Below are 112836 nucleotides of genomic sequence, written 5' to 3' on the forward strand. Positions count from 1 at the left end.
GCCCCAGTCGGTCAACCCGCTGGCCAACGACCAGGCCGGCGACCCCACGGTCCCGCTGGTGCCCGGCACGCTGACGCTGCTCGACGGCGGCAGCCCCGCCACGACCGTCACGGTCGCCGACGGCGTCTACACGATCCAGGCCGGGCGGATCGCCTTCACGCCGGACCCGACCTTCACCGGCACGCCCGACCCCGTCACGTACCGGGTCGCCGACGCCAAGGGCACCACCACCTCGGCCAGCTACCAACCGACCGTCACCGCCGTGACCCCGGTCGCCCAGGACGACGCCTCCACCGGCCTGCAGGGCCGTCCCCAGACGGTCGCCGTGCTCGACAACGACACGGCCGGTGACCCCGCCATCGCCCTGGTTCCCGGATCACTGAAGCTGCTCGACGGCGGTGCACCGGTCGACACGCTCATCGTCGCGGGCGTCGGACGCTACGACGTCACCAACGGCACGATCGTCTTCACGCCGGTGGGCACCTTCACCGGCACCGCGCCGTCGGTCACCTACCGCGTGGCCGACCAGAACGGCACCACGACCACCGCGCAGCTGGCCGCCACCGTCACCCCGGTGACGCCGACGGCCGTCGACGACACCGCGACGGGCGGCCAGGGTCAGACGCTCTCGATCCCCGTGCTGGCCAACGACACCCCCGGCGACCCGGTCGTGCCGCTGGACCCCGCGACCCTGCGCCTGCTCGATGCCGCCAGCAACCCGGTCTCGACGTTCACGCTGGCCGGCGTCGGTCAGTACGACGTGGTGGGCGGTGCACTGGTGTTCACCCCGGTGGCGACCTTCACCGGAGCGGTCCCCCCGGTCGACTACCGCATCTCCGACGTGAACGGCACGACGACCACGGCCACCGTCACGGCCACGATCACGCCGGTCACGCCGGTCGCCAACAACGACAGCTCGAGCGACTCCCAGGGTCGGTCGCAGACCGTCGCCCCGACGATCAACGACCAGGCCGGCGACGCCAACGTGCCGCTGGTGGCCGGAACGCTCACGCTGCTCGACGCCGGCAACGACCCGGCGACCACCGTGACCGTGGCTGCCGGGGTCTACACCCTCGGATCGGCCGGCACCATCACGTTCACGCCGCGCCCGACCTTCACCGGCACGCCGGCCCCCGTGCGCTACCGGATCGCGGACACCAACGGCACGACCGCGACGGCGCTGTACCAGCCGACCGTCACGCCCGTGACCCGACCGGACACCAGCGCCGGCCTGCAGGGTCTTCCGCAGAGCGTCGCCCCGCTGGCCAACGACGACCGTGACCCGTCGGTCCTGCTGGACCCGGCGACGCTGCGGGTCGTGGATCCGGCCGACGGCCAGGCCCGGACCAGCGTCCTGATCGCGGGTCAGGGCACCTACTCGGTCAGCAACGGCATGATCACGTTCGACCCGCTGCCCACCTACAGCGGCACGGCGACGCCGATCACCTACCGCGTCAACGACCAGACCGGCGCAGCCGTGTCCGACACCTACACGCCGACCGTCGTCTCGCTGAACCCCGGCGCGAACCCGGACGTCGCGACCGGTCCGCAGGGTCGTCCGCTGACGATCAACCCGCTGGCCAACGACAACCCCGGTGACCCGAGCGTCCCGATCGATCCGACGACGCTGACGCTGCTCGACGCCGCAGGCGATCCCGCGACCACCGTCTCCACCGCAGCCGGCGACTACACCCTGGCGAACGGCTCGATCACCTTCACCCCGCTGGCGACGTTCACCGGCACCGCCCCGGCCGTCACCTACCGGGTGGCCGACGAGAACGGCACGACGGCGACCTCGACCTTCACGCCCACGCTCACCCCGGTCACTCCCGTCGCGACCGACGACTCCACGACCGGCCCCCAGGGCGTCGCGCAGAGCGTCAACCCGCTCACCAACGACGCCGCCGGCGACCCGGCCGTCCCGCTGGTGCCCGGCAGCCTGACGCTGCTGGACGCCAGCCTCAACCCGGCCACCTCGGTCGCGGTCACGGGCGGCGTCTACACGCTCGCGAACGGCGTCATCACCTTCACGCCGGACGCCGGTTTCACCGGTTCGCCCGTGGGGGTGCGCTACCAGGTCAGCGACGCCAACGGCACCACGGCCCGCGCCGTCTACCGCCCGAGCCTGACGCCGGTGATCCCGCAGGCCAACAACGACGCGACGACCGGCACCCAGGGTGACCCGCAGTCGATCAACGTCCTGACCAACGACGCGGCCGGCGATCCGGCCGTCCCGCTCGACCGCGACTCCGTCACGCTGCGAGCCGGCGACGGTTCCGACGTCACGGCCGTGACGGTCGCCGGCGGCGTCTACACGCTCGGTGTCGACGGTGAGGTCATCTTCACCCCGGACCCGGGATTCACCGGCGAGCCGGACCCGGTCACCTACCGGGTGCGCGACCTGAACGGCACCGTCGTCTCGGCGCAGTACCAGCCGTCGGTCGCCCCCGTGACGCGTCCCGACACCAGCACCGGCCTGCAGGGAGCCACCCAGACGGTGTCGCCGTTGACCAACGACACGCTCTCGCCCGTCACCCTGGTCCAGGCGAGCCTCGCCCTGCTCGATCCGGCCGACGGTCAGGCGAAGGACACCGTGCAGATCCCCGGACAGGGCACCTACTCGGTCAACGCGGGGCAGATCTCCTTCGTGCCGGTGCCGACGTTCTCCGGAGCGGCCACGCCGATCACGTACCTGGTGAAGAACGCGGCCGGGAGCACGCTGTCCGACACGTACACCCCGACCGTCACGTCGCTGAACCCCGGCCTGGTGCCTGACTCGACGACCGGCCCGCAGGGCGTGGCCCAGTCGGTCGATCCGCTCGCCAACGACGCACCGGGCGACCCGAGCGCCCCGCTGGTGCCCGGCACCCTCACGCTGCTCGACGGTGCGACCCCGGCGACGTCGGTGAGCGTGACCGGCGGCGTGTACAGCCTGGCGAACGGCCGCATCACCTTCACGCCCGACAGCAGCTTCACCGGGACACCTGATCCGGTCACGTACCGCGTGGCCGACTCCAACGGCACGGCGGCCACCTCGACGTACACGCCGACCCTCACGCCGGTCGCGCCGATCGCCCGTCCGAACACCTCGACCGGCATCCAGGGCGCCACGCAGACGGTCGACCCGATCGCCGACGACACCCCCGGGGACCCGAACGTCGCCCTCGACCCGACCTCGGTGCGTCTGCTCGACGCCAACGGGGTCGTCGCGACCACCGTCACCGTCGCGGCCGGCGCCTACACGCTGAGCAACGGCCAGATCGTGTTCACGCCCGATCCGACCTTCACCGGTGACGCGGCGCCGGTCACGTACCGCGTGGCCGACGTGAACGGGACGACGGCCACGTCGACCTACACGCCCACCGTGACCGCGATCGCTCCTGTCGCCCGACCCGACACCACCACGGGCATCCAGGGTGCACCGCAGACCATCGACCCGCTGGGCAACGACAGCCCGGGCGATCCCGCGGTGCCGTTGGTGCCCGGCAGCCTGACGCTGCTCGACGGCGCGACGCCGGCCACGACGGTGAACGTCACGGGCGGTGTCTACTCGCTGAGCAACGGCCAGATCACCTTCACGCCCGACAGCAGCTTCACCGGCACGCCTGATCCGGTCACGTACCGCGTGGCCGACGCCAACGGCACCACGGCGACGTCGACCTACACGCCCACCGTCACGGCCGTGACCCCGATCCTCCACGCGGACGCGAGCTCCGGACTGCAGGGGGCGCCCCAGACGGTCGATCCGCTGGGCAACGACAGCCCGGGTGATCCCGCGGTGCCGTTGGTGCCCGGCAGCCTGACGCTGCTCGACGGCGCGACGCCGGCCACGACGGTGAACGTCACCGGCGGGGTCTACTCGCTGAGCAACGGCCAGATCACGTTCACGCCGGACAGCAGCTTCAGCGGCACGCCTGATCCGGTCACGTACCGCGTGGCCGACGCCAACGGCACCACGGCGGAGTCGACCTACACGCCGGTCGTCACGCCCGTCACTCCCGTCGCGGTCGACGACGACTCGATCGGACGCCAGGGCGCCCCCCAGACGGTGCACCCGCTCGCCAACGATCGTCCCGGCGATCCCTCGGTGCTGCTCGACCAGGCCACGCTGACCCTGCTGGACGCGGCCGGCGACCCCGCCACCTCGGTGACGGTCGCCGGCGGCACCTACTCGGTCGAAGGCGACACGATCACGTTCGAGCCCACCCCGAGCTTCACGGGAGTGGCGCCGCCGGTCACGTACCGCATCGCCGACGAGAACGGCACCACGGCGACCGCCACGTACACGCCCACCGTCACCGCGGTGAACCCGGTCGCGGTCGACGACGAGTCCACCGGACTGCAGGGCGCCACGCAGACCGTCGACCCGCTGGTCAACGACACGCCGGGCGTCGACGGCGTTCCGCTGGCTCCGGCCACCCTCACGTTGCTGGACTCCGGCGGCAGCCCGGTCTCCTCGGTCACGGTGGCCGGTGGCACCTACACGATCGCGAGCGGTCGTCTCGTGTTCACCCCGGAGCCGAGCTTCGTCGGGACGCCGCCGCCGGTGCGCTACCAGGTCTCGGACCAGAACGGCACTCCGGCGCGGGCGAGCTACCAACCGACCGTCACCGCGGTCACCCCGGTCGCCCTCGACGACACCTCCACCGGACTGCAGGGCGCCACGCAGACGGTCAACCCGCTCGGCAACGACAGCCCCGGAGCCCCGACCGTGCCGCTGGCGCCGAGCTCACTGACCCTGCTGGACGGCAGCACGCCGGCCACGAGCGTCTCGGTCAGCGGCGGTGTCTACACCCTCACCGACGGGCAGATCACCTTCACACCGGTCCCGTCCTTCACCGGCCCGGTCCCGCCGGTCACGTACCGCGTGGCCGACGTCAACGGCACCACGACGACCGCCACGTACCGCCCGGTCATCACGGCGGTCACTCCGGCCCCCGTCGACGACACGGCCACCGGAGTGGTCAACCGGCCGGTCTCGGTCGATCCCCTGGCCAACGACCTCCCGGGTGACTCCTCGGTGCCGCTGGTCCCGGGCACCCTGACGCTGCTCGACGCGGCAGGCAACCCGACCAATGCTGTGACCGTCGCCGACGGCGTCTACTCCATCGTGGCCGGCCGGATCGTGTTCACCCCGGCCACCGACTACGTCGGGTCGCCGACCCCGGTCACCTACCGCATCGCCGACCAGAACGGCTCCACGGCGACGGCCCGGTTCGCACCGGTCATCGAGGCGGTGGCGACGATCGTCGCCGACGACACCTCGTCGGGCGCCAAGGGTCAGCCGCAGTCGGTCGACCCGCTGGCCAACGACATCTTCGATCCCGCCCACCCGTCGGTCCCGAGCAGCCTCACCCTCGTCGACGGCGACGGAAGCCCGACCACGACCGTGACCGTCGCGGGCGGCAGCTACACGATCGCCAACGGACGCATCGTCTTCACCCCGACCCCCGACTTCGTCGGAACGGCGGTGGCTGCGACCTACCGGATCAGCGACATCGACGACACGACGTACACGGCGACGTACACGCCGACCGTCCTCGCCCCCTCGCCCACCGCGACCAACGACACCAGCACCGGCAAGCAGGGTCAGCCGCAGTCGGTCGACCCGCTGGCCAACGACACCCCCGGTGACGTGAGCGTGCCCTTCGAACGCGCGACGTTGACCCTGCTCGACGGCGCCGGTGCGCCGACCACCCGCGTCGAGGTCGAAGGCGGTGCCTACACGGTCGACGACGGCCTGCTGGTCTTCACGCCGGACAACGCCTTCGTCGGCGCCGCGACCCCGGTGGTCTACCAGGTGAGCGACACCAGCGGGCGCGTCGCCACGGCCACCTACCGGCCGACGGTCCAGGCGATCACGCCCGTGGCCACCAACGACACCAGCAGCGGACAGATCAACAGTCCGCAGTCGGTCGATCCGTTGGCCAACGACACCGTGGGCGACGCGGCGGTTCCGTTCGCGCCTGCCACGCTGACCCTCCTCGACGCGACCGGAGCCGCGAGCTCGAGCGTGTCGGTGACCGGTGGCGTCTACACGATCGACAGCGGACGCATCGTGTTCACCCCCACCTCCGGATTCGTCGGGACCGCGCCGCCGGTCCGGTACCAGGTGGCGGACACCAACGGCACCCTCGCGTCGGCGACCTACACGCCGACGGTCGCCGACGGCTCGATCGTCAAGGACCTCTCCGCGTCGGCCGCTCGCGGCGCCACGGTGACCATCGATCCGGTCGCCGCCACCCCCGGGCTGGACCCGACCACGGTGCGTCTGGTCGACCCGACCAGCGGCGCTCAGGTGCTCCAGCTGACGGTCTCGGGCGAGGGCACGTGGACGGTCGATCCGACCGACGGCACGATCACCTTCGCGCCGGCGTCGGGACTGGTCGGGGACCCCACCCCGATCGACTACGTCGGACGGACCACGGACGGCACCGACGTGAGCGGAACCCTGACCGTCGACTACCCGGGCTCCACGACACCGGGCTCCGGCCCGACCGGGCCCTCCGGTGGTGGCGGCGCGGTCGGCGCCGGTGGACACGGGCTCACGCCCGGCGCGGGCTCGGGCGCCGGCACGTCCGGCATCCGCCTGCTGCCCGCCACCGGAGTCGGCGACCTGGTGGTCCCGCTCGGCCTCCTGGGTCTGGTGATGGTGATCGGTGGCATCGTGCTCGTCCGACGCCGCCCCGAGTCCGGTGAGCGCTGACCTCGTGCCCCCGATTCGCCACGGATTTCAGGCGTGGGACGGCCGCGTGATGCCCGCCCGACCGACTGCGCTGACCTAGAATTGACCCGTTCGATCTCAGGGAGTTCCATGCACATCACCTCTCGCGCCGCCGTCACGCGCCTGCTTCGCGCCTCCGTCGCCGGTGTGGCGGCCGCAGCACTGCTGTCCGGATGCGGGTTGTTCGGCGGTGACGACTCGGGCGACTCCAAGGCCGAGCCCACGGCGAGCGCCTCGATCGACCCCGATCGCACCTCGCCGTCGGACCTGCCCGAGGTCCCGCAGATCAAGGACTTCGAGGGCGCCGTCAAGGACGTCAAGGTCGGCGACTGCACCACCGACAAGGGCAAGAACACGGTCGCGGGGACGGTCAAGAACCCGACCGACACCGAGCAGGACTACGTCATCACGATCAGCTGGATCACCTCGCGCAGCGACGTCGTGGCGCGCGGTGTCGCCACGGTCGAGAACCTGCCCGCCGGCGACTCCGCCAAGTGGTCGGTCACCGGCACCCTCGAGAAGTCCGGCGCCTACACGTGCACCACCCAGGTGCAGCGCGGTCAGCTCTGAGGTCGCACCTCAGGTCAGGTGCGAGATCGCCACGTCCTCGTAGGCGAAGCAGTTGGGGAAGGACATCGGGTGACCCGGGGCGCCGCTGGGGGTGGCCGGCCCGGGATCGGCGGCGACCGTGCGACAGGGCCGGTCGTACCAGTCGTTGCGCCGGACGAGGCGATCGCTGACGACTGATCCGAGGTAGTGGCCCTCGACGTCGACGACGTCGTTGTCGTCCCACGCGCAGTGGCCGATCCAGCGACCGTCGAGGTCGAACAGGTACGGGTCGGACCAGGTCCGGCGAAAGGCGATCGGCCCACCGTTCATGTCGAACAAGTACACGCTCATCGTTGCTTTTCCTCCTGCAACGACGGTACGAACTTCTCGGGCGAACGGCGGGATGAACGGGCTGATTTCGCAGAAATGGCTCGAAGTGACTAGCCGTGAAGGCTCAGTGAGGGGTCGTGCGGCCCCTTGGGCTCCACCCAGAAGTCCAGCGCCAGGTCCTCCTCGCGACCGCCGTTGAGGTAGATGGAGAAGTCGGTGACTCCCGCGGCCTCGAGCACGTCGTCGTCGATGAGGAAGCGGCCGGTGAACTCGCGGCTGGGCTGGGTGATGATCTCGTAGGCCGCGTCGGCCATGATCTGCGGCGTGCGCGAGTGGGTCGCCAGGTCGCCGCCCACGACGTTGCGGACGGCCGCGGTGTCGATGGCCGTGCGGGGCCACAGCGAGTTGGCGGCGATGCCGAGCTCGCGCAGCTCCTCGCTCAGGCCCAGGGTCACCAGACTCATCCCGAACTTGGCGATCGTGTACGCCGTGGCGGTGGAGAACCACTTGGGGTCCAGCGTGATCGGCGGCGACAGGGTGAGGATGTGGGGGTTGTCCGACCCCGACAGGTGCTCGATGCACGACTTGGACAGCAGGAAGGTCCCGCGGGAGTTGATCGAGGTCATCAGGTCGTACTTCTTCATCGTGACGTCGGCCGTGCTCGACAGGTCGATCGCGGAGGCGTTGTTGACCACAACGTCGATGCCGCCGAAGGTCTCGGCGGTCCGGGCGACCGCGTCGAGCACGAACGCGTCGTCGCGGATGTCGCCGACGAGTGGAAGCGCGTGACCGCCGGCCGCCTCGATCGCGGCTGCGGCGGTGTGGATGGTGCCGGGCAGCAACGGGTGCGGCTCGGTCGTCTTGGCCAGCAGCGCCACGTTCGCGCCGTCGGCGGCGGCCCGCACCGCGATCGCCTCGCCGATCCCTCGGCTGCCGCCGGACATGATCAGGGTCTTTCCCGCAAGCGTCATGGTCGTCACGATAGACCGGGGCTAAGGTCGGGCCCGTGACCGACGACGTGACGATCCAGACCCGCGACCACCTCCTCACCATCACGTGGACCGCGCCGCACCGACTCAACAGCCTGACCCCCGACATGCTCGATGCGGCGGCCGAGGCGATCGAGAACCCGGCCGACGACGTGCGGTGCATCCTCATCACGGGGGAGGGGCGGGCCTTCGGGGCAGGAGCTGCGCTGGGGGACGACTTCGACCGCGCCGGCACCCTCGCCGGCATCAACCGCCTCGTCCGAGCCATCACGGCGTCGCCCCTCCCGGTGATCGCGGGCGTCAACGGCCTCGCGGCGGGGGCGAGCGTCTCGATCGCGCTCGCCGCCGACATCGCCGTGGTGAAGCGGTCCGCGTACTTCCTGCTGGCGTTCGTCAACATCGGCCTGATGCCCGACGGCGGAGCCAGCGAGCTGGTCGCGGCCTCGATCGGGCGAGCCCGGGCCATGGGCATGGCGATGCTGGGGGAGCGGCTGACAGCCGTCGACGCCGCCGATGCGGGTCTGGTCCATGCCGCCGTCGACGACGAGGCGTTCGAGGCCGAGCTGGCTGCCGTGGTCAACCGCGTCGCCCAGGGGCCGACGATCGCGATCGGACTGATGAAGGCGGCCATCAACGCCACCACCATCGGCACGATCGACCAGACGTTGGAACGAGAGACCGCCGGGCAGACCGCCTTGTTCGACACCTTCGACGCCGACGAGGGCAACAGCGCGTTCAACGAGAAGCGTCCCGCCCGGTTCGAGGGCCGATGACCGACCAACCCCACGCGGACATCGAGGCGCTCGAACGGGTGCTGACGTCGCGACGCTCCTGCCGAGGCTTCCTGGACCAGCAGGTGCCGCGCGTCCAGATCGAGCGGCTGCTGACCGCCGCGCAGCAGACCGCCTCGTGGTGCAACACCCAGCCGTGGCAGCTGGTCATCACGTCCGGCGACGCCACCCGCGACCTCGCCCACGAGCTCAACACCTCGCAGGAGGGGTTCGGCACGGACCTGGAGTTCCCCGCGGGATACAGCGGAGTTCATGCCGAGCGCCGACGCGAGGTGGGATGGCAGCTGTACGAGGCCGTCGGCGTCGCCAAGGGCGATCGGGAGGCGTCGGCGCGCGAGATGATGCGCAACTTCACCTTCTTCGACGCCCCCCACCTCGCGGTCGTGTCCGCGCCGGCCGAGCTGGGCGTCTACGGCGCGATCGACTGCGGTCTGTACGTCAACAGCTTCCTGCTCGCGGCCGAGGCGCTGGGCATCGCCACGTGCGCCCAGGCCGCCGTCGCCAGTCGCTCGCCGCTGCTGCACGAGCGACTCGGCATCGGCGACGACCAGGTGGTCGTCTGCGGCATCGCCTTCGGGTACGCCGACCCGGACCATCCGTCGGCGCGGTTCACCGCCCGTCGCGCACCGATCGAGGACGCCGTCACCTTCGTCGACTGAGTCGATTTTTCCCGGCGACACGCCGTCTGACCTGCGCAGACAAAACAATCTCGAACTTTGACCCATCCGCCTGCCCCCGGGTGGCGAATGGCTGGTGTGAGCACAGAGACGGCAACACCCCAGACCCAGGGCACTGCGCCCCGTTGGGCCGGCGCGTTGTCCGGCCTGCTGGCTGCGGCCCTCGGCCTCGCGCTCGGCACGCTGCTGGCCAAGCTCTTCACCGGAGTCCCCACGCCGATCAACTCGGTCGGCAATCGCGCGATCGACTTCGCGCCCCCCTTCCTCAAGGACTTCGCGGTCAACCAGTTCGGCACCAACGACAAGCCGGTCCTGATCGGCGGCGTCGTGGTGACGCTGGCGATCGTCGCCCTCGTCGTCGGTGCCCTGGGCGTCAAGCGGCCGAAGATCGCCATCGGCGCCATGATCGCGCTCGGCGTCATCGCCTTCTTCGCCGCGCTGTTCGACCGCACGGCCACGGCCAATCGCCTGGTCGTGCTGCTTCCCACGCTCCTGACCGGCATCGTCGCCGTCGTCACGATCATCTTCCTGCTGCGCCGCATGGGTGTCATCGCCGGCGAGCGCGGATCGGTCGAGGGCGGCTTCGAGCGTCGCGCCTTCCTCATCGGCGCCCTCGGTGTCGCAGCGGTCGCTGCGATCGGCGGCGGTCTCACCCGCGTCTTCGGCGGTGCGGCGGCCAAGGAGTCCCGCGCCAACGTCACCCTGCCGGCCCCCACCACGCCGGCCCCGGCGATTCCCAACGGCGTCCAGGTCGACGTCAACGGCGTGAGCAAGTACATCACCCCGAACCGCGACTTCTACCGCATCGACACCGCGCTGAGCGTCCCGGACGTCCCGACCGACGGCTACTCGCTGCGCATCCACGGCATGGTCGACAATGAGCTGAACCTGAGCTACCAGGACCTGCTGGACATGGACCTGGTGGAGCACCGCGTCACCTTGACCTGCGTCTCCAACGAGGTCGGCGGCCCCTACGTGGGCAACGCCACCTGGTTGGGCATCGAGACCAAGACGCTGCTGGAGATGGCCGGCGTCAAGTCCGGGGCCGACGCCGTCAAGACCACCAGCGCCGACAGCTGGACCTGCGGCACGCCGCTGGAGGCCCTGACCGACGATCGCAACTCGATGATCGCCATCGGCATGAACGGCGAGCCCCTCCCGCTCGTCCACGGCTTCCCGGTCCGCATGGTGGTCCCCGGCCTGTACGGCTACGTGTCGGCCACCAAGTGGCTGACCGACTTCGAGGTCACCCGGTTCGCCGACTTCAAGGCCTACTGGACGACCCGCGACTACGACGCCGAGGCGCCCATCAAGTTCTCGTCGCGCATCGACGTGCCCAAGTCCTTCCAGACCTTCAAGGCCGGTGCCGCCAAGTTCGGTGGCGTCGCCTGGGCCCAGGCCGTCGGCATCGAGAAGGTCGAGGTCATGGTGGACAACGGGCCGTGGCAGGACGCCACCCTCGCCACCGAGGACACCATCGAGACCTGGCGTCAGTGGAGCTTCGAGGCTCCTGACCTGACCTCGGGCAACCACAAGCTCACCGTCCGCGCCACCAACAAGGACGGCGAGACCCAGACGTCCGATCGGGCAAAGATTCGCCCGAACGGCACGACCGGCTGGCACAGCGTCCAGTTCCGCGTCGAATAGCAACATCCCCAACACAAGGAGAAACATCATGCGTACGACCACCAAGAGCTTCGCAGTTGCTGCAGTGGCCTCGCTGTCGCTGTTCACCGCGGCCTGCGGATCCGACAGCAGCTCGGACTCCGCTGCATCTGACGCCCCGTCCTCGGACGCCCCGTCCACGGACGCCGATCCGGCAGCCGACCTCGTCGGCCCGGGCTGCGCCGACTACGCCGCTGCCGTCCCCGACGGTGCCGGCTCGGTCTCGGGCATGGCCCAGGACCCGGTCGCCACGGCCGCCAGCAACAACCCGTTGCTGAAGACCCTGGTCGCTGCCGTGTCCGGTCAGCTCAACCCCGACGTCAACCTGGTCGACACCCTCAACGGTGGCCAGTTCACCGTGTTCGCGCCGGTCGACGACGCGTTCGCCAAGCTGCCGGCCGCCACGGTCGACACGCTGAAGACCCCGGCGGGTGCCGACACCCTGACGTCGGTGCTGACCTACCACGTCATCCCCGGCCAGATCGCTCCGGCTGACATCGACGGCACCTTCAAGACCGTCAACGGCGCCGACCTCACGGTCAAGGGCTCCGGCGACGACATCACCGTCGGTGCGGACAACGCCAAGGTCATCTGTGGTGGCGTCAAGACCGCCAACGCCACGGTGTACCTGATCGACTCGGTGCTCATGCCGCCTGCGTGATCATCACGCACCACGTTCGCTCAGCGGCAGTTCTGACGCGCTGAGGGATCTACGGGCCGGTCACCCCTCCCGGGGGGTGACCGGCCCTTCCCGTGTCCCCGGGCCCGGTCGCACGCTTGCTCACCGATAGCCTCGCGACGTGGGAGCGATCCATCTCGTCCGGCACGGACAGGCCTCGTGGGGCAGCGACGACTACGACCAGCTCTCCGACCTCGGCCACCGGCAGGGCAGTGCGCTCGGCGCCTCGTGGGAGGCCGGGGGGTTCCGCCCCACCTGGTCGGTGTGCGGGTCGATGAAGCGCCACGCCCAGACGGCGGTGGCGGTGCTCGATGCCATCGACGGCGACCTGTACGACATCGACGCCGGGTGGAACGAGTACGACCACCTGGGCCTCGCCGATGCGACCGACGCTGCGTCGCGTCCGACCGATGCCAAGGCGTTCCAGGCCACGCTCGACGCCCGGCTGGCCGAGTGGGTCGACGGTGCGATCGCCGGACCCGAACCGTTCCCCGAGTTCCGCTCCCGCGTGCTCGGCGCGCTCGACGCCGCCACCGAGCAGGCCGGGTCGGGCAGGTCCGTCGCCGTGTTCACCTCCGGTGGACCGATCGGCCTGGTGGCCTCGCACCTGCTCACCGGCGACGACTCGCTGTTCATCACCCTGAACCGCGTGGTCATCAACGCCAGCGTCACCACGGTCATCGTGGGTGGCGGCGGCCGCCGCCTGCTCGCCTTCAACGAGCACACCCACGTCCCCGCCGACATGCTCAGCTTCCGCTGAGACCGAGCGCGCTCTGCGCGCGAGCGTCGAGGCGCGCCAGCACCGCGTGAGTCGTTCCGCGGCGAAGCCGCCCGGACGCGAGGCGTGGTGACGTGCCGGCGCGGCTCGAGTCCGCGAGTATCACCCATTTCGGATACCGGTAGTATCTGAAACATGAAGATCACCTCGACCTCCCGCGCCCTCGTCACGGGCGCCGCCTCCGGCCTCGGCCTGGCCCTGACCCGTCAGCTCGCGGAGCGCGGAGTGCGGGTGCTCGCCACCGACGTCCACGACGAGCCCTCCGCAGAGCTCGCCGCCCTCGTCGACCAGTCCGGTGGCACCGTCACCTACCTGACGCTCGACGTCACCCAGGACGTGCACTGGGCCCGCGCCCGCGACTGGGTCGTCGAGCACTGGAATGGCATCGACCTGGTGTTCAACAACGCCGGGGTGGCCGCCGGCGGTCGCATCGAGCTGACCGAGATGGACCAGTGGCAGTGGATCGTCGACATCAACCTGCTCGGCGTCGCCCGCGGTTGCCGCACTTTCACGCCGATGCTCAAGGAGGCGGGCAGCGGCGCGATCGTCAACACCGCGTCGGCCGCCGGCCTGGTGCACCCACCGCGCATGAGCGAGTACAACAGCGTCAAGGCTGCCGTCGTGGCGCTCAGCGAGACGCTCTTCCACGAGCTCAAGCCGTTCGGCGTCCAGGTCTCGGTGGTCTGTCCGACGTTCTTCAAGACCAACCTCACCGACTCCATGCGCGGCAAGGACGAGTCGGCCCAGGCGTCGGCCGCCAAGCTGATCGACGGGTCCAAGCGCACGGCCGACGAGATCGCCGCGGTGGTGCTGCAGCAGGTCGAGAAGGGAACCCACATCATCCTCACCGACCGCGACGGCAAGATCGCGTACTTCGCCAAGCGCTTCCTGCGCCCGGTCTACTACGGTCAGATGGCCAAGGCAGCGATCCAGATGGGCAAGAGGGACTGACGTGCGCAGAAACGTGCTGATCACCGGAGCCAGCTCCGGGCTGGGGGCCGGCATGGCCCGCGTGCTCGCCGAGAAGGGCCACCACCTGGCCATCACGGCACGTCGCGTCGATCGGCTGGAGGCGCTGCGCGACGAGCTGCTCGCCGCGCATCCCGACATCGGGGTGTCCGTGCACGCGCTGGACGTCAACGACCACGACCAGGTCTTCAGCGTGTTCAAGGCGGCCATCGGCGAGCTCGGCGGACTCGACCGGGTCATCGTCAACGCCGGGCTCGGCAAGGGCGGCCGCATCGGGACCGGCAGGTTCGAGGCCAACCGCGAGACCGCCCAGACCAACTTCATCGCAGCGCTGGCGCAGTGCGAGGCGGCCATGGAGCACTTCTACGAGCGCAAGGCCGGGCACCTGGTGATGATCTCGTCGATGTCGGCCATGCGCGGCATGCCGTCGTCGATGGCCACCTACGCCGCGACCAAGGCCGGCGTCGCCCACCTCGCCGAGGGCATTCGCGCTGACCTGATCGGCCGCAAGGGGCACGACATCGCGGTGACCACCCTGTTCCCCGGCTACATCGCCTCGGAGATGCACGACGTCATCGAGCAGCAGCCGCGACTCATGGTCGACACCGAGACCGGGTCGCGGGCGCTGGTCAAGGCGATCGAGCGCGAGGTCGCCGACGCAGCGATCCCGGGCTGGCCGTGGGCTCCCCTCGGTCAGGTCATGAAGCACGCACCGCTGAGCGTGGTGCGCCGGATGGTCTGACAGGCTCGTCCCATGAGCGACGAGCCCACGACCGATGACTCCGACGGCTTTCCGTCCGCCGACCTGACTCCACCGGTCGAGGTGGTCACGGCCGTCCGGTTGATGTGGGCCGGCGCCGCCCTGAGCGTGGTGTCGGGCCTGATCGCCATCGTGACGCAGGGTGACTACGCGGACCGGGTCGCCGATCGCATGCGCCAGACCGATCCGGGCGTGACGCAGACGCAGATCGACACCATGGTCGCGGTGGGCACCAGCTTCACCGTCTTCATCGGGCTCGTCGGAGCCGTGGTGTGGCTCTGGATGGGGTGGAAGAACGGTCAGGGACGCGCGTGGGCGCGTGCGACGGCGACCGTTCTCGGTGCCATCAACGTGGCGTTGACCATCCTGGGCATCGCCGGGGGCCAGTACGACGCGTTCACCTCGGTGGTGTCGGTGGTCAACCTCGTCCTTGCCGTCGTGATCCTGTGGTTGCTGTGGCGCAAGGACTCGACGGCGTTCTACGACGCGGTGGCGAACCGCCACACGATCTGAGGATCAGCCCAGCAGCTCGCGCAGCAGCGCGCTCACCTGGTCGGCCTCGATGAGGAAGCCGTCGTGGCCGTGCGGCGACTCGATGGTCCGCAGCGGTCCGGACGTGGGGATCAGGTCGGCCAGCAGCTGTTGCTGGTGCGGCGGGTAGAGGCGGTCGGAGTCGATGCTGCCCACGATGGTCTGCGCGGTGATCCGTCCCAGTGCCGTGGCGAGACCACCGCGACCGCGGGCGACGTCGTGGCTGTCCATGGCCGACGACAGCGCGACGTAGGAGTTGGCGTCGAAGCGGCTCACCAGCTTCGCGCCGTGGTGCTGCAGGTAGGAGTCGACCGCCCAGCGACCGTCGTCCTGCGCGGTGCGTCCGAATCGCTCCTCGAGCTCGGGTTCGCACCGGTAGGCGATGTGGGCGATGCGGCGCGCGATGTCGAGACCGGAGCGTGGCCCCGCGTCCGCGTCGTAGTAGTCGCCACCGGCGAAGTGTGGATCGGCCTCGATCGCCGCGATCTGGGTCCTCGACAGGGCGATCTGCTCGGCCGACGCCGACGCCGAGGTCGCCAGCAGGAACAGCCGTTCCACCCGGTCGGGGTGCTCGACCGCCCACTCCAGGGCGCGCATGCCGCCGGCCGAGCCGCCGATCACCGCGCGCCAGCGGTCGACACCCAGTCGGTCGCTGAAGGCGCGCTCCGCCGCCACCTGGTCGCGGACGGTCAGCGCGGGGAACCGGCTGCCCCACGCCGCGCCGTCGCTGGCGATGCTGGATGGCCCGGTGGAGCCCTGGCAGCCACCGAGGATGTTCGGCGCGACCACGAAGAACCGGTCGGTGTCGATGGCCCGCCCCGGCCCGACGGCCGGGTCCCACCAGCCCGGCGTCGGGTGCGCGGGTCCGCTCGGCCCGGTGACGTGCGAGTCGCCGGTCAGGGCGTGCAGCACCAGGACGGCGTTGGAGCTGCCGTCGGCCGAGACCCGGTGCTCGCCCCAGGTCTCGTAGGCGATCTGCACGTCGGGGATGCTCTCGCCGCTCTCGAGCGGGACGTCGCCGATGTCGATGAACCGGCGGTCACCGACAAGATCGCCCGCGCGCCACCCCCCGGTGACACGCGGGCGATCAACGCCGGCTGTGCGTGGTGCTGGTGTCACTTCGCGGCGCGCAGTCCCGCGTCGAGGTCGGCCAGGATGTCCTCGATGCCCTCGATGCCGACGGCCAGGCGCACCAGGCCGGGGGTGACGCCGGTGGCGGCGTGCTCCTCGGGCGTGCCCTGCGAGTGCGTCGTGCTGGCCGGGTGGATGGCCAGGCTGCGCACGTCGCCGATGTTGGCGACGTGGCTGAACAGCTCGAGCGAGTCGATGAACGCCTTGCCTGCCTCGATGCCGCCGGGCAGCTCGAAGGTGAGGACGGCGCCCGAGCCCTTCGGCACGTACTTGTCGGCGAGCTCCTTGTACGGGTTGCCGTCGAGGCTGGCCCAGGTGACCTTGGCGACGTCGTCGCGCGCCTCGAGCCACTCGGCCACGGCGCGGGTGTTCTCGATGTGACGCTCCATGCGCAGGCTCAGCGTCTCCAGGCCCTGAGCCAGCAGGAAGGCGTTGAACGGCGCGATGGCCGGACCCACGTTGCGCAGGTACTGCACGCGCAGCTTGGCGATGAACGCAGCCGGTCCGAGCGCGTCGGCGAACACCAGGCCGTGATAGCTGGGGTCGGCCGTGGTGAAGCCGGGGAACTTGTCGCCGTGGGCGGCGTAGTCGAAGGTGCCGCCGTCGATGACCACGCCGGCGACGGTCGTGCCGTGTCCGCCGATGTACTTGGTGGCCGAGTGGATGACGGTGTCGACGCCGTGCTGGAGCGGGTTGAGCAGGAACGGGGTGGCCACGGTGTTGTCGACCATGAACGGCACGCCGACCTCCTTGGCGACCGCGCCGATGGCCTCGAGGTCGAGGATGTCGCCCTTCGGGTTGCCGATGGTCTCGCCGAAGAACGCCTTGGTGTTGTCCTGCACGGCCGCGCGCCACGCGTCGGGGTTGTTGTTGTCCTCGACGAAGGTCACGGTGATGCCGAGCTTGGGGAAGGTGTGGCGCAGCAGGCTGTCGGTGCCGCCGTAGAGGCTCGACGAGGCGACGATGTGGTCGCCCGCCTCGGCCACGTTGGTCAGGGCGCCGGTGGTGGCGGCCTGGCCGGAGGCGAACAGCAGCGCGCCCACGCCGCCCTCGAGCGCGGCGAGCCGCTGCTCGACGGTGTCCTGCGTGGGGTTCATGATCCGCGTGTAGATGTTGCCCGGCTCGGCCAGCGCGAACAGGTCGGCGGCGTGCTGGGTGTCGCGGAACTGGTACGAGGTGGTCTGGTAGATCGGCAGCGCGCGAGCTCCGGTCGTGGGGTCCGGCGTCTGGCCGGCATGAATCTGCTTGGTCTCGAAGGTCCAGCTGTCGCTCATGGGTGCTCCTGCGGAGAAAGGGCGGGGTCGGGGCGTGTCTGCTGCAGTCGAGCCTGCCACCGTCTTGCCCTGTGATCAACGAATCCCACATCGTGAGACACGGTGGTAGGGGATTCACGTGCAGATCACAGCCTGCTGACAGGTGCCCGGTTCATCGTGGGTGGTTCCACCCGAACGCCAGCACCAGGAGATTCCCATGGACAAGAACACCGCACTCCGCACCGGCATCGCCGGAGCCGTGGCCGCGGCCGGCCTCGTCGCCGGCGGCATGGTCGTGGCCAACGCCGCCGACCAGCCGTCGACCGGCAGCCACAGCGAGGGCATGCGCGGGGGCCCGGGGCACCGCGGGGGACCGGCAGCAGAGGTGCGCGATCCCGCGGCCTTCGCCAAGGCGCTCGGTGTCACCGAGGACCAGCTGAAGACGGCCATCAAGGCCGTCCGCGACGATCTCAAGGACCAGCGCCCCGCCCGCGGCGAGCGACCGGACCCTGCCGACCGCGACACCCTGCGTGACGCCTTCGCGACCGCCCTGGCCAAGGAGCTGGGGATCTCGAAGGACAAGGTCACCGCCGCGCTCGACGACGTGCAGGCCGACGTCAAGGCTGCTCGCCGCACCGAGCTGTCCTCGCGTCTGGACGACGCGGTCAAGGCCGGCGACCTCACCGACTCCGACAAGGCCTCGGTCCTCAAGGCCTTCGACGCCGGTGTCCTCGGTGGCCCCGGCGGTCCCGGGCCGCGCTAGCCCGCGCCTCTGTCTCGTCACTCCTGTGGGCGGCTGCCCACAGGAGTGACGGTTGTCCTCCGACCGCCGCCGGGGGCCGCGGTACCGTTCGAGCCCCATGACGGCACCGGTAGGAGGGGCGAGCGTGACCGATGCGCGACCACCCGCGGGGCCGCTCGAGCAGGCCTTCGAGGCTGCCGTGCGCCGGGCCCTGTTCATCGCGCTCGCCGCCTGGCAGGCGGTCACGCTCGCCGCCGTCGTGATCACCGACACCCGGGTGCCGCACCTGATGCTGGTGCTGGCCCACGTCGCGGCCGCAGCGGTGGCCTGGCAGGTCGGGTCGGGGCGGTGGCCGATGACCCCGGCCCTGCTCGGCCTCTACGCGCTCTGGTGCATGGACTACCTGGCGTTCGACCAGCTGGACAGTGCGCTCCTGCTGGCCGCCTGCTGGATGGGCAACCTGCTCTACGCCGTCAGCGGGCTGGTGCTGCGTCGCCCGTGGGCGGTGCTGATGCCCGTGCTCGGATCGGCCGGCGTCGGGACGGTGGTCGCGCTGGCTCGACCGGGCTGGGGGTTCGATCGTTCGGCGGCGCTGTTCGTGACGGCGGCCGCGATCGCCGTGGCAGCCCAGCTCGCGATGCCGTTCCTGCGCGGGCTGGCCGTCTCCGCCGACGTCGAGACCGCTCGAGCGGTCGAGCAGGATCGGGTGCGGCAGGCGGTGCTCCAGGCGACGCGCGAGGCGGCCGAGGACGCGCGTGTCGTCCACGACACGGTGATCAACACCCTGGGCGCCGTGGCGAACGGCATCCGTGACGTCGGGCGCATCGAGGCGGTTCGTGGGCGCTGCCGCTCGGACGCTCAGCAGATCCGATCCCTCGTCGCCGGGCGGCGCGACGACGACGTGCCGTCGTTGGCGGGCCTGGCCGATGCCGCCACGGCGATCGAGGTGCGTCGCGAGGGTCTCGGCGACGACGACCTGCGCCGCCAGGAGTCGCTGCTCGAGACCGGGGCGTTGCGTGCTCTCGACGGCGCGGTGCGCGAGCTGATCCGCAACGCGGACCGGCACGCCGAGGCGACCGAGGTCGTGGTCGCCGTCGAGCGGGACGGCGAGGACCTGGTGGTCAGCGTCTCCGACGACGGCATCGGCTTCGATCCGGGGAGCACGCCGGAACGAGGAATCCGACGATCGGTGCGCGACCGGTTGGCGGCCGTCGGCGGACGTGTCGCGCTGGACTCGGCGCCGGGGCGAGGGACGCGGGTGCGACTGACCTGTCCGTTGGCCACGTCCACCGATGTCGCCGTCGGTCCGGACGGCGACCCCGGGTCGGACGTCGAGCGGATCCGCGAACAGGCGTGCTGGCGGTGGGTGTGGGCCGTCATCGTGGTCGGCTTCGTGATCGAGCCGTTCAACCGTCCCGGCGAGCTCACGGCGACCTACCTCATGTTGGTGGTCGTGGCGGCGTGCGCCGTGCTGTTCCGGCGCGACGCGCGCCGTCGGGACCACGCGTCGCCGGCCGTCGTGGCCGTGGGACTGGTGGCGGTGGGACCGGCGTTCGTGGCCGGACTCGCGGGCATGGACTTCGGCCGGTCCGATGTCCTGTACTACCAGGCGATCGGCATCACGCCGATCCTCGTGCTGCTGGTGACCCGTGGGGGACGACGCGTCTTCGCCGTCGGGATGGCGATCCTGGCCGGCACGGCGGTGGTCACCGCGGTGGCCGTGGGCACCAGCGACCTCGGCGCGGCCGCCACGGTGCTGGTCGGCACCGCGCCCGCGCTGGGGCTGGGTCTGGGTTGGACGGGGTTTCGCCGACTGGTGGGCGACCTGGTGGCCGACGCGGAGTCCGAACGCGCCCTCGCCGACGCCGCGCGCCAGGAGGCGGCCGCGCGCGCCGAGACGATCGTGGCTCGACGTCGCTGGCGTGCAGCCGGACTGGCCTCGACGCTGGAGCTGCTGGAGGCGATCGCGAGCGGCCACCTCGATCCGACCGCGGCGCAGGTGGTCCGGCGCTGCGCTGCCGAGGAGCAGTACCTGCGTCAGCTCATCCAGCTCAGTCCCGCTGCCTATCGGATCAACGAGTGGTTCGCTCGGGCGCTTGCCGAGTCGCGGCAGCGCGTCGTGACCCTCGTGGTCCGCAGCGGCGAGGTCGATGCGCCCGACCACGTCGCTGCCGTGGAGCTGGGTCGACTCGTGCTGGCCGGGGTCGGGGCCACGGGGGAGGGCGGCCGGCTCGTCGTCAGCCTGTACCCGTCGCCCTCAGGGCCGCAGATGGTGCTCGTCGGCGATGGCGAGTCCCTTGACGGACTGCACCCGTCGGTCGACTCGGGGCGGTGGCGGGTGTCCCACACGTCAGTCACCGGACGATCGGTGCTCGAGGTGTCCCCGGCTGACGGCGCGGAGAGGGTCGTGTCATAGTCGCCGCTGGAGCAGGTCGAGAGGACGACGATGGGTGACGGGCAGGAGCGTGGGCGGCACTGGCGGGTCGCGATCGTGGAGGACCATCTGCTGCAGCGCGAGCGCACCGTGGAGATCGTCGGAGCGGCTCCCGGCCTGAAGGTGGTGGCTTCGGTGGCGACGTTCCCGGAGTACCTGCAGTGGCACGAGCGGGCCCTGCCCGCGCAGCGACCACACCTGGTCGTGCTCGACCTGGTCGTCGAGCGTGGTCCCTCGGTGGACCCGGCCATGGTCCGCCGGCTGGTCGACAGCGGGGTGCGGGTGCTGGTGCTGTCGGCCATGGCATCGCCGACCCTCGTGCGCGAGGTCGTGCGCGCGGGTGTGGGCGGTGTCGTCGGCAAGCGGGACAGCGCCGAGGACATCGTCGCCGCGATCGGGGCCGTCCTCCGAGGCGAGACCTGGCACACCCCCGAGCTCGCAGCCGTCCTGGCCGGAGACCCCAGCCGGCCCCGGCTGAGCGACCAGGAGGAGCGCGCGCTGGTCCTGTACGCCTCGGGTCTGACGCTGGCCGCGGTGGCGGAGGTGCTGAACGTGAAGCCGGACACCGCCAAGACCTATCTCGACCGCGTCAAGGCCAAGTACACGGCGGCCGGTCGGCCGGTCCGCACCAAGCTCGACCTCAGCCGAGAGGCCCAACGTGACGGCCTGCTCACCTCGTGGATGCGGCGTCGGCACGGCGCGGACCGCACGACCTGATCGAGCACCCCGCTCCTGGCCGCCTGTCCCCCAGACGGGGGTCAATTCGGGCGTGTTGGATCAGTCCGCTGTCTGACCGGGCACTTGGTCCCTAATCTCGCGGGAGATCCTGTCTCTCGAGCTTCCCAAGGACCCGCCTGTGTTCACCTTCTCCCGCGGCGCGGCAGCCGGCGCTGCAGCCACCCTCTTCCTCCTCGGCGGCGCCATCGCTCCCGCCTCGGCAGCACCCGGGGATGCCTTCGACCCGGCGCGCCCCACGATCTTCATCAGCCAGGGCACGCCGACGCAGCTGTCGACCGCGGCCGTGGGCGACAACGGCCAGTTCGCGCTCTCCAACGAGGGCGCCACGGCCGCCCAGGAGTACAACGGCATCGGCTACAACACCGACGACAACTACCTCTACGGCTTCACCTCGACGGCCACGAACGACATCCCGGCGACCGCGCTGGTGCGGATCGGCCAGGGCGGCGTCGTCACGCGCGTGGGCACGGACCTGTTCCCCAGCGACGGCGCGAACGCGAGCCTGCAGGTGGGCGCCTTCGGCCCCGGCAACCTGCTGTACGCCGCCGACACCACGGGATCGAACATGTACGTCATCGACGTCACGGACGGCACCCTGCAGGACACCATCGCCATCACCGGCGGTTCCCTCCAGGCCGCGGGCCAGGTCTCGGACTGGAAGCTTCTCGCAGGGATTCCTCTGGGGCGTCGGTGACGGGCGCGTCATCGTGCGCGTCGATCCCGCCACCGGAGCGCTGACGCAGTGGACGCTCACCCCGGCCCAGATCACCGAGGGCCTGGCCGGCGCCGCCTGGACGTACGCGGGCGGCGACCTCGGCTTCTCGCACAACGACACCGGCCAGATCGACCGCGTCCGGGTGACGAACCCCGCGTCCGCGCAGCCCACCTTCACCCTGATCTCCAGCCGCGGCGGGCCGACCAACGCTCGCAACGACGGAGCGGCGAGCCCGGGCCTGCCCGTGGACCTCGCGGTCACCAAGACCTCGGCCGGGTTCGCCCCCGGCAAGACGGTGACCTACACGATCACCGTGACGAACAACGGCGACGGCTACTCCTCCGGATGGACGATCACCGACGACGTCCCGTCGGACCTGAGCAACGTGGCGGCCACGTCGGGTGACGCCGGCTGCCAGGTGGCGGGCAACGAGGTCACCTGCACCGGTGGCGAGCTGGCACCGGACGAGTCGGCCACGATCACCGTCACCGCCTCGGTTCCGGCCGACCAGACCGACTCCGTCGAGAACCTCGTGACCGTCGAGGGCAACGAGCCGGACCCGGTGGCCCCGAACAACACCGCCTCCGTGGTCGACACCCCGGCCGACGAGCCGGTCGTCCCCGCGAACCCGAGCGTCCCGGCCGGCGGTGAGGGAGCGACGTCCTCGTCGGGCGATCTGCTCTCGCTCGGCGCACTCGGACTCCTGGGCATGGCCGGAGCAGGCGCTCTGGTGCTGCGACGCAGGCTCGGCTGACCTGAGGACCTGCTGGTGAGCGGCGCTCACGTGCAGCCGCCAGGGCGACGCCGTCTCGTCGTCGCCCTGGCGGTCCTCGTCGCGGTCGTCGCGCTCGTCGCGGTGATCGTCCCGTGGGGCTCCGGTGGGACGGCCAGCGTGGCCCGCCCGGGCCCGTCTGTCGAGTCGACGGCGACGCCGGCTGCGCCGAGGACTCAGGACACGATGTCCATCGTCGTCCCCGGCGTCGGACTGGATGCGCGCCTGGACCCGATCCGCTTCGAGGGGTCGGTGCTGGAACCCCCGGCCGACGTGCGACGCGCGGGGCTGTGGGCCGACGGCGCGGCGCTGTCCGACGACGGTGATCGTCCGACGGTGATCGCCGGGCACGTCAGCGACGGTCGTGACGCGCCGGGCACGTTCAAGGCGCTGTGGGACGTGAAGGTCGGCATGAAGGCCACGACCCGCGACGCGTCCGGTGACCTGCGCACCTGGCGGGTGGCCGACACCAAGGAGTACGCCAAGGACGAGCTCCTCGCGCGAGCTCTTCCTCGCCGGCGACAAGCGGGTGCTGCGCCTGATCACCTGCGCCTCTCGTGTGCAGCACGACGGCCGGTTCCACTACGAGGACAACCTCGTGGTCGAGCTGGTCCCGGTCGACGCAGCCTGAGGTCAGCGTCGAGCGAGCTCGGCCTCAGGACATCACGAAGGGCTGGGCCGTGCTCTCCAGCACCGACAGCCACAGGTCGCCGTCGGGCGAGACGCTGTGCGTGCCCTGCGTGACGAAGGGGATCGGCACGTGCACGAAGCGGTGCCGGCGCCGTCCGACGACCATGTCGGTGCGGCCCGACATCGCGGCGTGCACCGCGGTCTGAGCCAGCCGCGCGCAGTAGACCGAGTCGGACGGGTCGGCCGGGACCGACCGGATCGCGTAGCCCGGGTTGAAGTAGCGCATCGTCAGCGGCAGCGAGGCGTTGGCGAAGTCCTTGGTGATCACGTCGCGCAGGTGCCGGGCGATGTCCCCGAGCACGGCGTTGCCGCTGGCGTCGGTGGTGTCGCTCGCCTCGAGCAGGTGCTGCCCGGCGCCCTCGGCGAGCACGATCACGGCGCCACCCTTGGCGGCCACCCGCTGGCGCAGCGTCTCGAGCAGACCGTTCTCGCCATCGAGCTTGAACTCCACCTCGGGGATCAGCACGAAGTCGGCGTCGTGGTTGGCGAGGGCGGCGTAGCAGGCGATGAAGCCGGCGTGGCGGCCCATGACCTTGACGATGCCGACGCCGCCCAGCGCCGCCTCGACCTCGACCCGGGCGGCCTTGATCGACTCGGCCGCGCGGCCGAACGCGGTGGAGAAGCCGAAGCTCTGCCCGATGTAGGGGATGTCGTTGTCGATCGTCTTGGGTACGCCGACCACCGAGATGCGGGCGGATCGGCGGGCGATCTCGAGCGTGATGTTGTGTGCGCCCCGCATCGAGCCGTCGCCGCCGATGACGAACAGGATGTCGACGCCGAGCTCGGTCAGTCGGTCGACGATCGCTGCCGGGTCCTGCGCCCCGCGAGACGATCCGAGGATCGTGCCGCCGCGCTCGTTGATGCGCGCGACGTTGTCGGCCGTGAGCGCCACGGGCTCGAGCCCGCTCTCGGCCACCAGGCCGGCGTAGCCGTTGCGGAACCCCAGCACGTCGCGCACGCCGTAGTGGGTGTGCAGCTCCAGCACCAGGGCGCGGATGACGTCGTTGAGGCCGGGGCACAGCCCGCCGCAGGTGACGATCCCGACGCGGGTCGTGGCGGCGTCGAAGAACAGCTTCTGCCGCGGGCCGCCGGTCTCGAAGGTCGGCACCTGGTCCAGCGGGACGCCGCGGCCCTCGAGCAGCTCGACGGTGTCGTCGAACAGGATGCGGTCGTTCTCGCCCACGTAGTACTCGTTGGTGGCGCGTCCGGCCACGTACGGGGCGAGGGGCGACGGCAGGGTCGCTTCGCCGAGCCTCGTGACCTGCAAGTCCTGAAGGGTGACCACGGCCCGATCCTATCGCGAGGAAACCCTCACGTTCGCCGTGGTGGCGACCGGTATCGAGCCACCGGGGACGCTCGGTGCGGCACACTGGCCCCATGAGTCTGGACATCACGGTGCGCGGTTCGGCCGAGGAACGCTACCCCGCCGAGCGGGCCATGGTCTCGATGGCCGTGGCCATCGAGGGCCTCGACAAGGCGGAGGTGTTCCACGACGCCGTGGGCGTGCAGGAGCCGCTGGCCAGCCAGCTGCAGGAGCTGCACGATCGAGGCGCCGTCCAGGCGTGGTCGTGCGACCAGGTGCGTGTGTTCAGCCACCGGCCCTACTCGGCCGACGGCTCGCGCCAGGAGCTCAACCACGTCGCGCGCATCGAGGTGCGTGCCGAGTTCGGCGACTTCGAGCGGATGAGCGGTTTCCTGGACTACTGGTCCGGCCGCGTCGGCGTCGAGATCGCCAGCGTCACGTGGGACGTCTCGGCCAAGAACCGCCGCGGGTACGAGGCCGAGGTGCGCAAGGCTGCCGTCGACGACGCCGTGCAGAAGGCCCAGGTGCTGGCCAACGCGGTGCGCAAGGGCAAGGTCATCCCGCAGTCGTTCGCCGATCCGGGCATGTTGGGCGACGGCTCCGGCACGTCCGCAACGCCGCGTTTCGCCATGATGTCCGGCGACGACGGCGGGCGTGCGGAGCTGAACATCACCCCGGACGAGATCGTCATCCACGTCGAGGTCGACGCGCGGTTCATCGCTGAATGACCGAGATCTCCTCGCTGCGAACAGTGCTCTGACCTGCGGGTATGCGACTCATGTCACTTGTCGCTCCTACATACTGAGGGTACGGTCGAAGTATGTGGATCTCCGCCCTGCTCGATCGCGTCGCCGCGCTGGTGGGCCTCGTCGCCACTCCCGCGCGGGCGCGGCGGCAGCAGCTGCCCCGCTTTCAGCGCGGACCGATGAAGGTCGTCTACGACAGCGCCGTGGTCCACGAGAAGGTCAGCTGGCAGTCGTGGTTGCTGCAGCGCGGCGTGCGACTCGTCCTCAAGCCGATGCTCATGGTCGCACCGGTCAGCGACCGCACCATCGGGTGGATGCGTCGCAGCGAGAAGCTGTCGGCGCGCCGACCGCGGTCACGTTTCGTCGAGCCGGTCCGCTTCGAGCTGGGCGGCGTCGCCGTCGAGTCGATGACCCACCGGCACGGGCCGGACAGCGACCTGACGATCCTGTACCTGCACGGGGGAGGGTTCTTCTCCTGCGGCATCGAGTCGCACCGCCGGGTGTGCGAGCGACTGGCCCGCAAGAGCGGCGCGACCGTGATCTCGGTCGACTACGTGCAGCTGCCCGAGGGCGCCGTCGCCGACTCGGTCGATGACGCCATCACCGCCTACGCCGCGCTGCTCGACATCAGCGCCCACCCCGACAAGATCGTCGTCGCGGGTGACTCGGCCGGTGGCTACCTCGCCATGAAGATCGCCGAGCTGGCCACGCGCCGCGGGCTGACTCCGCCGGCCGCGGTCATCGGCTTCTCGCCCCTGCTGAGCCTGGACCCCGACCGCCTCGACAAGGACGTGCAGCGCGTGGTGCGCCCGCGCGACGCCTACCTGCCGCTGGGCAAGATCGCCAAGGTCCGCTCGCGGTGGCTGCCCGAGGGTGCGCGCATCGAGGGCGCCGAGTCGCCCCTCGACGCCGCTGACCAGATCACGTCCCCCACGTTCCTGGTCGCCGCCGAGGACGAGATCCTGCGTCCTGAGGTCGAGGCGATGGCGCTCGCCCTGTCCTCGCACGGGGTCGAGGTCGAGACGCACCTGTGGCGCAAGCAGGTGCACGCCTTCCCCGTGCTGGGCAAGGCGCTGCCCGAGAGCGAGCTGGCCCTGCAGCTGGCGGCGGACTTCGCACGCCGGGTCGTGGGCGAAGCTCGACCGCGTGCCCGTCACCGATCCCGACGCGCACACCGAGACGATCGTCGGTGAGGTCACGCCGGACTCGGCGGCCTGACACACTCGAGGCATGAGTGAAGCCTCCTTCCGCGCCCTGGTCGTCGACGACACCGAGGACGGCCAGCGCGCCGAGTTCCGCGACCTGACCACCGCCGACCTGCCCGACCACGCCGTGCTGGTCGAGGTCGAGTACTCGTCGCTGAACTACAAGGACGGCCTCGTCGTCGCGAGCCCGCAGAAGATGGCGCGCACCACTCCGCTGGTCGCCGGGGCCGACCTGGCCGGCACCGTGGTCGAGAGCAGCGACCCCGCCTGGTCCGCCGGTGACCGCGTCGTCGTCAACGGCTGGGGCATGTCCGAGACCGAGTCCGGCGGCTACACCCGCTACCAGCGCGTGAAGCCCGAGTGGCTGGTGCGCATCCCCGACGCCTTCTCCACGCAGGACGCCATGGCCATCGGCACGGCCGGCTACACCTCGGCCCTGTGCCTGGACAAGCTCGACGCGTGGGGCTTGGCCGCCGGCTCGGAGGTGCTGGTCACCGGGGCCGCCGGGGGAGTGGGCTCGATCGCCGTCGCGCTGGCGTCGGCCGCCGGCCACACCGTCGTCGCCGCCACGGGTCGACCCGAGCAGCACGACTACCTCACCGCACTGGGAGCCTCGTCGTTCATCGATCGGGCGGACCTGCAGGGCGAGGGTCGCCCGCTCGGCAAGGAGCGCTGGGACGCAGCCGTCGACTCCGTCGGGGGCTCCACGTTGGTCAACGTGCTGGCCCAGACCCGGTACGGCGGAGCCGTGGCCGCGTGCGGCCTGGTCGAGGCGCCGGCCATGCCCAACGCCACCGTCCTGCCGCACATCCTGCGTGGAGTCGGGCTGCTGGGCGTCGACTCGGTCAATGCGCCCCAGGCCCTGCGCCAGGCGGCGTGGGAGCGCCTCGCCCGCGACCTGCCCAGCGCCACGCTCGACTCGCTGTCCGTGGTCGAGCCGCTGTCCGACGTCCCGCGCCTCGCGGCCGAGATCCTCGAGGGCAAGGTCCGCGGCCGCGTCGTCGTGGACGTGACGGCCTAGCGCTGCTCGTCGCGCAGCCGCAGGGCCCGTTCGGGCACGTTGGTGGTGACGAGCCAGGCGCGCCCGGGCGCCAGCCAGTGACGCAGCTCGCGGTCGTCGTCGACGGTCCAGACCACCAGGGGGAGTCCTCGACGGCGAGCCCATCGGGCGAGCCGGAGCCGTGCCAGGTGCCGGTGGGCCACGACCAGGTTGGCGCCGCACCGGTCGATCCTGCGGGCGGGAAACAGGTCGCCGACCAGCTGTCGGATCGCGGCCCGCCACCCCAGGCCGTCGATGCTCCGGCCGAGCGACAGGCCCACCAGCAGCGAGGGTGCGTGCTGCTGGGCCCACGACCGGACCGCCGCCACCGACGACTCCTCCATGGTGGTGACGATGACGCGGTCGGCCCCGAGCACCTCGACGGCCCGCCGCGCGACCGCCACCTCGACGGCCTCGGAGGCCGCCTGGCCGGGGATCAGCTTCACGTCGACGTGGGCGCGGGCCCGGCTCGACGCGAGCGTGGTCAGCACCTCCTCGTAGGTCAGGACCTCTGGGCCCGCGGCCTGCTGGAAGTCCGCCAGGGACAGCGAGGAGACGAGGCGCCGGCCGTGTGGCGTGTCGATCTCGGCGTCGTGGAACAGCACGAGTGCGCCGTCGCGGCAGGCCCGGACGTCGAACTCGACGAAGTCGACCGGCAGCTGCAGCGTCTGGTCGAGCGCCGTCCGCGTGTTCTCGAGGTCGCGTCGGTCGCCCGCGCCGGCGCGGTGCGCACTGATCAGGGTCATCGTCGCCAGCGTAGGCGCTGCGCCGGTGACGTCAGCCGCCTCCACCGGAACTCCGCCACGTCCGGGTCCCGCCCCATCTCCGATGAAGCGCCAATCGAATTTCCCGACTCTCGGTCGCGGGTCCCCGTACCCATGGAGCGAGGCTGTACCCATTGTCTCAGAACGCCTCACACCGGGCGGGACCGGCGATAGATTTGCCGGTGAGCGAATTTCACGCTCCGACCCTGTCCGAGAGGAACGAAGCCATGGCCCGTGTCGAGACGGCCTCCGCATCGCGCGGCGGCGAGTACACGTCGGTGAAGAAGTGTGACGGCTGCGGCAAGGCCTTCTGGGGCAAGCCGTCGTGGAACGGCGTCTGCGTCAAGTGCCCGCACTGCTCTCGCGAGCACTAGCCGCCGGCCTCGTCGCCGTCGTTCTGGGTGGCTGCCACCAATCGCCGGAACACGCGACAGCCGACGCCTCGGGGAACCCCGCCGAGGTCCTGGACCGCTTGGCCGTACACAGCCGACCGACCTCGACCGAGGGCTATCGTCGCGACGCATTCGGTCGTGCGTGGAGCGACACCGACGGCAACGGGTGCAACCAGCGCGACGACGTGCTGCTGCGCGACGCGGTCGAAGGCACGGCCATCGTCCAGCAGCAAGGTTCGTGCGATCACGATGTCCTGGCCGGCACGTGGATCGACCCCTACACCGGTGCCACCATCACGGTCACGGATCTGAAGGATCCCGCTGGATCGCAGCGCGTTCAGATCGACCACGTCGTGCCGCTCGCGGAGGCCTGGGTCTCCGGAGCGCGGGGCTGGACGACCGATCGTCGACTGCTGTTCGCGAACGAGAGTGGCGAGCCGCTCGCCGTCGACGGCCGGGCGAACGCGAGCAAGGGCGATGACGACCCTGCGGCATGGCGACCCAAGAAGTCCTACCAGTGCGAGTACGCCCGCCGATGGATCTCGGTGAAGGAGGCCTGGGACCTGGCGATCGACCCGAGTGAGCGGCGTGCCCTGGCGGAGATGTTGACATACTGCCCGTGAGGCTCTGGTCGACTCGCCCGGCCGGACGGCACTGCGGCGCAACGAAGGAAGGCTCCTGAACGTGACAGATTCCGACGGTCACGAGGCCCACGACGACGCGGGACGCTTCGACGGACTGATCGTGCTGGCGGGCGAACGCCTGTGGCCCGACATCGACGCGATGGCTCAGTGGGGGCCAGAGATGCGCGACGTGCTCATCGTCGCGGCGCACGATGACGATCGGCTCCGCCGGCCGGCCGACCGGTTCCGCCAGTTCGTGAACGACAATTTTCCCCGCGCGCGGGTCGAGATCGTGGGTCCCATCGCCGACAACGTGTCCGCCGAGGTCGTCGGCGTGCTGGAGCCATGGCTCAAAGACCCGGCCCGGCGGTGGATGCTCAACGCGTCCGGGGGGACTCGGCTGATGTTCGCCGGTGCGCTGGAGGTGGGCCGCCGCCACGATCACGTCACGGTGTACTTCCGTGACGCGGCGAGCCCCTGGCACGAGCTGCACGTCAGAGGGTCACAGCCGCCTCGTTGGAGGCGTCGACCCGCGAGCGATCGACCGATTCACCGTCGAGGAGCTGCTGCGCGTCACCTGGGGTGACGACGAACGGGAGGTCAAGGTCGTCGACACGGTGATCGACCCCGAAATTCACGCGGCTGCAGTCAGGTGCGTGGCAGGCGCCTCGTGGGACGCGGTGTTCTACCAGGCGTGCGATCAGGTGGCCGAGCGTCGGGGGATCCCCCCGGGCCCCAGCGGGCACGTGGCATCAGGTGCCTTGTTCGAGGCATTCGTGCTCTGCCTCCTTCGTGAGCTCGGTGTCGCGGCCGACGACGTGCTCATCAACGCCGAGCTCATCGGTGATCGCAAGCAGTTGCAGGAAGTCGATGTCGTCGTCAACTCGTCGGGACGGCTGCACGTGATCGACTGCAAGCTGCCTGACGAGGACAAGGCCTGGCCGATCGGAGCCCAGATCCGTGAGGCGGACGCCACCCGCAGGCATCTGGGCGACGGAGCCGACCAGTTCATCCTGCTGCGACCGAACCGGACGATCGAGGATCAGTTCCGACGCCTCTGCGAGACCTATGATCTCCGAGTGATCGACGCCGCAGTGCTGGCGAATCGCCACCTGCCCGACGTTCTCTCGCAGATGCTCCGAACACCGGGTCGGCCCGTGCCGGTGGCGATGCCCCCCACGCCGGCGAAGGTCGTGGATCGACCGGTCTTCGACCTCCACGCGGACTTCTTCGCCTCTGCAGATCCGTGGCGCGCCTACCGCGTCGGGTCGACGGTCGTCGTCAAGGCGAAGTTCGCCCAGACGCGATCCGTGACATCGTTCCGGGACATCCTGGTCGAGCGCATCGGCAACATCGCCACGGTGCAGGCCATCGAGGTCGCAGTCAGCAAGAAGTCAGGCAGTGCGACGCTTGCCGCCACTGACCCGGATGTGCTGCTCGCTGTTGCGGCTGACTGGCCACTCGAGACCTGGTGACCTGGCGTTGACGGCGCCCGGCAGTCTCGGCAGACGGGGCCGGCTCGGAGGCATCCGAACCGGCCCACTGGCCACCCTCAGGTGCAGTTACCGTGACTGCAGCTGTGTCTGCTGACCGGGATCCCGTGAACGATCGCCTCGTTGCAGGCGGGGCAGCGGCCGTTGTGGTTGTTGACTTTTCCTTGACAAGGGCAGGCCATGTCAGGCTTCCCTTCACTTCGTGTGCCGCTCATCGTCCCATCGGGGAGCTCGGCGTCGACGGAAGATCTTCCCTGATGCTGAGGTCGGATTGGGCTCTAGGTTTCGCTCATGAACAGGATCATCGTCACCGTGCTCGGCGCCCTCGTCGCGTCGATCGGACTGCTCGCCATACCGTCGCCGGCCCAGGCCGCAGACGGCTGGGTCTACGTCGTGGTCAACGACCACGTCTGCGGGACTCCCGGGGTCAAGGCCCGCGGGATCCTCGCCAACGTCCGCGAGACCGGGTGGACGACCAAGAAGTGGGACAACGGGGACAACATCGTGTACCCGAAGGTCCGGCTCGGCAAGAGCAACCGCTTCTCGGCGCAGATCCGTTGCGAGAAGCGTGTCGCCGGCTTCTTCTGGGCGACGACCGGGTTCCGCACCGTTTCGTACACGATCAAGCCCACGCGGCACCGTCAGACGCTGTGGGTCGGCTGATGTCTCTTTCGGCAGACGACGACACCGACCGCGCTGTCTTCCGGCCCAGCGGTCGCGGTGAGGGCGGCAATGCAGGTCGCAACTCAGCGGACTTGCCCTACTCGCGCCCGTTCACGTGGTCATGATGAGTCGATGGACGGCGGTCCTGCATGTGCGTTGGACTACGTCACAAGCACAAGCACAAGCACAAGCACAAGCACAAGCACAGGCCTGGGCGACGAGGGCAAGCACGTCAAGGGGCGAACCGGGCCCTGTCGTGAGCCCCCCGACGAGCAGCGGCGCAGGGTGCGCCGTCAGGCGGGCCCCTTCGAGTAGCTGTCGAACCACTCGGCGACGTCGGTGAAGTATCGGTCCCCGGTCTGTGGACGCCGGGAGACCAGCAGCCGAGCCGCCTCGTCGAACGGCATCCCGTCGACGAGCAGCACAGCGAGGGCGAGGGCCGGACTGCGGTGCGACCCGAACTGGCAGTGGACCAGCACGCCTGTGCCCTTCGACGCCCAGTGGTCGAGCATCGCTTCGACTCCCTGCTCGTAGAACCACCGAGGCATTGGACCTCCGCTGTCCTCGACGCCGAGGTTGAGGTAGGAGACCTCCCGCAGCCCTGACCACAGAACGTGGTCGTCCGCTCCCGCCCGGCAGTCGACGACCAGGCCGATGCCGGCGCTCGCGACGTCCTCGGCACCATCCGGCGCTCCGCCGACCCAGAGACGCGGAGTGATGCGTGACGGGTTGCCGTCTGGGAGGCTCAACGCGTACGGACGAGCTTGCCGAGGACGAACTCGTCCATCTCCTCCGCGCCGAGCTTGACTCCCAGCCGCGGTCTGGCGGAGGGCTTGTAGACGAGTGCAGTCTGGCCGACGCGCTGCGTCGCCTGCTGGTCGACGACCGGAACGTCGCACCCGAGGATCGTGCTGAGCGCCTCGGCGGTGGCCGGGTGTCTGATCGCGCTCTCGGCGCCGTATGCCGTTTGAATCTTGATCACGTGCTGCCTCCGAGTTCGCGATGCGACAGGTGCCGCAGTATCCCGACAGTGACGACGATAGGGCGAATCGCATGTGAATGTGGAGCAGACCTCGAGACTGAAAACGAGTGCCTAGACCGTGACGAGCTCCGGCGGGTCGCGGTCAGCACCGGCCAACGAAATCCGATAAGAATGCGTCGAACTCGCGCGCTGGTCGATGTGGACCCGGGCCAGGGCCGACGTCCAGTTCGTCGGCTCGGACCACGAGACGCAGCTCCACTGGCGAAACCGACCCAAGTCGGGAAGATTTGCCCTACCGGCGTTCGCTCAGGTGTTCGATGATGAGTCGATGGACGTCGGCCCCGCACCGGGAGGTGCCTCCCTGTCTCTGAGCGTGGAGTGCCGGGCGAGCCGTGACGCGAGCTCTGGTACCGAGCACGAGGTGGTGATCGAGGCCGACTGGTCGGTGTCGACGCCGCACGATCTCGAGGCGGAGCGTCTGGCCACGGCGTTCGGCGGCTACACGTCGTGCCTGGGCCTGGTCGAACGGGCTGTTCCGGCGGTGCAGAGCTCCATGGGTTTGCTGACCCGCCGCACGTTGCCGGCGTTGCGTACCGGTCCTCGCGGGTCGTGGCGCCCGGTGAACGGCAAGGGGTGCTGCCGGCGCGCCTTCACCGACGTGCGATCGGTGGTGCAGCACCTGCTCGGTGTGGAGCACATCGCCCAGCTGCACGCCGCCGAGGCCTGGCAGGTCGACGCCGTGCTGCGCGCGACGTCGGCCGCATGGGGCTCGTTCGACGTCGCGCCCTCTCCGCATCCTGCTCGCGACGTCGTGCGCGACGTCCACGGGGTCGAGTACCTGTGGCAGGCGGGCCTGCACCCGGATCGTGTGCTCGGGCTGGCACGCGGGTTCCCGGTCCTGGACGACCCGTTTCCGTCGGCGCTCTTCCTCGCGTTGGCCTACCACTCCGTGGACCGTCGATGGCTCACCGAGACGTTGGCCTATCGACCAGATCCCGACGTAGCCGCGTGGCTGGCGTGGCTGGATCGTCCGCAGACGGTCGGTACCTCGCGCGAGTGGGGCACGTGGTTGCGTCTCGGCGTGCCACGACGCCAGCTGGTCGCGCTGGTGCGCGACGGTGTCCCGGCATCGGAGGCGTACACGATGGCCGAGCTGCTCGGCGTCAGCGCCCACGCTGCTGCCTTGTACGTGGCGCGGTGGGTCGAGGCCGGTTGTCGCCTCGAGCCGCGGCACGTGCTGACCCTGCGAGATCACGGCGTCCTGTACCCGCAGCCGTCCAAGGCCGCCATCGACGCTCTGTGTCACGACCTCGGGCCGTGCGGCCTGACTCGATGCGACCTCGCCGTGATGCTGGAGATCCTCGGCAACCGCATCGAGGTCAAGCGCGCACTCCGCGCCGGCGTCCACACGCTTCCCGACCTCGTCGACTGGGTCGACACCGACATCGCATGACCGAACACCACCACCGACGACAGGACGAGCGCCCGTGATCCACACTCGACAGGCCTACGACGACGGACTGCAGGCGCTGGGCATCTGCATCAGCGCCCGCATCCCGGTGCTGCTGTGGGGCAACCCGGGCGAGGGCAAGACCGCTGTCGTCGAGTCGGCCCACAGCCAGGGCTGGCACGTCGAGACCGTGATCATCACCCACTCCGAGCCGTCCGACTTCGCGGGTCTGCCGGTGGTCACCGCCGACGGCTCGGTTAAGCTCGCGCCCCCCGGCTGGGCCAGGCGACTCGCCGACGCCACGGGGCCTTCGATCGCGTTCTTCGACGAGTTCTCCACCGCGTCACCGTCGCTGCAGGCAGCGGCACTGCGGCCGTTGACGCACTACCAGGTGGGCTCGCTGCAGCTGCCCGACACGGTCTCCTTCGTGGCGGCAGCCAACCCGGCGGACGTGGCCGCCGCCGGCTGGGAGCTGGCAGCACCCACGGCGTCACGGTTCGTGCACATCGACTGGTCGCTGCCGTTGGAGATCTACTCCGAGGGACTGGTCACCGGGCGGTGGCCGAGCCTGCCCGTCCACGGTGAACCGCCCGACCACCAGCGCTTCCTCGCCGAGGAACTGGTCCTGGTGTCGGGGTTCCTGCACGCCAGGGAGTCGCAGCTGAGCGCCATCCCCAAGGACGCGGTCTCGCGCGGGCGGGCCTTTCCCACGCCCCGTACGTGGGACTACGCCGCTCGGCTGTCGGCCTTCTCGCGCGCGGTCGGTGCCAACGACGAGGTTCGTCGGTTGCTGGTCAGCGGGTGCATCGGAGAGTCGGTGGCGCACGAGTACCTCACCTACGTGCGGGCCCAGGACCTGCCCGACCCCGAGAACCTGCTCGCGGACCCGTCGTCCGCGTCCTTCGTGGGCATGCGGGCCGACCGGGTCTTCGTGACCCTGCAGGGCGTGCTCGGCGCGGTGTCGCGCCAAGGCTCGGCCGACCGCTGGGCGGCCGCCGTCGTGCTGTGCGCCAAGGCCGCCGACGAGGTGGGCGTCGATCCGGCGGTGCCGGTGATCCGGGCGCTGATGCGACCGGGCCTGCGACCCGACGGTGCGGTGGTCCCGTCTGAGATCAGCATCTTCGCCCCGGCGCTCGCGCTCGCCGGGCTGCTGCCGGCGTCGCGCTGATGGACGAGCGCAAGCTGTCTGCGGCCAAGCTGTGGCTGATCAGCCCACCGCCGGCCGGAACGCCACGACATGGGCCCGAGCCGGCCGAGAGCCCCCGCGACCTGGCCTACCTGTCGCACGCGCTCTACGCCCTGGTCGCGGTGGAGACCGCATCGGTGCCACGCATCACCTGCGACGAGTACTGGCGCATCTACGTCAACGGCAGGTGGCTCGACGGTGCCTCGGTGCCCGAGGTCGGCCGCGAGCTGGCCCACGTCACCTGGCACCTCCTTCTGGATCACTCGAGCCGAGCGCGGGACCAGGACGTCGACGGTTCCACGTGTCGGCAGTGGTCGCAGGCCACCGATGCCACCATCAGCCACACCCTCGAGCCGGACCAGGTGCGTCCGCCGGACCTGCCCACCTCGGTTGGCTTGTCGGTGCCGGCGGGTCTGTCGGCGGAGCAGAACTTCGCGCTGCTGTCGCTGCTTCCGGTCGGCTCGGGTTCCGGCCCGGCCGAGGCCGACCCCGACCCGATCGAAGGGTGCGGCAGTGGCAGTGACGGGATCTCACGCTCCTACGAGCTGGGCCCGGACGTCGACGTCGGTGCCGTCAGCATCAGCGAGGGGCGCGAGATTCGTCGACGTGTCGCCATCGAGTACCGCGAGAGCGCCGCCGGTGGGCGTCGTGGACACGGAGCGGGCGACGCCGAGCGCTGGGTGCAGCAGATGATGGAACCCACCGTGGCGTGGGAGCCGATGCTCGCCCGCACGGTGCGGCACGCCGTGGGCTGGGCCGCCGGACGCGGCGACTTCACCTACTCGCGGCCGTCACGCCGAGCCGGCGTCACGCCGAACGTCGTCCTGCCCGGGCAGCACCGGCCGGTGCCCAAGGTCGCGATCGTCGTCGACACCTCCGCCAGCGTCGACGACGAGCTGCTGGCTCGGGCGCTCGGCGAGATCGACAACGTGCTGCTCGCCCTGGGCGTCGGCGACGCCGAGGTCATGGTGTTCTCGGTCGACGCGGCCGTCCACACCGCCCAGACCATCCGCCGCGCACGCGACATGCGCCTGGTCGGTGCCGGAGGGACGGACCTGCGCATCGGCATGGCTGCCGCAGCCGACGCCCGGCCCCGCCGCGACGTCATCATCGTGCTCACCGACGGCGACACTCCGTGGCCCGCCACCGCGCCTCCCGCCGCATCGGTCGTCGTCGCGCTGCTCGGCCGCCGCGGCCAGAAGCTGCCACCGACCCCGCACTGGGCCACCCGCGTCGAGTGCCTCGTCCCCGACGTCAGGAGATCGCGCTGATGGACCAGGTCAGGTTCGTGGACAACATCAGTCGTGTGCGGATGGGCAGACCCGCCCGCCGGACCACGCTGCACCGCGTCGCGGCCGGTGGGCTGCTGCTGCCGGCCGCTGCCGGCTACGGGCTGCTCAGTGCCGCCGCGATCGCTCTCGAGCTCGTGCTCGGGCACGAGAACTACATCCACTGGTTCCTCCCGTACTTCCCTCTCGACCTCACCCGACTCCTGCTCACGCACGTCTGGACCTACGTCGGCCTGCTGGGCTGCCTCAGCCTGTGGGGGGTGTCTCGCTGGTGGAACCCACCACCACCACACCGGCCGAGGCGCTCCGGCGCTTCCGCTCTCGGGATCGTCATCGCCGCGGTCTGCCTTCCCGCATGGCACGAGACGAGTGACCTCGTCTTCCCCTTCGTGGTCACCTTCTGGGTCCTCGAGATGGTCTGGGCCGGCTGGCTCGGCGCCCGCTACTGGAGCGATCTCGCCGAATGAGAAGGCCGCTGCTGGCACGATGGGGACGGTGAACGACGAGGAGGCCGAGGCCGTCCGCGCGGCTGTCGTCGAGCTGCTCGAACGAAATGAGTGGGCCGCAGCACTGCGGATCGCCGACCATCGGCTCGGGTCGGGCAGATCGATGACGCCGGCGGCCTTCGTGCAAATGCTGGCAGTGACCTCGTCTGCCGACGCTGCGTCGTGGGACGAAGTCATGCACGAAGCGGCCATGAACCTGTCGGGCCGCGTCACCGACCTGACCTTCGACGACCTGATCCTGCTGCTCGACCACACCCCAGACCCGGACGAGAGGAGCCGCGAGCTGGACGCCGAGCGTCGCACGCTCGCACTCGACCTCGCCGTGCTGCTCGATCGAGTCCTGGTGACCCGATTCCACCGGATCAAGCTGGGACCCGGCCGCGACGACCCCCGGTACTGGTTCGAGATCGCGGTCGAGGAGGCGGGCTGGTCCGGTCCCAGGGCTTCGTGGTGGCTGGCTGTGGAGCGGTACGTCGCCTGGGCGCGCAAGACCGAGGGGACCTACGCGTCAGTGCGACCCCTCATGACGGCTGTCGCCGAGGCTGATCCGTGGTCGGCGGACGGTGACGCCACTCTGATGCGGCGGGATCAGCGGTCCCGGCGCACTGTTCTTCTGGGGGTGGCCAAGGATCCTGCGCGCGACCTCGACACGCGGGTCGCAGCGCTGATGCTCGGCTGGGAGACCCGCCGCGAAGGCCGCTGGGACCAGGAGGCATGGGACGCACGTCGACTCTGGGACGAGTGGCGGGGTCGTCCACCGGCCGCCGTAGACCTGCCGTGGTGGACCCACGCCGGCCCAGGTCCAGACCTGACGGCTGACGCGGTCTGGGACCTGCTGCGCCTCATCATCACCGATGTCACCGGGAGCGTGCTCGACTTCATCGGCGACCGAGAGCCACGCCCGTCGGAGCCGACCTCCACGACCAGCCTTGTCGAAGGTGTGCGAGACGCGCTCCGCTGGTGGGAGCCGTCGCACATGGGTGGGGCGCTGGAGAATTCACCGGCTCGGTCGGTCGACCGTGCGGCCGAGCAGTTTCTGGCCGACGTCGGTCTGGGAAGTGGACACCTGTCATGGCCGGGCACGAGTGAGCGCCTTCAGGTGCAGGTCAGAGGGCGAGCCCGTCTGTGCCGCGGCACGGCGGCGTGGTTTGCCAGCCTGGCCGCCGTGTCACCGTCAGGTGAGGACTGGATGGACGAGGTCGACCACTCGCGCGACTGGGTCGAGCTGTGGGACGAAGCAAGCGACCTGTTGCGGAACCGCGTGCTGCGGGGGGCCATCGAAGCACGCGCGCAGGCGGCGGGCTGGGACGGAGACGGGCCTCTGCCGGCCGCGACGACTGACGATCTGCGGGAACGTGCCCGGCAGGCCCGCGCCACTCTCGAGCAGTGGTGCACGGGCCTGCAGGAGGCCTGACCGTTCACGTGGCGCCGCGACCGCCGACGCGCACGTCCGTGTCGAACTGGCCTGGCTCGATCTCGACGAGCGACCCCATCGCGTCGACGAGCGTGGCCAGCTCGCGCTCAGCGATCTCCCGTGACTGGGAGACCTGCGGGTAGTCGGCGTGGTCCGACCCGGCCCACTCGACGAGCCGGCGACGATGCACGTCGATGGTCACGCGAGCGACCTCCAGCTCGACCCGCGTGGTCATGCGCGCGCTCTGCGCCTGTCGCCGGCTGACCGGCCGATCGACGTTCAGTGCGTCCTTCATGGGTGATTCCTCTCTTCAGATGTGGCTCCGGACGGAGCTGTCCCCTTACGGGGGCATCTGCAGAGAAGTCGTGCTCCGAAAAACGGTAGCGCCTCGTTCGCCGCGTAGTCGGTGAGATCTTCCCTTGACGGTGGCGACCCGCTGGGGTGTGGGCCACTTCGTGATAGCCGCCATCAACGAGCCCGTCAAGACCATCATCTTCTCCGCCCTTCGTGGGTCATGGGGCAAGGTCGCGTGGGGGCGGCTGTAGCCGTAGGGGGAATGACCTTCGTCGAAGTCCCACCACCAGAAGGCGGGAGTCATCTTGCGGTGCGATTCACCTACAGCCTCGAGTCAGCCATCACCGAGGTTCTCGATAGTTTGTCGGCCGACAAACGCGAGGCCTGTCTTGCATTGCTCGGCAGAGGCAGTCGTCGCACCACAGCATCCGCACCTCGAACTGCATCATGACCAACACCTATCTGGACCTTGAGGGCGTCCCGCTCGACGTCAGGCAGGCTACCCAATCACCGATCAATCGCCCGGATTGCTTCTACAAGGGTCCGCACTGCTGTGGCGACAGCCTGCTGGTCGGCTGCTTCAGCCATAACCCGGACGACAGGCTCAGTACCGCTCGCACGCAGTACGACCCGTCCCAACTCACCAAACGTCGCACTGACCTCGTCTGCGCGGGGGCGGAGCTCGGCCACAAGATCGGCCGGACGCCTTCTCACTCGCACGTTCTCCATTTCCTGTGGAAACTTCGTGATCGCGCGTTCGCGCAGTTCCGATAGCGATAGGCCGGACCTCGACATCGCGCCCAGAACTTCGAGCGCCGTCGACATGCCGTCACCGGCGGGCAGCAGACCTGGGATAATGACGTGCCCCGAGGACTCTCCACCGAGGCTGGCTCCGGATCGTTCGATGGCGATGGCGACAGCACGGTCACCGACGTCGCAACTTTCCACGACAATTCCGCGCTCGGCGAGTGAGCGGGATAAGCCGAGGTTGCTCCACATAGTAGCTACGACTGCACCAGACCCTGGCAGGTCCCGTTCCTGGCGATCGATCGCGAGCATTGCCATAATGTCGTCACCATCGCAGAGTGTTCCGGAGGAGTCGACGCACTGCACCCGGTCGGCGTCGCCGTCGAACGTAAAGCCGAGGTCGAGCCTAGCCTCGACCACGAACTTCTCGATGCTTTCCGGATGGGTGGATCCGACCTCGGCGTTGATGTTCCGGCCGTCAGGCTGGCCGCCAGTGACCACCACCTCGGCACCCGTACTCCGAAAGACGTCCGCGGCGACGAGGGCTGCGGCGCCGTTCGCAAGGTCCAGCCCGATCCGCAGCGTGCTGCCGTCGATCTCCGCCGCTCGCTGGGTCAGCCAGGCGACGTAGTTGGTCGCCGCACCCTCCACGATCGCGCCCGCTTCGGCACTCAGAAACGCTCCGCGGTCGGGACTTGAGAGCACAATCCGTTCGAGACCGGACTCGGTCGCCCGGTCAAGTTTGTTACCCGACGGGTCAAAGACCTTCAGGCCGTTGTCGAAGTACGGATTATGCGACGCGGTGATCATCGCGCCCGCCGCCTCGCGGCGGATGCACTCGAGCGCCACGCCAGGCGTGGGAACCACGCCCAGGTCGACCACAAAACGCCCGGCCGATGCCAGTCCCGACATGAAGGCGTAGGCGAGCATGGGCGATGAGACACGCGGGTCCCGGCCTACCACCCACCGCTCGTACGCTAGCTCGCGACCACAGACTAGCCCCAGAAGTAGAGCTTGATCCGCGGTTACCTCGACGTTGACGCGACCTCGGATGCCATCGGTACCGAACCGACCTGCCGCCACTATCCACCACCTTCGCAATCTGCCGAGCCATTCTCTGTCACCGTCAGGGTCACCACCAGCACAGCATGGTCCGTGTAGGACCAGCCCAGGTCAAGCTGCGGATCCGCGAACTCGACCCGACGCCCGAACAGCGTCATTCGTGGGTCAACGAGCACATTGTCCACCAACTGCTGTGCCATTTTGTGACTGAAGCGAGGCTCCAGGCAGTCGGGATTGCCACAGACCGCCCTGGTACGGAGTATCTCAGTTCCAGGGGCGTCGATCCTGAGGCCGAGGTCATTCGGCCCGTCCGAGGTAAACGCGACCTCCGGCCGTGAGTCAACGACCCAGCCACAGCGCCAGCAGTGCGAGCTGGTGAACACCGGCTCGAGACCGGTGCTCTCGCAGAACTCGGTCAGCTCCGGGCTGTCGGGCTCGGCGTTGAAATCACCCGCGACCACGACAGGGAGACCGCTCTCCCTCCGGACATCCGCGACGAACTCGCTCAGGACGCCGAGCTGGCGGGCCCGGAGCCAAGAGGCTTCCGGACTCGGGATCCGCGGGCCAAGCTCATCCAGGCGCTTCTCCGCGGTGAGGGTGCTCAAATGCAGGTTGACCAGGACAAAGGAGTCCTCGCCCCAGACCGGATGCTCCACCTGCACTAGGCAGGCCTGCGCGGCCCGGGGATCGGTGTCTCGTCCCCCCTTGTAGTACGACGGCCGGAACCGCAGCGGGCCCGCCAGATATAGCCAGTCGCCTGCGTCGCCTTCCGCCGGCTCCTCGTGATCGCCGCGTACCTCGTAGACCGGTAAGTCCACCACGAGGCTCAGCGAGTCGTCGTCTAGTCCGGCCAGTAGCCCCCATGGGCTGAGCCGGCAACCGTCACCGCGGCTGAGGGCACCGAGGCCCTCGCTGCGCGAGCCGGTGCGGATCTCCGAGGACCGTGCCCACTTGGCGCCGGTCGGATACCAGGCGGTAGACATGCGGGCTACGAAGCTGCTCGTGGTGTGCCCTCCCAGCTCCGCCTCGAGAACCGAGAGCCGGGTGGGCAGGCCATGTTCCTCGGTCGTAAGCTTCCTGGGCCACGAGCACAGCCGGCCCGTCGCCGGCGTACTGATCCACGACCGCGGCTAGGCTCGCGTACCCATCATGACCGCCGAGCTCGGTTGACCCGAATTCTTTTCCACCGGCGAAGTTGGTGACCACGATCGGGAGGCGCAACTCCATCACGTCAGGCCCGGCCTGACGCAATCAGCAGGTCACCGAGTTCAGTGCAGTCCGCGGGAAGAGCATCGCGAAGAGCGATCCCGACGATCTTCAGCGGATCGTCGCCCGGGACCAGCTTCCGCAGTTGCGCGCGGAGACGCTCAACGACTACGTCAGCCGGCTGAGCACGTGCGTCGGCCTCGAGACTTGGCACCACCTGGTGCTGCAGAGTCGACTTCACGTCGAGGGGAAGCACGTCCGGTAGCGCGGCGAAGCCTTGGCTAAGTTGCACGCCAGCGAGGGCGGCCAATTCTCGGTAGATGTCGTCGCTCGCCCTGTCAGCCCGCGCCTGCGCGTCCGGGGTCTCTGCCACATGCACGTAAAACTTAAGCTTAGGTTCGGTGCCGCTCGGGCGGACCTCCACCCGGACTTCCCCAGCGAGCTCGAAGACCAGCAGGTTTCGGGCCTCACGGTCGGTGCGACTCTTGATCTCTCCGTAGGTGATGTCCAGCCGGTCAGTCACCTTCTGGACGGCCAGCCCGGCGAGGGCGGACGGCGGGTTCTCCCGCAGTCGCTCCATAAGGGCCTGGATAGTCCTGACGCCCGCGCTGCCCAGGATGACCAGCGACCGCCCGCGGTCGCCGAACTCGCCGATGGCGCCGTAGATCTCGTCAAGGTAGTCGATGAGCGTACGCTCGTCGCTGCCGAGCCGCTCTACGAGCGCGGCGATGTGGCAGCCGCCCGACATGGAGTCCTTTTCGCGGAGCCGCGGCGTCATCTGGAACCCGTGCGATTCCTCGGTGGCGAACGCAAGCAGCTGGGAATCCGATGCCTTCGACTCCAGCGCGAGCTCGTGCTCGTGCAAAGCACCGTTGATGTACTTGAACCCGATCAACAGGTCCGTCGCCACGAGGTCGGACTTTGCCAGCTCGGCAATCTTTCCAATGGCCCGAGTGCTCACCGTGGTAGTGAACGCCGGCCCTTGCAGCCGCGGGCCCTGCTCGTCGAGGAAGAGATAGTAGGCGAGAAGGGTCGAGATCTGGTTGCCGGTCAGGTGAATCCAGCGGCCGTCGTGCCTAACCTCCACCCCGAGACGGTCGGCGTCCGGGTCGCTGGAGATCACGACCGCCGCGCCCAGTTCATCCGCTGCGGCACATGCCGGTTCTGTCGCCTCGGGCACCTCGGGGTTCGGCGCGAGCAGCGGGATCGAGGTGAACAGCGGATCCCGGCGCTGGTTGGCCGGAACCACTACGTCAAAGCCGAGCGCGATCAGGGTGTCGCCCAGCGTGCGCTCGCCGCAACCTCCCAGGGGCGTGAACACGATCTTCGTGGTGCCGACGGCACCCACGTGGTGCGCGGCGAAGAGGTCCGTATAGCAAGCTCGATACCGCTCCAACGCGTCCGCTGGGACGTCGATGATCGCGCCGGTTCCGACGGCCTCCCTGAAGTCGACCCGCTCAACCTGGCTGACGTGTGTAGCCGTGTCCGAAAGCTGCTCGTCGTACGGCGGCAGATACTGGCCGCCGAACTCGTCGTACACCTTAACGCCATTGTCGTCCGGATGATTGTGCGAGGCGGACAGGTTTATGCCGCCCATCGCATTCAGATCCCGGACCAGGAAGGACAGCTCCGGAGTAGTGAGGATCGCCGCGGGATCGTCGGGCGACATGATGTAGACCTGGAAGCCGTTCGCCGCGTAGACCTCCGCGGCCAGTTCGGCCAGACCGCGCGAAGAACAGCCGGGCATCGGGTCGGTGATGAAGGTCAGGTTTCCTGCGAGATCGTGGAACTCGCGGACGTCGTTCGCGACGACCACTGCCTTGCGCAGGCCACCGGTGCCCTGCAGGTCTTCCAGTCGCTCGCTAAGGAAGTCGCAGTGCGCCTGAATGGTCATGCCTACCACCGACCGGTTGATCCGGTTTGGACCGAATCCGACAGGACCGCGGACCCCGCCGGTTCCGAAGGGTAGGTTTCTCCAAAAGCTTTCGTGGACCAGCTCGACCGAGGCGTTCGCCAAAAACTGCTCAAGCTCGGGCAGGTCGACCAGTGGCGTCGCGCCCGATCTCCATAAGTCCACGTTCGCGGCCGCAATCACGCCCGACTCGCCAAACCGGTCGATCAACGCCGACGTCAAGGACTGCATGAGCAACTACCTCTCGTAGTCATACCGTTCCGTACGGAAACACGTCGACCTCATCTGAGATGAAGTAGTCGATCTTGATCTGCTTCGCTTCCTCAGAAGCTGGTCGGTACGCGAGAACAGCCGTGCGTACAACATAGCGCTGCTCCGTCGCGAGGACGTCCTGGACCATTTCGACGGCCGTCCTCAGGCTGTCGCCGGTCTTCAGGCTGGCGTCGACGATCAGCACGTTGAACGCCGAACCCCGGGCGCCGAGGTTGCCTAGAGCGACTCGGAGCAGTTCCCGATTCTGATCGTTGCTCATGCCGCTCTTGAAGGAGACAGGCAGGAAGGCTGTACGCCGGTGGAAATAAAGGACACCGCCCACCGCCGCGCCACCGGCGTTGACCCCAATGATGACGTCGGGCTCGAACTTCTTGCCGGACTCGTCGATGCGATCCAACCGGTCGCGAAGCTCTTTAATGGCTTGGAAGTACTGCGGCGGCGTCATCTCCTTTCGCCCGGATTGCGGGCTGCGGGCCGGCCGCTGCGAGTCGGTGGCCAGGGTCGCTTGGGCGTGCAGCGTGAGGTCAGTCTCGACCTGGCTCACCAACTCGAGCCACTCGAGCTCATCACTGGCGGCCTCGGTCGCGTCCGTGACGAGATGGAACGCCGTGTCCCGGTCGAGCGGTCGGTCAGATCGGGCTTTGACCCGCGCGGCCTGCGCCAAGAGCGCGAGCGACGCTGCTAGCGCGCTCACCAACCCGATAAGCTCAACGTTCCAAACCTGGGAGGCCTTCACGAAGCCCAACGGGATCCCCGACAACTCGAGGACGAGTACGACGACGATCGAGAGCGTGGTCCAGCGACTGAACCACTTGCCCTCGCGGACTAGATCGCTGTGCAGGGGCCGCACGCGCTGGTTCAGGTAGGCGGCCCGCCGCGTCGTCCAGTCCTGGCCGCGAAGGTCGCGCATCCCCGGGGTGAGCTGCTGGCGTGTCTCTGACCCAGTCCTCACTTCCAAGCCAACCTGCTCGAAAGACGCGACGCGGTTGAGGAACTCGCGCTCCGGCGAGTGATTGGTCGCCAGGGCAGCGTACGGTTCGACTTTGAGCGCGTACCGCCAAGCGTGGGACTCGATCACGTCGGCGACCGCATTGATCCGCTCCTCCAGCAACCCTGTTTGCTGGCCTTCCGGAAGAATGAGCCGAAGCGCCAACAGGCCGACGAAGACCAGGACCGCGATCAGGCCAAAGATGTCGACCTTTACGTGGTTAATCTCGACCACGTTGGTACCGAGAGCCAAGAATGCACCCGCTGACAGAAGGACAGTGCGAGCCACGGCCAACATAATGTCGTTGCGCCGACAGCGGTCCGCAGACTCACGTAGGACGTCCACCATCGGCGGCAGTTCCAGGTGAGCAGGGCTGTCGTGTGTATCCGGGTTCACTCTGGACAGCGCCCTCGAAGGAGGCTCGACACACGCTCGAGATTCAGACGTGCAATTTCAACTCCACGGGCGTCATTAATCGCCTGACAGAGTTTGAGGTCCTCTTCAAGGAGATTCACAGCCCGAACCAGGTTGCCTTCTCGCTCCCGCAAGATCGCAAGATTGTTCAACGCCTGACTACGAACTTGCTGCGTATGACCGGGCTGGGCGAGTGAAGCGAGTATTTCGTCGGCAATGTCCAATTGGTCCAGGTTGATACATGCGATCGCCTGGGCATTCCGCGCATAGTCCGCCTCAACCGAGGCCCCGCATGCGGCGAAGGCATTGCTCGCGGCGACTGCGTCATCCATGGATCGCTGGAACTCTCCCAGCTCGCCCAAGGCGTGCGCACGCGTCAACAACAACCTCCCCAAGAGTTCACCACATTCACGCGAACTGCTCAGCGCGAGATCCACAAGGTTGACCGCTTGCGATGGCTCGCCAGCGCTACGAGCCATTACCGAGGCCTCGTGGAAAGCCCAGGCAACTGTCGGTCCCTCGGAATTTCGCGCCGCCTCCTCATATAAGGCGCAGGCCGACCGGACGTCGCCGGTTGCTTCCAGTCGTTGAGCTTCTGATACTAAGGTTCGTGCCCTGGCGATATCTGCCATTGATGGTCCGCGCGCCTGTTCAGTCGATGTCGTACGCCACAAGGTCCCGTGGAGCGATGTCTGCGTCGTAAATGAACTGCTGCCCAAGGGGACCAGGGGCTGACATGTGGAAAGTCGTCTTGGACCCTCTCGCGGCGAGCGCCAGGGAGCCTCCGTCAATGCCCTCGACTCGGCCTTGCCCGGTCCCAAGTAGCAGGCGGATCGCCTTGCTGTATTCGTGAGAGTTAAACCGGAGTCGAATGCTGATCCACTCATCCGTGTCCCGATCAAACGGCCAACGGCAGTCAAGCACCGTCTCTGCATCCCCACGGTCAATCTCGATTCGCCCTTCGACCGGGTGACTGATTCTAGTCAGGTGCTGAGACATAGATAGACTCTACACCGACGCGAGGCGGTCCCCGCGTTGGCTGTCGCGAGGCGCCGCGGCGACGGTGCCGCGTCTGCGGCCGTTGGGATCACCTCAAACTCGACCAGCGTGGGAGGACCCACGGTGGCCGGAGTCCGGACAACTTGCACTTTTCGCTCCAGCGGAGGATTGCGAACTGGAACTCGCCCGCGGGAGTTCCAGCGTCGGGCCAGCGCCAATACCGAACTCGTAGGCGGTCTACTTGACCTGCTAGCCCTAACCCGGATCGTTCACGACGCCGCTGCATGATCGGCGCGTAAAAACACCGGAGTGCACGTTGAGCATGAGGACTTGGCATTTCGACGGTTCAAGTAGTCCCAGCAGGAAGACACTCGGTAGGTGAAGGGTACTCCGTGGTCGATGGGCCTGTCCGTCACGGCTGATGGCGTCGTTGTGCTGGACCACGCGGGCAGCACCGCGACCCGACCTCTGCCCGACAGGAGCCGATTGACGGGTGAGCCGTCCAGGGAGACGACCCGCCGGAACTTCGTCCCAGGACACGACCGAAGCCGGGTCCTGGCCGACGTCACGGTGATGCTCACCTCCGGTGGCGAGGTGATCGCCGACATCGGCGTGCTGCGTCACTATTGCCGGCGTCTTCGGTCGCTTGGCCCCGACGCTATGGCGCACGCGGAAGGCGATCGCGCCCGGCCGAAGCAAGAGGATCGCGACAGCGCGTGCTCGGGTCCGTCGGCGCGTGTGGGCGCAACTGCCTGACGCACTTCCGGCATCCAACGCCGCCGGGACCGATCTGGCTAATCTTGTGGAGCTCGACATCGACGCCACGACCGTGGTCGCGCACAGCGAGAAGGAGATGGCTGCCGCGACGTTCGAGCCGACCTCCGGCTACCACCCGATCGGGGTGTGGTGCGACCGGGGGCTCCTCGCCGCGAAGCTGCGTGCGGGGAACGCCGGGTCGAACACCACTGCCGACCACATCGAGGTCCTCACCAACGCGATCGCCCAGATCCCCGGCGCCCACCGCCGCAACCTGCTGATCCGCAGCGCCGGTGCGGGCGCCTCCCACGGCCTGCTGGAATGGCTCACCGAACAGGGCAAGGGCCTCGGCCGCAAACTCGAGTACTCGGTACGTTTCGCGATCACCGCGAAGCTTGGTGACGTCATGGACTTGGTCCCTGCGAAGATCTGGACGGCGGCGATCAATGCCGACGGCGGTGTCCGTGTGGGCGACGTCGCCGAGCTCACCGGCCTCATCGACAGGGCCGTGCTCGCGAAGTGGCCCGAAGGGATACAGGTCATCGTCCGCCGCGACCGACCCCATCTCGGCGCCCAACGGTCGCTGTCCGAGGAGCGCGCGGATCCGGCACGCCAAGGACACCGGCCCGGGCCGGTTCCCGTCCCGTGAGTTCGACATCAACCAGACCTGCCTCGCGATGACGATGATCGCGGCCGACCTGGTCGCCTGGACCCGACTCCTGGGCTGGGTGGGCGACGCTACGGCACTCGCCAATTGTGTACCGAAGGCGCTGCGCTACCGCGTCCTCCACGTGCCCGCCCGGCTCACCCACGGCGCGCGCCGACCTCGGTTGCGGATCCCGGAATCGCGGTCCTGGGCTGCCGCGGTCGTCTCGGTCTTCGCGAACATCGCCGCGATCCCACAACCCGCCTGACCCGCCCCGTCCGCCCACGACTTCGCTACCCGGAGAACCGAAGCTCGGCAGCGCCAGCCGGCCAGCCGTCCTACCCACGGTCAGTCCGTGCACCATGCAATCCGATCATGCAGCCCGACAAGACCGCGGCCGTCCGCAGGAAAGAGCAGGGCCAACAGACCAACGCGACGGCGCGTGGCGAGCTCCGGCGTGTAGCGACGAAGCCCTCTGAGAACTTTTCAGTCAGGCTCTCGACTCATCACTTGGTCTTGGGCCCGACCTGTAGGCCAGGTCAAGGTGTCAACCGAGCCGGGACAGCCCCGCGTGCTCCCAGCCCCGCCCACGGATTGGGCCATTCGACGGATACAGCGCGCGAACCGTCCCCGCCCAACGGGCTCCGTGAATGGCCCGACCACGGTCCATGACAAGTGCACACGCTCGGCTGGGCGACACTGCTAGAAGACGCCATCGTCGTCAGTGCTCGCGCCGGGCGTCTGTCGCTGCGCCGCCATCTGCTGGAACGAGCCCGACCGGCGCAACTGAACACGGAAGCTCCCTGCACATAGGTCCTCGCCCATTCTCACGGAGCCGGATCCACCACCGGAAAGCCCGTCTCGCAAGGCGAAGTCGAGCCGCTCGTCCCAACTCGCTATGTCGTCTGCAGTAGCATCCGGCCAGGGTTCGGCCTCGAACACTGCGAACGGGACCGGATGACTCGCTCGCGAGGTCGGGGTGAGGATCTGGACTGCCGAGCGCTCCCCTCGAGAAAGCGTCGCGCAACGTCGCCATAGACCTCGACACGAAGTTCTCCTACATGAGCCGTCCACAGATCAGCGCGTCGTTCCCACAGGTCTGGCAGTGGACCACCCCTGAGGCCGTCGTCCCCTACGGGTTTCTTGACCGAGTCCGCCGCGGAAGCTTCCCAACGCGGTAGACGCGACTCGCTCCAGTGCCCGCATGCGGCAGCCGACTTCAGCGGCCTCGTCGATAAGCCACTTGGTGATCTCTTGATCGCTGTAGATAGGTAGCGCCGCTGCCATGACCTTCGGGGCTGTTGGGGGCATGGTCCTGTCGACGGAACGGACGACCGTCTCGCTGGGAGGGTAAATCGCGGCGAGGATGTCCAACCACTTTGTCGTCATCACGCGTGCGATTCGAAGGCGGGCGTGCTCACGCATGGCTGCCTGGGCGCGCTCAAGCCAGTGCCGACGGACCTCGAGTCGACGGCGGCCGCGTTCGAGGAAGGCGCTGTAAGCGCGGAAGAACGCATACACGCTCCAAAGGAGGTAGACCACCGCCAGCCGCGCCAACCGCGATGAAACCGAGCGGGGCCGTGAGCCAGGCTGGGAGGACGTTGCGAGCGAAGTAGGTGACGGCGGCCCAGATCAGGGCGAGGACGGCGCAGACGGCGATGCCGATGAGTGTGGGCTTGCGGAACTTGTGCTCGGCTTGACTCCAGTCGAGCGCGTCCCCCTCAGATGGGCCGGTCGCCCACTCCGTCCAGCGCTCCGTGTCGAATCGTGCCCTGATGGCTGCGCCGATCACGCGGCTGCCGATCTGGTCCAGCAGGCTGCGGGCGCCAGCGACTTTCGTTGCTGACAGCGTGCTGAGCTGTTCGTCCAGACGGGTGCTGTCGCGCTCGTTGCCCTCGGAGGCGAGGCGCTGGGCAGTCAGGACGACACCGGTTGCGTCATCGAGAGCAACCAGAGGGGCGTGGCGGCGCCGGCGAGCTAGGTTGATGGCTGCGTTTGCGATTCCAGTGTTGCGTGCTTCGGCGAGGTCCCCGGGATGTCGCTCGTGACTGGACTCGCCGCCGAGGGTTGAACCATGGCAGCTGCGAGGACCGGTTTGCGGTCCTGGTGCTCAGGGGGCCCCATCCGTCGGGCTCGGCGCCGCCGTCGTTGATCGACGTCACCAAGCGGACGAGGGAGCGCCATATACGGGAGGGCGGCATCGGCGGATCGCGTCGTAGCTGACGATCGAGTGCTGTGAGGTCCTTGCGTGCACCTTCGGCTGCGTCGGCGTCCAAGCGTCGAAGTCGGGCATCTTGACGCCCCAGTCGATCGCCTTGGTCGGTTTCCCGACGTTGTAGCCGAGGTCTGGGCGTCGTCGGACATGGGTGGGGCGCTGGAGAATTCACCGGCTCGGTCGGTCGATCGTGCGGCCGAGCAGTTCTTGGTCGACGTCGGTCTGGGAAGTGGGCACCTGTCATTGCCGGGCACGAGTGAGCGCCTCCAGGTGCAGGTCAGAGGACGAGCCCGTCTGTGTCGCGGCACGGCGGCGTGGTTTGCCGGGCTGGCCGCCGTGTCACCGTCAGGTGAGGACTGGATCGACGAGATCGACCACTCGCGCGACTGGGTCGAGCTGTGGGACGAAGCAAGCGACCTGTTGCGTCGATCGCCACGTTGCGGTGAATCGTCCCTTGACGCTGGCGATCCGCCGCGGCAGGCGGGGGTGCGCGCATGAGCAAGATTTCCCCACGACCTCGGATCCGTCCGTGTCAGGATGAGCGAGCAACGTAGTGAACCGGCGCGAAGGATGAATGGGTGGGCTTCAGGGAAAAGGCCGCTGGCGTGGCGGTAGTGGCTGGTCTGGCGTCTGGATCGATCTGGTACTTCCAGCCGCACACCGCAGCCGAGGTCGACGATCAGCGCAAGACCGTGCAGACCGAAGAGCTGAGCGACACCGGCGAGATGGACAACGACCGTCGACGCGCCGAGCTGCGTGAGGGAATCGACAACGAGAACACCGAGCGGATGCGTCCGCGCGTCCCGACGCCCAAGCCGCCCAAGATTCGTATTCGTCCCTGATGTTGTCGTGGGGAGGTCCGCGCGCGGGCGACTGGGTCGTCGCCCGACGCACGATCAAGCACACCTTTACCGACCACCTCAACGACACGGGGATCAGCCCAGGCACCAAGGGCGTCGTTCTCGAGGATGGCTGGTTCAGCTTGCAGGTGGAGTTCGACGCTGGATTCGGCACCACCCGAGCTCGTGTCGATCGCGGTGACGTTCGGTTGCACCGGCGGGATGGAGGCGTGGACGAGTTCCGCGAGCGCGTCAGTCGATGGACGGTCATCCGGCTCGGGTGCGCTGTGGCCCTGCTGCTCCCGTTCGTCGTGTACGCCGTCCAGTACTGGTGGGCCTACAAGTCGTTCGACGGGATGGTGCCAGCGCTCGCCGTGGCGTCCCTCGACGGTGTGGGCCACTTCGTGATGGCCGCCCTCAACGAGCCCGTCAAGACCATCATTTTCTGCGCCCTCTGTTGGGTTATCGGCAAGGTCGCGTGGGGCCGGCTGTAGCCGTAGGGGAAAAGACCTTCGTCGAAGTCCCACCACCAGCAGGCGGGAGTTGGCAGCATGTCACTCATGGATCTTCTGCTCGTCGACGATAAGGACGGCGAGCTCGCCGTCTTCAGTGCGGCATGCCAAGCCGAGGGACACCGGGTCCTCCACACAGACGACCTGAGCCACCTCGAGGATCTCGAGGCGGGTCGTCGGCCCCACGGCTGGCCGGCCCCTCCGTACGACATCGCCGCCGCCGTGATCGATCTCGACCTCGGCCACAAGGGTCCGGGTCCGGCGGGGGGACTCGTCGCCGTCGTCCAGGTCTCTCGATGGGCCAAGACGTCCCGACACGATGTGCGCCTCGTGCTTCGGACCGCGGACGTGGATGACGACCGCAGTCTCTCGGCCGTCTTGGCGGCGGAGCTGGTCGGAGGTCCGCTTCCGCTGTGGGGCAAGTCGACCGAGGAGATCGACGACATACTTCGCTTCGCCTCCGGCGAGGTCGGTCCCGTCGACGGGGTGGTCGGGCGAGGCGGAAGCTGGGTGCATCCAGTGCGGTTCGTCGGCGTGTCGGGCCGCGAGAAGCCGTTGGGCGCCTACCTCCACCGTGGCCGGAGGCACCTCGTGTGGCAGTACCTGCACGACGGGATCGACATCGACACCGCTGTGATGTACGCCGGGTACAGCGACTACCACAAGTTCTTCGCGAACTTGAACGACCTCATCGCTGCGCTCAATCATCTGCGCGAGGAGGGGGACCGACTGCATCTGCTCGGCGGCACGGTCTTGCGACTCCCCGACATGCAGCTGGACATCGCCCGGAAGGTCATTCGTGACCTTGACATCGCCATGGATGCGATCAGGCTCGGCCAGATGGACATCCGCGACGAGGCCAAGCCCTTTCTGCTCGATGCCCTCGAGAAGAAGAAGCTCGAGTTCACCCGATGGATCGACGACGATGGCAAGCCGCCCAGCCGCAATCACAACATCGAGCAGGGGGAGTTCCTCGGGGTCTTCGGTCGTGTGCTCGGTCACCCGGACGCGGTGGAGCTGTTCACCTCCACCCGCGGCTGACGAGGGTGGGCCGAGCGGCGTGAACCTCGAAGCTCGGCCTATCGTCCTCCCGTGACAGCTCTGACGAGGAATCGCACAACCCCGTAGACCGCGATACCTGAGGCCACCACCAGAACCTGGTCCGCGGATCCGTCCAGCGAGCAGCCTGACGACGTCAGAGTCGATCCGTAGAGCGTCACGACCGCGATCCCGGCACCGAGCATCCCGAACACCAGGCGGGGCGCGATCGCGGTCACGAATCCGATGCTCAGTGCGAGCGCCGAAAGGAGCAGGCGATCCCACCGGTCGACGTCAACTCCGAACGGTGAGGTCAAGAAGACTGCCGTCTCGACCAGTGCGAAGATCTCGAGACCGACCGTGCTGTTCAAGCCGCCTCGCAGACTGCCCAGCAGGAGGCCCGCACCGAACAACGTCGTCATCGCGATGAAGGTGACTGCTCGTGCACCCACGTCGGAGCCACACGACGAGGTAGTGAACATGCCTGCAAAGGCTGCGAATGCCGCCACGACGCCGAGGATGCTGAGGGCGACGTTCCTGATGCTTGCTCCGTGTCCGCGGCGCGGGCTCAGGCCCATCATCAACCCGAACAGTGACCCGGCCGTGATTGCCCCGCGGGACCCGGGACCGTAGAAGCTGGCCAGTGCCAAGAGCCCGATGAGAGGGGGTAGCCACAAGAAGCCGGCCCCGTCGGCGCTGTAGGCGCGAAGCCCTCCAACTCGTCGCGCCGACCGGGGATAGCCACCCGCTCTGTAACGGCGGTCAACCTTGAAGGGTCGACTGCCGACGACCATGAACGACAAGATGCCAGCGACCGCGACGAGGACGACGACCGATCCGAGAAGATCTGTCAGTTGTACTTGATCCCGCACACAGGGCATTTCTTGTACGAGTTCGGCGTCGTGATCACGTTGCCGCATCCTCGGCAGACGTAGCCGCGAAGGTGTTTCGCCATGTGAATCATCATGATGACTCCTCGGTCGGTGGGGGATTGCGAAGTGGCTGTCGTAGGTCGGGCACCGTCAGAACCCGACAAGGTGTTGTTCCTTGTCGAGGCCCGTCCACTCGAGAATGTAGAAGCCCTGCATGTCGGGCGACGTCACGATCGTCGAGTTCTCGAAGATCCGCTCGGGGGGAGGCTTCGGACGTCGAGACTTCGGGACGACCGAAAGTCCGCGGAGGACCGCGCGAATGCTCAGCACACGTTCCCGGATGAGGTCAGATGCGGGGTACTGGGCGTCAGGCATGCCGACACACTAGTGGCCATCAGACCAGCTCATGGGTGAAATTTCCTCCAGCTCGCGAGCGAAATTGTCTCCCTCTGGCCAACGACTCGTCGATCAGACAGGATTTCTGCGTGAACGGGCCCACGCCGTCGAACCGGCTGCTAGTTTCTTGGTTGCCTTCGATGTCGAACACGACGAAACGCTGAGACGGAGAGATGTGACATGGCCCGCTCGAACTCATTGTCCCTGCCCGGTGCCAAGCGGGGCGGGATCAACCCGGTCGCTGTTCTCGCGACCGTCGTCGCGCTGGTGCTCGTCGGCCTGATCGCCTTCATCTTGTGGCCGGAGACCGACGAGAAGCCTGAAGCGGCGTGCTTCCTGGTCGTCGACCGGACCGGCTCGTCCATCGCACCCGACCGTCTGGACACCTACCGGACGGCGGCTCGGCGAGCGATCGACACGTGCGAGGCCAAGAAGGGCTCCGTCGCGGTCTACTACTTCGACAACGCGAAGGAGAAGTTGTTGTCGGCCTCCGGCGACTCGCCGCCCTTCGAGTTGGTCATGAAGAAGCCGGAGACGGCCGGACAGGGCGAAGCAGCTCGACGAGCGTCTGGGCCAGGCTCGGTCGGCGGTCGACACAGCGCTGTCGGCTCCTGCCGGCCGGGGCCGCGGCAGTGACATCGCTGCAGCCATCGACGCTGCCGCCGACTCGCTCAAGGGCTATTCCGAAGCCAACGACATCAAGGCCGGCAGCCGGTACCTGGTCGTCTTCACTGACGGGTACCAGACCTCTGAAGGAATCCAGATGACCACGAAGTCCAAGGAGTCGGACGCCGATCCGGCCGCTTGGCTGGACATCGAGAAGAGCTTCGACGTGATTCCCGACCTCAACGGTGTCGACCTCACCTTCGTTGGTGTGAAGGCGGGTGTCACGGCGGACAAGAGGCAGGTCCCGCAGTGGCTGGACGCGGCGGCTGAGACGTTCTGGCAGTCTTACGTGGCCGCTGGCGGAGGATCCTTGTGCGCCTACAACTATCAGGTCGAGGCGGTGCCGAGTTCATGCTGAGTCGTTGGTTCGGCCTCGCGCTGGAGGAGCTGGCCAATCGCATCGAGACCGATCTCAAGGACGGCCACATCGACCGACCGATGCTCCGCACCATGACCCGGGTGGGTCGGCGCGATGGTCGACGAGAAGCGCCGATCGAGAGTTTTCGAGCGGTGGTCGCCGGTGCGGTCGACAGCGCGGGCACGATGATTTCCAAGGATCTCGTCGCTGCGCACGACGAGATGCAGCGCACGATCGATGGCATCGACTCCGACATCGCTCTGACGAACGAACTCGTGGATGAGAAGACGTCGCAGCTGCAGCAGCTGGAAGCAAGAGACCTCGAGCAGCCTCCAGCGAAACCCGACGTCGAGGCGCCGACGGCAGCCAACAAGTACGACCTGAACGGATCAGTCGAGCTCCTCGAACATCGTCGAGTGGCGGCAGCTGCCGCCACGCGGATCGCTGCCCGGCAGGCAGAAGTCGATGCGCTGAAAGGCGCCATCGGTGAGGCGAAGGACAAGATCCGTTCGCTCAAGCAGCAACGCGCAGAAGTGGTGACCGCGCAGGGCGACCTGCGTGCGGACGCTGAAGAGAAGTGGGCAGGAGCGGTGGCGTCAGGGCGCTTGCTCTGGGGGCGGTACACCGACATGTACAACAAGAAGCTGGCGCGCCGTTCCGACTTCACGGCCGACCGGTTGGTGTCTCGCGATCTTGAGTTCCTCAGGCCTCCCGCGTTGGACGCCGCGGTGGCCTCGGCCAAGACCAGTGTTCGGGAGGGTGCGTCGTGAGCTTCATCAACAGGGTGCGGGGTTGGTTCGGACGTTCGGAGGAGGGTGGCCGGCCGCAGAAGATCGATCGCCCCGTGTCGGCCGGCATGGGCGAGGGCAATCCGGACGACCCGCCTGGCGACGGCCTCAACCCGATCTTCGTGGAGGAGCTGGCCAACCTTCGATGGGCCGCCCAGAACGAGGCTCATGTCGTGGCCGCCCAACCGTTGTCGCCCGAGATCTGGGACGACGGCCGGATGGCGTTCCCCTACGAGCGCTTCCAGGCGCACCAGCACGAGACGCTGCGGCAGCGGCTGGCTCAGTGGGCGAATGCTCGCTCGCGCGACTCCGCGGCGCGGCTCGAGGAGCAGGCCACTCTCATCGCTGCTCAGTGGGACCTGCTGCGCCAGGCTGATCTCGAGGCCGTCGCGGCGAAGCGTCGGTACGCCAAGGTGTATGACGACGTCCAGCAGGACGAGGCAGAGCTCATGCGCTTCTCGCGCCTCAAGTCACAACGCTACAAGTTCACGAAGTACGCATTCGCGTTGGTCTTCATCTTCGCCGAGGCCGTCATTTCGTACCTCGCCTTCGCGTCCTACGCAGACGCGACGCGGGAGGGCAAGGCGATCGCGATGTTCATGGGCCTCGGTCTCATCCTGATGATGGTGCTCGTCCCGCACTACACAGCCGTCGGCCTCAAGGAAGGGTTCTCGCGGCATCACAAGTTCGAGGAAGACGCGTATAAGGAAGCTGGGCTCCGTCCCAACTTCCACATCGTCCGCAAGGTCCACATGGAGCACGTGGAGGACATGGGCTCGCGGGCTGTGGGCGTCATTCTCGGCATCGTGCTGCTCCTGATCATCCTGCCTCTGTCGTCCATTCGGGCGGCCGAGATCGTGGACAAGCCAGTCGAGGCATCACGCGTCGAGGCCGCTCGGACCTCCGCGGCAGTGGACACCGCTCAGACCGCTGTCGCCACCAGCGCGGAGGGCAACAACGGCCAAGCCGCTCAGAGTGCGATCGCCGAGCTCGACGAGGCCAAGGCCGCAGCCGATGTCGCCGCGAAGCAGCTGGCCGCGGACGAGGATAAGCTGCCTTCGCAGCGCCGCTTGTGGTTCTGGTTCTTCCTGCTGTTCCAGCTGGGAATCTCTCTCTACTTCTTCCTCAGAGAGTGGTTCGACCACGGTCTCCCGGCACACAATCTTCACCATCTGGAAGATGCAAAGAACGAGGCGATGGCGCATCGCGACCACACGTACCAAGGCCTGATCCTGCTGGCCGGCGCCTTCTACAACGAGGCAGAGAGGCTCATCCAGCTGACCCGGTCCGCGGCGCACTGGGATTCTGAGATCGTCACGACGTACTACGCGACGGTCCACTACATGCGACACGTCATCGCCAACGAGCACCCGGACCTTCAACCGTTCATCGCCTACGCCACCATTCCGCACGTCGGGCCTGTCGATGATCACGACAAGTCGGCCATGCCACTGGCCTCGACGGGGCTGGAGTACCCGGCCCTTGACCAGGATGACCACTTCGGCCGGCGACGGTGGGTCGACGAGAGCGTCGGTCACCTGGGAGAACGCACCGTTCCGGAGATGGTCGACTCCGATGGAGACTCGACTCTCGATGGGACCTGGATGATGTTCAAGAACCCGCAGGCGATCCTGCACCACGTTCTCAGCCAGTTCGGCATCGAAGAGCCTTTCTATCGTCGGCCCGCAGAGCTCGACGAGGTGGAGGAGGTCACCCTGTCCGACCCGATCTTCTTCCCGATGCCCGATCCGGGGAGTGACCGTCCGCCGTCGGCCGAAGAGCGCGAAGCGTCCGAACGGGTCCTGGAAGATTCGATGGCCAATGACGGCGGTTCGGGTAGCTCGCGCCCGTCGGCCTGAGCGTCGATGTTCGACAATCCCACTGGAACGGCGCCGGCCCCTGGGGCGCCCGGGGTGGTCGGAACACGCGGCGACCAGGCGGAACAGCGGTCGTGGCTGGCACGGCGCTGGCCCTGGCTGCTCCTGCTGATTCCGCTGCTCCTCCTCTTGGGGTGGTGCCACCGCTCGGACGAGCCGGCGAGCGTGTCTGACGTCGAGATGTTCGGGCCGCGAGCCCCCGGTTGTGTCCGACTGGTGGTGTTGCGTGACAGATCAGGATCGATGGCGAAGTTCACCACCAGCCGCGAGCGGGCACTCGACGAAATCATCAGGTGGGCTCCCCAGAACATGCGAGACGACGACGAAATCACGGTCATCGACTTCGTCGTCGAGGCCGCCGTATCGCTCCCGTCGGAGCGCCTCAGCTCGTCTCAGCTGGGGACGGTGACCGTCCCACGACTCACCGGGGACTCCACCGACATTGCTGACGCGATGGAGAAGATCGGAGCTCTGCCTCGCTCGAGATGCAGAGGGTGGATCGTGGCTCTGTCGGACGGGCTGATCAACCCGCTCGATGAGGCCAGCGCTGACCAAGCGATGCGTAGGGCAAGCATCAGCGGGATGACTCTCATCAACCCAGCCGGCGGTGACGCGCCGGACAGATGGTCTGACGTGTTTCCGTACAGTTCGACCGTCGAAGCGTCAGGCGACGACGTCGGTCGAACCGCCGTGGCGATCGCCACGGCGCTCTCCAAGGCGACGGGGCAGGACCTGCGGAGCCGCTGAGTGACCAGTCGACGGTCGACTTGACCGGCCACATCATTCCTGCCGAGCTGTGTGGTCGCTCATGGTTGTATGCCTCGTTGAACGACTCCAGCACGACTGCCTCGGGTGGAGGGTGCCGTAGAACTCGCGCGGGGGGGGGTATCGCACTTCAGACTCGAGAAGAACGTCTCGGTGGCGGTGTCGTCGAAGCACGACCCGACTCGGCCCATCGACGGCCGAAGCCCCTGCTGGCAGCACAGTTGCGCGAGCGCGTTCGCCGTGAGCTCGACCCCGATGGTACAGAACAGGGGTAATTACAAACAAGATTGACTGTTTGTTCGAGTTGATGCATGCTGTCGGGGTGACCAGTCAGCCCGACGTGCGCGAGCGGGTGCCGCAGACCGAGCGCACGCGCGCCATGCGGCAGCGGCTGCTGGAGGCGACGGTCGAGTCGCTGGTCGAGCTGGGCTGGTCGGGCACGACCACGACGGTCGTCAGCCAGCGCGCCGGTGTCAGCAGGGGAGCGCAGCTGCACCACTTCCCGACCAAGCAGGACCTCGTGGTCGCGGCCGTCGCACACCTCACCGAGCGACGTCGCGACGAGATGCGCACCATCGACCTGCCGACCGAGAACCGCACCCGTGCCGTGCTGGAGGTGCTCAGCGGGCAGTTCACGTCGCCGGTCTTCTACGCCGCGCTCGAGCTGTGGGTGGCCGCGCGCACCGACGCCGACCTGCGCGCCGCCGTCGCCCCGTTGGAGCGTCGCGTGGGCCGCGAGACCCACGCCTACGCCGTCGAGCTGCTGGGCGTCGACGAGTCCGTCGGCGACAACCGCCGGCTCGTGCAGGCCACGCTCGACCTCCTGCGCGGGCTGGGCCTGGCCAACTCCCTGAGCGACGACGCCGCCCGCCGCGGCGCCGTGCTCGACGCGTGGGCCACCACGCTGGACGCCGCTCTCGAGAAGGATGGAGACGTGCGATGAGCACCCTCGACGACGTGCTGGCGGATCTCGCTGCCGAGAGCGACCAGCTCGACGCCTGGGTCGCCGACCTCGACCCGGCAGGGTGGTCGACCGTCACCACCCCGGAGGGCTGGACCGTCGCCCACCAGGTCGCGCACCTGCACTGGACCGACGACGCGTCGATCACCGCGATCGAGGGCGGGGAGGGCTTCGAGGCCCTGATGGCCACAGCGTCGGCCGACCCGCTCGGATTCGTCGACGCCGAGGCCGAGCGCGTGGCGCAGACACCTCCGGCCGAGCTGCTGGCCCAGTGGCGCGCCGGTCGCGCCGCCCTGGCCGACGCCCTGCGGGGCGTTCCCGACGGCGAGAAGATCGCCTGGTTCGGTCCGCCGATGAGCGCCACGTCCATGGCCACGGCTCGCTTCATGGAGACATGGGCGCACAGCCACGACGTCGCCGACGCCCTCGGCACCGACGTGCCGCGCACCGACCGGGTCCGGCACGTGTGCCACCTGGGAGTGCGCACTCGCGGCTTCTCGTACCTGATGCGCAGCAAGGAGGCGCCGGCCGTCGACGTGCGGGTGGAGCTGACCGCCCCGACCGGTGAGCCCTGGACGTGGGGAGCCGAGGACGCTGTGGACCGGGTCACCGGCGACGCATGGGACTTCGCCCTGCTGGCCACGCGCCGCCGCCATCGCGACGATGTCGACGTGCACGCCACCGGTGCCGCGGCCGACGAGTGGCTCGACATCGCCCAGACCTTCGCCGGGCTCCCCGGCAACGACCCGCTTCCTCTGGCAGATCGCGCATGAGCGGCGCAGGCACCATCCGGGTCGGCAACTGCTCGGGCTACTACGGCGACCGACTGTCGGCCATGCGCGAGATGCTCGAGGGGGGCGAGCTGGACTACCTGACCGGCGACTACCTCGCCGAGCTGACCATGTTGATCCTCGGCCGCGACCGCATGAAGGACGAGAGCCTCGGCTACGCCAAGACCTTCGTGCGCCAGATGACCGACTGCATGGCGCTCGCGCAGGAGCGCGGAGTCAAGATCGTGACCAACGCCGGCGGCCTCAACCCCGCCGGGCTGGCCGAGAAGCTGCGCGAGATCGCCGCCGAGCAGGGCCTGGCCGTCGCGATCGCGCACGTCGAGGGCGACGACGTGCGCGGAGCGTCCGACGACTTCGGTGACGCGCTCACCGCCAACGCCTACCTCGGTGCGTTCGGCATCGCGGCCGCTCTGGAGGCCGGTGCCGACATCGTGGTCACCGGTCGGGTCACCGACGCGTCCGTCGTCGTGGGTCCGGCCGTCGCGCACTTCGGCTGGGGACGCGACGACCTCGACGCGCTGGCCGGTGCCGTCGTCGCCGGGCACGTCATCGAGTGCGGCACCCAGGCCACGGGCGGCAACTTCGCCGGCTTCACCACCCTGGACACCTCACGCCCGCTCGGCTTCCCGATCGCCGAGATCTCGGCCGACGGGACCACCGTCATCACCAAGAACCCCGCGGCCGGCGGCGCGGTCACCGTCGACACCGTCACCGCCCAGCTGCTGTACGAGGTGCAGGGCCCGGTGTACCTGAATCCCGACGTGGCCACGCACCTCGACAGCATCGAGCTGACGCAGGTCGGTGACGACCGGGTGCGCATCAGCGGCGTGCGCGGCTCGGCCCCGCCGGCCACCACCAAGGTGTGCCTCAACGCGCTCGGTGGCTTCCGCAACAGCGTCGAGCTGCTGCTCACCGGGCTCGACATCCCCGCGAAGGCGGCCTGGATCACCGCCCAGATGGAGGGCGCGCTCGCGGCGCTGCCGCCGGACGAGATCACGTGGCACCTCGACCGCACCGACGTCGCCGACCCGCCCACCCAGGCGCAGGCGACCTCCTACCTGCGCTGCGACGTGCGCAGCGCGAAACCAGAACCGGTGGGCCGCGCCTTCAGTGACGCCGCCGTGCAGGTGGCCCTCGCCAGCTATCCGGGATTCACCGTGTCGCGCCCGCCGTCGGCCGGAACCCCGTTCGGCGTCTACCGCGCCGCCTACCTGCCGCAGACCGACGTGCCCCACGTCGTGGTCCACGCCGACGGCCGCCGCGAACCCATCCCACCCACGCCAGTGGTCAAGGACCCGCTGAGCCTGACGTTTCGACCGCAACACGCTGGCGAGTCGCGTCAGAACGTCAGTCTCAGCGGGAACCGAGCGCCGCTCGGCGAGGTGGCGTACGCGCGGTCGGGGGACAAGGGGGGCGACGCGAACGTCGGCGTGTGGATCCCGGCCGACCACCCGCAGCGCGATGCCGCGGTCGCGTGGCTGCTGGACCTGCTCGACGTCGACACCGTGAAGACCCTGCTGCCCGAGGCCGCTGACCTCGCGGTCGACGTCCACCCGCTGCCCAACCTGGGCGGCGTCAACATCGTGATCCACGGCCTGCTCGGCGAGGGAGTCGCGTCGTCGACCCGTCTCGACCCGCAGGCCAAGGCCGTCGGCGAGTGGCTCCGGGCCCGCGTCGTCTCGATTCCTGCAGAGCTGCATCGGCAAGGAGCTGATCTCATGACCATCTGGGACACCCCCGAGCGCACCGCCCTGCGCGGCGCGGTCGAGCACTACACCCGCGACCGGATCGTGCCGCACCTGGCGCAGTGGGAGGACGACGGCCAGCTGCCGCGCGATCTGCACCTCGACACCGCCAAGGCCGGCTTCCTCGCCGTCGGCTACCCCGAGGAGGTCGGTGGTGCCGGGGGCGACGTCATCGACGCGTGCGTCGTCACCGAGGCCATGCTCGCCGCCGGCGGCTCGACCGGCCTGCAGGCCAGCCTGTTCACCCACAGCATCGCGGTGCCGCACATCATCGACTCCGGCGACCAGGACCTGATCGATCGCTACGTCCGGCCCACCCTGGCCGGCGAGATGATCGGCTCCCTGGGCATCACCGAGCCCGGCGGCGGATCCGACGTCGCCAACCTGCGCACCCGCGCGGTGCGCGACGGCGACCACTACGTGGTCAACGGGTCCAAGACGTTCATCACGTCGGGCGTCCGCGCCGACTTCGTCACCACCGCCGTGCGGACCGGGGGCGAGTCCCACGGCGGGATCTCGTTGCTGGTCATCGACAAGGACACACCCGGCTTCACCGTCAGCAAGAGCCTGCGCAAGATGGGCTGGCACTGCTCCGACACCGCCGAGCTGGCCTTCGACGACGTGCGCGTCCCGGTCGCGAACCTGGTGGGGGAGGAGAACGGCGGCTTCTACCTGGTCATGCAGCAGTTCGTGGGCGAGCGTCTCGGACTCGCGGTGCAGTCCTACGCCACCGCCCAGCGCGCCCTCGACCTCGCGGTCGCGTACGCCCGCGAGCGCGACACGTTCGGTCGACCGCTGATCACCCGACAGGTGATCCGGCACAAGCTGGTCGAGATGCACAGCCGCACTGCCGCCGCGCGTGAGCTGACCCGGCGCGCCCTCGAGCGGGCCCTCGACACCCCCAAGACCGACCCGTCGCTGATCCTCGACGCCGTCGTCGCCAAGAACCAGTCGGTCGCCTGCGTCGAGTTCGTCGTGCACGAGGCCGTGCAGATCTTCGGCGGCATGGGGTACATGCGCGAGTCCGAGATCGACCGCCACTACCGCGACGCCCGCATCCTCGGCATCGGCGGTGGCGCCACCGAGGTCATGAAGGACCTCGCCGCGAAGCTGTTGGGCTACTGAGATGGAGACGACGATGCATGGACTCACAGGTCGCCAGCGGCGAGGAACGAGCCGCGTGAGCGCACCACGCCTCGGTCGCTCGTCCCTCGCTCCCTCACGGTCGCTCCGCTCCCTGGCGAGCGAATGGGTCGGTCGCCAGCGGCGAGGAACGAGCCGCGTGAGCGCAGCGAGGCGCTCCCTGGCGAAGGGCTCGGCCCGATGAGCGTCGACACCACGAGCGAGACGTACGCGAACAACCGCGCGGCGATGCTGGAGCGGGTCGCCGACCTGGCCGAGCAGCACGCGAAGGCGCTGGCCGGAGGCGGCGAGCGGTACGTCGAGCGTCACCACGCCCGCGGCAAGCTGACCGCCCGCGAGCGCATCGAGCTGCTGATCGACCCCGACGCACCGTTCCTCGAGCTGTCGACCCTCGCGGCCTGGGGCACGAACTTCGCCGTCGGCGGGTCGATCATCACCGGCATCGGCGTCGTCGAGGGCGTCGAGTGCATGATCGTGGCCAACGACCCCACCGTGAAGGGTGGCTCCTCCAACCCCAGCACGCTCAAGAAGGGCCACCGCGCGGCGCAGATCGCCGCCGAGAACGGGTTGCCCACCATCAACCTGGTCGAGTCGGGCGGCGCCGACCTGCCCACCCAGAAGGACATCTTCATCCCGGGCGGCCGATCCTTCCGCGACATCACCCGCGCCAGCGCCGACCGTCGCCCCACCGTGGCGCTGGTGTTCGGCAACTCCACCGCCGGCGGCGCCTACGTGCCCGGCATGAGCGACTACGTGGTCATGGTCAAGGAGGGCGCCAAGGTGTTCCTCGGCGGTCCGCCGTTGGTCAAGATGGCCACCGGTGAGGAGTCCGACGACGAGTCGCTCGGTGGCGCCGAGATGCACGCCCGCACCTCGGGCCTGGCCGACTACCTGGCCGTCGACGAGCGGGACGCGATCCGCCTCGGCCGCTCCATCGTTCGACGGCTCAACTGGCGCAAGTCCGGCGCCGCGCCGGTGGCCAGCTACGACGAGCCCGTCCTCGACCCCGAGGAGCTGCTCGGGGTCGTGCCCACGGACCCGAAGACGCCGTTCGACCCGCGCGAGGTCATCGCCCGCCTGGTCGACGCGTCCGAGTTCGACGAGTTCAAGCCGCTGTACGGGTCCAGCCTGGTCACCGGGTTCGCCCAGCTGCACGGCTACCCGGTCGGCATCCTCGCCAACGCGCAGGGCGTGCTGTTCAGCCAGGAGGCGCAGAAGGCGGCGCAGTTCATCCAGCTGGCCAACCAGACCGACACGCCCCTGCTGTTCCTGCACAACACCACCGGCTACATGGTCGGCGCCGAGTACGAGCAGGGCGGCATCATCAAGCACGGCGCGCAGATGATCAACGCGGTGTCGAACTCGACCGTCCCACACATCTCGATCGTGATGGGCGCCTCCTACGGTGCCGGCCACTACGGCATGAGCGGGCGAGCGTACGACCCGCGTTTCATGTTCAGCTGGCCGAATGCGAAGTCCGCGGTCATGGGGCCGGCGCAGCTGGCCGGGGTCATCTCGATCGTGGCCCGCGGCGCCGCCGAGGCCAAGGGCCAGCCCTACGACGAGGAGGGCGACGCCGCGATGCGGGCGATGATCGAGGAGCAGATCGAGAAGGAGTCGCTCGCGTACTTCACGTCGGGCATGCTCTACGACGACGGCGTCATCGACCCCCGCGACACCCGCACGATCCTCGGCATCTGCCTGTCGGCCATCCACACGCGCCCGGTCAAGGGCGCCGACGGCTTCGGGGTGTTCCGCCTGTGAGGCCCGGCATCTATGAGGGAGCGCCAGCGACCGAGGCGGGGCGACCGGGAGCTGCCCGGCTGTGGTTCGCCTCGCTTCGCTCACGCTCCTCGCAGGGCTCGTCGCTGGCGAACGGGTACTGCTCGCCAGGGAGGCCGTTTGCGGCCGACCGTGAGGGAGCGCCAGCGACCGAGGCGGGGCGACCGGGAGCTGCCCGGCTGTGGTTCGCCTCGCTTCGCTCACGCTCCTCGCAGGGCTCGTCGCTGGCGAACGGGTACTGCTCGCCAGGGAGGCCGTTTGCGGCCGAGCGTGAGGGAGCGCCAGCGACCGAGGCGGGGCGACCGGGAGCTGCGCGGCTGTGGTTCGCCTCGCTTCGCGCACGCTCCTCGCAGGGCTCGTCGCTGGCGAACGGAAGGGGAAGCGCATGATCAGCTCAGTTCTCGTGGCGAACCGGGGGGAGATCGCGCGGCGGGTGTTCCGCACGTGTCGCGACCTGGGCATCGCCACCGTGGCGGTGCACTCCGACGCCGATGCCGACGCGCCGTTCGTGCGCGAGGCCGACCGCGCCGTGCGGCTGCCCGGCAACAGCCCGGCCGACACCTACCTGCGCGGGGACCTGGTGATCGAGGCCGCTCGCCGCGCCGGAGCCGACGCCGTTCACCCCGGCTACGGGTTCTTGTCCGAGAACGCCGAGTTCGCCCGCGCCGTGATCGACGCCGGGCTCACCTGGATCGGACCGAACCCCGACACCATCGACCAGATGGGCTCCAAGATCCGCGCCAAGGAGCTGATGAAGGCCGCCGGCGTGCCGATCCTCGAGGTCGACCCCGACACCGCGAAGCCGGCCGACTTCCCGCTGCTGGTCAAGGCGTCGGCCGGTGGCGGCGGGCGTGGCATGCGCGTGGTCACCGACCCGGCCGATCTCGCCGGTGAGCTGACCGCCGCAGGCGCGGAGGCACGATCGGCGTTCGGCGACGAGACGGTCTTCGTCGAGCCCTACCTGCCCGGCGCCCGCCACGTCGAGGTGCAGGTCATGGCCGACACCCACGGCACCACCTGGATCGTCGGCGACCGCGACTGCTCGATCCAGCGCCGCCACCAGAAGGTCGTGGAGGAGGCGCCCGCGCCGAACCTGTCCGACGCCGCCCGCACCACGCTGCACGACGCAGCCCGCGCCGCGGCCGAGGCGGTCGGGTACGTCGGCGCCGGCACGGTCGAGTTCCTCGTCGACCAGTCTCGATCGGAAGGGGAGCGCGTCTTCTTCCTCGAGATGAACACGCGCCTCCAGGTCGAGCACCCGGTGACCGAGGAGGTCTTCGGTCTCGACCTCGTGGCGCACCAGATCGAGGTCGCGGAGGGAGGCGCTCTCGATCCGGGTGCCACCTGGGAGCCGCACGGGCATGCCGTCGAGGTGCGCCTCTACGCCGAGGACCCCGCCGACGACTGGGCGCCGCAGACCGGTGAGATCCGATCGTTCGAGATCGAGGGTGACGTCCGGGTCGACTCCGGGGTCGAGGCGTGGTCGGTCGTCGGGATCCACTACGACGCGATGATCGCGAAGGTCATCGCGCACGGCCGGGACCGCGCCGCTGCGATCCGTCGGCTCGACCGTGCACTTCGCGGGGCGCACGTCCACGGTGTCGTGACCAACATCAACCTGCTTCGCGCCGTTCTCGCAGACGAAGAGTTCAGGGCCGAGCGTGTGCACACAGCCCTGCTGGCCGAGCGACTCGCGGACTGGGTCCGGACAGACGAGTCGGACGATCACGTGTACGCCGTGGCGGCTGCCGTCGGACAGGCATCCCGCGCGGCCTTCGAGGCGAAGGTGCTTGCCGGCATCCCCGTCGGGTTCCGCAACGTGATCTCACAGGACCAGGTGCGTACCTATCGGATCGGCACAGGCGAGCCGATCGAAATCCGTTACGTCGTCCGGCGTGGAGCCTTCGACATCGACGGCGTCACGGTCGTCGAGGCGGCACCGGCCCAGGTGACGCTCGAGATCGACGGAGTACGCCGTACCTTCATGGTCAGCGAGTACGAGGACTCCGACGATGTGGACGTGTGCGGCCCCGACGGTTCGCGCTCGTTCACGCCGATCCCGAGGTTCGTCGACCCGGCCGACGTCGTCGCCGAGGGATCGCTGCTGGCGCCCATGCCTGCGTCGGTGGTCAGCGTGGCCGTCGAGCAGGGCCAACAGGTCACGAAGGGCGACGTCGTCGTCGTCCTCGAGGCCATGAAGATGCAGCACACCATCACCGCGCCGACCGACGGCGTCGTCGCCGCGCTGGACGTCGCCGCCGGCGCACAGGTCGAGTCCGGCACCGTCCTGGCCGTTATCGAGTCCACCACCGAGGAAGAGGATCAGACATGAGCACGTTCACCGAGACGCAGGAGCGCCAGGAGCTGCGCAAGGCCGTGGCCGCGCTGGGCGCCAAGTACGGCCGCGACTACTTCGAGAAGGCGGCCGCCGAGGGTCGCAAGACCACCGAGCTGTGGACCGAGGCCGGCAAGCTGGGCTACCTCGGGGTCGCCGTGCCCGAGGAGTACGGCGGAGGCGGCGGCGACATCGGCGACCTCGCCGCGGTGTGCGAGGAGCTGGCGGCCGCCGGCAGCCCGTTGCTGCTCATGGTCGTGTCGCCGGCGATCGTCGGCACGATCATCGCCCAGTACGGCACCGAGGAGCAGAAGCAGCGCTGGCTGCCGGGCTTGGCCGACGGCTCCTCGACGTTCGCGTTCTCCATCACCGAGCCCGACGCCGGCTCCAACTCGCACAACATCGTCACCACCGCCACGCGCGACGGCGACGACTGGCTGCTCAACGGCACCAAGTACTACATCTCCGGCGTCGACGAGGCCAGCCACGTGCTGGTGGTCTCGCGGACGGCCGACCACAGGACCGGCAACCTCAAGCCGGCGCTGTTCCTGGTGCCGACCGATTCGGCGGGCTTCTCGTACTCCGAGATCGACATGGGCATCGTGTCGCCGGAGAAGCAGTTCACGCTGTTCTTCGACGACGTGCGGGTGCCGGCCGATGCGCTGATCGGCAGCGAGGACGCCGGCATCGAGCAGCTGTTCGCCGGCCTCAACCCCGAGCGCATCATGGGCGCCTCGTTCGCGCTCGGCACCGCGCGGCTCGCCCTGGCCAAGGCGGCCGAGTACGCCCAGCAGCGCCAGGTCTGGAAGACGCCGATCGGTGGTCACCAGGCGATCGCCCACCCGCTGGCGCAGTCCTACATCGAGATCGAGATGGCCCGACTGATGACGCAGAAGGCGGCTGCGCTGTACGCGGCCGGCGACGCGATGGCAGCCGGCGAGGCCGCCAACATGGCCAAGTACGCCGCCGGTGAGGCGGTCTGCAACGCGGTCGACCGTGCCATCCAGACGCACGGCGGCAACGGCCTGGCCAACGAGTACGGTCTGGTGCAGATGTTGGCCGGATCGCGGCTGTCGCGCATCGCTCCGGTGAGTCGCGAGATGGTGCTCAACTTCATCGCCCAGTTCTCGCTGGGTCTGCCCAAGTCCTACTGAGGAGCATGATGAGGGAACTCGTCCACCTGGAGATCGCCGACGGCGTCGCGACCATCACGCTCGACAGCGAGCACAACCGCAACGCGCTGAGCCGTCAGCTGGTCACCGAGCTCGGCGACCACCTCGCCACCGTCGACGCCGACCCCGACGTCAAGGTGGCGCTGATTCGGTCCGCCGGACGCGTGTTCTGTTCCGGCGCCGACCTGTCCGAGGCCGCCGCCGACGGGATGGAGCAGGGTGCGCTCGCGATGATCGACATGCAGCGCCGGATCGCCGGACTCGGCGCTGCCGTCGTCGTCGAGCTGGCTGGCCCCGTGCGTGCCGGTGGGCTCGGGGTCGTCGGCGCCGCCGACATCGTGCTGACGGCCGAGTCGGTCACGTTCGCGCTCACCGAGGTGCGCCTCGCACTGGCACCCGCGGCGATCAGCGCGAGCCTGCTCCCGCGCCTCACCGACCGCGCAGCGGCCGACGTGTTCTTGACCGGCCGCACGTTCGGGGCGGCCGAGGCCGCCGAGCTGGGCCTGGTCACCCGGGTCGTGCCCGACGACCAGCTGGCCGACGAGGTCGCGTCCGTGCTGGCCGACCTCGCGCTCGGCTACCCACAGGGGCTGCGCGAGACCAAGAAGCTGCTCAACCGCGAGCTGCTGGCCCGCATCGACGCCCTCGGCCCCGAGCTGGCCGCGCAGTCGGCGGCCCTGTTCGGCAGCGACCAGGCACGCGCCGCGATGCTCGCCTTCCTGGAGCGTCGCAAGGGATGAGCGCCCGCCGAGCGTCAGTGCAGGCGAATCGTTCGCGTGGCGGCGCTGCTGTGGCGTGAACCCTGGTACTCCAGACGCAGGCGTGGATCGATGCGCTCGTCCTCGGTGTCCCAGTCGTGGGTGGAGCCGAACAGCGTGATGGTGGCGCGGCCGCTGGTGAGCGGGACCTCGGTGCGGAACTGCTTGGTGCCGATGACGATGGTGCCTTCGGCGGGGAGCCCGGTGGTGCGGTCGGTGACCTCGATGTCGACGACGGTCTTCTTGTGGCGGACGTCGACCTCGGCGTCGATGGCCACCCGCCCCAGCAGTGTGACGTCGACGTCCGGCAGCGTGCGGTCCTCGTCGACCTGCAGCTCCTGGGCCTCCGTGGCGTCGTTGCCTCCGTGCCATCCGTCGGCGAAGTCACCGTCGACGGTGTCGCGAGCCGCGAGGCGGTAGGTGCCGCCGGACAGGTTCTCGATCACGAACAGTCCGCGGCGCCCGGTGATGGCCGAACCGGCCACGTGGTCGTCGGCGTCGACGGCCACGACCGAGATGCCGCTGAGGCCGCGGCTGCGCGAGCTGACGACGTGGCCGCTGATGGCTGCGGTCTCGCGCACGTGGCGCGCAGGCGACTCGTCGGTCGACCCGGGTGCGTCGGTGGACTCAGGTGAGTCGGTGGACTCGGCGTGATCGTCGCGTGCCTCGGCGTCGGACGGCTGCTCCGCCGGCGGCTCCGCGACCGGCTCGTCGTCCGGAGCCCGGTCGGTGGGGCCGCCGAGTCGCGGCGGTGCGACCTGGCGCCACCGCGGGTCAGGGTCTTCGGACTCCAGCGCGGGTGACGGCTCGACGTCGTCCGCGCTGTCTGGCTGGTCGGTCACCGCGTGATCGATCGCCTCGTCCTCAGGGGTCGGGACGGTCGCGGGAAGCTTCGTCGGCGACGGAGGAGGGATCGGTCTCGACCTCCTCGGGCGCGCTGGGCTCGCGCGGCACGGGCTCGCGGGGAGCCCGCTCCGGCGTGATCCTGTCCTCCTCGGGCAGGCCCACCGGGGGCGGCTCGATGTGCAGGCTGCGGACACGACGCCGCCGTGGGATCGGCGGCGCGACGGGCTCGGCGACCGGGTGCTCGGTGGCCGCGGACTCCTCGACGTCGGCGGTCGCTGCAGTGCTCGATTCTGCCGTGCTGGATTCTGCAGTGCTCGATCCTGCTGGGTTGGTCTCGGCGGGTGCCTGCGCCTCGTCGATGCGGCGGGCGAGCTGCTCGGCGGCGGTGGCCTGCGGTGGATCGTCGGCGTGGCCGAGGATGCGGCGACGACGGCGCTGCAGCGGAGACTTGCGGCGCGGGGTCTCGATCGGCGGTTCGGGTGCGGGCGTCGCGGTGACCGGGGGACCGACCTCTTCGTCGTCGGGGAGGGCCCCCGTGTCGGCAGGCGGGGCGTCGTCGAGGAGCAGGTCGTCGTCGGCCTCGGCGGCGAGCTCGTCGTCGTCGATCTCCGGATCCTCGTCGAATCCGGCGGGAACGGGCGGGATCTCGGTCGGGGTCGCGGTGTCGGGGGTCTGGTCAGGAGAGGTCTCGTCGGCGAACTCGGCTGCCGTAGGAACGCCGGGACCGGCGATGGAGACGCGGGGCGGGCGCTCCGGCTCGCGGTCGGGGCCGGAGCCTGCGGGGCGATAGATGACAGGACTCATCTCAGCACGCACCTGTCGGGTGGAGCGAAAGCCGACACCGGGCTCGTCCGGCGCGGAGGTGGTGGGGCGAAACCGACCGGGATCGGGGGAGTACACGATCGAACCCGGCTCGGTGGACCGCGAGGGTCCGGCCATCTCCGCCGGCGTCGAGGACGGCGGGCGGTCGACGTACGGGCCGCGGTGCCGCGGCGGTGGCGAGTCGGCGTTCGGCTGCATGCCTGATGCCTCCTCGACCATGCGTCTCAGGAAGTCCGAGTCCTGGTCCACCGGTCGCTTGCGGTGGATCATTGTGGTCCTCACACCTCGGATGCCGTCGCTCCAGTATGTGGGGAGAAGGCGGCGTGGGTGCGCAGGCGCGAGGCGTGTCGGGCAGCATGGTGAGCTCGTTGTCGGGGACCAAGGTCCTGTCAGCGTACCTCGGGGTGTCTCGTCCGGCGGATGTGTGCCGACCGCCACCGGCCGCCGCCTACACTGGTGAGTTCCCCGAACCGGCATGCGCCAGGAGTTCCCGGGGTGAAGGAGTGGGGTGGGTTCCAAGAACGCGGAGCGCGCGGAGATCGCAGCAGAGCAGGCGTACGTCGACACGGTGCACGAACGGCTGGAGGCGTCCGCCGAGGTGGCCAGATCCTTGGTCAAGGAGGGCATGGCCCGAGGGCACGTGGGCAACGAAGGAGGCCTGGTCGAGCGCGACGCCATGGTCTACCAGGCGTCGCGGCGACTGTCGGCGCTGCACGCAGCGCACGACGGGCTGGTATTCGGGCGCCTGTCCATGCTCGATGGCGACTCCCGCTACATCGGTCGCATCGGCGTCCGGGACGCCGATCGCGAGATCCTGCTGATCGACTGGCGTGCCCCGGCTGCCTCGCTGTTCTACCAGGCCACTGCGCAGGACCCCGCCGGCGTCGTCCGTCGCCGCGTGCTGCGGTGCAGCGGCTCCACCGTGGTGGGCGTCGAGGACGACCTGCTCGACGCCGACCACGCCCCCGACGACATGGTCGTGGTGGGCGAGGGGGCGCTGCTGGCCAGCCTCAGCCGGGCCCGTGACTCCTCCATGCACTCGGTGGTCGCCACGATCCAGAAGGAGCAGGACGAGGCGATCCGTGCGCCGATCCGCGGCGTCACCACCATCGGCGGTGGTCCGGGCACCGGCAAGACCGTGGTGGCGCTGCACCGGGCGGCCTTCCTGCTGTACTCGGACCGCCGACGCTTCGAGTCCGGTGGCGTCCTCGTGGTGGGGCCGTCGTCGGTGTTCATGAACTACATCGAGCGGGTGCTGCCGAGTCTCGGCGAGACCAGCGTGACGCTGCGATCGCTCGGTGAGGTGGTCGACGGGATCAAGGCGGCGCGCCACGACGATCCGGTGGCCGCGGCGGCCAAGGGCTCGTCGCGGATGGTCAAGCTGTTGGCCCGTGCGGCGGCGGCACCGAGCCCGGACGCACCCGATCGATTCCGCTACTTCTACAAGGACGACGTGCTCGCGCTCGACCCGGCGGCCCTCGACCGGCTGCGACAGCGGCTGCTGTCGGGTGGCCGGCGCAACCAGGCGTACGCCCGGGTGCCGGCAGCGGTCGCGACCGCACTGTGGCAGCAGGTCTCCGGCGAGCGCGCGCTCGAGAAGGGTGAGGAGGCGTTCGTCGACGAGCTCGGCACCGACGACCGCTTCGTCGACTTCGTCGAGGACTGGTGGCCCGTGGTCGACGCCGTGCAGGTCTGGCGCACGCTGCCGACCCTCATCGACCGCTACGGCGGTGGCTTCAGCGCCGCCGAGAAGTCGGCGCTGGTCGAGTCGTGGGCCAGCGGTGAGCCCAGCATCGAGGACGTTCCGTTGATCGACGAGCTGCGCTACCTGATCGGCGAGGAGCCGGAGGCCGACTCCGAGGACGACGACTCCCCCAAGCAGCTGATGCAGCTTCGAGCGGCGCGAACGCGAGGACCGCGACGAGCGGCACCGCGCGAGCACTCGCACCGACGACGACGGATTCGCCCACGTGCTGATCGACGAGGCGCAGGACCTCTCGCCGATGCAGTGGCGCATGGTCGGACGCCGAGGTCGCTACGCCAGCTGGACGATCGTCGGCGACCAGGCGCAGTCGTCGTGGCCCCACCCGCAGGAGGCGGCCACGGCGCGCGCCGCCGCGCTGGAGGGCAAGCCGGAGCACGCCTTCCGGTTGAGCACCAACTACCGCAACTCCGCCGAGATCTACGACCTCGCCGCCCGCGTGGCCGGTCACGCGATCCAGGGCGCCGACCTCGCCGAAGCCGTGCGCCGCACCGGCCATGAGCCGCAGCACCGCGTGGTGCAACAGCTCGGCGAGGCCGTCGTGGCCGAGGCGCGCTCGATGCTCGCGGAGGTCGACGGCTCGGTCGCCGTGGTCACGCCACGGGCGCGGGTGGCCGAGATGTCCGAGCTGCTCGGCGACCTCGGCGACCGGCTCCGCGTGCTCGACGGCCTGGACACCAAGGGCCTGGAGTTCGACGCCGTCGTGGTCGTCGAGCCGGACGAGATCGTGGCCGAGGCGCCTCCCGGTGCCGACGGTGTCGACGGGGTCGACGGTGGACCTGGTGTCGGTGGAACGGGTTGGCGCACCCTCTACGTGGTGCTGACGCGTGCGACCCAGCAGCTCACGACGATCGGCACGAGCGATCTGTGGTTGCGCCAGCTCGCATGAGGTCCCTGCTGAAGGCGCTGCTGCTGGTCCTCGTCGGACTGGCCGTCGCCGCACCCGTCACCGCGTCGACGTTCCTCAACGGCGAGCGCGAGGTCGTCATCGGGGCGCACGATGCTGTCGTGTCGCCCACCCTCGGTGGCCACGCCGTGCTCGACTTCGGGCCCCTGCTGCCGCGCCTGCGACTTCCCGCCGACGCGCCGGCCAACATCGGGGTGACGATCCGCCTCGGCGACACCGACGTGAGCAACCTCGACCAGCTGGTGGCGCGCGACGCGGTGATCGCCAGCCAGCCGGAGGGCGAGATCGCCGCGGTGCGCTCATCGCTGCTCTCCATCGCGCGGGACGCGCTGCTGCGCGGCCTGGGTGTCGCGCTGCTCGTGATCGTGCTGGTCGTCGTCGGCTGGCGCGTCACGGGTCCCGAGCGTCGGCGCGAGATCGCGCGGAGGGCGCGTCGCCCCGGTAGGCGGGGCGTGCTGACCGCGCTCGGCACGGCGGTCGTGGTGGTCCTGGCGCTGTTCCTGGTGTCGGTGCCGGACCGGCCACGGGGAGACCTCACCGCGTGGGCCCCCATCCGTCAGGTGTTCCCCGAGCTCCCCGACGACGCCGTCCTGCGCACCCTCGAGGTCTCCGAGGGCGCGACGACCGCCGGCGGTCGGGCGCTGGTGGAAGGCGCCCTGAAGACCTACCGCGAGTCCCTGACCTTCTACGGCCAGCTGGCGATCAGCGCCAGCACGATCGACGTCCGTCGACCCGGGGAGGGCGAGTCGACGGCGTTGGTCGTGACCGACCGGCACGACAACATCGGCATGGATCCGGTGGCGCGCGCGGTTGCCGATCGCGCCGGTGCCCGCCTGCTGATCGACCTCGGCGACGACACCTCCACGGGAGCGTCGTGGGAGACCTTCAGCATCAACTCGCTCGCTCGCGAGTTCCGCGGATTCGACGTGGTGTCCGTCGCCGGCAACCACGACTCGGGACCTGCGGTGGTCGAGCAGATGAAGGACAAGGGATTCACCGTTCTCGGTGGCGAGCCCGAGACGGTCGCGGGCATCCGCTTCATCGGCGGCAGCGACCCCCGCAGCTCAGGCCTGACCGCCGGCTACGACGGGAACTCCTCGGACAACATCCGCGCCATCGGGCTGCAGGACGAGGCCTTGACGAAGGCCGCGTGCGAGGACGGCGAGGTGACCACCGCAGTGGTGCACAGCCCGTCGTCGGCGAAGGACCTGGCGGCCTCCGGCTGCGTCGACCTCGTGCTGTCCGGACACCTGCATCGCCAGGTCGGACCCGACGAGGTCGTCTCCGTCGGTGCGCAGGCGCCCGCAGGGCGCGTCACGACCACGTTGACCACGGGGTCCACCGGAGGGGCGGTCTACGCGTTCGCGCTGGGCAGCAAGCTGCGTCGCACGGCCCAGGTCACCGTCGTCACGTTCGACGCCGACGGTCGGCCCATCGGCCTGCAGCCGGTGAGCTTCCAGCCCGGAGGGATCATCGACGTCGCGGACTACCGTCCGCTGACCCTGTCCCCGGAGCCGTCCCGCGCCTCCGGGACCGGTGAGCCGTCGCCCGGTGCGGGTGCGTCGCCGACACCCGAGGCCGGCTGAGCGACCGTCAGGTGCAGCGGTCGACGATGAGACGCGCGTAGACCTCGGCGCAACGGACCACGTCGTCGATCGACACGGACTCGTCGACCGAGTGCGCCTGACCCACGTCACCGGGGCCGTACTGCAGCGTGGGGATGCCCGCCGCGGCGTACTGGCGCAGGTCCGAGCCGTAGGGGGCGCCGGCGATGGCGGCGGCGCCGGCGCCGCTGGCTGCGACGACGCCGCTGACCTGGTCGGCGAGCGGATCCCCGTCCGGGAGTCGGCCGGCGGCGAACCGTCCGCCCGGCCACGTGACGAGCGGGGGGTTGTCCTTCAGCCAGGGGTGCTGCGCCGCTGCGGCCGCGACCGCCTCCTCGAACGCCGCCTCGGCCTGGGCGAACGACTCGTCGGCCATCACGCCGAACCGGCCCTCGGCGACCAGGCGGTCGGGCACCGTGCTCGACCACTCGCCGGCCTGCACCATGCCGATGCTCAGCGGCCACGGATCGACGTCGAACGGCGCAGGCGGGTGCGAGTTGCGGCGGGCGTCGAGATCGAGCAGGGCGTGGTGCAGGTGGTCGAAGGCGAGGATGGCGCTGTGCCCTCGACTGGGCATCGATCCGTGGGTGGCCTGGCCGCTGACCTCGAGCCGGAAGGTGAGTGCGCCGGCGTTGGCCGTGACGATGCGACCGCCGGTGGGCTCGGCGATCACGCAGGCGTCGCCGGTGTGGCCTCGCAGCAGGGTGCCGAAGGTGCCGACTCCACCGTCCTCCTCGCCGATCACGGTGTGCACGGCGAACGGGCGGGTCAGCACCGCCTCGGTGTCCGCGACCGCGCGCGCCGCGGCGATGATGGCGACGACGCCGCCCTTCATGTCGCAGACGCCTCGTCCGTACCAGCGGCCGTCGTGCTCGCGCACGTGCCACGGGTCGGCGTTGGTCCAGTCCTCCGACTCTCCCGTGGGCACGACGTCGAGGTGGCCGTTGAGCACCAGCGCCGGTCGTCCCGGAGCCGAGACCCCCACGCACCCCCATGCCTCCTCGCGGTCGACCTCCTCGCCGGGGAAGTCCGCTCGAGCGCGCAGGTCGTCCAGGTCCATCCGCCAGTGGTCGACCTCGAGCCCGAGTCCGGCCAGGGTGGCGGCTGCCCACCGCTGCGCGTACACCTCCGCGTCGGACCCGCCGGTGCTCGGGATCGCGATCAGCTGGGCGAGGTCGCGCCGGATCAGGTCGACGTCGATGTCCATGCGGTCAGTCTGGCAGGCGCGCGCTGCGTTACGCTCCTGCCATGACCGACAGCACCTCCACCTGGTGGCGCCACCTGTAGGTGGCCTGTCGGACCGTTCACGCCCAGACCGCCTCACGGCTGCTCTGGGCGTTCGTGTCCCGCCGGTCGTGAGCCTTCCCGAGGAATTCGATGACCCAGCTCCACGACGTGCTTGCCCAGCCGGCCTTTGCGCTGATCCGCGTGCGCGACGCCGACACCGTCACGGTGATCGGCGGCCCGCGCACCGACATCGAGCAGCTGGCCGACATCCCTCTCGCGAACGGCCCGAGCGGGGACGGACCTGACGGGGCAGGGTGGGACAGCCTCGTGCTGGTGCCGTTCGCCCAGGCGCGCGAACGCGGCTTCGAGGCCCACCAGGACGGCACCCCGCTGTCGGTCATCGCCGCCGAGATCAGCGACCAGATCCCGCTCCGTGAGCTGCTGGCCCACCTGCCGGACGTGGCTGTCGACTTCGACGACCGTGGCGGCTTCGAGACCTCGGACGCCGAGTACGCCGACGTCGTGCGTCGGATCATCGACGACGAGATCGGCCACGGCGAGGGCGCCAACCTGGTGATCGGTCGCAAGTACCGCGCCAAGGTCGCCGACTGGGGGCACGACGGCGCGCTCACCGTCTTCCGCCGCCTGCTGGAGCGCGAGCGGGGCGCCTTCTGGACCTTCTGCATCTTCACCGGAGACCGCTACCTGATCGGCGCCAGCCCCGAACGCCACGTCAGCGTCGAGGCCGGCGAGGTGCGCATGAACCCGATCAGTGGCACCTTCCGGGTGCGCGGCCTGGACACCCACGCCGATCGCAAGGCGGCTCTGCTGGACTTCCTGCGCGACGAGAAGGAGATCTACGAGCTCTTCATGGTCGTCGACGAAGAGCTGAAGATGATGTGCGACATCTGCCACGAGGGCGGCCTCGTGCTGGGCCCGTACCTCAAGCCGATGACCCACCTGGTGCACACCGAGTACCTGCTCGCAGGACGCACCGACCGGGACGTGCGCGCGGTGCTGCGCGACTCGATGTTCGCGGCCACCGTCACCGGCAGCCCGGTCGAGAACGCCTGCCGCCTGATCCACCGGTACGAGGCCGAGGGACGCGGCTACTACGCGTCGGTCGCAGCCCTGGTCGGGCGTGACGGCGACGGTCTGCCCCGGGTCGACGCGCCCATCCTCATCCGCACGGCCGACGTCGACCTGGACGGCAACCTCACCGTCACCGCCGGTGCGACGCTGGTGCGTGACTCCGACGCCGAGCACGAGACCGCCGAGACCTGGGCCAAGGCGGGCGGCATCCTCAGCGCCTTCGGCCTGGTCGAGGGGGCCACGATCCCGGCCGAGGGCTTCGACGCCGTCACCCGCGAGGACGACGTGCTGATCGCCCTGGGCCGCCGCAACCAGCGCCTGAGCCAGTTCTGGCTCAGCGACCAGTCCGGCGCGGCGCCCTCCCCGGCGCTCGCCGGAAAGCGGGTGGTGGTGCTCGACGCCGAGGACGACTTCGTCAACATGCTCGCCCACGTGTTCGGGGTGCTGGGCATGAGCACGGACGTGGTGCGCCACGACGCGGTGACGGAGACGTCGTTCGACGGCTACGACCTCGTCGTGGTGGGCCCGGGCCCCGGCGACCCCCGCGAGCTCGACGACCCCAAGATGGCCGTGCTCCACGCGACCGTGCGGTCGCTGCTGGACGACGAGCGCCCGTTCCTCGCGGTGTGCCTCGGGCACCAGACGCTGTGCCACCAGCTGGGCCTGGACCTGGTGTTCAAGGACATCGTCTTCCAGGGCACGCAGAGCCGTCTGCCGGTGCTGGACCGCCAGGAGACGGTGGGGTTCTACAACACGTTCGTGGCGCGCGAGCCTGCCGGCGGCCTGCCGGACGGTGTGACGGTCCAGACCGATCCCGACACCGGCGACGTGCACCTCGTGGCCGGCCCGCACTACCGCGGCGTGCAGTTCCACGCCGAGTCGATCCTGACCCAGGGCGGCTTCGGGATCCTGCGGGACCTGGTCACCGACCTGGTCGGGTCCTAGCGGGTCATCGCTGCGCCGGCTGGGGTGCTCGTCGACGCATCCGGGTGACGAACACGCCCAGCAGGCACAGGGCGCCACCCACGAACGCGAGCGGGGCTGGCACCTCGGCCAGCACGACCCACGAGATGCCCGTGGCGATGACCGGAACCAGGTAGGTCGACGACGCCACCTGTCCGGCACTCAGCCGCTTGATGGCGTACGCCCAGGTGGTGAAGCCGATCGCCGTGGGGAACACCCCGAGGTAGACCAGCCAAGCGATGTCGGCGGCGCTCGCGCTGCCCAGCTCGCGCACCAAGGTGGGGGCGAACGGCAGGCACAGGACGGCGCCGACGGCGCAACCCAGGCAGACCGAGGCCGACGTGGTCAGCACGGCGAGCGTGGGCTTCTGGGCGACCGCCCCGACGGCGTAGCAGACCGCGGCGAGCACGCACAGCAGCACGCCCGACGTGCTGGCCGTGGCGTCCGAGCGGGTCGACAGTGCGATGAGGACGACACCGGAGAAGGCGATGCCCATGCCTGTCATCAGAGGTCTCGGGAAGCCCTCGCGGTACAGCACTCCGGCGAGGAGCGCGATGAGGATCGGTCCGATGTTGACGATCAGGGCGGTGGTGCCGGCGTCGAGGTCACGCTCGGCCGCGTTGAGCGCCACGTTGTAGATGCCGAACCAGGTGGCGCCGTACAGGACGACCAGGGCCAGGGTGCGTCCGTGCGGCATGGTCGACAGCCGAGGTCGCGCCACCAGCGCGAGCGCCACGACGCCGACCAGGAGCCGGCCGAGACTCATGGCACCGGGCGTGAAGCTGTCGGAGGCCGCCCGGATGCCCACGAACGCCGATGCCCACAGCACCACCGTGACCACGAGGGCCGGGACGGACAGATCGCGTTCCTTCACGGAACGACGCTAGTGCTCACCCCGGACGGGTGTCGCGCGAATTTCGGCCATCGACGCTCGACATCGCGCCGAACCCTCCACGGCTGGTGGGGGCTCGACGCGATGCCGTCGTCGAGGGGTCGTTCGAGCGGGAGACCTGATCAGGCCTTGTCGGAACCGAGCGTCACGTCGACCGTCTGGGACTTGCCGTCGCGCTGGAACGACACCTTGATGGTCTCGCCCGGCTGGTAGGCGCGGATCGAGGCGACGAGGGCGTCGGAGCTGGCCACGGCGTGGCCGTTGATGGCGGTGATGATGTCGCCCTTGCGCAGGCCCGCGTCGGCACCGGCGCTGCCGGCGTTGACGGTGTTGACCTCGGCGCCGATGCCGGTGATGTCGTCGGAGCTGACCGCCGGACGCACCGAGACGCCGATCTGGGCGTGCTCGACCGTGTCACCGGCGATGAGCTGCTTGGCGATGTTCTTGGCCAGGTCGATCGGGATGGCGAAGCCGAGGCCGATCGATCCGGCCTCGCCGGACACCGTGGATCCGGCCCGGATGGCGGAGTTGATGCCGATGACGTTGCCGGCGAGGTCGACCAGCGGGCCGCCGGAGTTTCCGGGGTTGATCGCGGCGTCGGTCTGCACGGCCGGGAACACCGTGGGCGTGCCGGATCCGCTGCCGTCGGACGACGTGACGGGGCGGTTCAGGGCCGAGACGATGCCCTGCGTGACCGTGCTCTCGAGGCCGAACGGCGATCCGATGGCCACGACCTCCTGGCCGACCTGGAGCTCTGCCGACGAGCCGAGCGTCGCGGGCTGCAGGCCCGACTTGCCCTCGGCCTTGATGACCGCGATGTCGGTGACGGGGTCGCGACCGACGATCTCGGCCTTGGCGTTGGAGCCGTCGCTGAACGCGACGGTGATGGAGCCGCCGTCGGCTGCGACCTCGACCACGTGGTTGTTGGTGAGGATGCGGCCGTCGCTGCTGACGATGATGCCGGTGCCGGAACCGCTCTCCGTGGAGCCCTTGACGTTGATCTGCACGACCGAGGGGAGGACCTTGGCCGCGACCTTCTCGACGGCTCCGTCGGCGACCTTGGTGGGCGTTGCGTCGCTCGTGTCCAGCGAGCTGGTGGTGACCCCTGTCGTGCCGCCGCCGTTCTGCTGGTTCTGCAGGTAGGCGCCGCCGTAGCCGGCTGCGCCGGCCAGGGCGACCAGCGCGACAGCGGTGACGAGCTTGCCTCCACGACGGCCGGACGGTGTGGTGGAGGGTGCGGCGGGCACGGCCGCGAACGGCGGCTGCTCACCCATGCTCACGGTCGGCTCGCTGCTTCCGGCCGCGGCCGCAGATGCTGCGCCGGCCGCGGCGTACGAAGCCGGGGTGCTGCTCTGGTCGGTCCCTGCGTACTCGTGCGCCGTCGGGTAGCGCGCCGCGTACGCCGCGGTGCCTGGAATGACGGGCCCGGGAGTGACGGGGTCGGTCGGCGCCTCGGCCGCAGGCTCCGTCGTCGGCTGCTCCGTCGTCGGCTGCTCGGCGGTCGGCTGCTCCGTCGTCGGCTGCTCGGCGGTGGGCTGCTCCGTCGTTGGCTGCTCCGTCGTTGGCTGCTCCGCCGTCGGGTGCTCGGTGGTCGGCTGCTCCGCGGTGGGCTGCTCGGACGCAGTGGCGTCCTCGGAACGCTCGCTCGGCGGGACGTAGGGACGCTCGGAGAACGGGTCGTGCGGTTCAGTCATGTCTACAGAGTCTCCCTCATCTCTGAGCCCGCGCTGAGAACGCCGTGTGATCGGCGCAAGAACCGTCCTGTCTAGGCGCTCGTGTCCGCTGGCGTGGCGGCCGGGATCGCCAGCGTGAAGGTCGTGCCTCGGCCGACGGTCGACGACACGTCGGCCGTGCCGCCATGTCGTTCCGCGGCGCGCTTGACGATCGAGAGGCCGAGTCCTGAACCGGGAAGGGTGCGTGCCTCCTGCGACCGGTAGAAGCGGTCGAAGATGTGCGGCAGGTCGTCGGGCTCGATGCCCGGTCCCTCGTCGCTGACCGTGACGACGCCGTCGGACAGCGACACGGTGACGGTGCCGCCCGCCGGGCTCCACTTCGCCGCGTTGTCCAGCAGGTTGGTCACCGCACGCTCGAGCAGCTGGGCCTCACCCACCACCATCCACGGCTCCGTCTCGGCCGAGAAGTGCACCTCGGCGGCTCGCAGCCGAACCCGCGACACCGCGAGGTTGACCACGTCGGCCAGGTCCAGGGGTTCGGGATCGCGCCGCACCGGCTCGTCGCGAGCCAGCTCGACCAGGTCGCCGACCAGGGTCGTGAGCTCCTCGAGCTGGGACCGGACGTCGCCCATGATCTCGTTGCGCTGGTCCGCGCTGAGGGAGCGGCCGCCCTCGCCGGTGGCCTGTCCCATCAGCTCGATGTTCGTGCGCAGGCTGGTCAGCGGTGTGCGCAGCTCGTGGCCCGCGTCGGCGATCAGCTGCCGCTCGCGGGTCTGCGACGCGTCCAGCGCGGTCAGCATCGAGTTGAAGGACGTGGTGAGGCGAGCGAGCTCGTCGGTGCCGGTGACCGTGATGGGAGTGAGCTCGGCGGTGCGAGCCACGCGTTCGGTGGCCGCTGTCAGGCGCCGCACCGGTCGCAGGCCGTTGGCCGCGACCGCCCATCCGGCCAAGCCGGCCAGCGCCACGCCGATCGCACTGGTCAGCAGCAGGATGATCCGCAGGCGTTCGAGCGCCTTGTCGATCGACTCCATGGACTGCGCCATGACCAGGGCCTCGCCCGGGCCGGACCGCACCGCGACGACCCGGTACGGCGTCCCCTTGAGGTAGGCCGTGCGGATTGACTCCGACGTCTGGCCGAGCGACACCTCGCGCTCGGGGAGCCCGATGAACTGGATCGGGAAGTTGCTGACGGCCGGCGTTCCGAGCAGCACGCCGCGTCCCGAGCGCAGCACGATCACCTTGATGTCGGTCAACGCGAGGGCGCCCGGATCGGCACCGCCCGCGAACAGGCTGCCGAGGTCGGCGGTCACCCCGGCTTGCGCTCGACGGATCATCGAGTCGTCGAGCGAGCTCTGGAACTCCGAGCGCACGGTGACGTAGATGGTGGCGCTGACCAGGGTGAGCGTGGCGGCCACCGCCGCCGTGGTGAGCACGGCGACGCGGAGCGCGAGGGTCATCCTGGACGTGAAGAACCGCAGGACGCGTAGCGAGTACGCCCGGCCGCCGCGCACCGGACGTCCGAGGTCGGGCCTGGCCAGGTTCATCGGACCGGACTCACAGGACTGGACTCACGAGACCGGACTCACGGGGGGGTCTCGCGCAGGACGTACCCGACGCCGCGCACGGTGTGGATCAGGCGGGACTCGCCGTCGGCCTCCAGCTTGCGGCGGACGTAGCCGACGTAGACCTCGAGGGAGTTGGCCGTGGTCGGGAAGTCGAAGCCCCAGACCTCCTCGAGGATGAAGGTGCGCTCGAGCACGCGCTTGGGACGCTGCATGAACAGCTCGAGCAGGGCGAACTCGGTGCGGGTCAGGGACAGGGAGCGGGCACCACGGACGACCTCGCGCGTGACGGGGTCGAGGGTGAGGTCGGCGAAGGCGAGCGGCTCCTCGTCGGCGTCGCCGGCGGGGGTGTGGGCCGCTCGGCGCAGCAGCGACCGCAACCGGGCCAGCAGCTCCTCGAGGGCGAACGGCTTGGTCAGGTAGTCGTCGGCACCGGCGTCGAGGCCGTCGACGCGATCGGAGACGGCGTCGCGTGCGGTGAGCACGAGGATGGGCACGTCGTTGCCAGCCGCCCGCAGGGCGCGCGTGGCCTCGAGGCCGTCCAGGCGCGGCATCATCACGTCCATGACGATGGCGTCGGGTGCGACCCGGGGAACCACCGCCAGCGCCTCGGCCCCGTCGGACGCGAGCTCGACGGTGTAGCCGTTGAACTCCAACGATCGCCGCAACGAGTCACGCACGGCGCGGTCGTCGTCGACCACCAGAATTCGCATGAGACTCAGTCTGCCCGTGTCGCCTGAGGGATTGCTGAACCCCGCGGACTCGGGATCAGGTGTCGAGCAGCCCGCGGGCGGCTGCGGCGGCGCGACCCCCGTAGCTGCCGCCGAACATGACGGCGTGCACCAGCAGCGGATGGAGCTGGTGGAGGGCGACCCGGTCACGCCAGCCGTCGGCGAGGGGCGCGGCCTCGTCGTAGGCGTCGAGGACCCGTTGCAGGTGGGGGATGCCGAACAGGGCGAGCATCGCGAGATCGGTCTCGCGATGGCCGCCGTGGGCCGCGGCGTCGATGAGCCAGACCTCGGCGTCGGCCCCCCAGACCACGTTGCCCGACCACAGGTCGCCGTGGACGCGTGCCGGCGGCTCGGCAGGACCCGCGAGATCGTGGATGCGGTGCATGGCCTGCTCGATCACGGCGGCGTCGTCGGCGTGCAACGACCCCCGGTCGACCGCTGCTCGCACGTAGGGCATGACGCGGCGCGAGGCGTAGAACTCCGGCCAGGTGGGCAGGGGGCGGTTCGGCAGGGGTGCGAGGCCGATGTAGCCGTCGTGCTCCGCGCCGAACTCGGTGGAGCCGGCGGCGTGGGTGGTGGCCAGCGCACGCCCGAAGGCCTCGGCGGCGTCGGTGGTCGGGCGAACCGGTTCGACCCACTCCAGGATGAGGCAGTCGTCGGCGTCGGCGAGCACCTCGGGCACCCTGACGCCCCCGGCCTCACGCAGCCACCGCAGCCCGGTCGCCTCGCGGGCGAAGAATCCCTCCGGCGCCTGGGGGCGCGTCTTGATCACGGCACCGCGGCCGTCGGTGAGTCGCAGCCGGGTGACCGTGCAGATGTCACCACCGGCGACCGGCGTCGTGGAGACGATGCCGACGCCGAGCAGAGCTTCCGCCCGAGCGGCGGTTCCTGCCATGCGCGCCATGGGACGAACCTACCGTCTCGGTCAGCCCGGGTGGGAGTCGATCAGGTCCGGCAGCTGCGCCACGAGCCCGTCGACCGTGCGCTCGATCATGGTGAGCACCTGGCGGAAACCATCGGGTCCGCCGTACCACGGGTCCGGGACGGCGTCGTCGGTCGGCGTCGCCTCGGGGTCGAAGTCGCGGAACATGCGCACCATCGACTGTTGCTCGACCGTCGGGGCGAGGTCGACCATGTCCGCGCGGTTGCTGGCGTCCATCGCGAGCAGCAGGTCCTGCTCGGCGAACCAGTCGGCGGTGAACAGTCGGGCTCGGTGGCGCGTGGGGTCGTAGCCGGCGTCGCGCAGGGCGACCGCTGACCGTGGATCCATCGGCTCGCCCGTGTGCCATCCACCGGTCCCGGCCGACGAGACCTCGACCTGATCGGCGAGCCCGGCCGCGGCCAGCCGCTGTTCCAGGACGACGTGAGCGGTGGGCGAGCGACAGATGTTGCCGAGGCACACCAGGGCGATGCGGAAGGTCACCGGCGAGCGGACGTGAACACGGCGCCGACGACCGACTGGCTGATCGAGATCACGATGGACGCGACGACGGCCCAGCCGAAGCCGTTGATCATGAAGCTGAGATCGAACGCGTTGGTGATGACCTCGGTCAGCATCAGCAGCAGGGCGTTGATGACCAGCAGTGCCAGGCCGAGCGTGACGATGATGAACGGGATCGACAGGGTCTTGACGATGGGGGCCACGATGCTGTTCACCAGCGTGAAGACCAGACCGACCGCCAGGACCCCGAGAGCCCGGTCGACCGTGGTGGCGCCGCCGTCGGCGATGGCCATGTTGTCGCCCAGGAGCCACGCGGCGAACGCGAGGGCGATGCTGCTGACCAGCCAGGTGGAGAGAAAGCGTTCCATCTGCCGATTGTTGCACCACTGCGACGTGGCGGGCTCAGGGTGCGGGCAGGACGAGCGGTTCGACCAGGGGCGAGCGACCCGGGCGGGCCGTCTGGGCGAGCACGATCCCCGCGAGGACCGCGACCACGCCGACGACCTGCAGCGCCGAGAGCGACTCGCGGAACCAGCCCCACCCGATCACGGTGGCGACGACCGGCTCGAGCATCGCCACCACCGTCACGATGGTCGCCGGCAGGTGGCGCAGCGCCAGAAGCATGAGGAAGAACGGTGCCACGGTGCCGAGGACGACCACGCCGGCCAGCGCGAGCCACGGTGACAGGTCGAGTCCGTCGAGGCGCCCGAGCATCGACGCGGACGCCGGAAGGTCGGGCACGCTCCAGGACGGCTGCACGACGTTCATGACGACCGTCGCGACCACGAACGCCCACAGGATCACGTGCAACGGGTCCTGGGTGTCGGTGTGGTGCTCGCCGAGCAGGAAGTAGGTGGCGAAGCACACCGCCGCGGCCAGCCCCATGGCGACGCCGAGCGCGTCGAACGTCAGGCCACCCCACACCTGGCCGACCACGGCGAGGCCGGACAACGACAGGGCCACGGCCACCCACATCCGCGGGTGCACCGGTTCGCGCCGCACGAAGCGCACCCACAGCACGATCAGCACCGGGGCGAGGTACTCCAGCAGCAGTGCGATGCCGAGCGGCAGCCGGACGATCGCGATGTTGTAGGTGAGCTGCAGGCCCACGACGCCGACGAGTCCGAGTGCGACGATCAGCAGCAGCGAGCGGCCCGTGGGCGGGCGCAGGGCCGGGCGTCGGACGGCGAGCGCCACCACCACGAAGACCACGGCCGCGCCGGTGATCCGCAACGTCGTGAAGGTGCCGACGGGCAGGCCCGCCTCGATCGGGACTCGGGAGACCCCACCGTTGACCCCGAAGAGCGCGGCCGCCGAGATCACCATCAGGTACCCCAGCCCCGGCCGCCGTGTGGTCACGCCCGAAGTCTGCCAGCCCGGATCGTCGGCGACCGCAGGCAGTCGCCGAGACGGCTCGTATGCTCGTGGCGTGACGTCACCTCGGGCCCGGCGCGCGCTCGACGACATCGCGGTGCACCGCGCGAGCCGGCCCGCCGCCAGCGACCAGCTCGCGTTGGCGGACAACGAGAACCCGTTCCCGCCGCTGCCGGGGGTGGTCGAGCGGGCCGCTGCGGCGCTCGCGCGCATGAACCGGTACCCGGACGGCAGCGCCGTGAGGGTGCGGGAGGCGCTGGCCCAGCACCTCGACGTCGACCGCGACCAGATCTGCGTGGGAACCGGCTCGGTCGCCGTGCTGTTCTCCCTGATGCAGGCCTTCCTCGAGCCCGGCGACCAGGTCGTCGTCCCGTGGCGCTCGTTCGAGGCGTACCCGGCCGCGATCGGCCTCACCGGAGCGCAGCCGGTGCGGGTGCCGCTGGACGCTCACGGACGCCACGACATCGACGCCATGGTCGACGCGGTCACCGAACGGACGCGGGCCGTGGTGGTGTGCACGCCCAACAACCCGACGGGTCCGGTCGTCAGCGCCGCCGAGCTCGAGGATCTGCTGGTCCGCGTGCCCCCGCACGTGCTCGTGATCATCGACGAGGCCTACGTCGAGTTCGTGCGCGATCCCGACGCCGCCCGAGGCGTGGCCGCCATCGACGGTCGCGAGAACGTGGTGGTGCTCCGGACCTTCTCCAAGGCCTACGGCCTGGCCGGTCTGCGGCTGGGCTACGCCGTCGCCCCCGTGCCGATCGCCCGGGCCATCGCCAAGGCGTCCGCGCCGTTCGCCGTCAGCGACCTGGCCCAGGAGGCCGGCGTCGCGTCCCTGGCGGCGCACGACGAGCTGATGGCGAGGGTCGACGTCGTGGTGTCCGAGCGCGAGGCGTTGCGCGCCGAGCTCCTGGCGCAGGGCTGGGCGGTGCCGCGCAGCGAGGCGAACTTCGTGTGGCTGCCGCTCGGCGCCGCGGCCACGGCGTTCGCCGACGCGTGCGGTCCGGTCTCGGTCCGTGCCTTCGTCGGCGACGGCGTGCGCGTCACCGTCGGCGATCCGGGAGCCAACGCCCGGTTCCTCGACCTGGCCGATGCTTGGCGACAGCGCGACTGATCCGATAGCCTGCCGACAGGCGTGATGCCCGTCACGCCCGTGTGGGACACCACGGTTCGCCACCCATGAATCTGTGCCTCGCACCTGCTGACCTCGGCACGCGGCGATCCCGCGGCCGGTGACGGAAGAGGCACGACATGAGCGCACCCTTCACGAGCCCTGACGGCCGACTCCCTGAAGACCACGTGGTCCAGCTCCTCACGCCCGACGGCGAGCGGCTGACCGACCCACGGTTCTCCTTCGACGGGGACGTGGCTGCGATCGCGTCGCTGTATCGCGACCTGGTGCTGGCCCGTCGCATCGACACCGAGGCCTTCGCCCTGCAGCGGCACGGCGAGCTCGGGTTGTGGCCGCCCGCGCTCGGTCAGGAAGCGGCTCAGATCGGCTCCGCGCGTGCGATGCGCGCGCAGGACTTCGCCTTCCCGACCTATCGCGACCACGGTGTCGCCTACTGCCGCGGCGTCGACCCCGCCCAGCTGCTCGGGGTCTTCCGGGGCACCGAGCTCGGTGGGTGGGATCCGGCCGAGCACGGCATCGCGCTGCCGCAGATCATCATCGGGGCCCAGACCCTGCACGCGACCGGGTACGCGATGGGGCTGACCCTCGACCACGCGGTCGGCACCGGCGACTCCGAGCGCGATGCCGCCGTCATGGCCTACTTCGGTGACGGCGCCACCAGCCAGGGTGACGTCAACGAGGCCCTCGACTGGGCTGCTGTCTACCACGCCCCGCTGGTGTTCTTCTGCGAGAACAACCAGTACGCCATCTCGGTCCCGCTGGAGCGGCAGACCGTCCAGCCCATCGCGCGCCGGGCGGCCGGATTCGGCCTCCCGGGCGTGCGGGTCGACGGCAACGACGTGCTGGCCGTCCACGCCGTCACGTCGGCCGCCCTGCAGCGTGCGCGGTCCGGCGAGGGCCCCACGCTGATCGAGGCGATCACCTACCGCATGGGCCCGCACACCACGAGCGACGACCCCACCCGCTACCGCGACGGGGCAGAGGCCGAGCAGTGGCGGGCCAAGGACCCGCTCGATCGGGTTCGCCGGCTCCTGGTGGCCGAGGGCTACGACGACGACTTCTTCGACGAGCTCGACAGCGAGGCCGAGACGGTCGGCGCCCGGTTGCGCGAGAGCTGCGCCCAGCTGCCCGAGCCCGACCTCGCCGACCTGTTCGACCACGTGCACGCCGAGACCACCGACGAGACGCGCGAGCAGCAGGCGGCCTACGTCGCCTGGCGAGACTCGTTCGAGGGGAGCCCCGCATGAGCGATCAGCAGACGAGCCCCCAGAAGATGAGCATGGCGAAGGCGCTGAACAGCGGCCTGCGCCGCTCGATGGAGGCCGACGAGAAGGTGCTCGTGATGGGCGAGGACGTGGGTCGCCTGGGTGGCGTCTTCCGCGTCACCGACGGACTGCAGAAGGACTTCGGCGAGGACCGGGTGCTCGACACGCCGCTGGCCGAGTCGGCCATCGTCGGCACGGCGGTCGGTCTGACCTATCGCGGGTACCGCCCGGTGGTCGAGATCCAGTTCGACGGCTTCGTGTACCCCGCCTACGACCAGATCGTCAGCCAGGTGGCGCGCCTGCACTTCCGCAGCAAGGGCGCGGTGAAGATGCCGATGGTCATCCGCATCCCGTTCGGTGGCGGCATCGGCGCGGTCGAGCACCACTCGGACAGCCCCGAGGCCCAGTTCGCCCTCACCTCGGGCCTCAAGGTGGTGTCGTGCTCCAACCCGAACGACGCCTACTGGATGATCCAGCAGGCGATCGAGTCCGACGACCCGGTCGTGTTCATGGAGCCCAAGCGCCGCTACTGGGAGTCCGGCGAGGTCGACACCGAGGCGCCCGCCCAGTCCCTGTGGTCGTCGCGGGTGGCCCGCCCGGGCCGTGACGCGACGCTGATCGCCTACGGCCCCATGGTCACCAGCTGTCAGCAGGCCGCCGACGCGGCTGTCGCGGACGGTCTCGACCTCGAGGTCATCGACCTGCGCACGCTGTCGCCGCTGGACCTCGCTCCGGTGTTCGAGTCGGTGCGTCGCACCGGGCACGCCGTCGTGGTGCACGAGGCGCAGCGCACCCTCGGCCTCGGTGCCGAGATCTCGGCCCGCATCACCGAGGAGTGCTTCCACAGCCTGGAGGCGCCGGTGCAGCGCGTCACCGGCTACGACATGCCGTATCCGCCGAGCCGGGTCGAGGACGAGTTCCTGCCCGACCTCGACCGCATCATCGGTGCGGTCGAGCGTGCGCGAGAGATCGGAGCGCTCTGATGCCGCAGTTCAAGCTGCCGGACGTCGGCGAGGGCCTGACCGAGGCCGAGATCGTGTCCTGGAAGGTGGCGGTCGGCGACGTCGTCAAGGTCAACGACGTGCTGGTCGACATCGAGACCGCGAAGTCCATCGTCGAGCTGCCCAGCCCGTTCGCGGGTGAGGTGACCGAGCTGATGGTCGCCGAGGGCGACACCGTCACGGTGGGTACGCCGATCGTCGGCATCGGTGCCGACGCGGCAACCCCGGCCGCGGCGCCGGCCGCACCGGAGAGCGAACCTGCGCCCGAACGCCAGGCGATGCTGGTCGGCTACGGTCCCAGCAGCTCGGCCCCGACGCGTCGACGGCGCACGCACGCGCGCGCCGAGTCCGTGGTCGAGGCTCCCGCCGAACCGGTCTCCACCCGCCCGCGTGCGCGTCCGCCGGTGCGGCTGCTCGCCAGGACTCTCGGCGTCGATCTCGCCTCCGTGCCGAGCGCCGGAGAGATCGTCACACGCGCCGACGTCGAGGCGTTCGCCGAGGAGCAGCAGGCTCCGCACCACCGAGCCACGACCGCGTCGGACCCGTCCGGCGACGTGCGCCTTCCCATCAAGGGCGTGCGCAAGATGACGGCCCAGGCCATGGTCTCGTCGGCGTTCACCGCACCGCACGTCACCGAGTGGGTCACGGTCGACGTCTCCGCGACGATGGAGCTGATCGAGCGGCTGCGCGCCGACCGGGCGTTCGACGGTCTCAAGGTCTCGCCCACCGTGGTGATCGCGAAGGCGGTCTGCCTGGCCATGCGCCGCACCCCGGAGCTCAACTCGTCCTGGGACGAGGCCGCGCAGGAGATCGTGCTCAAGGGCTCGATCAACCTCGGCGTCGCCGCGGCCACCGAGCGCGGACTGGTGGTGCCGAACATCCGATCGGCCGAGCAGATGTCGATGTCGCAGCTGGCGTCGGCCCTGGCCGACCTGACCGACACGGCTCGGTCGGGACGCACGCAGCCGGAGCAGATGAGTGGCGGGACCTTCACGATCACCAACGTCGGTGTGTTCGGCGTCGATGCCGGCACGCCGATCCTCAACCCGGGCGAGGCCGGCATCCTGTGCGTCGGCGCCATCACCCGCAAGCCGTGGGTCGACGACGACGACCAGATCGTGCCCCGCTGGGTCACCACGCTCGCACTGAGCTTCGACCACCGCCTGGTCGACGGCCAGCAGGGCTCGCAGTTCCTCGCGGACGTCGCCCGCATCCTGCACGACCCCGCGGCGGCGATGGCGTTCTAGCGCGCGGGTGGCGTCGGCCCTGCCTGCGTTCGCCTGCCTCCACGCGGGTGGTGGTCGTGTCGCCGAGCGGCGCCGGTGGGCACTGCCACTGAGCGTCGTACCGTCAGCCCAGGAGGCCGACGAAGCCGTCGAGCGCGGACGGGTCGGCGAGTGCGCCCGGCGCGGCGGCCTGCTCGACGGGCACGCCCTGCAGGATCTTCTTGACCGGCACCTCGAGCTTCTTGCCCGACAGGGTGCGGGGGAGGGTGGTCATCTGGTGCAGCTGGTCGGGCACGTGGCGCGGCGACAGCTTGCTGCGCAGTGCGCCGGCGATCTCGCGGCGCAGCGCGTCGTCGAGCTCGGCACCCTCGGCCAGCGTCACGAACAGCAGCAGCTGACCGGCGCCGCCCTCGCTGTCCTCGAGGTGCACCACGAGGCTGTCGGTCACGGCGGGAAGTGCCTCGACCACGGAGTAGAACTCCGACGTGCCGAGCCGGACCCCACCGCGGTTGAGCGTGGCGTCGCTGCGGCCGGTGATGGTGCAGGTGCCGGACTCGGTGATCGTGATCCAGTCGCCGTGGCGCCACACGCCCGGGATGTCCTCGAAGTAGGCGGCCCGGTAGCGCGAACCGTCGTCGTCGCCCCAGAAGCCGACGGGCATCGACGGCATCGGCCGGGTGACGACCAGCTCGCCGAGCGACCCGACGACGGGCCGGCGCTGCTCGTCGTAGGCGTCGACGGCGCAGCCGAGCTGGCGGCAGGAGATCTCGCCGACGTAGACCGGAACGATCGGGGCCGGACCGACGAACGAGGCGCACACGTCGGTGCCGCCGCTGGTCGACCCGAGCTGTGCGGTCCGGCTGACGGCCTCGTGGACCCAGCGGAATCCTTCGGCAGGCAGCGGTGCCCCGGTCGATCCGATGCTGCGCACGGCCGACAGGTCGGCGACGTCACGCGGCACGATGCCCGCCTTGCGGCACTGCAGGAGGAAGGGTGCGCTGGTGCCGAAGTACGTCATGCCCAGACGTTCTGCGAGCCGCCACAGCAGCCCGACGTCGGGCTCGCCCGCGTCATCGGGTGGCGCGGGATTGCCGTCGAACATCACGACGGTCGACCCCACGAGCAGTCCGGAGATCAGCAGGTTCCACATCATCCAGCCGGTGGTGGAGAACCAGAAGAACCGATCGCGCGGGCCGAGGTCGAGGTGGAGGCCCAACGCCTTGACGTGCTCGATGGTGATGCCGCCGTGCCCGTGCACGATCGGCTTGGGCAGGCCGGTGGTGCCCGACGAGAACAAGACGTACAGCGGGTGGTCGAACGGCAGGCGGGTGAACTCCAGCGGGGCCGAGTCGGCCACGAAGTCCGACCACGCGACTGCTCCGTCGGGAGCCGCGGCGGAGGGGTCGAGGTAGGGCAGCCACAGGTGGGTGCGCACGCTCGGCAGCGCCGCACGGATCTGGTCGACCTCCTCGTGCCGGTCGACGGCCTTGGTGCCGTACCGGTAGCCGTCGACGGTGAGCAGCACGGTGGGTTCGATCTGCTGCCACCGATCGACCACGCTCTGCGTGCCGAACTCGGGCGCGCACGAGCTGAAGACGGCGCCGAGACTGGCCGCGGCCAGCATGAGGATCAAGGTCTCGGGGATGTTGGGCGAGTACGCCGCCACCCGGTCACCGGTCTGCACGCCGGCGCGGACCAGACCCACGCGGGCCCGCGCGACCTGGTCGCGCAGCTGCGCCGCGGTCAGCTCGACGTCAGGGCGGCTCTGGGACGCCGCGACCACGACCACGTCGTCGTCGGCGCGGCCCGGGAGCGCGAGCGCAGCCTCCGCGTAGTTGAGCCGCACGTCCGGGAACCACACCGCACCCGGCATGGAGTCGTCGGCCAGGGCGATCTCGCCGTCGCCGCTCGCGGGCAGGTCGGCCCACCGCCACACCGAGCCCCAGAAGTCGTCGAGGTGCTCGACCGACCAGGACCACAGCGCGTCGTAGCCGGCATCTGGTGCCGGTGCTCCGGCCACGTCGTGGTCGGCGAGCCAGCGGGCGAACTGCTCGATGCGCGAGGTGCCGTCCAGCGGAGGGCTCCACAGGATCTCGCTCATTCGGCGTCGACGGGACTCGACTCCGCGACGGTGAGCACCCAGTGGGACAGCCACAGTGCGGCCGCGGAGACGATCGGGACGATCACGATGCCGTAGCGGGAGTCGGCCAGGCCGAGGAAGACGCTCAGGATCGTGATGAGTGTGAGGACCACGCCGAGGAGACTGGTCAGGCGCGGCATGGGGGTGCCGAACGCCGTGAGCAGCCGCTCGCCGAGGACGAAGGCCACCACGGTGACGACGACGAAGGTGAGCGACCCCCACAGGGGTCCGCCGTTGGCCACGCCGCGCACGGCGCTGAACAGGGCCAGGGCGCCGACGCCGAGCCCGACCGAGACCAGCCCAACCAGCAGCCCGGTGAGGAGGGTGGCGCGCACTGGCTCGAGCGCCGGGATCCGCCACGCCCGGGTGGCCCGCCATCGGCCGGCGGTGAAGTCGCCGACGGCATGTCCGGCGCGTCCCACCGCCGAGGCGGCCCGGGTGGTGCGGTCACGCACGGCGTCGAGGGCCGGCGAGACGTCGACGCTGGGAGCCTTGACCGCTGGCCGCTTGACCAGCGGCGTCCTGGGTCCGGTGCTCTTGGCACCGGGAGTCTTCAGCTTCGGCGAGGCCGGGGTGGTCGGCGGAGCGGGAGCAGGCGTGTCGCGTGCGGAGACCTTGGTCGGCGGCCCGCTGACCGGTCGGCCGTATCGCATCTGTGGCTGGGCGGGCTGGTCCGAGGCAGAGACCGGCCGTTTCACGACGCGCTTGACCACCTTCTTGGGGGGCTGCTCGTCTGCCATGCAGCAAGTGTTCCACACCACAGTGCGCTTTCCGGTGGGTCCCGAGAGGCCCTAGGGTGGACGCCAGCAGACCGTGGAACACCCGTGGGCGCCGGTTCGTGACCGGCCCTGCACCCACCAGGAGCACCCACCAGGAGTACTGACGATGCACACTCTGCTGGCCCACGAGTGGCTGGCACCGATCGGTGGGTCGGAGAACGTCTTCGAGCAGCTCGCCCTCGCCTACCCGGGGGCCGATCGCGTGTGCCTGTGGAACGACGCCCCGCAGCGCTTCCCCGACGTCTCCCGCGAGACCTGGTTGGCCCGCACCCCGTTGCGCCGCAGCAAGGCCATGGCGCTGCCGTTCATGGGCTCGGCCTGGGACCGGGTCGACCTGCGCGGCTACGACCGGGTGATCGCCAGCTCCCACGCCTTCGCCCACGGGTTGGCCTCGCGAGCGGCGCGGCGTGGCGCGCAGGGGTTCGCCTACGTGCACAGTCCGGCGCGATACATCTGGGCGCCCGACCACGACCATCGTGGCCGCAATGTCGCGGTGCGCGCAGGTGCTGCCCCGTTGCGCGCGGTGGATCGCCGTCGCGCCGACGCCCGGGTGGCCTATGCGGCGAACAGCGAGTTCGTCCGTCGGCGGATCCGCAACGCCTGGGACGTCGACGCCACCGTGATCCACCCACCGGTCGACGTCGACGTGGTGAGATCCTCCGTCGCCAGCGATGCGGCCGAGAACAAGCAGTTCTGTGCCGGGCTGCCGGACCACTTCGTGCTGGGTGCCTCGCGCCTGATCGCCTACAAGCGACTCGACCTGGTCATGGACGTCGCGAGCCGTCTGGGCATCCCGGCCGTGATCGCGGGCGGTGGTCCCGACGAGGCCGCGATCCGCACCCGGGCCGCGGAGGCCGACGTCCCGGTGCACGTGCTCGGGCGGGTGTCCGACTCACAGCTGCGATCGCTGTACCGGGCTGCCGACCTGTTCGTCTTCATGGCGGTCGAGGACTTCGGCATCATGCCGGTCGAGGCCATGGCAGCGGGCACGCCGGTCCTGGTCAACTCGATCGGCGGCGCAGGCGAGTCGGTCGCCCTGACCGGTGGGGGACGCGTCGCGTCGGCCACCGATCTCGATGCCCTGGTCCTGGCCGCGCGCGAGGCGATGGAGATCGACATGACCGGGCCCTCGTCGGCGTGCGCCACCTTGTCGCACGCCTCGTTCGCCGAGCGGATCCACGCATGGGCCGGCGCATGAGCCGGCAGCTGTACATCGACACGCGGTACGTCGGGGCGCACGGGATCGCGCGCTACGCCACCGAGGTCCTGGCGCGGCTCACGGTCGACGGCACGCCGTTCGCGCCGTCGTCGGACCCCACGTCGCCGCGATCGATGCTCGATCCCGCCCGCCTCCGGCTCCCGGCGGACGCGCTGCTGTACAGCCCCGGGTACGGGGTGGGGCCGGCGCGCGTCCACCAGGCGCCGACGGTCCACGACCTGATCCACCTCAGCGAGCCGGACCGGTCGGCGAGGAGGTTTCGCCTGTACTACGAGCGAGTGATGCGACCGGCCCTGCGACGCAGCCGGCTGGTGTTCACCGTGTCCGAGACCTCACGGGTGGACCTGGCGAACTGGCTCGACGACGACAGCATCCAGATCGTCAACACCGGCAACGGCTGCTCGGCGGCCTTCACTCCCGACGGACCCCGCGCCGTGCTCGACCGTCCGTACTTCCTGTTCGTCGGCAACACGAAGCGACACAAGAACCTGCAGACCGCTCTGCACGCGATGGCGTCGTTGCCGGACTTCGACCTGGTCTGCGTGTGTCCGGCCGACCAGGACCCGGTCGCGATGGCGGGCCCAGCCGGCACGGCCGGTCAGGTCACGCACCGTCACGGCGTGAGCGACGCGGCGCTGGCCGAGCTGTACCGCGGCGCGGCGGCGCTCGTCATGCCCTCGCTGATCGAGGGCTTCGGGCTGCCGGTGGCCGAGGCGATCAGCTGTGGGACGCCGGTCGTCTATGCCAGCAGCTGCCGGTCGGTCGCCGAGATCTGCGGCGACGCGGAGTTCGGGTACGACGACGCGACGGACGCCGTGGCCCTGGCCGCGGCGATGCAGCGGGCGGCCGAGCACCCGAGATCGGCCGCTCCCGCGACGTCACGGTTCGACTGGGACGTCGTCGCCCAGGTCGTCAGCGAGACCCTGACCGAGCACCTGGGGCGCGCGTGACGGCAGGTGCCACGGCCCCGAGGCAGTAAACTTCCGGTGGCACCGGGTCTTCGCTCGCTGCCTCGACCTATCCCGGGAACCCCCAGCCATGCGCCTCGCGACGTTCATGAGACCGGGAGTCGTCCTGTTCCTGAGCGTCGCGGCCAGCGCCATCGCCTGGCTGCTGCCGGGTGAGTCGTTGTACCTGCGCGGGTTCGACGAACGCGCGCCGGCCACGGCAGCGACCATCTCGACGCTGGTGCTGTGGTACCTCGCCTGCGCCGTCTGTCTCGTGGTGGGCCGGTTCCTCGGGCAGTTCCGGCCGCCGTCCGAGCGCAACCGGGAGATCGACGAGGAGCCGGCGTTCGGGCGACTGGTCCTGCTCGGGCTCACGGCGATCGCCGCGGTGGGCATCGCGGCCACGTACGCCCAGATCACCGGGTCGATCTCGATCACCGCCGCCCTGAGCTCGTCAACGGGCAACGCCTTGTCCGAGGCGCTCGACGGCAGTGCCGGTCTCACCACGCTGCGGTACGCGACCGTGGCCGCCACCGCCCTGGTGATCGTGCGGCGGCTGACCGGTCAGCGCGAACCGATCCTGCTGGCCCTCAACCTCGTGATGCTGCTGATGTCCGCACTGGTCACCTCGCGCTTGTCGCTGATCATGTGCGCCGTCATGGTCGCGTACGGCTACAGCAAGGCGCGACCGACGTTCACGATGCCGCTCAAGACCCTCGCCATCGTCGGAGTCGTGGGATTCGCGTTGCTGGCGTCGCTGAACTTCGTGCGCAACGCCAACTACTACGAGACCTTCGACGTGCAGAACCCGCTGGCGATGAACTACTACCAGATCACCTCCTACCTGGGTGCCCCGATGCAGGCCTCGCTCGGCACGTCCGACGCCCTGCTGCAGCGCAAGCTGGACACGCCGCCGCTGGCTGGGACCGAGGAGGTCATCACCCCGACGTTCCTGCGCAAGGTCAAGGGCGACAAGAGCGAGGCGATCGACCCCGACCGCTACGGCGTCTCGATCCTGACCTCGCTCAACACCAACTCCGCGTTCGCCGACACGTATGTCGACTACGGTCCGCGCGGACTCGCCTACGTGCTGCTGATGCTGGTCGGCGTCGGCTTCCTGCTGGGCCGTTTCGGGCAGTACGCGGGGCCGTCTGCGCTGGTCGCCGGCACGTGTCTGTACGGGGTGGCCGAGCTGTGGCGACTGTTCCTGTTCAACCAGGGCATCGCGGTGTTCCTGATCGTCGCCCAGATCGCGGTGCTGTTCGCCGCCCGCGTGGTGTTCGTGACCCAGCAGCGGGGCCGACTGTCACGTCGTCGGCGCCCGTCCTCTGGTCAGCAGCCGTCGATTCGCGTGTAGGAGGGCTGCCAGGACGGCCAGCTCGGTCGTGGCGTTGGCGACCGCCAGTCCCATGGCGCCGTCGCGCGGGACGAGCACGGCCACCAGTGCGAGGAACAGCAGCGTCGTGACCACGAGGATCCGGTTGAACTGGTGCACCTTCCCGGCCGCCATCAGGCCGAGCACGCCGAGGACGTTGGACGCCGCGACCAGCGGGATCGTCAGCAGCAGCACGCGAAACAGCCCGACCGTGTCGGCGTACGCTGCGCCGAAAAACCACGGGACGAACCAGCCGATGATCGCCTGGGCCACGAGCATCATGACGACGAACGCGGCGACGAACCCGGCCAGGGCCCGCCGCAGGATCGCGCTGTGCTCGCGGGGCCCGGTCTCGGACGCGGCGACCGACTTGGGGAACAGGACCTGCGACGGCGGGACGATGAGGCTGCGCGCCGCCCCGCTGAGTCGGTCGGCGTTGGCGTAGCCGGCCGTGGCGGTGCCGCCGACCATCGCCTGCAGGATCGCCGGGCCGCCGAGCGCGTTGACGGCGGTCAGGATGCGGAACCCGAGCAGCGGGAGCGACTCGCGAAACAGCTGCCACATGGGCCGGAGCTGCGCGCGTTGCCGTCCGCCGCTGGCCCGCCTCATGCGCGAGGCGTTGACCACGTTGGCTCCACCGGTGAAGACCATGAGGGCGGCGAGGTATATCCAGCCGTCGCCGGCTCCGCGCACCAGCAGCAGGATCGTGGCGGCGCCCAGGACCTTGCCGCCCAGCTCGATGTAGGCCGTGGTCCGGATCTGCTCGAGCCCCTGGAAGAACCACAAGGTCGAGAAGCCCTGGGCGCTGCCCAGGCCCACTCCGAGCACCAGCAGGCCGAGGTCGGCGCCGGACAGGCCGACCGCCCACCCGATGCCGGTCGCCACGACCACCAGCACGGCGCTCACCGCGAGCTTGATGCCCTGCACGGCACTGACCAGTCGGGCGAGCGCGTCGTTGGAGTCGCGCGTGATGGTGACGGTGCGCGTGCCGCCGTAGATGAAGCCGAACTCGACCACGATGCCGAGGAGCAGGGCCAGCGACTGCGCGGCGGCCACCGAACCCCACTCGGCCCGCGGCAGCGCCCGGGTCATGAACGGCAGCAGGATCAGCGGCACGATCAGGGCGGCGGTCTGGGCCCCGTAGAGCGCTGCCGTGTCGCCCGCGACCCGCCCGAACCGGGGTCTCTGCTCGGTCACGACCGGACCGTCGTGACGATGGTCGTCGAGGGGCTCGCACTCATCGGCTGGTCTGCCCGCCTGCGGGGATGACCGTGCCGGGCGGAACCGATCCGCGCACGGTCGCACCCGCGCCGATCAGGGACCCGCGACCGATGACCAGGGGGGAGGAGCCGGAGATGATGCGTGCGCCCATGCCGATCCATGTGCCGTCCTCGACGGTGATGGACCCACGCGCGACGATCTCCTGGGAGATGAACGGAGTCTCCAGGCCGACGGTGCCGTGCGTGTTGTCGATGATGAGGACGTCCGGGCCCAGCAGCACGTCGCGCCCGAGCGTGACCGACCCGGCTGCCGAGAGCAGGCAGCGTCGCCCGATGGCCGAGCCGGCGCCGACGGTCAGACGTGCGCCGTCCTCGACGTGCAGCCAGGCGTCGCGGTCGATCCGGACCCCTGCGCCCAGTGCGACCACGCCGCTGCCCGAGACGTCGACCCGCGCCCCGAGCAGGACCCGCAGCGGCCACCCGCGACCGACGTGACGGACCCGGCGGACGAGATAGGTCAGGTGACGCACCCGGCGACCGATCAGCAGGGTGATGGAGCGTGGAGCACGCCCCCGCGCGTCGTTCGTCGGCTCGGTCATCGACGGACCTGTCCGGCCTCCAGCAACGCGGCTCGGGCCTTGCGGAACCGCGCCGGGGCGCGGGAGGTGGCCCATCGGAACTCGTCGGCGAACACGTACTTGCCGGCGAGGGACGAGTCGACGACGATCGCGACCGCACGGTCCTTCAGGCTCCGGCGCCGCCATCTGCGCCACGCCTCCTGATCGGCCGGGTCGAACGGTGACGGGAGGTCGTCGCCGGCGACCATCGCGTTGCGGTAGCTGCGACGGACGCGGGTGGTCATCCGACGACCCGAGGAGTCGACGTCGAACTGGTACCCGGTGGGTGCGCCGCCCATGGCGTCCTCGATGCGCAGCACCAGGGCCGCGTACTCGCTGGCGATCTCGTCGAGCACCTCGGTCTCGCCGACCTGGTCGCGCAGGGACGTGTTGAGTCGGCTGCTGATCTCGTGCGGCGCGCGCGGGTCAAATCCGCTGAAGTGCACGATCCGCAGGGGTTCGGTGGAGTCGCCCCGGAGCACGACCGGTCCGTCGGCGGAGCGGGCCAGGGGCCGCTCGTGCAGGTTCCACGGCCCGACGTTGTAGCCCGAGTGGGTGAAGGGGTGCGCTCCGAACATCACCGAGCCGACGTCGGCCCACTTCTGGTCGACGAACATGTGCAGCAGCGGGTAGATGAGGCACTCGTGCTTGAGGTGGCCCCACCACCAGTCGAGGTAGTCGGCGCCGTCCGGCCCGACGGCGCAGAACCCCAGGTTGTAGATGCCCAGGGCGAGGCTGTGCATCTCGGAGATGTAGCTGGTGCCCGGGGCGATCGGGTCGAGGAAGTGCGGTGTCAGCAGGATCGGTGCCTCGTCCAGCGCGTGGTCGATCTCCGTGAGCGGTCCACAGATCCAGAAGTCGGGATCGAGGTACACGACCCGCGGACCGGACTGCTGCAGGTGCTTCAGGAACAGCGGCTTGAGCGCCGTGGACAGCTCCACCACCCCGTAGGAGGCGGCCAGGCCCTCGAACTCGTCGTCGCTCAGCCCGATCTCGGTGGGGCGCACGAACTCGACGCCGCGCCCCAACGGGTCGACGGGGTCGCCGTCGACCATCAGGATCCGCAGCGGGTTGTCCGTCTCGGTGAATCGCGCCAGGCTCTCGGCGAGTGCGAGGGCCTTGGGCAGGTAGTTCGCCGCCACGATCGTGCAGTAGATCGGCGCGGCCGACCGACGGTCAGGCGTGCTGGTCATGTCGGGTGCTGCCTTCCGTCCGGACTCGCTGCGATGTCGTGGTGGCGCCAGCATCCCATGTTCGCGCTGCTGGGCCGCGCACCGCCCGAGCGGTGGCAGCACGATCCGGAGTCCGGTGACTACGCTGGCGACGTGAAGATCGCGGTCGCAGGAGCCGGATACGTCGGGTTGTCCAACGCGGTGCTGCTCGCCCAGCATCACCGGGTCGTCGCGGTGGACACGAACTCCGAGCGGGTCGAGCAGGTGAATCGCCGCGAGTCGCCGATCGACGACCCCGAGCTCGTCGACTACCTGAGCACCCACGCCCTCGACCTCGCTGCGACCAGCGACGGTGCGTCGGCCTACGCCGACGCCGACCTCGTCGTGGTGGCGACACCGACCAACTACGACGAGCGGACCAACTACTTCGACACGTCGTCGGTCGAGGCCGTCGTCGGCGAGGTGCTGGCCGTCAACACCGGTGCGGTCATCGTGATCAAGTCGACCGTGCCGGTCGGCTTCACCGCCGGCCTCGGTGCTGAACACCCGGGATCGACGATCATCTTCTCGCCGGAGTTCCTGCGTGAGGGCAGGGCCCTGCACGACAACCTGCATCCGTCGCGCATCGTGGTCGGCTCCACCTCGACGGCCGGCCGGATGTTCGCCGACCTGCTGGCCGAGGGAGCGCTCGACGCCGACGTGCCGGTGCTGCTGACCGACTCCACCGAGGCCGAGGCGATCAAGCTGTTCGCCAACACCTACCTGGCCCTGCGCGTGGCGTACTTCAACGAGCTCGACACCTACGCGGCCACCCATGGGCTGGATGCACGCCAGGTGATCGAGGGCGTCGGTCTGGACCCGCGCATCGGCACCCACTACAACAACCCGTCGTTCGGGTACGGCGGCTACTGCCTGCCGAAGGACACCCGTCAGCTGCTCGCCAACTACGAGAACGTCCCGCAGAACCTCATCGGCGCGATCGTCGACGCGAACACCACCCGCAAGGACTTCATCGCCGCCGACATCCTGCGGCGCAACCCGCGCACCGTGGGCATCTACCGTCTGGTGATGAAGTCCGGATCGGACAACTTCCGGGAGTCGGCGATCCAGGGCATCATGAAGCGGCTCAAGGCCAAGGGCATCGAGGTCATCGTCCACGAGCCGGTGCTGCAGATGACGAGCTTCTTCCACTCCGACGTCGTCGACGACCTCGACGAGTTCAAGCGTCGGTCCGACGTCATCATCGCCAACCGGCGCACCGAGGTTCTCGACGACGTCGCCGACAAGGTGTACACCCGCGACATCTACGGCCGCGACTGACCCTCGTCAGCCGTCGGCCGGCCGGTCACTCGACCCGTACCGTGCCCACGCTCGTCGGGCTGGGACGTCGCGACTGTCGGCTGCCGCCCAGCAGCACGCGGCTCACCGTGGTGCCGTCGGGGAACGCAGCGGCCACCTGCTCGGCGCACCGGGCGGCAGCAGAATCGATCCGACGCATGTCCGCGGCCGGGTCCAGGTGGGCCCGCAGCTCGATGACGTGCTGACCCTTGCGGCGGCGGGCGGCGCCGCGCACCTGCGTGACGGGCGCGTGCGCCTCCAGGTCGGCGGCCAGCGCGCCGGCCACGTCGTTCAGATCCACCCGGATCGCTCCGTGTGGCTCGGACGGCCCCTCGAGCGTGACGGCGCGCTCTCCGCGGCGTGGGGAGTGCGAGAGCAACCACACCAGTGCGAGCAGGCCGAGGACCACGCCGGCGACGGCGAAGGTCCACGGCCACCACGCGGCCGACTCGACGTCTGCGAGGCGCGAGGTGTCGGTGGTCTCCGGGAGCGCGCCGATCCAGTCGTACTTCCAGTCGAGCAGCGCGAGCCCGGCAGCCAGGAGCAGCAGTCCGATCAGCAGCGTGGCGATGCGGTCCAGAGCGGAGAGCCTACGAGTCATGGTGCACCTTCTTGACGTTGACCTTGACGGCGCGATCGTCGAATCCGTCGAGGTGTGTGGTGACGGCGGACCGCACGGCCTCGGCCGCGTCGGCACGATCCGACTGCACGGTGACGACGATGCGCGAGCGTGAGGCGCGGGCCGTGGCCGCGGCGATGCCGGCCGTGTTCTCCGCCGCGGCGACGGAGGCCGCCGAGACGGCCCGTTCCGAGACCCAGACGTCGGCAGGCAGCCCGCTGCGGCGGTGCGAGCGGCTGGCCGGCGTGAGGGCGACGGCGACGAGCCACAGGCCCACCAGGGCCAGGGCGACACCGACGGCGACGGCGGCACCGGAGACCGTCAGGCCGTCCGCGGCCTTGATGGTCGAGGCGGTCCAGTCGGGTCCGCCGGTCCATCCCTGGGCGACAGCGAGGTCGTGCACGGCGACGACGGCCAGGCCGACGAGCAGCAGGGCGACGACCGAACCCGTCAGCGCCGCCGCCGGGCGGTTGCGAGGAGGGGGAATGGTGCTCATCGGACTCTCCTTCCGGCGTCGGGGTCGGGCACGACGTGCAGCGTCACGTCGACGCGGTCGATGTCGATGCCGGACAGCCGAGAGGTCTGGTCGCGCACGGAGTCGCGGACGACGGCAGCCAGCTGCTCGGCGTGGCAGGGCCAGGGTGCGGCGACGTCGAGGTCGATGACGGCCACCGAGCCGGTGAACGTCACGCCGGCGCGAGGGTAGCTGGTGGTCCGCAGCGGCGTCAGACCGGCCGAGTGCTCGACGGTGCCGGGCACCTCGCGTGCGGCGTTGCGGGCGATGTTCGCCACGGCCTTCGAGCGAAGGTCCAAGGTGCCGCGCTCGTCGACCGGGGGGAGCGTCTCACTCACGACGGCCCCGCACCACGGCGCTCACGTCGATGTCGCCGTCGAGGTGGGCGCCGGCCACGAAACCGATGGCGCCGAGCACGAGGGCACCGAGGAAGGCGCTGAATCCGCCGATCGCGATGGCGATGGCGAGCAGGAGGCCGGTGAACAGGCCGATGGTGGAGAAGCTTCATGAGTGATCCTTCGGGTTCAGGTGGATGTAGCGGCGCGTGCCGGGGAGGCGCTGGTGGAGGTGGCGCGTGAGACGGCGCAGGGATGCGCTGAGACGGCTCGAGCGCGAGGTCACGAGAGTGGTCGGTCGACCTCCCTGGACCAGCCGCTCGTTGATGGCGTCCAGTGCGTCGGCGAGGGCTTCGGCGCTCCCGCCGCGGTCGGGGTGGTGCTGCCGGATCGCGGCTCGTCGCTGCGATCGCAGGTCGGCACGCGGGTCGGTCATGACTCCTCCTCGGGTCCGGCTCCCGGCGCGACGACGTCCTCGACGGTCACGTGCACCGGACCCTGCACGAGCGCCTCGACGGCGGTCCGCACCTGGTCGGCGGTCTCGACCACCGGGCTGCCCCAGTCGAGCACGACGTGGACCTCGCACGAGTCCTCGCGCAGAGTCACGCCGTTGACCCGGCGACCGGGCAGGTAGGTGGCCACCTCGCCCATCACGCCGGCGTGCAGGTCGTGCACGCCGGGCACGGAGAGCACGGCATGGGCGATCTGGTCGGCGGGGTCGGCGCTCATGTCACTCGACCCGGGTCTCGTCGTCGTCACCCTCGACGTGCACGTCGAGGACCGTGACGTTGACCTCGGTGACCTCGAGCCCGGTCATGCGCTCGAGCGAACCGATCACGTTGCGGCGGATGCCGGTGGCCAGCTCGGCGAGGGCGACGCCGTAGTCCGCGATGATCTCGACGTCGACGGCGGCCTGGCGCTCGCCGACCTCGACGTTGATGCCCTGGCTGAGGTTGGTGCGGGTGCCGGGCATGCGGTCCCGCAGCGCGCCGACGGCGCGGGCAGCGCCGCCGCCGAGGTCGTGGACGCCGCTGACCTCCCGGGTCGAGATGCCGGCGATCTTGGCCACGACGGTGTCGGCGATCGTGGTGCGCCCCTCGGAGGTGACCAGTGGTCCGGCGTCGGTCGTCGCGACCTCGGTGGTGGGGGTCTTCTTCGTCTCTGCCATGAGATGCCTTTCGTGGGTGTGGGAGGGAGGGGCTCAGGCCGCCAGGGCGGCGTCGGGGGTCTCGGTCGTCTCGTCGTCGCCGAGCAGTGATGCGTGCAGGACGCCGGCGATGATCGCGCCGACGATCGGTGCGGCGATGAACAGCCACACATGGCCGAGTGCGTCGGGACCGGCGAACCAGGCGACGCCCAGCGAGCGGGCGGGGTTCACCGAGGTGTTGCTGACCGGGATGCTGACGAGGTGGATCAGGGTCAGGGCCAGGCCGATCGCGACACCGGAGAATCCGACGGCCGCGCGCCTGGCCGAGGCGCCGAGGATCACGAACAGGAAGAAGGCGGTGAGCACGATCTCGGTCAGCGCGACGGCTGCCAGGCCGTACCCGCCGGGCGAGCGGTCGCCGTACCCGTTGGTGGCGAAGCCGGTCGCGGACGCGTTGAAGCCCGGCTGGTCGTTGGCGATGACGAACAGGACGGCGGCGGCCACCGTGGCCCCCACGACCTGGGCGCCGATGTAGCCGGGGACGTCCCGCAAGGGGAAGCGTCGCGCCGCCGCGAGACCCAGCGACACGGCCGGGTTGAAATGGCCGCCCGAGACCGGGCCGAACGCGTAGGCGCCGGTCAGGACGGTGAGGCCGAACGCGAACGCGATGCCGAGCGTCCCGACGCGGTCGCCGGCCAGGACGGCGGTGCCGCACCCGCCGAGCACGAGCCAGAAGGTGCCGAGGAACTCGGCGCCCAGGCGTTGGCTCCTGCTGGGCGTGGTGGTGAGGGCGGTCATGTCGTTCCGTTTCGTGGGGGCCGGTCCGGCCGGGTGGAGGAAGTGGTTCAGCGGATGCGGTTGCGGCGGTTCTCGTCGAGCTTCTTCTTGGCCATCGGCAGTCCGACGAGGGCCAGGAGCTTCCAGACGACCCAGCCGAGGAGGGCGAAGGCGTTGCGCTTGGGACGAGCCATGGGAGTTCTCACTTCCTGGGTGGTGATGGATCCCGGTGGTGGTGCCGGGTGTCGACACGGGGGCGGTGCGGGTGCACCGCCCCCACGAGGTGTCCTACTTCTTGAAGACGTCCTTGATGTCCTCACCGGTCTTCTTGGCGGAGGCCTTCGTCTGGTCCTTCTTGCCCTCGGCCTTGAGGCTGTCGTCGTTGGTCGCGTCGCCCACGACCTCCTTCGCCTTGCCCACGAGGTCCTCGGCGGCGTTCTTGGCCTTGTCTGCGATGCCCATGATCGGTTCCTTTCGAGTGAGTGTTGATTGCTGGTTCTGATGGGTAGTCGTCACGAGGTGGCGGATCGTCACGCGTCATCGGTGTGGTCTGTGACACAGTGCCGCGGATCGAGACATCGCCGAGTCCGTCTCCGGATGCGCGACGAGGTCGCAGGGTCGATGATGAGGCGTGCACGACGCTGGTTCGCCGCAGGACGACGATCTGTCGATCCGGTCCGACCGTGTGCTGGTTCGTCAGGCCGGCCTCGGGGACCGGGAGGCGTTCGAGGCGATCGTCCAGCGGCACGGTCCGGGCATGTACCGCTTCGCGCTGCGCATGGTCGGCGGCAGCTCCGCCGACGCGGCCGAGGTGGTGCAGGAGGCGTGCATCTCGGCCTGGAAGAACATCGCCACCTTCGAGGCACGGTCGTCGCTGCGCACCTGGTTGTTCCGGCTGGTCACCCGGCGGGCCGCCGACCTGCAGCGCAAGCGCAAGCCCACCCCGATCGACGACGACTTCCTCGCCTCGGTGGCACCGCCCGCGACCAGCGACCCGCTGCAGGGCGTGCTCGACCGCGAGCTGGTCGCTGCCCTGCAGGTCGCCCTGTCCGAGCTGTCGACCGACCAACGGGCGGTCTGGCTGCTGCGAGAGGTGGAGGAGATGAGCTACGCCGACATCGCCGGTACGTTGAGCATGACGGCCGATGCCGTGCGCGGACTGCTGCACCGCGCGCGCAAGGACCTCGCGGAGAGGATGGCGCAATGGCGGTAGAGCAGACGCCCGATCCCCTCGAGCGCGCCACCAACGCGATGCGGGCCGAAGAGACCGACGGGTGGGTCGACGTCTCCCGAGAGATCGTCCACCGTGTCCGGACCGCGGTCATGCCGGCCGATCCGGTGCTGACCTACGCGGGCGGTTCCGCCGTCCGTGGTGATCGCGGTTCGGTCGTGCGCGTCTCGACGCGGGTGCTGCGGCCGACGCTGCGGTCGGCCGTCGACACCGCGACGTGCGCGCTGGAGGCCCTGGACCTCACCATCGCCGACGACCGCTGCGCGTCCGTGCACGTCGAGCTGGTGTGCGCCTACGGCGCCGACCTGCGCGCGGAGGGCGAGCAGGCGCGTCAACGGATCGCCGGTGTGCTCCACGAGATGATCGGTGACGACCCGCAGTTCGATCCGACGCGCGACATCGAGATCATGATCGTCGACGTCGTCGACGGCGACCCCCACACAGAGTGAAAGCGCCCAGTGAGATGACGCCGACGCGACGACGCCCGGACCTGATGGCCCGGGCGTCCTCGATCTGGTGAACATCCAGTGGTCGGGGTGACAGGATTTGAACCTGCGACCTCGTCGTCCCGAACGACGCGCGCTACCAAGCTGCGCCACACCCCGCTGCCCTAGTCGGGCAACCCGGCCGAGTCTACCGCAGTCAGCGTGAGCAGGGTGGCCTCGGGTCGGCACGCGAATCGCACCGGCGTCAGAGGGGACGAACCGAGTCCGGCCGACACGTGCAGCCACGACTCGCGGTGGCCGTCGACCCGGTGGGTGTGCAGCCCACGAGCACGCGTGCGGTCCAGGTCGCAGTTGGTGACGAGCGCGCCGTAGAACGGCACACGCAGCTGGCCGCCGTGCGTGTGCCCCGCCAGGATCAGCGGGTAGCCCTGGGTGTTCCAGCGGTCGAGCACCCGCAGGTAGGGCGCGTGCGCCACCCCGATCGCGAGGTCGGCGGAGGTGTCGGCGGGCTCGTCGTCCAGCTCGTCGAACTCCAGGTGCGGGTCGTCGACGCCGACGAACGACAATCGGCGACCCCCGATCTCCACCTCGTCGTGCCGGTTGGACAGGTCGGTCCAGCCGCGACGGGTGAACTCGGTGCGCATCTGCTCGAACGGCAGGTCCTTGGGGCGCATCCACTGGCCTCGGTGAGCCACGCCCGTGCCTCCGGTGAGGTAGCGCACCGGGTTCTTGCGCACCGGGGAGAAGTAGTCGTTGGATCCGAAGACGAACACGCCGGGCACGTCCAGCAGGTCGCCGTACGCGCGCAGCACCGCAGGCAGGGCGTCGACGTGGGAGAGATTGTCGCCGGTGTTGACGACGAGGTCGGGCCGGAGGTCGGCCAGGCCACGCAGCCAGCCCTGCTTGCGTCCCTGCCCCGGCGTCATGTGCGTGTCGCTGAGGTGCAGGATCCGCAGTGGCTCGGACCCGGGTGCGAGGACCGGAACCGTGGCGCGACGCAGCACGAACGCGTTCGGCTCGACGAGGGTCGACCACGCCAGCCCCGCAGCGGCGGCGCCCGCGGTCAGGGCCAGAGGATGCATGCGACCAGCGTGGCACAGCCGAGGTGGGACACTGGCCTCATGTCTGCCATGAAGGACCAGCTCCGCACCGATCTCACCGCCTCGATCAAGGCCCGCGACGCCCTGCGCTCCTCGACGCTGCGCATGGTCCTCACGGCCATCACCACCGCCGAGGTCGCAGGCAAGGAGTCCCGCGAGATCAGCGACGACGAGGTCATGACCGTCCTGGGGGCCGAGGTCAAGAAGCGGCGCGAGGCCGCCGAGGCGTTCAGCGCAGGTGGTCGACCCGAGATGGCGGAGAAGGAGACCGCCGAGGCGGCCATCCTCGCCGAGTACCTGCCCGAGCAGATGTCGGCCGAGCAGATCGTCGAGATCGTCACCGCAGCCGTGGAGTCGACGGGGGCGGCCGCCGAGGGCATGCGCGCCATGGGCAAGGTGATGGGTGCGGTCACGCCGCAGACCAAGGGCAAGGCCGACTCCGCAGCGGTGGCCGCCGAGGTCAAGCGCCAACTGGGCGCCTGAGGATCAACCCCCGGGGGGCGACGGGACGGCGCTCGCCGGTGTGTCGTTCGGCTTCTTCTTCTCGGGCTTCCTGTTCGTCGGCTGACGCTCCGGCGGCGTGCCGAAGTTCACCGGTGAGAGCTGGTTCTGGATGGTGCCCATGGCCTTCTTCCACATCGGTCCGGCCAGCGAGCTTACCGCCGACGGCGCCGAAGTTGAGCAGGCGGCCGTTGATCGTGACGCCGGCCAGCGACTTGGGGCCGCCGTTCTTCTTGACGCCGGCGATCATCGAGAACGTCGACAGCTCGGGGGTGTAGCCGGCGTACGACACCGCCACGTTGTCCTGGGCCGTACCGGTCTTGGCGGCCGACGGGATGTTGAGCCGGGTGCCGTTCTGGGCGCCGTAGCCGCGCTCCTGCACGATGCGCAGGATGTCGTTGATCTGGGCGGCGTTGTCCTTGGACAGCACGCGCTTGCACTCGGGCTTGTACTTCTTGATCACCTCGCCGTTGCGGTCGAGGATCTCGTTGACCGGTTGCGGCGTGCAGTACAGGCCGCCGGAGGCCGGCACCGCGTAGGCGGCGGCCATCTCGAGCGGGCTGACGCTGGTGACGCCGAGGGTGAACGGGCCGACCTGGTTGGTGATGCCCTTGCTGGGGTCGAACGGCACCGTGATGCCCATGGCCTCGGCCATGCGCACCGTGCTGCACAGCCCGGCCTTCTTCTCCAGCTGGGCGAAGTAGGTGTTCACCGACTCGCTCAGACCGGTGTACATGTTCTTCATGCCCGAGGAGGTGGAGTTCTTGACCTTCCACTCGGCGGTCCCGCCGCCCTCGCAGTCGAAGTACGAGCCGCGCGGCATGGTCAGGTTGGGTGGGGAGTTGAACGTCTGGCCGACGCTGATGCCCTTCTTGAGCGCCGCGGCCACGGTGAACATCTTGAACGTCGACCCGGCCGAGAAGCCGCCGGAGTCGCCGTACTTGGTGGGCACCGTGAAGTTGATGAAGGACTGACCCTTCTTGGTGTCGCGCCCCATGGGCTTGGACTGGGCGACGCCTCGCACCTTGCCGGTGCCGGGCTCGACCATGGCCATCAGGCCCAGCGCTTGGTCGGTGGGCGACACGGTGCTGGTGACGGCCTTGTTGGCTGCCTTCTGCATCGTCAGGTCGATGTTGGACTTGATGGTCAGTCCGCCACGCTCGATGGCGCGCTGACGCTCCTTGACGGTCGCGCCCAGGGCGTCGTCGAGCAGCAGGTAGCGACGCACGTAGTCACACGAGAACGCGGCCACCGACTCGACGCAGCCGTTGGGGAACTTGGTGATCTTGAGTCCGAGCGGGGCGGCCTGGATCTTGTCGCCGTCGGCCTGGGAGATGATGCCGTCGCGCGCCATGACCGCTGCGACCGTGTTGCGCCGCTGGATGGCCTTCTCGGGGAAGGCCACGGGGTTGAACGCGTCGGGGTTCTTGACCAGTCCCGCCAGCGTGGCCGCCTGGGTGGCGTTGAGCTTGTCGGGGCTGGTGGAGAAGAAGTGGTAGGCGGCCGAGTTGATGCCCCACGCGCCGTCGCCGAAGTAGGCGAGGTTGAGGTAGCGCTCGAGGATCTCCTTCTTGGAGTGGGTCTCCTCGTAGGTGATGGCGAGCTTCAGCTCGCGGATCTTGCGTGCGGTGGACTTCTCGACGGCGGCGCGCTGCTGCTCCTTGGTGGTGGCCTGCGACAGCAGCGTCAGCTTGATCAGCTGCTGGGTGATCGTGGATCCACCCTGGGTCTGACCGTCCGACGCATTGTTCACCAGCGCGCGCAGGGTGCCCTTCAGGTCGAGGGGCCCGTGCTCGTAGAAGCGAGAGTCCTCGATCGACAGCAACGCCTGCTGCATGACCGGCGCGATCTGGTCGAGGGGGACGTCCTGGCGGTTCTCCTCGTAGAAGTAGGCCAGCCGCTCGCCGTTGCTCGCCAGGACCACCGTGGTCTGCGGGTTCGGCTGGTCCTCCAGCGCGAGCGGCAGGTTCACGATGTCGGTGCTGACCTCGTTGGCGGTGACCGCGACGAACGAGGCGGCGGGAATCGCGATGGCCGCGACGCCGACGCCGGCGATGACCGAGAGGCGGGCCATCGAGCCGACCGCACCGGCGGTGGACGTGGCGGGGCGCTCGGACCTCACGAGTCGCCTGATCGCCTGGGAGAACGCTGACGTCATGGCCTCAAGCGTACGGGAGAAGCCTGAGAGGGCCGCCGGGCTCGGGACGCGCCGGACGCCTCCACCGGACGCCATAGTCCGTTGGGACCAGACAAGATGACACTGATCGGGGCTGCCCGAATCCTCAGGATTTTCACAAGATGGTGGTAACGAATCAACCATCAGCCGTCGGGCTGTTCTCGGGGAAGGTTCCGAAACGTGTGGAATGACAACTGGGCCGCAGAAGCGGCATGCAGGGGCAAGTCGGACCAGCTCTTCGTGCAGGGTGCTGAGCAGAATCGCGCGAAGGCCGTCTGCTCGAGCTGCGTCGTCAAGGCCGAGTGCCTGGTCGAGGCTCTGGACAACCGCATCGAGTGGGGCGTCTGGGGCGGCATGACCGAGCGCGAGCGCCGTGCGCTGCTGCGTCGTCGTCCGAACGTCACCACCTGGCGCAGCGTCCTCGCGCCCAGCATCGCCGTCTGACCGGCTGGCCGGGGGGCCGCGGGTCAGTGACCCGCGAGCAGGCGGCCGATCTCGCGCAGGGCGTCGAGGTCGTGCACGTCGCCGGACAGTGCCGCGACCGACACCGTGGGCACTGACGGGTGGGCCGAGGTGAAGCCACGCCTCTGACGGGTCTCGCGCGCCCCCACGCGCAGGCGTTCGGCCCGCACGGCCAGCAGCTCGGCGGTCATCTGGTCGCGCTCGTCGCCGTCGCGCAGCCGGACGGCGGCGCTCTCCGCCGCGGCGAGGGTGATGCCGCTGGCGTCGTCGTCGTGCACCCGATTGACCACCAGGCCCGCCAGCGGCATCTTCTCGCCGGCCAGACGCTCCACGAAGTACGCAGCCTCGCGCATCGCTGCGGGCTCCGGCGCCGCCACGACCAGGAACGCGGTCTCGGGAGCCTGCAGCAGGGCGAACGTGGCCTCGGCCCTCTGCCGGAAGCCGCCGAACAACGTGTCGAACGCGGCGATGAAGGTCTGCAGGTCGGTGAGGAACTGTGCCCCGAGGACCTTGTTGAGCGCGGAGGTGACGATGCCGAGTCCCGCGCTGAGCAACCGGGCGGGTCCCTTGGCCGGGGCGAGCAGCAGCTTGATGAAGCGCCCGTCGAGCAGGGACGACAACCGCTCCGGCGCGTCGAGGAAGTCCAGTGCCGAGCGTGACGGAGGTGTGTCGACGACGATCAGGTCCCAGCGTCGTTCGTCGGCCACCGATGCCGAGTGCAGCTGGCCGCAGCTTCTCCATGGCCATGTACTCCTGCGTGCCCGCGAACGAGCTCGACAGGGCGATGTAGAACGGGTTGCCGAGGATCTGCTCGGCCTTCTCGGGCGAGGCGTGCTGCTCGACGACCTCGTCGAACGTGCGCTTCATGTCGAGCATCATGGCGTCCAACGTGCCGTCCCCCTCGACGCCCGGGACCGGGCGGGGCGAGTTGTCGAGCTCGGTCAGGCCCATCGACTGGGCGAGGCGACGTGCGGGGTCGATCGTCAGCACGCAGACGCGACGCCCCTGCTCCGCAGCCCGCAGCGCCAGCGCGGCGGCCGTGGTGGTCTTGCCGACGCCGCCGGAGCCGCAGCAGACGATGATCTCGGTGCCACGGTCGGCCAGCAGGGCGTCGACGTCGACCCGGCCGTCGCGGCTGGCGTCGTCGATGAGCACGCGCGGACCCTGTCGGCTGCGGCGACCCGATCCCCGGGTGCTGGGCCTGCCGGTCACGTGAGGTCTCCGAGCTGGTCGGCCAGCTCGTACAGAGCCCCGAGATCGATGCCGTCGGGGCGGCGCGGGATCTCGATGACCGGACGGCCGCAGTGGTCGAGATCGGCACGCTGGTCGGTCTGCAGCTGGGCGCGGTGGATGGCGTCGAGGCCGCCGTCGATCAGGGACCCGGCCGCCGCGGCAGGCAGGTCGACGCGCTCCAGGGAGGCGCCGACGGCGGCCGCGTCCAGCGATCCGTCGGCGAGGGCGTCGCGGGTCGCTGCGGTGACCAGGTCGGGCCGGATCATGTTGACGACCACGTGGCCGACCGGCAGCTGCTCGGTCTGCAGCTCGGCGATGCCGTCGATGGTCTCGGTCACCGGCATCTCCTCGAGCACGGTGACGAGGTGCACGCGGGTCGTGTCGGCGCGCATCATCTGCATGATGGAGTCGGCCTGGCGCCGGATCGGGCCTACCTTGGCCAGACCCGCCAGCTCGGAGTTGACGTTCAGGAACCGCGTGATGCGACCCGTGGGGGGTGCGTCCATCACCACGGCGTCGTAGGCGAAGCGCTCACCGCCGGCGGGATCCTTGACGCGTCGCCGGGCGGCCTCGTACACCTTGCCGGTGAGCAGCACGTCGCGCACGCCGGGGGCGATGGTCGTGGCGAAGTCGATGATCCCGAACCGGTCGAGCGCGCGGCCGGCGCGGCCGAGCCGGTAGAACAT

The 112836-nt window shown here is 69.7% G+C and carries 106 protein-coding genes, 1 tRNA gene and 2 pseudogenes (2 of these 109 running past the window's edge); 61 read left to right on the top strand and 48 right to left on the bottom strand.

Features of this window, described 5'->3' with window-relative positions:
- Both AC0L5F_RS11080 and AC0L5F_RS11085 read left to right on the top strand, forming a co-directional pair.
- On the top strand, positions 1-6706 hold the 3' portion of the coding sequence (locus AC0L5F_RS11080; RefSeq protein WP_473313416.1) for a DUF7507 domain-containing protein. It extends 4988 nt beyond the left edge of the window; only the last 6706 of its 11694 coding nucleotides appear in the window; the start codon falls outside the window, past its left edge; it ends in the stop codon at positions 6704-6706.
- Positions 6707-6814: 108 nt separating this feature from the next.
- Positions 6815-7294 carry an FxLYD domain-containing protein gene (locus AC0L5F_RS11085; protein WP_473313417.1) on the top strand — a complete coding sequence of 160 codons (480 nt, stop codon included), beginning with the start codon at positions 6815-6817 and terminating at the stop codon, positions 7292-7294.
- A 9-nt stretch (positions 7295-7303) separates the two neighbouring features.
- Here AC0L5F_RS11085 and AC0L5F_RS11090 read toward each other — a convergent pair whose 3' ends face one another.
- Both AC0L5F_RS11090 and AC0L5F_RS11095 read right to left on the bottom strand, forming a co-directional pair.
- The gene (locus tag AC0L5F_RS11090) at positions 7304-7624 is read right to left on the bottom strand and encodes a hypothetical protein (protein WP_473313419.1); all 321 of its coding nucleotides are present in this window, start codon (positions 7622-7624) and stop codon (positions 7304-7306) included.
- Positions 7625-7713: 89 nt separating this feature from the next.
- The gene (locus tag AC0L5F_RS11095; RefSeq protein WP_473313421.1) at positions 7714-8574 is read right to left on the bottom strand and encodes an SDR family oxidoreductase; all 861 of its coding nucleotides are present in this window, start codon (positions 8572-8574) and stop codon (positions 7714-7716) included.
- Positions 8575-8609: 35 nt separating this feature from the next.
- Here AC0L5F_RS11095 and AC0L5F_RS11100 point away from each other — a divergent pair, with 35 nt between their 5' ends.
- The 8 genes from AC0L5F_RS11100 to AC0L5F_RS11135 all read left to right on the top strand — a co-directional run bounded on the left by AC0L5F_RS11100 (position 8610) and on the right by AC0L5F_RS11135 (position 15424).
- Positions 8610-9365 carry an enoyl-CoA hydratase-related protein gene (locus AC0L5F_RS11100; RefSeq protein ID WP_473313422.1) on the top strand — a complete coding sequence of 252 codons (756 nt, stop codon included), beginning with the start codon at positions 8610-8612 and terminating at the stop codon, positions 9363-9365.
- Entirely contained in the window at positions 9362-10042 is a 681-nt protein-coding gene (locus AC0L5F_RS11105) for a nitroreductase (RefSeq protein ID WP_473313423.1), read from the top strand. Before AC0L5F_RS11100 ends, AC0L5F_RS11105 begins: the two co-directional genes overlap by 4 nt.
- Before the next feature lie 87 nt (positions 10043-10129).
- Positions 10130-11707 (top strand): molybdopterin-dependent oxidoreductase, encoded by a 1578-nt coding sequence (locus AC0L5F_RS11110; RefSeq protein WP_473313424.1) that lies wholly within the window; start codon positions 10130-10132, stop codon positions 11705-11707.
- Positions 11708-11735: 28 nt separating this feature from the next.
- Entirely contained in the window at positions 11736-12386 is a 651-nt protein-coding gene (locus AC0L5F_RS11115) for a fasciclin domain-containing protein (RefSeq protein ID WP_473313425.1), read from the top strand.
- Positions 12387-12525: 139 nt separating this feature from the next.
- Positions 12526-13164 (top strand): histidine phosphatase family protein, encoded by a 639-nt coding sequence (locus AC0L5F_RS11120; protein WP_473313426.1) that lies wholly within the window; start codon positions 12526-12528, stop codon positions 13162-13164.
- A gap of 153 nt (positions 13165-13317) precedes the next feature.
- On the top strand, positions 13318-14133 hold the full coding sequence (locus tag AC0L5F_RS11125) for an SDR family NAD(P)-dependent oxidoreductase (RefSeq protein WP_473313427.1): 816 nt from the start codon (positions 13318-13320) through the stop codon (positions 14131-14133).
- A 1-nt stretch (position 14134) separates the two neighbouring features.
- On the top strand, positions 14135-14893 hold the full coding sequence (locus tag AC0L5F_RS11130; RefSeq protein WP_473313428.1) for an SDR family oxidoreductase: 759 nt from the start codon (positions 14135-14137) through the stop codon (positions 14891-14893).
- 12 nt (positions 14894-14905) lie between these two features.
- Positions 14906-15424, top strand: a complete 519-nt coding sequence (locus AC0L5F_RS11135) for a hypothetical protein (RefSeq protein WP_473313429.1) — start codon at positions 14906-14908, stop codon at positions 15422-15424.
- Between the two features lie 3 nt (positions 15425-15427).
- On the opposite strand, the gene metX is transcribed toward AC0L5F_RS11135, so the two are convergent.
- Together metX and AC0L5F_RS11145 are read right to left on the bottom strand one after the other, a co-directional pair.
- Positions 15428-16561 carry a homoserine O-acetyltransferase MetX gene (gene metX / locus AC0L5F_RS11140; RefSeq protein ID WP_473313430.1) on the bottom strand — a complete coding sequence of 378 codons (1134 nt, stop codon included), beginning with the start codon at positions 16559-16561 and terminating at the stop codon, positions 15428-15430.
- The gene (locus tag AC0L5F_RS11145; RefSeq protein WP_473313431.1) at positions 16558-17847 is read right to left on the bottom strand and encodes a bifunctional o-acetylhomoserine/o-acetylserine sulfhydrylase; all 1290 of its coding nucleotides are present in this window, start codon (positions 17845-17847) and stop codon (positions 16558-16560) included. The genes metX and AC0L5F_RS11145 overlap by 4 nt, the downstream gene beginning before the upstream one ends.
- 196 nt (positions 17848-18043) lie before the next feature.
- On the opposite strand from AC0L5F_RS11145, the gene AC0L5F_RS11150 reads away from it, so the two are divergent.
- The 5 genes and pseudogenes from AC0L5F_RS11150 to AC0L5F_RS11170 form a co-directional block, all read left to right on the top strand.
- Positions 18044-18589, top strand: coding sequence for a hypothetical protein (locus AC0L5F_RS11150; RefSeq protein WP_473313432.1), 546 nt, complete (start codon positions 18044-18046; stop codon positions 18587-18589).
- A gap of 124 nt (positions 18590-18713) precedes the next feature.
- Positions 18714-20984, top strand: coding sequence for an ATP-binding protein (locus tag AC0L5F_RS11155; protein WP_473313433.1), 2271 nt, complete (start codon positions 18714-18716; stop codon positions 20982-20984).
- Positions 20985-21014: 30 nt separating this feature from the next.
- Positions 21015-21719: a hypothetical protein gene (locus AC0L5F_RS11160; protein WP_473313434.1), complete on the top strand. Its 705-nt coding sequence runs from the start codon at positions 21015-21017 to the stop codon at positions 21717-21719.
- A gap of 304 nt (positions 21720-22023) precedes the next feature.
- Positions 22024-22434, top strand: a complete 411-nt coding sequence (locus AC0L5F_RS11165; RefSeq protein WP_473316188.1) for a DUF6923 family protein — start codon at positions 22024-22026, stop codon at positions 22432-22434.
- A pseudogene (locus AC0L5F_RS11170) lies at positions 22433-23209 on the top strand (DUF11 domain-containing protein); the annotation flags it as partial. The gene AC0L5F_RS11165 and the pseudogene AC0L5F_RS11170, both read left to right, overlap by 2 nt.
- A gap of 194 nt (positions 23210-23403) precedes the next feature.
- Here AC0L5F_RS11170 and AC0L5F_RS11175 read toward each other — a convergent pair.
- Both AC0L5F_RS11175 and AC0L5F_RS11180 read right to left on the bottom strand, forming a co-directional pair.
- Positions 23404-23712 carry a hypothetical protein gene (locus tag AC0L5F_RS11175; protein WP_473313435.1) on the bottom strand — a complete coding sequence of 103 codons (309 nt, stop codon included), beginning with the start codon at positions 23710-23712 and terminating at the stop codon, positions 23404-23406.
- Positions 23713-23882: 170 nt separating this feature from the next.
- Positions 23883-25202 carry an ATP-dependent 6-phosphofructokinase gene (locus tag AC0L5F_RS11180; RefSeq protein ID WP_473313436.1) on the bottom strand — a complete coding sequence of 440 codons (1320 nt, stop codon included), beginning with the start codon at positions 25200-25202 and terminating at the stop codon, positions 23883-23885.
- 92 nt (positions 25203-25294) lie between these two features.
- Here AC0L5F_RS11180 and AC0L5F_RS11185 point away from each other — a divergent pair, with 92 nt between their 5' ends.
- From AC0L5F_RS11185 to AC0L5F_RS11195, 3 genes are all read left to right on the top strand, one after another.
- A complete protein-coding gene (locus AC0L5F_RS11185) occupies positions 25295-25948 on the top strand; it encodes an SIMPL domain-containing protein (protein ID WP_473313437.1) in 654 nt (217 codons plus the stop codon).
- A gap of 92 nt (positions 25949-26040) precedes the next feature.
- Positions 26041-27159: an alpha/beta hydrolase gene (locus tag AC0L5F_RS11190; RefSeq protein ID WP_473313438.1), complete on the top strand. Its 1119-nt coding sequence runs from the start codon at positions 26041-26043 to the stop codon at positions 27157-27159.
- Positions 27160-27196: 37 nt separating this feature from the next.
- Positions 27197-28192 carry an MDR family oxidoreductase gene (locus AC0L5F_RS11195; protein ID WP_473313439.1) on the top strand — a complete coding sequence of 332 codons (996 nt, stop codon included), beginning with the start codon at positions 27197-27199 and terminating at the stop codon, positions 28190-28192.
- Here AC0L5F_RS11195 and AC0L5F_RS11200 read toward each other — a convergent pair.
- Complete coding sequence (locus tag AC0L5F_RS11200; RefSeq protein ID WP_473313440.1) at positions 28189-28956, bottom strand: glycerophosphodiester phosphodiesterase; 768 nt, start codon at positions 28954-28956, stop codon at positions 28189-28191. The two genes, AC0L5F_RS11195 and AC0L5F_RS11200, sit on opposite strands and share 4 nt — an antisense overlap.
- A gap of 245 nt (positions 28957-29201) precedes the next feature.
- Between AC0L5F_RS11200 and AC0L5F_RS11205 the strand changes: the two genes are divergently transcribed.
- The 5 genes from AC0L5F_RS11205 (at position 29202) to AC0L5F_RS11225 (ending at position 32145) form a co-directional block, all read left to right on the top strand.
- Positions 29202-29348, top strand: a complete 147-nt coding sequence (locus tag AC0L5F_RS11205; RefSeq protein ID WP_473313442.1) for a hypothetical protein — start codon at positions 29202-29204, stop codon at positions 29346-29348.
- A 98-nt stretch (positions 29349-29446) separates the two neighbouring features.
- Complete coding sequence (locus AC0L5F_RS11210; protein ID WP_473313443.1) at positions 29447-29989, top strand: HNH endonuclease family protein; 543 nt, start codon at positions 29447-29449, stop codon at positions 29987-29989.
- Positions 29990-30050: 61 nt separating this feature from the next.
- On the top strand, positions 30051-30575 hold the full coding sequence (locus AC0L5F_RS11215) for a hypothetical protein (RefSeq protein WP_473313444.1): 525 nt from the start codon (positions 30051-30053) through the stop codon (positions 30573-30575).
- Positions 30576-30645: 70 nt separating this feature from the next.
- Positions 30646-31464, top strand: coding sequence for a hypothetical protein (locus AC0L5F_RS11220; RefSeq protein ID WP_473313445.1), 819 nt, complete (start codon positions 30646-30648; stop codon positions 31462-31464).
- A 309-nt stretch (positions 31465-31773) separates the two neighbouring features.
- Positions 31774-32145 carry a hypothetical protein gene (locus AC0L5F_RS11225; protein ID WP_473313446.1) on the top strand — a complete coding sequence of 124 codons (372 nt, stop codon included), beginning with the start codon at positions 31774-31776 and terminating at the stop codon, positions 32143-32145.
- Positions 32146-32438: 293 nt separating this feature from the next.
- Here the strand turns inward: AC0L5F_RS11225 and AC0L5F_RS11230 are convergent, their stop codons facing one another.
- Positions 32439-32894 (bottom strand): dual specificity protein phosphatase family protein, encoded by a 456-nt coding sequence (locus tag AC0L5F_RS11230; protein WP_473313447.1) that lies wholly within the window; start codon positions 32892-32894, stop codon positions 32439-32441.
- Complete coding sequence (locus AC0L5F_RS11235; RefSeq protein ID WP_473313448.1) at positions 32891-33127, bottom strand: STIV orfB116 family protein; 237 nt, start codon at positions 33125-33127, stop codon at positions 32891-32893. Before AC0L5F_RS11235 ends, AC0L5F_RS11230 begins: the two co-directional genes overlap by 4 nt.
- 328 nt (positions 33128-33455) lie before the next feature.
- Here AC0L5F_RS11235 and AC0L5F_RS11240 point away from each other — a divergent pair, with 328 nt between their 5' ends.
- The 5 genes from AC0L5F_RS11240 to AC0L5F_RS11260 are packed head-to-tail and all read left to right on the top strand — an operon-like array spanning position 33456 to position 38972.
- Positions 33456-34580, top strand: a complete 1125-nt coding sequence (locus AC0L5F_RS11240; RefSeq protein WP_473313449.1) for a hypothetical protein — start codon at positions 33456-33458, stop codon at positions 34578-34580.
- Positions 34581-34614: 34 nt separating this feature from the next.
- Complete coding sequence (locus AC0L5F_RS11245; RefSeq protein ID WP_473313450.1) at positions 34615-35745, top strand: AAA family ATPase; 1131 nt, start codon at positions 34615-34617, stop codon at positions 35743-35745.
- Positions 35745-37034 (top strand): vWA domain-containing protein, encoded by a 1290-nt coding sequence (locus AC0L5F_RS11250; RefSeq protein ID WP_473313451.1) that lies wholly within the window; start codon positions 35745-35747, stop codon positions 37032-37034. Before AC0L5F_RS11245 ends, AC0L5F_RS11250 begins: the two co-directional genes overlap by 1 nt.
- On the top strand, positions 37034-37519 hold the full coding sequence (locus AC0L5F_RS11255) for a hypothetical protein (protein ID WP_473313452.1): 486 nt from the start codon (positions 37034-37036) through the stop codon (positions 37517-37519). Before AC0L5F_RS11250 ends, AC0L5F_RS11255 begins: the two co-directional genes overlap by 1 nt.
- 28 nt (positions 37520-37547) lie before the next feature.
- Entirely contained in the window at positions 37548-38972 is a 1425-nt protein-coding gene (locus AC0L5F_RS11260; RefSeq protein WP_473313453.1) for a hypothetical protein, read from the top strand.
- Between the two features lie 4 nt (positions 38973-38976).
- Here the strand turns inward: AC0L5F_RS11260 and AC0L5F_RS11265 are convergent, their stop codons facing one another.
- The 6 genes from AC0L5F_RS11265 to AC0L5F_RS11290 all read right to left on the bottom strand — a co-directional run bounded on the left by AC0L5F_RS11265 (position 38977) and on the right by AC0L5F_RS11290 (position 46347).
- A complete protein-coding gene (locus tag AC0L5F_RS11265; RefSeq protein ID WP_473313454.1) occupies positions 38977-39267 on the bottom strand; it encodes a hypothetical protein in 291 nt (96 codons plus the stop codon).
- A 506-nt stretch (positions 39268-39773) separates the two neighbouring features.
- The gene (locus AC0L5F_RS11270) at positions 39774-41096 is read right to left on the bottom strand and encodes a phosphohexomutase domain-containing protein (RefSeq protein ID WP_473313455.1); all 1323 of its coding nucleotides are present in this window, start codon (positions 41094-41096) and stop codon (positions 39774-39776) included.
- Complete coding sequence (locus AC0L5F_RS11275; protein ID WP_473313456.1) at positions 41096-42058, bottom strand: endonuclease/exonuclease/phosphatase family protein; 963 nt, start codon at positions 42056-42058, stop codon at positions 41096-41098. The genes AC0L5F_RS11270 and AC0L5F_RS11275 overlap by 1 nt, the downstream gene beginning before the upstream one ends.
- 248 nt (positions 42059-42306) lie before the next feature.
- Positions 42307-44424, bottom strand: a complete 2118-nt coding sequence (locus AC0L5F_RS11280) for a phosphohexomutase domain-containing protein (RefSeq protein WP_473313457.1) — start codon at positions 44422-44424, stop codon at positions 42307-42309.
- A 19-nt stretch (positions 44425-44443) separates the two neighbouring features.
- Positions 44444-45742, bottom strand: a complete 1299-nt coding sequence (locus AC0L5F_RS11285) for an SLATT domain-containing protein (RefSeq protein ID WP_473313458.1) — start codon at positions 45740-45742, stop codon at positions 44444-44446.
- Positions 45743-45846: 104 nt separating this feature from the next.
- Positions 45847-46347: a hypothetical protein gene (locus AC0L5F_RS11290; RefSeq protein ID WP_473313459.1), complete on the bottom strand. Its 501-nt coding sequence runs from the start codon at positions 46345-46347 to the stop codon at positions 45847-45849.
- Positions 46348-47266: 919 nt separating this feature from the next.
- Here AC0L5F_RS11290 and AC0L5F_RS11295 point away from each other — a divergent pair.
- From AC0L5F_RS11295 to AC0L5F_RS11320, 6 genes are all read left to right on the top strand, one after another.
- Complete coding sequence (locus AC0L5F_RS11295; RefSeq protein WP_473313460.1) at positions 47267-47623, top strand: hypothetical protein; 357 nt, start codon at positions 47267-47269, stop codon at positions 47621-47623.
- Between the two features lie 46 nt (positions 47624-47669).
- Positions 47670-48272, top strand: a complete 603-nt coding sequence (locus AC0L5F_RS11300; RefSeq protein WP_473313461.1) for a transposase — start codon at positions 47670-47672, stop codon at positions 48270-48272.
- Between the two features lie 7 nt (positions 48273-48279).
- The gene (locus AC0L5F_RS11305; RefSeq protein WP_473316189.1) at positions 48280-48537 is read left to right on the top strand and encodes a hypothetical protein; all 258 of its coding nucleotides are present in this window, start codon (positions 48280-48282) and stop codon (positions 48535-48537) included.
- Positions 48538-51089: 2552 nt separating this feature from the next.
- Positions 51090-51326 (top strand): hypothetical protein, encoded by a 237-nt coding sequence (locus AC0L5F_RS11310; RefSeq protein WP_473313463.1) that lies wholly within the window; start codon positions 51090-51092, stop codon positions 51324-51326.
- A gap of 227 nt (positions 51327-51553) precedes the next feature.
- Positions 51554-51817: a hypothetical protein gene (locus AC0L5F_RS11315; protein ID WP_473313464.1), complete on the top strand. Its 264-nt coding sequence runs from the start codon at positions 51554-51556 to the stop codon at positions 51815-51817.
- 66 nt (positions 51818-51883) lie between these two features.
- On the top strand, positions 51884-52876 hold the full coding sequence (locus AC0L5F_RS11320) for a hypothetical protein (RefSeq protein WP_473313465.1): 993 nt from the start codon (positions 51884-51886) through the stop codon (positions 52874-52876).
- Positions 52877-52914: 38 nt separating this feature from the next.
- Here the strand turns inward: AC0L5F_RS11320 and AC0L5F_RS11325 are convergent, their stop codons facing one another.
- From AC0L5F_RS11325 to AC0L5F_RS11335, 3 genes are all read right to left on the bottom strand, one after another.
- Positions 52915-53745, bottom strand: a complete 831-nt coding sequence (locus tag AC0L5F_RS11325) for a hypothetical protein (protein WP_473313466.1) — start codon at positions 53743-53745, stop codon at positions 52915-52917.
- Positions 53746-53895: 150 nt separating this feature from the next.
- Positions 53896-54120, bottom strand: a complete 225-nt coding sequence (locus AC0L5F_RS11330) for a hypothetical protein (RefSeq protein ID WP_473313467.1) — start codon at positions 54118-54120, stop codon at positions 53896-53898.
- A gap of 19 nt (positions 54121-54139) precedes the next feature.
- Positions 54140-54292, bottom strand: coding sequence for a hypothetical protein (locus AC0L5F_RS11335; protein WP_473313468.1), 153 nt, complete (start codon positions 54290-54292; stop codon positions 54140-54142).
- Between the two features lie 29 nt (positions 54293-54321).
- On the opposite strand from AC0L5F_RS11335, the gene AC0L5F_RS11340 reads away from it, so the two are divergent.
- From AC0L5F_RS11340 to AC0L5F_RS11395, 12 genes are all read left to right on the top strand, one after another.
- Positions 54322-54777 carry a hypothetical protein gene (locus AC0L5F_RS11340; RefSeq protein ID WP_473313469.1) on the top strand — a complete coding sequence of 152 codons (456 nt, stop codon included), beginning with the start codon at positions 54322-54324 and terminating at the stop codon, positions 54775-54777.
- 127 nt (positions 54778-54904) lie between these two features.
- The gene (locus AC0L5F_RS11345) at positions 54905-55165 is read left to right on the top strand and encodes a hypothetical protein (RefSeq protein WP_473313470.1); all 261 of its coding nucleotides are present in this window, start codon (positions 54905-54907) and stop codon (positions 55163-55165) included.
- The gene (locus tag AC0L5F_RS11350) at positions 55159-55935 is read left to right on the top strand and encodes a hypothetical protein (RefSeq protein WP_473313471.1); all 777 of its coding nucleotides are present in this window, start codon (positions 55159-55161) and stop codon (positions 55933-55935) included. Before AC0L5F_RS11345 ends, AC0L5F_RS11350 begins: the two co-directional genes overlap by 7 nt.
- A complete protein-coding gene (locus tag AC0L5F_RS11355; protein ID WP_473313473.1) occupies positions 55932-57812 on the top strand; it encodes a hypothetical protein in 1881 nt (626 codons plus the stop codon). Before AC0L5F_RS11350 ends, AC0L5F_RS11355 begins: the two co-directional genes overlap by 4 nt.
- Positions 57813-57995: 183 nt before the next feature.
- On the top strand, positions 57996-58577 hold the full coding sequence (locus AC0L5F_RS11360; RefSeq protein ID WP_473313475.1) for a vWA domain-containing protein: 582 nt from the start codon (positions 57996-57998) through the stop codon (positions 58575-58577).
- A gap of 340 nt (positions 58578-58917) precedes the next feature.
- The gene (locus tag AC0L5F_RS11365) at positions 58918-59538 is read left to right on the top strand and encodes a TetR/AcrR family transcriptional regulator (RefSeq protein ID WP_473313476.1); all 621 of its coding nucleotides are present in this window, start codon (positions 58918-58920) and stop codon (positions 59536-59538) included.
- Entirely contained in the window at positions 59535-60329 is a 795-nt protein-coding gene (locus tag AC0L5F_RS11370; RefSeq protein WP_473313477.1) for a TIGR03084 family metal-binding protein, read from the top strand. Before AC0L5F_RS11365 ends, AC0L5F_RS11370 begins: the two co-directional genes overlap by 4 nt.
- Positions 60326-63217: an acyclic terpene utilization AtuA family protein gene (locus tag AC0L5F_RS11375; protein ID WP_473313478.1), complete on the top strand. Its 2892-nt coding sequence runs from the start codon at positions 60326-60328 to the stop codon at positions 63215-63217. The genes AC0L5F_RS11370 and AC0L5F_RS11375 overlap by 4 nt, the downstream gene beginning before the upstream one ends.
- Positions 63218-63415: 198 nt before the next feature.
- The gene (locus AC0L5F_RS11380; RefSeq protein ID WP_473313479.1) at positions 63416-64999 is read left to right on the top strand and encodes an acyl-CoA carboxylase subunit beta; all 1584 of its coding nucleotides are present in this window, start codon (positions 63416-63418) and stop codon (positions 64997-64999) included.
- A gap of 403 nt (positions 65000-65402) precedes the next feature.
- Positions 65403-67349, top strand: a complete 1947-nt coding sequence (locus AC0L5F_RS11385) for an acetyl/propionyl/methylcrotonyl-CoA carboxylase subunit alpha (RefSeq protein ID WP_473313480.1) — start codon at positions 65403-65405, stop codon at positions 67347-67349.
- Positions 67346-68506: an acyl-CoA dehydrogenase family protein gene (locus AC0L5F_RS11390; protein ID WP_473313482.1), complete on the top strand. Its 1161-nt coding sequence runs from the start codon at positions 67346-67348 to the stop codon at positions 68504-68506. Before AC0L5F_RS11385 ends, AC0L5F_RS11390 begins: the two co-directional genes overlap by 4 nt.
- An 8-nt stretch (positions 68507-68514) precedes the next feature.
- A complete protein-coding gene (locus AC0L5F_RS11395; RefSeq protein ID WP_473313483.1) occupies positions 68515-69264 on the top strand; it encodes an enoyl-CoA hydratase-related protein in 750 nt (249 codons plus the stop codon).
- A 14-nt stretch (positions 69265-69278) separates the two neighbouring features.
- On the opposite strand, the gene AC0L5F_RS11400 is transcribed toward AC0L5F_RS11395, so the two are convergent.
- The gene (locus AC0L5F_RS11400; RefSeq protein WP_473313484.1) at positions 69279-70124 is read right to left on the bottom strand and encodes a carboxypeptidase-like regulatory domain-containing protein; all 846 of its coding nucleotides are present in this window, start codon (positions 70122-70124) and stop codon (positions 69279-69281) included.
- 22 nt (positions 70125-70146) lie between these two features.
- Positions 70147-71220 carry a hypothetical protein gene (locus AC0L5F_RS11405; RefSeq protein WP_473313485.1) on the bottom strand — a complete coding sequence of 358 codons (1074 nt, stop codon included), beginning with the start codon at positions 71218-71220 and terminating at the stop codon, positions 70147-70149.
- Positions 71221-73100: 1880 nt separating this feature from the next.
- Here AC0L5F_RS11405 and AC0L5F_RS11410 point away from each other — a divergent pair.
- Both AC0L5F_RS11410 and AC0L5F_RS11415 read left to right on the top strand, forming a co-directional pair.
- On the top strand, positions 73101-73601 hold the full coding sequence (locus AC0L5F_RS11410; protein WP_473316232.1) for a hypothetical protein: 501 nt from the start codon (positions 73101-73103) through the stop codon (positions 73599-73601).
- Entirely contained in the window at positions 73598-75205 is a 1608-nt protein-coding gene (locus AC0L5F_RS11415; protein WP_473313486.1) for a metallophosphoesterase family protein, read from the top strand. The genes AC0L5F_RS11410 and AC0L5F_RS11415 overlap by 4 nt, the downstream gene beginning before the upstream one ends.
- Positions 75206-75212: 7 nt before the next feature.
- On the opposite strand, the gene AC0L5F_RS11420 is transcribed toward AC0L5F_RS11415, so the two are convergent.
- Positions 75213-76430 (bottom strand): ArgE/DapE family deacylase, encoded by a 1218-nt coding sequence (locus tag AC0L5F_RS11420; RefSeq protein WP_473313487.1) that lies wholly within the window; start codon positions 76428-76430, stop codon positions 75213-75215.
- Between the two features lie 170 nt (positions 76431-76600).
- Between AC0L5F_RS11420 and AC0L5F_RS11425 the strand changes: the two genes are divergently transcribed.
- Positions 76601-78487: an anthranilate synthase family protein gene (locus AC0L5F_RS11425; protein WP_473313488.1), complete on the top strand. Its 1887-nt coding sequence runs from the start codon at positions 76601-76603 to the stop codon at positions 78485-78487.
- A 4-nt stretch (positions 78488-78491) separates the two neighbouring features.
- On the opposite strand, the gene AC0L5F_RS11430 is transcribed toward AC0L5F_RS11425, so the two are convergent.
- From AC0L5F_RS11430 to AC0L5F_RS11465, 8 genes are all read right to left on the bottom strand, one after another.
- A complete protein-coding gene (locus AC0L5F_RS11430) occupies positions 78492-79379 on the bottom strand; it encodes a DMT family transporter (protein ID WP_473313489.1) in 888 nt (295 codons plus the stop codon).
- Positions 79380-79519: 140 nt separating this feature from the next.
- The gene (locus AC0L5F_RS11435) at positions 79520-81091 is read right to left on the bottom strand and encodes a S1C family serine protease (RefSeq protein ID WP_473313491.1); all 1572 of its coding nucleotides are present in this window, start codon (positions 81089-81091) and stop codon (positions 79520-79522) included.
- A 71-nt stretch (positions 81092-81162) separates the two neighbouring features.
- Entirely contained in the window at positions 81163-82614 is a 1452-nt protein-coding gene (locus AC0L5F_RS11440; RefSeq protein WP_473313492.1) for a sensor histidine kinase, read from the bottom strand.
- 38 nt (positions 82615-82652) lie between these two features.
- Positions 82653-83345, bottom strand: coding sequence for a response regulator transcription factor (locus AC0L5F_RS11445; RefSeq protein ID WP_473313493.1), 693 nt, complete (start codon positions 83343-83345; stop codon positions 82653-82655).
- A 55-nt stretch (positions 83346-83400) separates the two neighbouring features.
- Positions 83401-84267 carry a fructosamine kinase family protein gene (locus AC0L5F_RS11450; RefSeq protein WP_473313494.1) on the bottom strand — a complete coding sequence of 289 codons (867 nt, stop codon included), beginning with the start codon at positions 84265-84267 and terminating at the stop codon, positions 83401-83403.
- A 21-nt stretch (positions 84268-84288) separates the two neighbouring features.
- Complete coding sequence (locus AC0L5F_RS11455) at positions 84289-84786, bottom strand: low molecular weight protein-tyrosine-phosphatase (RefSeq protein ID WP_473313495.1); 498 nt, start codon at positions 84784-84786, stop codon at positions 84289-84291.
- Positions 84783-85172 carry a phage holin family protein gene (locus AC0L5F_RS11460; protein WP_473313496.1) on the bottom strand — a complete coding sequence of 130 codons (390 nt, stop codon included), beginning with the start codon at positions 85170-85172 and terminating at the stop codon, positions 84783-84785. Before AC0L5F_RS11460 ends, AC0L5F_RS11455 begins: the two co-directional genes overlap by 4 nt.
- A gap of 34 nt (positions 85173-85206) precedes the next feature.
- Positions 85207-86163 (bottom strand): EamA family transporter, encoded by a 957-nt coding sequence (locus AC0L5F_RS11465; protein ID WP_473313497.1) that lies wholly within the window; start codon positions 86161-86163, stop codon positions 85207-85209.
- Positions 86164-86233: 70 nt separating this feature from the next.
- Between AC0L5F_RS11465 and AC0L5F_RS11470 the strand changes: the two genes are divergently transcribed.
- From AC0L5F_RS11470 to AC0L5F_RS11485, 4 genes are all read left to right on the top strand, one after another.
- Complete coding sequence (locus AC0L5F_RS11470; RefSeq protein ID WP_473313498.1) at positions 86234-87292, top strand: histidinol-phosphate transaminase; 1059 nt, start codon at positions 86234-86236, stop codon at positions 87290-87292.
- A gap of 137 nt (positions 87293-87429) precedes the next feature.
- Positions 87430-88557: a pyruvate dehydrogenase (acetyl-transferring) E1 component subunit alpha gene (pdhA, locus tag AC0L5F_RS11475; protein WP_473313499.1), complete on the top strand. Its 1128-nt coding sequence runs from the start codon at positions 87430-87432 to the stop codon at positions 88555-88557.
- Positions 88554-89558, top strand: a complete 1005-nt coding sequence (locus AC0L5F_RS11480) for an alpha-ketoacid dehydrogenase subunit beta (protein WP_473313500.1) — start codon at positions 88554-88556, stop codon at positions 89556-89558. The genes pdhA and AC0L5F_RS11480 overlap by 4 nt, the downstream gene beginning before the upstream one ends.
- A complete protein-coding gene (locus AC0L5F_RS11485) occupies positions 89558-90823 on the top strand; it encodes a dihydrolipoamide acetyltransferase family protein (protein WP_473313501.1) in 1266 nt (421 codons plus the stop codon). The genes AC0L5F_RS11480 and AC0L5F_RS11485 overlap by 1 nt, the downstream gene beginning before the upstream one ends.
- Before the next feature lie 103 nt (positions 90824-90926).
- On the opposite strand, the gene AC0L5F_RS11490 is transcribed toward AC0L5F_RS11485, so the two are convergent.
- Together AC0L5F_RS11490 and AC0L5F_RS11495 are read right to left on the bottom strand one after the other, a co-directional pair.
- Positions 90927-92903: an acetoacetate--CoA ligase gene (locus AC0L5F_RS11490; RefSeq protein WP_473313502.1), complete on the bottom strand. Its 1977-nt coding sequence runs from the start codon at positions 92901-92903 to the stop codon at positions 90927-90929.
- Positions 92900-93682, bottom strand: coding sequence for a hypothetical protein (locus AC0L5F_RS11495; protein WP_473313503.1), 783 nt, complete (start codon positions 93680-93682; stop codon positions 92900-92902). Before AC0L5F_RS11495 ends, AC0L5F_RS11490 begins: the two co-directional genes overlap by 4 nt.
- A gap of 145 nt (positions 93683-93827) precedes the next feature.
- On the opposite strand from AC0L5F_RS11495, the gene AC0L5F_RS11500 reads away from it, so the two are divergent.
- From AC0L5F_RS11500 to AC0L5F_RS11510, 3 genes are all read left to right on the top strand, one after another.
- Positions 93828-94919 (top strand): glycosyltransferase, encoded by a 1092-nt coding sequence (locus AC0L5F_RS11500; RefSeq protein ID WP_473313504.1) that lies wholly within the window; start codon positions 93828-93830, stop codon positions 94917-94919.
- Positions 94916-95890, top strand: a complete 975-nt coding sequence (locus AC0L5F_RS11505) for a glycosyltransferase family 4 protein (RefSeq protein WP_473313505.1) — start codon at positions 94916-94918, stop codon at positions 95888-95890. Before AC0L5F_RS11500 ends, AC0L5F_RS11505 begins: the two co-directional genes overlap by 4 nt.
- An 88-nt stretch (positions 95891-95978) precedes the next feature.
- On the top strand, positions 95979-97244 hold the full coding sequence (locus AC0L5F_RS11510) for a hypothetical protein (RefSeq protein ID WP_473313506.1): 1266 nt from the start codon (positions 95979-95981) through the stop codon (positions 97242-97244).
- On the opposite strand, the gene AC0L5F_RS11515 is transcribed toward AC0L5F_RS11510, so the two are convergent.
- From AC0L5F_RS11515 to AC0L5F_RS11525, 3 genes are read right to left on the bottom strand one after another with little or no spacing between them, the layout of a single operon-like run.
- Positions 97194-98459 (bottom strand): lipopolysaccharide biosynthesis protein, encoded by a 1266-nt coding sequence (locus AC0L5F_RS11515; RefSeq protein WP_473313507.1) that lies wholly within the window; start codon positions 98457-98459, stop codon positions 97194-97196. The genes AC0L5F_RS11510 and AC0L5F_RS11515 overlap by 51 nt on opposite strands.
- Before the next feature lie 40 nt (positions 98460-98499).
- A complete protein-coding gene (locus tag AC0L5F_RS11520; RefSeq protein ID WP_473313508.1) occupies positions 98500-99081 on the bottom strand; it encodes an acyltransferase in 582 nt (193 codons plus the stop codon).
- Positions 99078-100292, bottom strand: a complete 1215-nt coding sequence (locus AC0L5F_RS11525; RefSeq protein WP_473313510.1) for a hypothetical protein — start codon at positions 100290-100292, stop codon at positions 99078-99080. The genes AC0L5F_RS11520 and AC0L5F_RS11525 overlap by 4 nt, the downstream gene beginning before the upstream one ends.
- A 168-nt stretch (positions 100293-100460) precedes the next feature.
- Between AC0L5F_RS11525 and AC0L5F_RS11530 the strand changes: the two genes are divergently transcribed.
- Complete coding sequence (locus AC0L5F_RS11530) at positions 100461-101591, top strand: nucleotide sugar dehydrogenase (protein WP_473316190.1); 1131 nt, start codon at positions 100461-100463, stop codon at positions 101589-101591.
- Between the two features lie 25 nt (positions 101592-101616).
- Here the strand turns inward: AC0L5F_RS11530 and AC0L5F_RS11535 are convergent, their stop codons facing one another.
- The 9 genes from AC0L5F_RS11535 to AC0L5F_RS11575 all read right to left on the bottom strand — a co-directional run bounded on the left by AC0L5F_RS11535 (position 101617) and on the right by AC0L5F_RS11575 (position 105463).
- Entirely contained in the window at positions 101617-102210 is a 594-nt protein-coding gene (locus AC0L5F_RS11535) for a hypothetical protein (protein WP_473313511.1), read from the bottom strand.
- Positions 102200-102724 (bottom strand): DUF6286 domain-containing protein, encoded by a 525-nt coding sequence (locus AC0L5F_RS11540; RefSeq protein WP_473313512.1) that lies wholly within the window; start codon positions 102722-102724, stop codon positions 102200-102202. The genes AC0L5F_RS11535 and AC0L5F_RS11540 overlap by 11 nt, the downstream gene beginning before the upstream one ends.
- Positions 102721-103080, bottom strand: coding sequence for an Asp23/Gls24 family envelope stress response protein (locus AC0L5F_RS11545; protein WP_473313513.1), 360 nt, complete (start codon positions 103078-103080; stop codon positions 102721-102723). Before AC0L5F_RS11545 ends, AC0L5F_RS11540 begins: the two co-directional genes overlap by 4 nt.
- A gap of 166 nt (positions 103081-103246) precedes the next feature.
- Positions 103247-103513: a hypothetical protein gene (locus AC0L5F_RS11550; protein WP_473313514.1), complete on the bottom strand. Its 267-nt coding sequence runs from the start codon at positions 103511-103513 to the stop codon at positions 103247-103249.
- Entirely contained in the window at positions 103510-103806 is a 297-nt protein-coding gene (locus AC0L5F_RS11555) for a hypothetical protein (protein WP_473313515.1), read from the bottom strand. Before AC0L5F_RS11555 ends, AC0L5F_RS11550 begins: the two co-directional genes overlap by 4 nt.
- A 1-nt stretch (position 103807) precedes the next feature.
- On the bottom strand, positions 103808-104245 hold the full coding sequence (locus tag AC0L5F_RS11560; protein ID WP_473313516.1) for an Asp23/Gls24 family envelope stress response protein: 438 nt from the start codon (positions 104243-104245) through the stop codon (positions 103808-103810).
- A 33-nt stretch (positions 104246-104278) separates the two neighbouring features.
- On the bottom strand, positions 104279-105022 hold the full coding sequence (aqpZ, locus tag AC0L5F_RS11565; RefSeq protein ID WP_473313517.1) for an aquaporin Z: 744 nt from the start codon (positions 105020-105022) through the stop codon (positions 104279-104281).
- A 47-nt stretch (positions 105023-105069) separates the two neighbouring features.
- Positions 105070-105195 (bottom strand): hypothetical protein, encoded by a 126-nt coding sequence (locus AC0L5F_RS11570; RefSeq protein WP_473313518.1) that lies wholly within the window; start codon positions 105193-105195, stop codon positions 105070-105072.
- A 94-nt stretch (positions 105196-105289) separates the two neighbouring features.
- Positions 105290-105463, bottom strand: coding sequence for a CsbD family protein (locus tag AC0L5F_RS11575; RefSeq protein ID WP_473313519.1), 174 nt, complete (start codon positions 105461-105463; stop codon positions 105290-105292).
- A gap of 169 nt (positions 105464-105632) precedes the next feature.
- On the opposite strand from AC0L5F_RS11575, the gene AC0L5F_RS11580 reads away from it, so the two are divergent.
- Together AC0L5F_RS11580 and AC0L5F_RS11585 are read left to right on the top strand one after the other, a co-directional pair.
- A complete protein-coding gene (locus tag AC0L5F_RS11580; RefSeq protein WP_473313520.1) occupies positions 105633-106214 on the top strand; it encodes an RNA polymerase sigma factor in 582 nt (193 codons plus the stop codon).
- Positions 106205-106681: a hypothetical protein gene (locus AC0L5F_RS11585; protein WP_473313521.1), complete on the top strand. Its 477-nt coding sequence runs from the start codon at positions 106205-106207 to the stop codon at positions 106679-106681. The genes AC0L5F_RS11580 and AC0L5F_RS11585 overlap by 10 nt, the downstream gene beginning before the upstream one ends.
- A 79-nt stretch (positions 106682-106760) precedes the next feature.
- On the opposite strand, the gene AC0L5F_RS11590 is transcribed toward AC0L5F_RS11585, so the two are convergent.
- Positions 106761-106837, bottom strand: a tRNA-Pro gene (locus AC0L5F_RS11590).
- Between the two features lie 5 nt (positions 106838-106842).
- Entirely contained in the window at positions 106843-107760 is a 918-nt protein-coding gene (locus AC0L5F_RS11595) for a metallophosphoesterase (protein WP_473313522.1), read from the bottom strand.
- Positions 107761-107799: 39 nt separating this feature from the next.
- Between AC0L5F_RS11595 and AC0L5F_RS11600 the strand changes: the two genes are divergently transcribed.
- The gene (locus AC0L5F_RS11600; RefSeq protein ID WP_473313523.1) at positions 107800-108261 is read left to right on the top strand and encodes a GatB/YqeY domain-containing protein; all 462 of its coding nucleotides are present in this window, start codon (positions 107800-107802) and stop codon (positions 108259-108261) included.
- Here AC0L5F_RS11600 and AC0L5F_RS11605 read toward each other — a convergent pair.
- Positions 108239-110437 (bottom strand): transglycosylase domain-containing protein, encoded by a 2199-nt coding sequence (locus tag AC0L5F_RS11605; RefSeq protein WP_473313524.1) that lies wholly within the window; start codon positions 110435-110437, stop codon positions 108239-108241. The genes AC0L5F_RS11600 and AC0L5F_RS11605 overlap by 23 nt on opposite strands.
- A gap of 198 nt (positions 110438-110635) precedes the next feature.
- Between AC0L5F_RS11605 and AC0L5F_RS11610 the strand changes: the two genes are divergently transcribed.
- A complete protein-coding gene (locus AC0L5F_RS11610; protein WP_473313525.1) occupies positions 110636-110899 on the top strand; it encodes a WhiB family transcriptional regulator in 264 nt (87 codons plus the stop codon).
- Positions 110900-110922: 23 nt separating this feature from the next.
- Here the strand turns inward: AC0L5F_RS11610 and bagB are convergent.
- Together bagB and bagA are read right to left on the bottom strand one after the other, a co-directional pair.
- Positions 110923-112066: pseudogene (gene bagB, locus AC0L5F_RS11615) on the bottom strand (ATPase BagB).
- Between the two features lie 59 nt (positions 112067-112125).
- Positions 112126-112836: the 3' portion of an ATPase BagA gene (gene bagA / locus AC0L5F_RS11620; protein ID WP_473313526.1), read on the bottom strand. 264 nt of this gene lie beyond the right edge of the window; 711 of the gene's 975 nt are visible here — the last part of the coding sequence; its start codon lies beyond the right edge, outside the window; its stop codon occupies positions 112126-112128.

Source organism: Aeromicrobium sp. 10G20-16 (assembly GCF_055809665.1).

Bases quoted from the DNA above. Each gene is read 5' to 3' on its own strand.
- AC0L5F_RS11085 (WP_473313417.1), top strand. From the start codon at position 6,815: ATGCACATCACCTCTCGCGCCGCCGTCACGCGCCTGCTTCGCGCCTCC.
- AC0L5F_RS11090 (WP_473313419.1), bottom strand. From the start codon at position 7,624: ATGAGCGTGTACTTGTTCGACATGAACGGTGGGCCGATCGCCTTTCGC.
- AC0L5F_RS11095 (WP_473313421.1), bottom strand. From the start codon at position 8,574: ATGACGCTTGCGGGAAAGACCCTGATCATGTCCGGCGGCAGCCGAGGG.
- AC0L5F_RS11105 (WP_473313423.1), top strand. From the start codon at position 9,362: ATGACCGACCAACCCCACGCGGACATCGAGGCGCTCGAACGGGTGCTG.
- AC0L5F_RS11110 (WP_473313424.1), top strand. From the start codon at position 10,130: ATGGCTGGTGTGAGCACAGAGACGGCAACACCCCAGACCCAGGGCACT.
- AC0L5F_RS11115 (WP_473313425.1), top strand. From the start codon at position 11,736: ATGCGTACGACCACCAAGAGCTTCGCAGTTGCTGCAGTGGCCTCGCTG.
- AC0L5F_RS11125 (WP_473313427.1), top strand. From the start codon at position 13,318: ATGAAGATCACCTCGACCTCCCGCGCCCTCGTCACGGGCGCCGCCTCC.
- AC0L5F_RS11135 (WP_473313429.1), top strand. From the start codon at position 14,906: ATGAGCGACGAGCCCACGACCGATGACTCCGACGGCTTTCCGTCCGCC.
- AC0L5F_RS11145 (WP_473313431.1), bottom strand. From the start codon at position 17,847: ATGAGCGACAGCTGGACCTTCGAGACCAAGCAGATTCATGCCGGCCAG.
- AC0L5F_RS11150 (WP_473313432.1), top strand. From the start codon at position 18,044: ATGGACAAGAACACCGCACTCCGCACCGGCATCGCCGGAGCCGTGGCC.
- AC0L5F_RS11160 (WP_473313434.1), top strand. From the start codon at position 21,015: ATGGGTGACGGGCAGGAGCGTGGGCGGCACTGGCGGGTCGCGATCGTG.
- AC0L5F_RS11185 (WP_473313437.1), top strand. From the start codon at position 25,295: ATGAGTCTGGACATCACGGTGCGCGGTTCGGCCGAGGAACGCTACCCC.
- AC0L5F_RS11190 (WP_473313438.1), top strand. From the start codon at position 26,041: ATGTGGATCTCCGCCCTGCTCGATCGCGTCGCCGCGCTGGTGGGCCTC.
- AC0L5F_RS11195 (WP_473313439.1), top strand. From the start codon at position 27,197: ATGAGTGAAGCCTCCTTCCGCGCCCTGGTCGTCGACGACACCGAGGAC.
- AC0L5F_RS11200 (WP_473313440.1), bottom strand. From the start codon at position 28,956: ATGACCCTGATCAGTGCGCACCGCGCCGGCGCGGGCGACCGACGCGAC.
- AC0L5F_RS11205 (WP_473313442.1), top strand. From the start codon at position 29,202: ATGGCCCGTGTCGAGACGGCCTCCGCATCGCGCGGCGGCGAGTACACG.
- AC0L5F_RS11225 (WP_473313446.1), top strand. From the start codon at position 31,774: ATGAACAGGATCATCGTCACCGTGCTCGGCGCCCTCGTCGCGTCGATC.
- AC0L5F_RS11240 (WP_473313449.1), top strand. From the start codon at position 33,456: ATGGACGTCGGCCCCGCACCGGGAGGTGCCTCCCTGTCTCTGAGCGTG.
- AC0L5F_RS11250 (WP_473313451.1), top strand. From the start codon at position 35,745: ATGGACGAGCGCAAGCTGTCTGCGGCCAAGCTGTGGCTGATCAGCCCA.
- AC0L5F_RS11255 (WP_473313452.1), top strand. From the start codon at position 37,034: ATGGACCAGGTCAGGTTCGTGGACAACATCAGTCGTGTGCGGATGGGC.
- AC0L5F_RS11265 (WP_473313454.1), bottom strand. From the start codon at position 39,267: ATGAAGGACGCACTGAACGTCGATCGGCCGGTCAGCCGGCGACAGGCG.
- AC0L5F_RS11275 (WP_473313456.1), bottom strand. From the start codon at position 42,058: ATGTCTACCGCCTGGTATCCGACCGGCGCCAAGTGGGCACGGTCCTCG.
- AC0L5F_RS11280 (WP_473313457.1), bottom strand. From the start codon at position 44,424: ATGCAGTCCTTGACGTCGGCGTTGATCGACCGGTTTGGCGAGTCGGGC.
- AC0L5F_RS11290 (WP_473313459.1), bottom strand. From the start codon at position 46,347: ATGGCTCGTAGCGCTGGCGAGCCATCGCAAGCGGTCAACCTTGTGGAT.
- AC0L5F_RS11295 (WP_473313460.1), top strand. From the start codon at position 47,267: ATGGGCCTGTCCGTCACGGCTGATGGCGTCGTTGTGCTGGACCACGCG.
- AC0L5F_RS11320 (WP_473313465.1), top strand. From the start codon at position 51,884: ATGGATCTTCTGCTCGTCGACGATAAGGACGGCGAGCTCGCCGTCTTC.
- AC0L5F_RS11330 (WP_473313467.1), bottom strand. From the start codon at position 54,120: ATGCCTGACGCCCAGTACCCCGCATCTGACCTCATCCGGGAACGTGTG.
- AC0L5F_RS11340 (WP_473313469.1), top strand. From the start codon at position 54,322: ATGGCCCGCTCGAACTCATTGTCCCTGCCCGGTGCCAAGCGGGGCGGG.
- AC0L5F_RS11345 (WP_473313470.1), top strand. From the start codon at position 54,905: ATGACCACGAAGTCCAAGGAGTCGGACGCCGATCCGGCCGCTTGGCTG.
- AC0L5F_RS11350 (WP_473313471.1), top strand. From the start codon at position 55,159: ATGCTGAGTCGTTGGTTCGGCCTCGCGCTGGAGGAGCTGGCCAATCGC.
- AC0L5F_RS11370 (WP_473313477.1), top strand. From the start codon at position 59,535: ATGAGCACCCTCGACGACGTGCTGGCGGATCTCGCTGCCGAGAGCGAC.
- AC0L5F_RS11375 (WP_473313478.1), top strand. From the start codon at position 60,326: ATGAGCGGCGCAGGCACCATCCGGGTCGGCAACTGCTCGGGCTACTAC.
- AC0L5F_RS11380 (WP_473313479.1), top strand. From the start codon at position 63,416: ATGAGCGTCGACACCACGAGCGAGACGTACGCGAACAACCGCGCGGCG.
- AC0L5F_RS11385 (WP_473313480.1), top strand. From the start codon at position 65,403: ATGATCAGCTCAGTTCTCGTGGCGAACCGGGGGGAGATCGCGCGGCGG.
- AC0L5F_RS11390 (WP_473313482.1), top strand. From the start codon at position 67,346: ATGAGCACGTTCACCGAGACGCAGGAGCGCCAGGAGCTGCGCAAGGCC.
- AC0L5F_RS11395 (WP_473313483.1), top strand. From the start codon at position 68,515: ATGAGGGAACTCGTCCACCTGGAGATCGCCGACGGCGTCGCGACCATC.
- AC0L5F_RS11405 (WP_473313485.1), bottom strand. From the start codon at position 71,220: ATGATCCACCGCAAGCGACCGGTGGACCAGGACTCGGACTTCCTGAGA.
- AC0L5F_RS11415 (WP_473313486.1), top strand. From the start codon at position 73,598: ATGAGGTCCCTGCTGAAGGCGCTGCTGCTGGTCCTCGTCGGACTGGCC.
- AC0L5F_RS11420 (WP_473313487.1), bottom strand. From the start codon at position 76,430: ATGGACATCGACGTCGACCTGATCCGGCGCGACCTCGCCCAGCTGATC.
- AC0L5F_RS11425 (WP_473313488.1), top strand. From the start codon at position 76,601: ATGACCCAGCTCCACGACGTGCTTGCCCAGCCGGCCTTTGCGCTGATC.
- AC0L5F_RS11435 (WP_473313491.1), bottom strand. From the start codon at position 81,091: ATGACTGAACCGCACGACCCGTTCTCCGAGCGTCCCTACGTCCCGCCG.
- AC0L5F_RS11440 (WP_473313492.1), bottom strand. From the start codon at position 82,614: ATGAACCTGGCCAGGCCCGACCTCGGACGTCCGGTGCGCGGCGGCCGG.
- AC0L5F_RS11445 (WP_473313493.1), bottom strand. From the start codon at position 83,345: ATGCGAATTCTGGTGGTCGACGACGACCGCGCCGTGCGTGACTCGTTG.
- AC0L5F_RS11450 (WP_473313494.1), bottom strand. From the start codon at position 84,267: ATGGCGCGCATGGCAGGAACCGCCGCTCGGGCGGAAGCTCTGCTCGGC.
- AC0L5F_RS11460 (WP_473313496.1), bottom strand. From the start codon at position 85,172: ATGGAACGCTTTCTCTCCACCTGGCTGGTCAGCAGCATCGCCCTCGCG.
- pdhA (WP_473313499.1), top strand. From the start codon at position 87,430: ATGAGCGCACCCTTCACGAGCCCTGACGGCCGACTCCCTGAAGACCAC.
- AC0L5F_RS11480 (WP_473313500.1), top strand. From the start codon at position 88,554: ATGAGCGATCAGCAGACGAGCCCCCAGAAGATGAGCATGGCGAAGGCG.
- AC0L5F_RS11485 (WP_473313501.1), top strand. From the start codon at position 89,558: ATGCCGCAGTTCAAGCTGCCGGACGTCGGCGAGGGCCTGACCGAGGCC.
- AC0L5F_RS11490 (WP_473313502.1), bottom strand. From the start codon at position 92,903: ATGAGCGAGATCCTGTGGAGCCCTCCGCTGGACGGCACCTCGCGCATC.
- AC0L5F_RS11495 (WP_473313503.1), bottom strand. From the start codon at position 93,682: ATGGCAGACGAGCAGCCCCCCAAGAAGGTGGTCAAGCGCGTCGTGAAA.
- AC0L5F_RS11500 (WP_473313504.1), top strand. From the start codon at position 93,828: ATGCACACTCTGCTGGCCCACGAGTGGCTGGCACCGATCGGTGGGTCG.
- AC0L5F_RS11505 (WP_473313505.1), top strand. From the start codon at position 94,916: ATGAGCCGGCAGCTGTACATCGACACGCGGTACGTCGGGGCGCACGGG.
- AC0L5F_RS11510 (WP_473313506.1), top strand. From the start codon at position 95,979: ATGCGCCTCGCGACGTTCATGAGACCGGGAGTCGTCCTGTTCCTGAGC.
- AC0L5F_RS11520 (WP_473313508.1), bottom strand. From the start codon at position 99,081: ATGACCGAGCCGACGAACGACGCGCGGGGGCGTGCTCCACGCTCCATC.
- AC0L5F_RS11525 (WP_473313510.1), bottom strand. From the start codon at position 100,292: ATGACCAGCACGCCTGACCGTCGGTCGGCCGCGCCGATCTACTGCACG.
- AC0L5F_RS11535 (WP_473313511.1), bottom strand. From the start codon at position 102,210: ATGACTCGTAGGCTCTCCGCTCTGGACCGCATCGCCACGCTGCTGATC.
- AC0L5F_RS11540 (WP_473313512.1), bottom strand. From the start codon at position 102,724: ATGAGCACCATTCCCCCTCCTCGCAACCGCCCGGCGGCGGCGCTGACG.
- AC0L5F_RS11550 (WP_473313514.1), bottom strand. From the start codon at position 103,513: ATGACCGACCCGCGTGCCGACCTGCGATCGCAGCGACGAGCCGCGATC.
- AC0L5F_RS11555 (WP_473313515.1), bottom strand. From the start codon at position 103,806: ATGAGCGCCGACCCCGCCGACCAGATCGCCCATGCCGTGCTCTCCGTG.
- AC0L5F_RS11560 (WP_473313516.1), bottom strand. From the start codon at position 104,245: ATGGCAGAGACGAAGAAGACCCCCACCACCGAGGTCGCGACGACCGAC.
- aqpZ (WP_473313517.1), bottom strand. From the start codon at position 105,022: ATGACCGCCCTCACCACCACGCCCAGCAGGAGCCAACGCCTGGGCGCC.
- AC0L5F_RS11570 (WP_473313518.1), bottom strand. From the start codon at position 105,195: ATGGCTCGTCCCAAGCGCAACGCCTTCGCCCTCCTCGGCTGGGTCGTC.
- AC0L5F_RS11575 (WP_473313519.1), bottom strand. From the start codon at position 105,463: ATGGGCATCGCAGACAAGGCCAAGAACGCCGCCGAGGACCTCGTGGGC.
- AC0L5F_RS11585 (WP_473313521.1), top strand. From the start codon at position 106,205: ATGGCGGTAGAGCAGACGCCCGATCCCCTCGAGCGCGCCACCAACGCG.
- AC0L5F_RS11595 (WP_473313522.1), bottom strand. From the start codon at position 107,760: ATGCATCCTCTGGCCCTGACCGCGGGCGCCGCCGCTGCGGGGCTGGCG.
- AC0L5F_RS11600 (WP_473313523.1), top strand. From the start codon at position 107,800: ATGTCTGCCATGAAGGACCAGCTCCGCACCGATCTCACCGCCTCGATC.
- AC0L5F_RS11605 (WP_473313524.1), bottom strand. From the start codon at position 110,437: ATGACGTCAGCGTTCTCCCAGGCGATCAGGCGACTCGTGAGGTCCGAG.